Source organism: Pseudomonas poae RE*1-1-14 (assembly GCF_000336465.1).
Classification (GTDB): domain Bacteria; phylum Pseudomonadota; class Gammaproteobacteria; order Pseudomonadales; family Pseudomonadaceae; genus Aquipseudomonas; species Aquipseudomonas poae.
The window spans coordinates 5,390,658-5,505,089 of the sequence record NC_020209.1; the positions used below are offsets into that span (position 1 = coordinate 5,390,658).

The following is a 114,432-nucleotide window of genomic DNA, read 5'->3' on the forward strand; positions in this document are numbered from 1 at the left end:
ATTGTCCCGCGAGAACTGGCAGGCGCTGGTGGAGCTGCAGCGCGAAGCCATGGCGCTGGAACGCGACGCTGCGGATGTCGGCGAGCTGCTGGACTTCCTCAACCGCCTGGTGATGTCCCTGGCGGCGCTGTCCGGCTTTGCTCTGGACGACATGACACGCGACGAAGGCTGGCGCTTTCTGATGATGGGGCGACGCATCGAGCGCCTGCAGTTTCTGAGCAGCAGCCTGGCAGCGTTCCTGCGCGGCGTGGCGGTGTTCGATCAGGCCGGGCTTGAGTGGTTGCTGGAGCTGGGCAACAGCAGCATCACCTACCGCTCGCGCTACCTGGCGGTGCCGCAGTTGATCCCGGTGCTCGACCTGTTACTGCTCGATGAGCAAAACCCCCACGCGGTGCTGTTCCAGCTCAAACTGGTGAGCCGTACCTTGCGCCGCTTGAACGACGACTTCGGCGTGCCGCGCGAAACCGGCCTGGCTCCGTTGGTGGAGCGCCTGGCGCGTTTCGACCTGGCGTGCCTGGAGAACCCGCTGTTCGGCGAACCCGGCGTGCGCGCCGCACTGAACGGCTTGGCCGACCTGTTGCAGGCGGTCGCCGATGAGAGCGGGCAGGTATCGGATCGCCTGGCCCTGCGCCATTTTGCCCATGTGGATGATGTCAGCCAGCAAACGGTGTCGGTGTAATGAGCGCGCGCTATCAGATTTTTCACGATACCCATTACCACTACGACAGCCCGGTGTCCCTGGCCCAGCAGTTGGCCCACCTATGGCCGCGGCCCTGCGCCTGGCAGCGTTGCAGCTCACAGCAATTGGACATCAGCCCCGAGCCGTCCTCGCGGCGCGATGAGCTGGACGTGTTCGGCAACCCGATCACTCGGCTGGCGTTTGAGCGGCCTCACGATGAATTGCTGGTCAATGCCAGCCTGAGCGTGGAAGTGCTGGCCCGGCCGGCGCTGGATTTTCGGCAGTCTCCGGCCTGGGACCACACCCGTGACAGCCTGGCCTACCGCAGCCAGCCGCTGTCGCCAGAGCGCATCGAAGCCTGTCGCTATCGGTTCGAATCGCCTTACGTGCACCTCAAACAAACGTTCGTCGAGTTCTCTGCCAGCTGTTTCCCGCCCGGCGCGCCGTTGCTGGTGGGCGTGCAGGCATTGATGGAAAAAATTTTCAGCGAGTTCACGTTCGATGCCGAGGCCACCCAGGTCGCCACGCCGCTGGTGGAAGTGTTGGAGCGTCGGCGCGGCGTGTGCCAGGACTTCGCCCACCTGATGCTCGCCTGCCTGCGCTCGCGCGGCCTGCCGGCACGCTACATCAGCGGCTACCTGCTCACCCAGCCGCCGCCCGGCCAGCCACGGCTGATCGGCGCCGATGCGTCCCACGCGTGGGTTTCGGTGTTTTGCCCGGTGTCGGGCTGGGTCGATTTTGATCCGACGAATAATGTGCAGCCGGCACTGGAACATATCACCCTGGCCTGGGGCCGGGATTTCTCCGACGTGTCGCCGTTGCGGGGAGTGATTCTGGGAGGGGGGAGCCATGACCCGGAGGTGCGGGTGACGGTGATGCCGCTGGAATGACTGTGGCAAGCCTGCTTGCCACAGCATGGGGAATACTTATTCAGCCGGATCTTTTGGTGTTTCGCTCTCGTCGCTCGTTACTTCAGCATCTGCATCCGGGTTTACGCCGCCGGCTTCTTCGTCTGCAGCGGCTTTCTTGCGTTGCAGTTTTTCCTCTTTCTTCTGTTCCTTGGCCAAGTCTCTCTGACGTTTGGCGAAGGAGTAATTAGGTTTGGCCATGGGCGATCCTCTAGGGTCGAAGGTGAGGGGGGCGGCGCGCAGCTGCCTTTGGGTCGCTATGGTAGCAGCTTAGCGGCGCGGTTGGCGGCTGGCTGATTGTGCTGATCAGTCTGATAGCCTAAAGTTGTATACAATCTGCCGGTGCAGATCATAAGAATTCGAGCCTGTCTGAGGCACCCTTTACCGCATTACACGTTTTAAACCTTGCCATGGAGATTCACATGTTTGCCAAAATCGTTGCTGTTTCCCTGCTGACTCTGGCCAGCGGCCAATTGCTTGCAGCAGAGTGCGCGGTCACTGTTGATTCCACCGATCAGATGTCCTTCAACACCAAGGAAATCACCATCGACAAAAGCTGCAAGACCTTCACGGTTAACCTGGAGCACTCGGGCAGCCTGCCAAAGCAAGTGATGGGGCATAACTGGGTGCTCACCACCAAAGCCGACATGCCGGCCGTTGCCAGCGACGGCATGGCGGCCGGTATCGACAAGGGCTACCTGAAAGAGGGTGACACCCGCATCATCGCGCACACCAAGCTGATCGGCGCGGGTGAAAAAGACTCGGTGACTTTCGATGTGTCCAAGCTGGCGGCGGGTACCGAGTACGAGTTCTTCTGCTCGTTCCCTGGGCATAATTCGATGATGAAAGGCGCGGTGGTGCTCAAGTAGGACCGCGTTATCGTTTATCGCAGGCAAGCCAGCTCCCACACTTGACCGGGTTCCGACAGGAAAATGCGGTCAAATGTGGGAGCTGGCTTGCCTGCGATAGCGGTCTACCTCACGGCGCGAACGGCATCACCCGCTTGTGCTCGGTCTTGCGATACGTCTCGCAGATGATCCGGAACGCCTCTTCGCGCACGGGCTCACCGTGCAGGAACGCATCGATCTCGGCATAGGTCACGCCATGTGACGCCTCATCCGGTTTGCCCGGCGACAAGTCTTCAAGGTCCGCCGTCGGTACTTTCTCCACCAGCGACTCTGGCGCGCCGAAGTGCCGCGCAATCGCGCGTACCTGGTTTTTCACCAGCCCGCTCAAGGGGGCCAGGTCGCAGGCGCCATCGCCGAACTTGGTGAAAAAACCCATCACCGCTTCCGCTGCATGGTCGGTGCCGATCACCAGGCCACCGGCCGCGCCGGCGATGGTGTATTGCGCCACCATGCGCATGCGCGCCTTGGTGTTGCCCAGCACAAAATCGCGGGACGCGGCGGGCTTGTCTTCAAACGCCGACACTTCGGTGGCCAGGGCCTTCACCGCCGGGCCGATGTTCACGGTGTGACGCTCATGCGGGTTGATGAAATCCACCGAGGCCTGGGCATCGAGTTCGTCGAACTGGGTTTCGTAGGGCAGGCGCACCGCGATAAAGCGGTAGGCCTCGTCACCGCTGCTGGCGCGCAGTTCCTGCATCGCGCGCTGGGCCAAAAGGCCCGCCGTGAGGGAATCGACGCCGCCGCTGATGCCCAGCACCAGAGCCTTGAGCCCGGAATTGCGCAGGCAGTCCTGGATAAACGTTATGCGCCTGGCCACTTCGGCCTCAAGGGCCGCCTGATCGTTGAACGGTGCTTGGACCTTGAGCTGCTGCGCAATTTCACGCTGTACGGCTTGCATGGTTCACTCCTTGCTGGATAGGGCAGGTACTTTGAAAACGTGACGCAAATAGGCGACGAAATTAGGGTCGGTGCAGTGGGTCTTGCCCGCTTCATCGGAAATCTTCGCGACGGGCTGGCCATTGCAGGCGGTCATTTTAAGCACGATGCTCATCGGTTCCACCCCTGGAATATCGCAGGTCAGGTTGGTGCCGATACCAAAGCTCACATTGATGCGACCGCGCAGCGCACGGAATATCTCCAGCGCCTTGGGCAGCGTCAGACTGTCGGAGAACACCAGGGTCTTGCTCATCGGCTCGATGCCCAGTTTGTGATAGTGGGCGATGGCTTTTTCGGCCCATTGCACCGGGTCGCCGGAGTCGTGGCGCAGACCGTCGAACAGTTTGGCGAAGTACAGATCGAAGTCGCCCAGGAACGCGTCGGTGGTGATGCAATCGGTCAGGGCGATGCCGAGCAGGCCACGGTATTCACGCACCCAGCAGTCGAGCGCGGCGATCTGGCTATCGATCAGGCGCGGGCCGAGTTGCTGGTGGGCCATGATCCACTCGTGGGCCATGGTGCCCAGCGGCTTCATGTCCAGTTCGCGGGCCAGGTGCACGTTGCTGGTGCCCACGAAGCGCCCCGGGAAATCGTGCTTGAGCACGCTCACCACTTCTTCCTGCACGCGGTAGGAAAAGCGTCGGCGCGTGCCGAAATCCGCCACTTGCAGCTCCGCCAGCTCATCGCTGCTCGCGTTGGCGGTCAGCCAGTCGAACTTGCGATACAGCTGCTCGCGCGCCTGTTCGAGGATCACGCTCTGGTAGCGGTAGCGGTTACGCACTTCGCTGACAATCGCCAGCATCGGCACTTCAAACAGGATTACATGCAGCCACGGCCCGCGCAGGCGGATAAACAACTCGCCGTTTTCGATACCGGTCTGCACGTAGCGCAGGTTGAAGCGAAACAGCCCGAGAAAGCGCAAAAAGTCCGGCTTCATGAAACTGATGCGTTCCAGAAAGCCCAGTTGATCGGGGCTCAGGCTCAGCTCGGCGAGGCGCTCGATCTGGTAGCGAATCTCTGCCAGGTACGGACGCAGGTCTTCGCTGTTGCGGCAACGAAACTCCCATTCAACTTCCACGTTCGGGTAGTTGTGCAGCACCGCCTGCATCATGGTCAGCTTGTAGAAGTCGGTGTCGAGCAGGTTCTGCACGATGCGATCGGCAAACACACTCTCGCTCATAACGGGAATCTCCAGACGGGTCGGCGATGGAGGCCGGCCTTTACGCACAATTGAGGAAGGGGGTTAGTGGCGCATAGACCTGTGGGGGATTGCCAGTGATTTTTTCAGTGAGGCCATTGGCGTCATCGCAGGCAGCCAGCTCCCACAGGTTAAAATGCATTCCAATGTGGGAGCTGGCTTGCCTGCGATGGCGGTTTTCCAGGCGACTAAATAACCTGCTCCATCATCCACTTTACAAACTCTCTTACCTTGGGCACCTCCGCCGAATGCTCAGGATACGCCAGATAGTAAGCATCCAGGCTCGGCATCCCATGCTGCCAGGGAATCACCAACTTGCCCTCGGCCAATTCCTCCTCCACCAGGAAACGCGGCAACAGCGCCACGCCACACCCCACCTGCGCCGCACGGATGCACATATAGAACGTGTCGAACCGCGGCCCATGGTAGCTGTGCTCGGTATGGAAACCCTGGCTGGCGAACCAGTCATGCCAGCCCTGGGGCCGTGACGCGTTTTGCAGCAGCACCAGCTCGCTCAGTTGCGTGGGGTCGGTAAAGGGGCGGGCGGGCAGGCTGTCGGGCGAACAAACCGGTACCAGCTCTTCACTGAACAGTTTCAGGCTCTCGGTGCCGGGACGTGCGCCCTGGCCGAAGTAGAACGCCATGTCGGCCTTGCCTTGCAGCAGTTCGTCCGGTTCCTGTTCGTTGCACAGGTCCAGATGGATCTGCGGATGGCGCAGGCGCCACCCCTTGAGGCGCGGCACCAGCCAGCGCGCGCCGAAGGTATAAGGCGTGGACACGCGCAGTACTTCGGTCTCGCCGCCGTAGGAGCGCAGGTAATGCGTGGACATCTCCACCTGCGTGAGGATCTTGCGCACTTCCACCAGGTACAGATCCCCCGCCGGCGTCATTTGCAGGCGGCGACGCACGCGGCGAAACAGCAGGTGTTGCAGCAACTCTTCCAGCTGCGCCACCTGCTTGCTCACCGCGCTTTGCGTGAGGTTGAGTTCCTCGGCGGCGCGGGTGAAGCTCAGGTGGCGGGTGGCCGCTTCGAAGCACTGCAGGGCGGTGATCGAGGGCAAATAGCGTTTGTTCAGCACGGCACGCCTCTTTTTATTCTTTGCATGAATAAACGGAATGATATCTCGCCTAATCGTCGTTTGTTGGCAAGTCTTGGGCCAGCTACAAATAGGGTTTGAATGGCCGTGCGTGTGGCGGCGCGATTTTTTGTGTGCAGATTGAAGGAGTGACCCATGGTTGCCGCATTGCTTGATCGTCTCGGGGTGAACCCGGCGCTGTACCAGGCAGGTAAACAGCCCGTGCATTCGCCGATTGATGGCAGCCTGATCGGCCGTGTGCACTGGCAAGGTGCCGCCGAGGTGGAGCAACAGGTCAGTCGCGCCGAGCATGCATTCGACGCCTGGCGCAAGGTGCCGGCCCCGCGTCGCGGCGAGCTGGTGCGCCAGTTGGGTGATGCGCTGCGCCAGCACAAGGCTGACCTGGGCGAACTCGTGTCCTGGGAAGCCGGCAAGATCACCCAGGAAGGCCTGGGCGAAGTACAGGAAATGATCGACATCTGCGACTTCGCCGTCGGCCTTTCGCGTCAGCTCTACGGATTGACCATCGCCTCCGAGCGTCCCGGCCACCACATGCGTGAAACCTGGCATCCATTGGGCGTGGTCGGCGTGATCAGCGCGTTCAACTTCCCGGTGGCCGTGTGGGCGTGGAACACCGCCCTGGCGCTGGTGTGCGGCAACGCGGTGATCTGGAAACCGTCGGAAAAGACCCCGCTCACCGCCCTGGCCTGCCAGGCCTTGTTCGAGCGCGTGCTGAAAACCTTCGATGGCGCCCCGGAGTACCTGAGCCAGGTGATCATCGGCGGTCGCGACGCCGGCGCAGCCCTGGTGGATGACCCGCGTGTGGCGCTGATCAGCGCCACCGGCAGCACCCGTATGGGCCGCGAAGTGGCGCCCAAGGTCGCGGCACGCTTTGCCCGCAGCATCCTCGAGTTGGGCGGCAACAACGCAATGATCCTCGGGCCGAGTGCCGACCTGGACATGGCCGTGCGCGCCATCCTGTTCAGTGCGGTGGGCACCGCCGGCCAGCGTTGCACCACCCTGCGCCGGTTGATCGCCCATGAGTCGGTCAAGGCCGATATCGTCGCGCGCCTCAAGGCCGCCTATGCCAAGGTGCGCATCGGCCATCCGCTGGAAGGCAATCTGATCGGCCCGCTGATCGACAAACACGGTTTTGACGCCATGCAGGACGCGCTGGAACAGGCGTTGAGCGAAGGCGGCAAAGTGTTTGGCGGCCAGCGCCAACTGGAAGACACGTTCCCCAACGCCTACTACGTGTCGCCGGCGATTGTCGAAATGCCCGAGCAAAGCGACGTGGTATGCACCGAGACCTTCGCGCCGATTCTCTACGTGGTCGGTTACACCGAATTTGCCGAGGCCCTGCGCCTGAACAACGCGGTTCCCCAGGGCCTGTCATCGTGCATCTTCACCCTTGATGTGCGCGAGGCCGAGCAATTCATGTCGGCGGTGGGCAGCGATTGTGGGATCGCCAACGTCAACATCGGCCCGAGCGGCGCGGAGATCGGCGGCGCGTTCGGCGGCGAGAAAGAAACCGGCGGCGGGCGTGAGTCGGGTTCGGACGCATGGCGCGGGTACATGCGTCGCCAGACCAACACCGTGAACTACTCGCTGGAGCTGCCACTGGCGCAGGGCATTACCTTCGACTGATTCCTCCAGTCGGAGCGGGGTCAATGTGGGAGCTGGCAAGCCAGCTCCACATTTGATTTGCAATGACAAGAATGTTGTTTGTTGGGTCTCATCGGAGTCTGGCAATGGCACTGCGCGAAGCATGTTTGTGGGAACACCTCACTCCAGGCCGGCCGGACCGCGCCGCGCTCAAGGGCGAGGTCAAGGTGGATGTGTGCGTGATCGGCGCCGGCATCACCGGCTTGTCTGCGGCTGTGCACCTGCTCGAACAAGGTAAAAGCGTCGCCATGCTCGAAGCCCATCGCACCGGCCACGGCGGGTCCGGGCGAAATGTCGGGCTGGTGAATGCGGGCCTGTGGATCCCGCCGGACGAGATCGAAGCCGGTTTCGGCGAAGCGGTGGGCAGCCAGCTCAACCGCATGCTGGGTGCGGCGCCGTCGCTGGTGTTCAGCCTGGTCGACAAATACAGCATCGATTGCCAATTGCGCCGCGAAGGCACCTTGCACATGGCGCATAACGCCCGTGGCGAGGCGGATTTGCGCAGCCGTGAAGAACAGTGGAAGCGCCGTGGTGCACCCGTGGAACTGCTGACCGGCCAGGCATGCGAGCAGGCCACCGGTACCCGCAAAATTTCCGCCGCCCTGCTCGACAAGCGCGCCGGCACCTTGAACCCGATGGCGTACACCACAGGCCTGGCGAATGCCGCAGCCGGCCTGGGCGGGCAGATGTTCGATCATTCCCCGGTGACCCAATTGGAGCGCCAGGGCGCGAACTGGTCGGTGCAGACCGCCCAGGGGTCGGTGCAGGCAGCCCAGGTGGTGATCGCCTCCAATGCCTACACCGAGGGCGAATGGACCGAGTTGCGGCGCAATTTTTTCCCCGGTTACTACTATCAGGTCGCCTCCGCGCCGCTTACCGATGACGCGGCCCGGCAAATCCTCCCCGGCGGCCAGGGATCATGGGACACCCGCCAGGTGCTCAGCAGTATTCGCCGCGATGCCGATGGCCGCCTGTTGCTCGGCAGCCTCGGCAATGGCAATCAGAAGCCGGGCTGGTTCCTCAAGGCGTGGGCCGATCGAGTGCAGCAGCATTACTTCCCGTACCTCAAACCGGTGCAGTGGGAATACACCTGGACCGGCTGCATTGCGTTTACCCCGGATCACCTGATGCGCCTGTTCGAACCGGCGCCGGGCCTGGTCGCCGTCACCGGCTATAACGGACGCGGCGTGACCACCGGCAGCGTGGTGGGCAAGGCGTTTGCCGATTATCTATGTCAGCAGAATCCCCAAGCCTTGCCGATACCGTTTGCGCCGATGCAGCCCCTGACTGGCGTGGGCGTGCGCAGCTGTCTGTATGAGGCCGGGTTCTCGCTGTATCACGCCGGGCAATGCCTGCGGATCGTGATCTGATCAGCGACATAGCGCGTAAAAGCCTGCCTCTTCCAGGCAGGGTTCCCATCTGTATTGGTGCAAGTCGTAGCAATCGCGCACTGTAAATGTGCAGTTCCGTTACGCCTGTTGTTACAGACGAAGGGGCCTGCTGTTTGCGGTCCGGTTGCAGGTGCCACCGTGTCGGGTTGTACTTTTTTTGCGGGCTGGTTGCACCTCTGCGAGCCAGAGGGTTGCACGTACTGGCAAGCGGCGCCGAAACACCTGCAATAACAATGACACCGTGTCTTTTTGAAGAATAAAAAAGTAATGGCACGCGGCTTGCTCAGAGCTTCCCGTGAAAGGATTGAATGCAAGTCGTCGTGCCTAAAATCAAAAAATACGGAGCACCACTCATGTCTCAGACGTTTTACAAGAAAGGTTTTCTGGCCCTCGCCGTTGCAGCGGCGCTGGGTGTTTCTACGTTTGTTCAAGCTGATGTGAAAATCGGCGTGGCCGGCCCGATGACGGGTGCCAACGCTGCTTTCGGTGAGCAGTACATGAAGGGTGCCCAGGCGGCGGCCGATGTTATCAACAAGGCCGGCGGCATCAATGGCGAAAAAATCGTGCTGGTGGCCGGCGATGATGCGTGCGAGCCCAAACAGGCCGTCGCCGTGGCCAACCGCCTGGCCGACCAGGACAAAGTGATCGGCGTGGTCGGGCACTTCTGCTCCTCCAACACCATCCCGGCGTCCGAGGTGTATGACGAGGCCGGCATCATTGCGATCACGCCCGGCTCCACCAACCCGCAGGTCACCGAACGCGGCCTCGGCGCGATGTTCCGCATGTGCGGGCGTGACGACCAGCAGGGCGTTGTCGCCGGCGACTACATCGTCGACGTGCTCAAGGGCAAGAAAGTCGCAGTCATCAACGACAAGGACACCTACGGCAAAGGCCTGGCCGACGCCACCGCTGCCCAGTTGACCAAGCGCGGTGTCAAGCCGGTGCTGGAAGAAGGCCTCACCCGTGGCGAGAAAGACTTCAGCGCCCTGGTCACCAAGATCCGCTCCACCGGCGCCGACGTCGTGTACTTCGGCGGCCTGCACCCGGAAGCCGGTCCTCTGGTACGGCAGATTCGTGAAGCGGGCCTCAAGGACGTCAAGTTCATGTCCGATGACGGCATCGTCACCGACGAACTGGTCGCCACCGCTGGCGGCAAGCAGTACGTGGACGGCGTGTACATGACCTTCGGCGCCGACCCGCGCAAACTGCCCGACAGCAAAACCGTCGTGGAAGAGTTCCAGAAGAGCGGCTATGAGCCGGAAGGCTACACCCTGTACGCCTACGCATCGGTCCAGGCCCTGGCGGCCGGCTTCAATGGCGCCAAGTCCAACAAGGGCGAAGATGCTGCCAAGTGGCTCAAGGCCAACCCGGTACAAACCGTGATGGGCAAGAAGGAATGGGACGGTAAGGGCGACCTCAAAGTCTCCGACTACGTGGTTTACCAGTGGGATAAAGACGGCAAATACCACCAGTTGGAAAAGCAGAAGTAAGTCTGAGCACCACCGTTCCAATGTGGGAGGGGGCAAGCCTCCTCCCACAGGGGACGGGGTTGTTATCGAGATCTGACTTTTCCTCCAGAAGCGCCGCACACCCAACCGGTGTGCAGGTGCTCACCGCGTGAGATTTGCGTTATGGATGGTATTTTCCTGCAGCAACTGGTCAACGGCCTGACCCTCGGGTCGGTCTACGGCCTGATCGCCATCGGCTACACAATGGTCTACGGCATCATTGGCATGATCAACTTCGCCCACGGCGAGGTTTATATGATTTCCGCTTACCTCGCGGCAATCAGTCTGGCACTGCTGGCTTACTTCGGCATCGAATCCTTCCCGCTGCTCATACTCGGTACCCTGATCTTCACCGTGGTTGTCACCGGCGTGTACGGCTGGGTGATCGAACGGGTCGCCTACAAACCGCTGCGCAACTCTACCCGACTGGCCCCGCTGATCAGCGCCATCGGGATTTCGCTGATCCTGCAGAACTACGCGCAGATCGCCCAGGGCGCCAAGCAACAAGGCATCCCGACCCTGCTGGCCGGCGCCTGGCGCGTCGATATCGGCAGCGGGTTCGTGCAACTCACTTACACCAAAGTGTTCATTCTCGTGGCGGCGTTTGCCGGCATGGCCTTGCTCACCTACATCATCAAGTACACCAAGCTGGGCCGCATGTGCCGCGCGACGCAGCAAGACCGCAAGATGGCCTCGATCCTCGGTATCAACACCGACCGTGTGATCTCCTATGTCTTCGTCATCGGTGCCGCCATGGCGGCCTTGGCCGGCGTGCTCATCACCCTCAACTACGGCACCTTCGATTTCTATGCCGGCTTCATCATCGGCATCAAGGCGTTTACCGCAGCGGTACTTGGCGGCATCGGCTCCCTGCCCGGGGCGATGCTGGGCGGGATCATCCTCGGTATCTCCGAGTCGCTGTTCTCGGGGTTGATCAACTCCGACTACAAAGACGTCTTCAGTTTCTCCCTGCTGGTGGTGATTCTGATTTTCCGTCCCCAGGGCCTGCTTGGTCGTCCTCTTGTGGCGAAGGTGTAAACATGTCTGCTGCCAAACCCATCGATATCAAGAAAAGTGTGGTCGATACGGTCCTCGCCGGGCTGATTTCCCTGATCGTGTTCGGTCCGATCGTCGGCGTGGTCCTCGACGGCTACAGCTTCAACCTGGAACCGGCCCGCGTCGGCCTGCTGGTGGCCATCGTGATGGTCGGCCGCTTCGCCATGAGCCTGTTCCTGCAAACCCCCAAGGGCCTGAAGATTCTGCAGGGCTTCGAAAGCAGTGGCTCCGGCGTGCATGTGCTGCCACCGGACTACAAGTCGCGGCTGCGCTGGATCATCCCGGCGCTGATCGTGATCGCCATCGTGTTTCCGATCTTCGCCAACAAGTACCTGCTTACCGTGGTCATCCTCGGGCTGATCTACGTGCTGCTCGGCCTGGGCCTGAACATTGTGGTCGGCCTGGCAGGCCTGCTCGACCTCGGTTACGTGGCGTTCTACGCCATCGGCGCCTACGGCCTGGCGCTGGGTTATCAATACCTCGGCCTGGGCTTCTGGACCGTGTTGCCACTGGCTGCCTTCGCGGCGGCATTGGCGGGGTGCATACTCGGGTTTCCGGTGCTGCGAATGCACGGTGACTACCTGGCCATCGTGACCCTGGGCTTCGGTGAAATCATTCGCCTGGTGCTCAACAACTGGTTGTCGTTCACCGGCGGGCCGAACGGTATGCCGGTGCCGTCGCCGACCTTCCTGGGCCTTGAGTTCGGCAGGCGCGCGAAGGATGGCGGGATTCCGTTCCATGAATTTTTCGGCATCGACTACAACCCCAATATCAAATTCCTGTTTATCTACATCGTGCTGTTTCTGGTGGTGCTGGCCGTGCTTTATATCAAGCACCGCCTGACCCGCATGCCGGTCGGCCGCGCGTGGGAGGCCCTGCGTGAAGATGAGATCGCCTGCCGCTCCATGGGCCTGAACCATGTGCTGGTCAAGCTCTCGGCGTTCACCATCGGGGCATCGACAGCCGGTTTGGCCGGGGTGTTTTTTGCCAGCTACCAGGGCTTCGTGAACCCGTCGTCGTTCACCTTCTTCGAGTCGGCGCTGATCCTGGCCATTGTGGTGCTGGGTGGCATGGGCTCGACGGTGGGGGTGGTGATCGCGGCGTTCGTGTTGACCGTGGCGCCTGAGCTGCTGCGCAGCTTCTCGGAATACCGCGTGCTGCTGTTTGGCGTGCTGATGGTGGTGATGATGATCTGGCGGCCGCGCGGCTTGATCCGCATCAGCCGAACCGGTGTGACCCCACGTAAAGGAGTGGCGCCATGAGCAAGGAAGTCGTCCTCAGCGTGGAACATTTGATGATGCACTTCGGTGGCATCAAGGCCTTGAGCGATGTGAGCCTCAAGGTCGAACGCAACTCGATCTTCGCCCTGATCGGCCCCAATGGCGCCGGCAAGACCACCGTGTTCAACTGCCTCACCGGCTTCTACAAGGCCAGCGGCGGCAAGATCCAGCTCAACGTGCGTGGCAAGCAGACCAACGTGATCCAGCTGCTGGGCGAACGCTTCCGGGCCACCGACTTCGTGTCGCCCAAGCGCTTTCTCAGTCGGGTGTACTACAAGATGTTTGGCGGCACCCACCTGGTCAACCGCGCAGGCCTGGCCCGGACGTTCCAGAACATTCGCCTGTTCAAGGAAATGTCGGTGCTGGAAAACCTGCTGGTGGCCCAGCACATGTGGGTCAACCGCAACATGCTGGCGGGCATCCTCAACACCAAGGGTTACCGCAAGGCTGAAAGCGACGCCCTCGACCACGCCTTCTACTGGCTGGAAGTGGTGGACCTGGTGGACTGCGCCAACCGCCTGGCCGGTGAGCTTTCCTACGGCCAGCAGCGCCGCCTGGAAATCGCTCGCGCCATGTGCACCCGGCCGCAGATCATCTGCCTGGACGAACCGGCGGCGGGCCTGAACCCTCAGGAAACCGAAGCCCTCAGCGCGATGATTCGCCTGTTGCGCGACGAGCACGACCTCACGGTGGTGCTGATCGAACATGACATGGGCATGGTGATGAGTATTTCCGACCATATCGTGGTGCTCGACCACGGCAACGTGATCGCTGAAGGCGGGCCGGAGGCGATCCGCAATGACCCGAAAGTGATTGCCGCCTACCTGGGCGCCGACGAAGAGGAACTGGTATGAGCGGGCCTATCCTCGAAATGAAGGACCTGGATGTGTTCTACGGCCCGATCCAGGCCCTGAAAAAAGTCTCGCTGCACATCAACGAAGGTGAAACCGTGAGCCTGATCGGCTCCAACGGCGCGGGCAAGTCCACGCTGCTGATGTCGATCTTCGGTCAGCCACGGGCAGAGTCCGGGCAGATTCTGTACAACGGCGTCGACATTACCCACAAGTCCTCCCACTACATCGCCTCCAACGGCATCGCGCAGTCGCCGGAAGGGCGGCGGGTGTTCCCCGACATGACCGTCGAGGAAAACCTGCTGATGGGCACCATCCCCATCGGCGACAAGTTCGCGCAGGAAGACATGCAACGCATGTTCGAGCTGTTCCCACGGCTCAAGGAGCGGCGTAACCAGCGTGCCATGACCATGTCCGGCGGCGAGCAGCAAATGCTCGCCATCGCCCGCGCGCTGATGAGTCGGCCCAAGCTGCTGCTGCTGGACGAGCCAAGCCTTGGCCTGGCGCCGATTGTGGTGAAGCAGATCTTCTCCACCCTGCGCGAACTGGCGGCGACCGGCATGACCATCTTTATGGTGGAGCAGAACGCCAACCACGCGCTGCGCCTGTCGGACCGCGCGTATGTGATGGTCAACGGCGAGATTCGCCTGACGGGCACCGGCAAGGAGTTGCTGGTGAACGAGGACGTGCGCAACGCCTACCTCGGCGGCCATTGATCGCTGTGGGAGGGAGCAAGCTCCCTCCCACATTGATTTTCTGTGTTCCACAAGACCCATTTCGAAATTGTGGAAAACAAATCCAGCCCCCCTCCAAACCGCGACATATAGCCGCCGCAAATCCCTGTTTTGTCACAGTTTTGACTTGTCCCCATCCGCTGTGGAACCGGCTGTGGGTAACGTGGGTGTAGCTGGCTGAAGGCCTTTAATTACGTGGCTTTCAGCGCGGTGGTTGTTTATTGATCAGCGGTTTTTTCGCGGGCTGTCGAGGGGTTTGTCAACCTGTTTAAAGACACAGGTATATGACCAAAACATGTCGGATCAGCCTGTGGATAAGTCTGTGACTAAACTCTGGAAAGACTGCCGTAGGGGGCGGATTAACTGGCCTGGAGCCATCGTTCGGATTTTTCCTCTTCACCCAGGCCTACATACGACCCGGCCCAGGTCAAGCAAAAAACTTTGCAAAATCGCCTGCGGGCCTTGTGTACAGCGGCCTGAAGCCATTTCGACTTGCCCCCAAAGACTGTGGGCGCAGTTGTGGATAACCTGCGCGCACATGGCTGCAAGCCACGGTTCACAAGGCGTTGAGTCAGGCGATCAAAAAATGATCAGCAGGTGTGCCTGACGGTTGCCGCAAGCGCCGCGTACGGGCATTCTGCTGGCAACTTTTTTCCGATGTCCGCAAGGAGAACACCATGTCCGACACGTTGTTTATTACTGGCGCCACCTCAGGTTTCGGCGAAGCCTGCGCCCGTCGTTTTGCTGAGGCCGGCTGGAAACTGGTGCTCACCGGTCGCCGCGCCGAACGCTTGAATGCGCTGGTCGAAGAGCTTTCCAAACAGACCGAAGTGCACGGCCTGGTGGTGGATGTGCGTGACCGCAAGGGCATGGAAGAGGCCATCGCCCAGCTGCCGCCATCGTTCGCCACCCTGCGCGGGCTGATCAACAATGCCGGACTGGCGGTGGGCACCGACCCTGCGCCCAAGTGCAGCCTCGACGATTGGGAGACCATGGTCGACACCAACATCAAGGGCCTGCTGACCACGACCAACCTGCTGCTGCCGCGCCTGATCGCCCACGGGCGGGGTGCGGGCATCGTCAACCTGGGCTCCATCGCCGGTAACTACCCGTATCCGGGCAGCCACGTGTATGGCGCCTCCAAGGCATTCGTGAAGCAGTTCTCGCTGAACCTGCGTTGCGACCTGCAGGGCACCGGCGTGCGCGTGACCAACATTGAGCCGGGCTTGTGTGAGAGTGAGTTTTCGCTGGTGCGCTTTGGCGGCGATCAGGCGCGCTATGACGCCACCTACGCGGGCGCCGAGCCTATCCAGCCGCAAGACATCGCCGACACCATTTTCTGGGTGATGAACACCCCGGCGCACGTGAACATCAACCGGTTGGAGCTGATGCCGGTGAGCCAGACGTGGGCAGGGTTTGCGATCGAGCGTGGTGCCAAGTAAGACTGCGTTGCCTGCATCGGGGGCAAGCCCCCTCACACATTGGAATGTGGGAGGGGGCTTGCTCCCGATGGGGCCCTGAAGGTCAGCCCAACTGCCTGACCAACCCCTGATAACACGTCGCCAGGTGATAAGGCGTGGTCGAAGGCATATCCCGTCGGCTCACTGCCCCTTGCGCATCCAGGCATTCATGCCAGCCCTTGCGATGCAAAAAATGCTGCGCCAGCGCCTGCAACTGGCGCTGCACCCGCGCCTCGTTTCCCGGGCGCAAGGTCAGTGCGCGCAGGTATTCAGCCTGGGCCCAGATACGCTGAGTGCCGTCACGCACATGACCGTCAAGGTCGAGCATGCCGCTCACGGCACCGCTTACGTTATCCACACCCTTTTCTTCGGCGTAGGCAAACGCGCGGCTGAGTGACGCATGCAGCGGCGTGCCGCGCAGCACTGCGGATGAGTCGAGCAGGAAGAACCATTCGAACTGGTGGCCCGGCTCGAACCAGTTATCCACAGCACCCAGCGGTTTTTCCAGCATCACGCCGTGCCCGGGGTCGATGAAACGCTGCTGCATGGCCGTCGCCAGGTTCAGCAGGGCGGTTTGCACGTCGGTATCTTCACGTACCGCCAAGGTGGCGAGGAACGCTTCGGCCAGGTGCATCAATGGGTTTTGCAGCGGGCCGGACGAGAGCGACGACCAGTCGCGGTCCAGCACTGCGTCGTACAGGCCGTCGCCGCTGGCGAAGCGCTGGGCAACCACTTCGAGCGCGGCATTGAGGACCGACGCCACCAGCGGCTCGCGCACCTTGGCCCAGTAATGGGCGCAGGCGAAGATGATGAACGCGTGGGTGTAGAGGTCTTTGCGCGTATCCAGCGGTTGGCCCGCGGGGTCGATGCTGTAGAACCAGCCGCCGTGCTCGGCGTCATGGAAGTGCTGTTGCAGGGAGCGGAACAGCGCGGCCGCGCGCGCGTGCGCAAAGTCGGTGTCGGGCTCGCCGATCAGGCTGGCAAACAGGTACAGCTGACGGGCGCAGGCCATGGCGCGGTAGCGTTGGGGCGGCAAGGGATGGTGATCGGCGTCGAGTGCCTCGTAGGGCAGCGCCAGCTCGGCATTCCAGCCCGGGCCTTGCCAGAGCGGCACGATCAGGTCACGGAAATGGGTGAGTACGGTATTCAAAAACGGTTGGGAAGCGCTGGGCATCGGCTGGCGTCGTCACGGCAGGGGCGTAGGCGCGCATGGTAGCAGGCTTGGGTGCGGTGGTGTCTGCGCCACCGTTATCGCCGGCAAGCCCGCTCCCACATTTTTGAATGACGAATCCGCTCAAATGTGGGAGCTGGCTTGCCTGCGATGGGCCCGGCGCAGGTGCCGAAATCAGCCCGCGAGCAACCACACGCCAGTCGCCGCCGAAGCTGCCCCAGCCACCCGCACCAACGGCGCCGCCGCTGCCGGCAACACACGCACCACGGCATAGCCGGCCGCGTGCAACAGGGCCGTCGCACCGACAAATCCCGCCGCATATGCCCAAGGGCTGGACATCGCCGGCAGCTCCAGGCCATGCGCCACGCCATGAAACAGCGCAAACAACGCTGTCGCACCCACCGCCACAAACAGCGGCGGACGCACCGCCAGCGCCACCGCCAGGCCCAGCGCCAGCACCGATGCGGCGATGCCGCTTTCCAGCGCCGGCAATGCCAGGCCTTCAAACCCCAGCACGCCGCCGATCAGCATGGTGCCGACGAAGGTGCACGGCAGCGCCCAGCGCGCCGCGCCTTTTTGCTGGGCGGCCCACAGGCCCACGGCGAGCATCGCCAGCAGATGGTCGATACCGCCCAGGGGGTGGCTGATGCCGGCCACCAGGCCGTTATCGCCATGGCCCGGATGGGCGAAGGCCAAGGCAGGGGCCAGCAGCAGCGCAGCGGCTGCGAACAGTTTGTTGAGGCTCATAAACAGGCTCCGTAATGGGTTGATCAGGCGGCGGTCAGCAGGCCCTGGCGTTCGATGAAGGCGACGATTTCGTCCAGGCCGACGCCGGTTTTCTGGTTGCTGAACACAAAAGGTTTACCGTTGCGCATGCGCTGGGTGTCGCTGTTCATCAGTTCCAGCGAGGCGCCCACCAGCGGCGCCAGGTCGATCTTGTTGATCACCAGCAGGTCGGATTTGCAAATACCGGGCCCGCCCTTGCGCGGCAGCTTGTCGCCGGCCGACACATCGATCACGTAGATAGTCAGGTCTGACAGTTCCGGGCTGAAGGTGGCCGACAGGTTATCGCCGCCGGACTCCACCAGGATCAGGTCCAGGCCGGGAAAGCGCCGGTTGAGCTGGTCGACCGCTTCGAGGTTGATCGAGGCGTCCTCGCGGATCGCCGTGTGCGGGCAGCCGCCGGTTTCCACGCCGATGATGCGCTCCGGCGCCAGGGCCTGGTTGCGCACCAGAAAGTCGGCGTCTTCGCGGGTATAGATGTCATTGGTGACCACGGCCAGGTTGTAGCGATCGCGCAGCGCCAGGCACAGGGCCAGGGTGAGGGCAGTCTTGCCGGAGCCCACCGGGCCGCCGATGCCGACACGCAGGGGTTGTGAGTTCATGTGCTTCTCCACATCAAGGGAATCTAGGAACGGAACAGGCGGCTGTATTGGCGCTCGTGGGCCATGCATGCCAGAGACAGGCCGAACGCGGCGCTGCCCAGTGAGTGGGGGTCGATGCGCGCGGCGTCCTGCTGGGCCTGCTGCAGCAGTGGCAGCAGTTCACTGGTCAGGCGCTGCGCGGCTTGCTGGCCCAGGGGCAGGGTTTTCATCAGCACCGCCAGCTGGTTTTCCAGCCAGCTCCACAGCCAGGCGGCAAGGGCGTCGTCGGCGCTGATGTGCCAGGCGCGCGCGGCCAGCGCCCAGCCCAGGGCCAGGTGAGGTTCAGTGCGTTGCGCCAGAAAATCCCGTGCCGCGTCGTCCAGCTCGGGCAAGCCATTGAGCAGTTGTTGCAGCGAGTAGCCCATCTGCCGGCTCTCCTGGTACAGCTCGCGGGTTTCACGGCTGGCGCGGTGCTCTTCGCACAGCTGCGCCAGTTGCGACCAGTCATCCACGGCGGCGGCGCGGCAGTGGGCGAGCAGCAGTGGCGCCTCGAAGCGCGCCAGGTTGAGCAGCAACTGGTCGCTGATCCAGCGGCGAGCGCTGGCGGCATCCGGCACGCGGCTGTTGTCCACGGCCATTTCCAGGCCTTGGGAGTAGCTGTAGCCGCCAATCGGCAATTGCGGACTGGCCAGGCGCAGCAATGCCCAGGCTGGATTCATGTACGCACGCCGAATTGATGCAGCTTGGGCGGGTAGTTGAAGTCTTCATCGCCATGGCGCGAGTGATGATGGCCACCTCCGTACGCCCCGTGTTCGGGCTGGAACGGCGCCTCGATGGTGTCGGCCTGCGCGCCCAATTGTTCGAGCATGTCCTTGAGCACGTAGTCATCGAGCAGGCGCAACCAGCCATCGCCGACTTGCAGGGCCACGTGGCGGTTGCCCAGGTGATAGGCGGCGCGGGTCAGTTCAAATGCGCTGCTGCAGGTGACGTGCAGCAGTTGTTCAGGCCGTGCACACACGCGCACCACCCGGCCGTCCTCAGCCTGCAAGCATTCGCCGTCATGCAGCGGCGGCTGGCCACGCTCCAGAAACAGGCCGACGTCTTCGCCGTCGGCACTGAAACAGCGCAGGCGGCTTTTGCTGCGGGCTTCGAAGTTGAGCAGCAGCTCGGCGGCCCATTGGGCCTGGGGGGCGATTCGGCGGTGGATCACCAGCATCAGAGGGCTTCCAGCTATGAGCGATAACGGAGCTAGAGCAAGGGGCTTGCCAACGTGGGGCAGGTTGTAGGAATTGCCTGTCGGCGCGCGGCGCTGTGCCTCCGAATAGGGCGGCAGCTTATTCGGGGCGTGACTCACGATGGTGCGCTGCATGCGCTACGGCACTGGATGAGGGCGTTTTGCCTGGCGGCTTATTCGGTGCTGCCCAGGCCTTGCCAATGCTTGAGGCCAATGAAGATAAAGCGCAATTGCTGAGTGATTTTCGCCTGGGGCGTGAGGTGTTCAGGCAGGGCGTGGGCGGGTGGATCGATGATATCGGGCAGGGTGGCGAACACGCTCTTGACGATCAGGTCGGCCATCACATGCAAACCGTCGGCTTGCAGGTGCGCCAGCTTGGGCATGCGCGTGAGGTCGGCGGCGAGGTCACGGGTGATGTCTTCACGCAGGGCGCCGATGGCCTGGCGCACGGCGAGGCAGCCGCCGTATTGCTCACGGGCCAGGAACAGGAATTGCGAACGGTTGGCCGACACCACATCGAGAAAGATCCGCACCGAGGCATCGATGATGCCGCCCATCACGAATTCATTGTGGCGTACCAGGCGAATGGTGGCGCGAAAGGTCTGGCCGACCTCGCTGACCAGCACGAGCCCGAGCTGATCCATATCGGCAAAATGCCGGTAGAAACCTGTGGGCACGATCCCGGCCGTCTTCGCCACTTCACGCAGGCTCAGGCTGCCGAACCCACGGCCGCACTCCATCAGGTGGCGGGCTGCGTCCATCAGGGCGAGGCGGGTCTGTTGCTTCTGTTCGGCACGGGGCAGCATGGGCGGGTGAGCTTTGTCGGCAAGTACAGCGACGCACTCTAGCAAAAGCGCTTTGCTGGCGTCGAACTTGGCGGCGTGGAGCAAGGGGGATGCATTAAATTCAAGGAGGGGGCAGCGTCAGCGACCCTGGCGAGCAGGCTCGCTCCTGCGGATGCCGGAGCGAGCTGTCTGGGCCACCACAGGCTCAGCTCTGTGCTTGATGCAGTTCTTGCAGGCGATCGGCACCACCTTCGGCAACACCTTCAGTGTAGGCGCGCTCGTTGGCTTGCTCGGCGCCGCCTTCAACCAGGCCTTTTTCTTCCAGGCGGTGACGGCCGTTTTCGCTCAGGCCTTCGGTGTAGGCGCGTTTGTTGGCTTGCTCCGAACCGTTTTCAGCAACGCCTTTGGCGTAGTCGCGGTTCTCGTCTTCCTGCGAGCCGCTACGGGCCAGCGTCTGGCTCGACTGAGCGGCCTGGGCCTGGTTTTGTGGGATAGTCTGTTCGGCGGCTGGCAGGGCAAAGGCACTGGAAGCGAGGACAGACAGCAGAACGGTAGCGAGTACTTGGCGTTTCATGATGGTTGCTCCTTGGGAGGGCGATAAAGTGGGTACAGGACTCATGCTACTCTCGATATATCGATATAAAAGTTCATAAACGCAATGGTAATAATCAACGCAATTGATGGTTCTGGCGGAAGGCTCTAGAGCGGGCCTCTCAAGCACGCGGTTTTGCACCCAAGTGGGTATTTTCGACACAATGGCGGGTAGCAATGGTGCAGTCGAGCAAACAAAATCTGTCGATCTGGTCAGGTAAAAAGCGTTCTGCGGTTAAATCAATCAACGGGTTAAACCCCGCTGCGGTTTGCCAGTCGTACCCTTATGAGCTGTATTCCAGCTATTCGTGTTCAGGAGTTCTGTGCAATGACGCGCACTCGTAAAATCGTCGCCTGGTGCTGCGCCAGCGTCCTCGTGTTAATCGCCGTGGTTGTGGTGTTCCTGGTCTTTTTCGACTGGAACCGCATCAAGCCGCCGCTCAATGCCAAAGTCTCCGAAGAACTGCATCGCCCGTTCGCCATCAATGGCAACCTCGCCGTGGTGTGGCAGCGCGAACCCGAGGAAGGCGGCTGGCGCGCCTGGGTACCGTGGCCCCATGTGATCGCCGAAGACCTGACCCTGGGCAACCCGGACTGGTCGAAACAGCCGCAGATGGTCACGTTGAAAAAGGTCGAGCTGCGCATCTCGCCCCTGGCCCTGCTCGCGCAGCGCGTGGCGATCCCGCGTATCGACCTCACCGAACCGAGTGCCCAGCTGCAGCGCCTGGCCGATGGCCGCGCCAACTGGACGTTCACGTTCGACCCCAAGGACCCGGACGCCGAGCCGTCCAACTGGGTGGTCGACATCGGCGCCATCAAGTTCGACAAGGGTCATGTGACCCTCGACGACCAAACCCTCAAGACCCAGCTCGATGTGATCATCGACCCGCTGGGCCAACCTATTCCCTTTGCCGAAATCGTTGGCGATGCCGATGCCAAAAAAGCCCTGGAAAAAGGCTCCTCGCCGCAGGATTACGCGTTCGGGCTCAAGGTCAAAGGCCAATACCATGGGCAGACACTCGATGGTAACGGCAAGATCGGCGGCCTGCTGGCCCTGCAGGACGCGGCCAAACCGTTTCCACTGCAAGCCCAGGTCAAGATTGGCGACACCCGTATCGCCGTGGCCGGCACCCTGACCGACCCGCTCAACCTCGGCGCCCTGGACCTGCGCCTCAAACTCGCCGGCGCGAGCCTGGGCAACCTCTATCCGCTCACCGGCGTGACCTTGCCGGATTCGCCGGCCTATTCCACCGACGGCCACCTGATTGCCAAGCTGCATGAAGCCAGCGGTGCGTCGTTCCGCTATGAAAACTTCAACGGCAAGATCGGCAACAGCGATATCCACGGCGACCTAGCCTACGTCGCCAGCCAGCCACGGCCCAAGCTCAGCGGCACACTGGTGTCCAACCAGTTGCTGATGACCGACCTTGCGCCGCTGATCGGCGCCGACTCCAACGCCAAGCAAAAAGCCCGTGGCGGTGCCAGCAAGCAGCCGGCCACAAGGGTGCTGCCGGTGGAAGAGTTCCGCACCGAACGCTGGCGTGACATGGATGCCGATGTGGAATTTACCGGCAAACGCATCGTGCACAGCGCCGATCTGCCCTTCACCGATCTTTACACCCATGTGGTGCTCAACGACGGTGAACTGAGCCTGGAACCGCTGCGTTTCGGCGTGGCTGGCGGCAAACTGAATGCGCAGATTCGCCTCAACGGTCGCATCACACCGATGGAAGGCAGCGCGAAACTCACCGCGCGCAACTTCAAGCTCAAGCAGTTGTTCCCAACCTTCGAACCGATGAAAACCAGCTTTGGCGAACTCAATGGGGATGCCGACATTACGGGGCGCGGTAACTCCGTCGCGGCTTTGCTCGGCAGTTCCAACGGTGACTTGAAGATGTTGATCAACGACGGCGCGATCAGCCGTGGGCTGATGGAGATCGCCGGGCTTAATGTGGGTAACTACGTGGTTGGCCGTCTGTTCGGTGACAAGGAAGTGAAGATCAACTGCGCAGCGGCAGACTTCGGCATCAAGACGGGCCTGGCGACCACCCGACTGTTCGTGTTCGATACCGAGAACGCCATCATCTACATCGATGGCACCGCGAACATGGCCACCGAGCAGCTTGACCTCACGATTACCCCTGAATCCAAAGGCTTTCGCCTGTTTTCACTGCGCTCGCCGCTGTACGTGAACGGGCCGTTCATCAAGCCCAACGCCGGCGTCAAAGCCATCCCGCTGGCCCTGCGTGGCGCCGGCATGGTAGCCCTGGGCGTGATCGCAGGTCCGGCCGCCGGTCTGCTCGCGCTGGTGGCGCCGAGCGGCGGAGAGCCCAACGAGTGCGCACCGTTGCTGCAACAGATGAAGGAAGGCAAGGCGCCCAAGACTGTTAAATAGCTGACTCAACCCACAAGCCAATGTGGGACGGGCAAGCCCCAATGCCGTTCAGTTGAGCGAACGCGATGCTCAAAGCGACGAAGATTTAAGGTGGGAGTGGCGGTGCGACTCGCTCGCTAATGCCCGGTGTGCCCGAACGCAGGCTTTGGAAGGATCACGATCAAGAGCGCGGCGGCCTTATAGCCGAACGGTATTGTGGAGTGTGAGCGCGACCAAATGTGGGAGCTGGCTTGCCTGCGAAAGCATGGGTCAGTCAACACCAATGCTTGCTGACCCACCGCTTTCGCGAGCAAGCCCCTCCCACCGTTCAAAAAAAGAGGGGAGCCGTTTGACCGGCTCCCCCCTCGTTTTTGCGTGACGACTTACAGGCTTTCGAGAATGTCCGCCATGTCGTCTGCGTGCTCTTCTTCCTGAGCCAGAATCTCTTCAAACAGGCGACGGGTGGTTGGGTCCTTGTCGCCGATGTACTGGATGATCTCGCGGTAGCTGTCCACCGCGATGCGTTCGGCCACCAGGTCTTCGTAGACCATTTCCTTCAGCGAATTACCCGCCACGTACTGAGCGTGGGAGTTTTTCGACAGCAGGTCGGGGTTGAACTCCGGCTCGCCGCCCAGTTGCACGATGCGCTCGGCGAGTTTGTCGGCGTGTTCGGCTTCCTGGGTCGCGTGCTCGAGGAATTCATCGGCAGCCACGGAAGCCTTGATGCCGCTGGCCATGAAGTAGTGACGCTTGTAGCGCAGCACGCACACCAGCTCAGTGGCAAGCGATGCGTTGAGCAAGCGAATGATCTCTTCGCGGTCGGCGTTGTAGCCTTCGGTCACAGCGCCGTTTTCGACGTTCTGGCGGGCGCGACTGCGCAGGGTCGCAACGTCAGTCAAATGTGCTTCGGTCATCTCAATCTCCTGGTGCTAATCCGGTTGTACGCCACGCTCTGTCGGCGTGATCGCTACAGGTTGTGAGTCGCGGCCAGGGCAAAAAGTTTTATTGGATTTTACCGGATGTGTCACAAGGGCCTCGCTGACGGCTCTGTTTCACCGGTGTCGTCCAGCGTTCCGACAGGATCACCCCGCCCAGGGTCAGCAAGCCACCGACCGAGTGATACAGCGCCAGATCTTCTTTGAGCACCAGCGCCGCAATCAGCGCGGTGATCAACGGCAGCAGGTTGAAAAACAGCGTGGTGCGGCTCGGGCCCAAGGTCTTCACCGAATGCATCCACGCCAACGGCGCCAGCATCGATGCCAGCAGACACGCGTACAGCACCAGCGGCACATTCGCCCAGCCCAGGCCCGCCTTGGGTGAGAAGAGGAACAGCGGAAACAGCACCACCACCGCCACCAGCACCTGCAAATACAGCAACACCAACGGTGGCAGGCGCAGCTGCCATTTTTTCAGCAGGGTGCTGTAGATCGCGTAAGCCAGGGTAGCGACCAGCATCATGCCGTCGCCCAGGTTCACCCCGTGTTGCAACAGCACGCCCAGGCTGCCTGACGACACCACCACGACCACGCCGGCAAACGACAGCACCGCACCGGCCAGCGCACCGTACGTGAGGCGCTGGCCCAGGCTGATGATCGCGGCAGTCAGGGCCATCAAGGGCATCAGTGACAGGATGATGCCCATGTTGGTCGCCGAGGTCAGCGTCGCCGCGTAATAGGCCAGGCTCTGATACACCGCCATGCCCAGCACGCCCAGCACGAAAACCTTGCTCAGGTTCGGGCGGATGACTGACCAGTGGGCAATCACTGGCTTCAGCATGAACGGGGTGAACAGCAGCGCCGCCAGCAACCAGCGGTAAAAGCCGATTTCGGCCGGGAAGATCGCGCCCACGGCCAATTTGTTGATAACGGTGTTGCCGGCCCAGATAAAAATGGCCAGCAGGGGATACGCGTATTGCATGAACATCGCCGTACAGATGGATGGACGAGGATTATCCATCGTCCGCACAGGAAGGTGTAACAGGGTTTGACTACACTCTGCCCAGGCCGTGCCCGTCGGCGCGGTAACCGGGAGAAAATCCATGAAGATGCTGCGTATTCCATTGTTGATGATGGGCCTGCTGTTGTGCTCTCAAGGCTTTGCCGCTACCGCCCAGCAAAACAAGATGACCACTTGCAACGCCGAAGCCACCACCAAGACCCTCAAGGGCGACGAGCGCAAAGCCTTCATGAAGACCTGCCTGTCGGCCCCGGCTGCCAACGATGCCAAGACCGTCACGCCGCAACAGCAAAAGATGAAGGATTGCAATGCGTCGACAAAAACCAAGGCGCTGGCCGGCGATGCGCGCAAGGCCTACATGAGCACCTGCCTCAAGGGCAACTGACAGCGCACATCTCCTGTGGGAGCGGGCTTGCTCCCACACTTGATCGCATTCACACCGTCACCTCTCGCTTGATTCCTGGAACGCTGGCAGACTGCCCATCCTTTTATCGCCGTTCGTTTTGAGGCTGTATGCCAACGTTTTCTCAGCGTCACGTGATATTGCTGGCCAGCTACATCATCATTTTTGGCGGGTTGTTGCTGGTGCTGCCGCTGAAGCTGCTGCCCAGCCTGCTGGCTGGCCTGCTGGTTTATGAACTGGTCAACATGCTCACCCCCCAACTGCAGCGGCTGATCGAAGGTCGCCGCGCGCGCTGGCTGGCGGTGGCGCTGCTCGGCACGCTGATCGTCAGCGTGCTGGCGCTGATCTTCGCCGGCGCCATCAGCTTTCTGCTGCACGAAGCGGAAAACCCCGGCGCCTCCCTCGACAAGTTCATGGGCGTGGTCGACCGCGCGCGAGGCCAGTTGCCGCCGTTCCTCGACGCCTACCTGCCCGCCAGCGCCGCCGAGTTCCGCGTGGCCATCGGCGACTGGCTGAGCAAGCACCTGAGCGAGCTGCAACTGGTGGGCAAAGACGCCGCGCACATGTTCGTCACGCTGCTGATCGGCATGGTGCTCGGCGCCATCATCGCCCTGCAGCGTGTGCCCGACCTGACCAAACGCAAGCCCCTGGCCGCCGCGCTGTTCGACCGCCTGCACCTGCTGGTGCAAGCCTTTCGCAACATCGTCTTCGCCCAGATCAAGATCGCCGCGCTCAACACCGCCTTCACCGCGATCTTCCTGGCCGTGGTGCTGCCGCTGTGCGGCATCCACCTGCCCCTGACCAAAACCCTGATCGTGCTGACCTTCCTGCTCGGCCTGCTGCCGGTGATCGGCAACCTGATGTCCAACACCCTGATCACCATCGTCGCGCTGTCGCTGTCGATCTGGGTGGCAGTGGCCGCGTTGGGTTACCTGATCGTGATCCACAAGGTCGAATACTTCCTCAACGCCCGCATCGTCGGCGGGCAGATCAGTGCCAAGTCGTGGGAATTGCTGCTGGCGATGCTGGTGTTTGAAGCCGCATTCGGGCTGCCGGGCGTGGTGGCGGGGCCGATTTACTACGCGTACCTGAAGAGTGAGCTGAAGCTCGGCGGGATGGTCTGATGTAACTGTGGGAGGGGGCTTGCCCCCGATAGCGGTGGGTCAGTCGATGAAGGTTCAGCTGAACCGGCCCTATCGGGGGCAAGCCCCCTCCCACACTGACTGTATTCACAAATCTACATGTGTAAACGCAGTAAATGTGGGAGGGGCGGTGCGACGATTCGACTTGCCCCCGATGAAGTCACCACGGTGTTTCAGGTAAAACTCAGCAGCCGTAGCGCTTGCTGGCCTCAATCGCCAACCCGCTACCAATGCTGCCAAAGATATTCCCTTCCACATGCCGCGCATTCGGCAGCATCGCCGCGATGCTGTGGCGCAGCGCCGGGATGCCGCTGGAGCCGCCGGTAAAGAACACCGTGTCCACCTGCTCAACGCTCACCGAGGCGTCATTGAGCAATTGCGTGACACTGCCGCGCACGCGCTCCAGCAAGCTGTCGATGGACGACTCGAACAGCGCCCGGCTCAACTCCACGCTCAGGCCTTTTTCGATACGGTCCAGCGCCACGTGGCGGCTGTCTTCATGGGTCAACTGAATCTTGGTTTCTTCCACTTCCATCGCCAACCAGTGCCCGGCGCGCTGTTCGATCAACTTGAACAGGCGGTCGATGCCGCCGGTGTCTTCGATGTCGTAGCGCATGCTGCCCAAGGCCAACTGGGATTTTTGCGAGTACACCGAGTTGATGGTGTGCCAGGTGGCCAGGTTCATGTGGTGGCTGGTGGGCATGTAGGCGCCGCTCTTCATGCGGCTGCCGTAGCCGAACAGCGGCATCATGCCCTGCAGACTCAGTTGCTTGTCGAAGTCGGTACCGCCGATGTGCACGCCGCCGGTGGCGAGGATGTCGCTTTGGCGGTTGTCGTTGTGGCGACGGTCCGGCGACAGGCGCACCAGCGAGAAGTCCGACGTACCGCCGCCGATGTCGACGATCAGCACCAGCTCTTCTTTCTGAATGGTCGACTCGTAGTCGAACGCCGCCGCAATCGGTTCGTACTGGAATGAAATGTCCTTGAAGCCAATGGCGCGCGCCACGTCCACCAGGGTGTTTTCCGCTTCCTGGTCGGCCATGGGGTCGTCGTCGACGAAGAACACCGGGCGGCCCAGCACAACCTCTTCGAACTCACGACCCGCAGTGGCTTCGGCGCGGCTTTTGAGCTGGCCGATAAAGAGTGCCAACAGGTCGGTGAACGGCATCGCGGTGCCGAGCACGCTGGTGTCGTGCTTGATCAGCTTGGAACCCAGCAGGCTCTTGAGCGAGCGCATCAGCCGGCCTTCGTAGTTTTCCAGGTATTCGTGCAGGGCCAGGCGGCCGTACACCGGGCGACGCTCCTCGAAGTTGAAGAACACCACCGACGGCAAGGTGATCTTGTCGTCCTCCAGCGCAATAAGCGTCTCCTCGCCGGGGCGGATCCAGCCGACGGTGGAGTTGGACGTGCCGAAGTCGATACCGCAGGCACGGGCTGGGGATGAGTTTTTCATGTCTATCGGGTTCCGGTCGAAAAACGGCCGCGCAGTGTATGCCAGTCGAGAGCGGATGCGTAGGCCGACCATCCGTTAAATAGTGCTTGAAACGGCGCGATTCGCCCCCACATCTGCTGCATACGGCACGCGCCGATAACACTTTGACGCACCCCCCGTGCACACCACTCAACACGTGCAAACCATCGCACGGTGTGGAACGGGCGGTGCGATCTCGATTTAAGGAAGGTGAACCGCCGATGGATTTCAAAGACTACTACAAGATTCTGGGTGTCGAGCCGAGCGCCGATGACAAGGAAATCAAGGCCGCTTATCGCAAGCTCGCGCGCAAATATCACCCGGATGTGAGCAAGGAAAAAGACGCCGAGTCCAAGTTCAAGGACGCGTCCGAAGCCTATGAGGCCCTCAAGAGCGCCGACAAGCGCGCCGAGTACGATGAGCTGCGCAAATACGGCCAGCATGGCCAGCCGTTCCAGGGCCCGCCGGGCTGGCAGAGCCGTGGTGGCTTTGGCGGTGGCGCGGGCACTGAGGATTTCTCCGACTTCTTCAGCTCGATCTTCGGCAATCGCGGCGACGGTTTTGGCGGCGGTCAGCGCCGTCCTGCCGGCCGTAAAGGCCAGGACGTAGAGATGCAACTGACGGTCTCGCTGGAAGAGACACTGTCCACCGAGTCCAAACAGATCAGCTTCCAGGTGCCGCAATACGACGCTTCGGGCCGGCATGTGAGCAACACCACCAAGAGCCTGAACGTGAAGATCCCCGCCGGCGTGGCCGACGGTGAGCGCATTCGCCTCAAGGCCCAGGGCGCGCCTGGCATCGGCGGCGGTGCCAACGGTGACCTGTACCTGATCATCAAGTTTGCCCCGCATCCCAAATTTGAAGTGGACGGCAACGACCTGATCATCAACCTGCCGCTGGCGCCTTGGGAGTTGGCGCTGGGCACGGAAGTGGCGGTGCCGACCCTTACCGGCAAAATCAACCTCAAGGTGCCGGCCGGCAGCCAGAACGGCCAGCGCATGCGCGCCAGGGGGCATGGCTTGCTGAACAAGGCAGGGGAGCGTGGTTATCTGTTCGTGCAGCTCAAGGCGGTGATGCCCAAGCAGGCTGACGACGAGACGATCGCGTTGTGGCAGGCGCTGGCCAGGAAAGCCAGCTTCAACCCGCGCGAGAACTTCTAAGGCGCCTCACTGCCGGTGCGAGCACGGCGAGTGTCAGAACAGAAAGTACCGCTGCGCCATCGGCAGCACGTCGGCCGGCTCGCACCACAGCAACACGCCGTCAGCCTTGACTTGATAGGTCTGCGGGTCCACTTCGATATCCGGCAGGTAATCGTTGTGGATCAGGTCGGATTTCTGCACGTTGCGGCAACCCTTGACCACCGCAATCTGCTTTTTCAAACCCAGGGCCTCGGGCAAGCCGGCGTCCTGCGCGGCCTGGCTGATAAAGGTCAGGCTGGTGGCGTGCAGCGAGCTGCCGAAACTGGCGAACATCGGACGATAATGCACCGGCTGCGGCGTTGGAATCGACGCGTTGGCGTCGCCCATCAAGCTTGAGGCAATCGCGCCGCCCTTGAGAATCAGGGTCGGCTTGATACCGAAAAACGCCGGACGCCACAGCACCAGATCCGCCCACTTGCCCACTTCAATCGAACCGACGATATGGCTCACACCGTGGGTGATCGCCGGGTTGATGGTGTATTTGGCGATGTAGCGCCTGGCGCGAAAGTTGTCGTTGCCAGGGCCGTCGCCGGGCAGCGGGCCACGCTGTTTTTTCATCTTGTCGGCGGTCTGCCAGGTGCGCGTGATCACTTCACCGACGCGGCCCATGGCCTGGCTGTCGGAGCTGATCATCGAGAACGCGCCGAGGTCGTGCAGGATGTCTTCGGCGGCGATGGTCTCGCGGCGGATGCGGCTTTCGGCGAAGGCCACGTCTTCGGCAATGCTGGGGTCCAGGTGATGGCAGACCATCAGCATGTCCAGGTGTTCGTCGATGGTGTTGCGCGTGAACGGCCGCGTCGGGTTGGTGGAGCTGGGCAGCACGTTGGGGAAACCGCAGGCCTTGATGATGTCCGGCGCGTGGCCGCCACCGGCGCCTTCGGTGTGATAGGTGTGAATGGTGCGGCCCTTGAGCGCAGCCAGGGTGGTTTCGACAAAGCCTGACTCATTGAGCGTGTCGCTGTGAATCGCTACCTGCACGTCGTATTGATCGGCGACACTCAGGCAATTGTCGATGCTCGCGGGTGTGGTGCCCCAGTCTTCATGCAGCTTCAAACCGATGGCGCCGGCCTTGACCTGTTCGATCAAGGGCTCGGGCAGGCTCGTGTTGCCCTTGCCGGTGAAACCGATGTTCATCGGGAACGAATCGCTGGCCTGGAGCATGCGCGCCAGGTGCCAGGGGCCCGAGGTGCAGGTGGTGGCATTGGTGCCAGTGGCCGGCCCGGTGCCGCCGCCGATCATGGTGGTGACACCGCTAGTCAGCGCCTCTTCGATCTGCTGCGGGCAGATGAAATGCACGTGGCTGTCGATGCCGCCAGCGGTGAGGATCATGCCTTCGCCGGCAATCACTTCGGTGCTGGCGCCGATGGCCATGGTCACGCCGGGTTGAATGTCCGGGTTGCCGGCCTTGCCGATGGCGTGGATGCGACCGTTCTTGAGGCCCACGTCGGCCTTGACGATGCCCCAGTGATCGATGATCAGCGCGTTGGTGATCAAGGTGTCGACCACTTCGTGGGCGAGCAACTGGCTCTGGCCCTGGCCGTCACGGATCACCTTGCCGCCGCCGAACTTGACCTCTTCGCCGTAGACGGTGAAGTCCTGTTCCACTTCGACGAACAGCTCGGTGTCGGCCAGGCGGACCTTGTCACCGACGGTGGGTCCGTACATGTCGGCGTAGGCTTGGCGGCTGATTTTCATAGGGGTGTCCTGAATAATGTGTGTTGAATATGAAATCGTTATCGCAGGCAAGCCAGCTCCCACAGGGGAATGCATTTCAACTGTGGGAGCTGGCTTGCCTGCGATGAGGCCCTATAGGTCGCCCATGATCCGGCCGGCAAACCCAAACACCCGTCGCCCACCGCTCAAATCCACTAACTCAATGTCGCGACTCTGCCCCGGCTCAAAGCGCACCGCCGTGCCCGCCGGGATATTGAGGCGCATGCCACGGCTCGCCGCACGGTCAAAGGTCAGCGCGTCGTTGGTTTCGAAAAAATGATAGTGCGAGCCCACCTGAATCGGCCGGTCGCCGCTGTTGGCCACGCTCAGCGTGACAGTGCGGCGGCCGACATTCAGCTCGATCTCGCCCGGCTGGATTTGATATTCACCAGGAATCATGCAGGTTGCCCCAGGGTCTTGAAGTAGATGGCGGTCGGGCTGTAGCGCCCGTCCGGGCTTTGGCAGTAGTCGGGCAGTTCACCGACTTTGGTGTAGTGCAGCGATTGGTAGAAGGCTTCCGCGCCGGAGCCAGCCTCGGTGTCCAGGAACAAGAGGCCGCGCCGGTGCTGGCGCGCGGCGAGTTCCAGAGTGTTCATCAATTGCTGGCCCAGGCCATGGCGGCGCGCAGTGCTGTGTACCAGCAGCTTTTGCACTTCGGCGCGGTTGCGGCCGTTGGCTTTCTGGCACAGCGCCAACTGCACGCTGGCGATCACCTGCTCGTCGCGCACCACCACCCACAGCAGCAGGCTCTGGTCTTCGATGCTGGCCTGTACGCCGATCAGGTAGGCGCGCGCCTGGGCCTCGTCGAAATCGGCCATGAAGCCGACCGAGGCGCCATGGCGCACCGCGTCCAGCAGCAGCTCGACCAACCCTTGGCGGTAATGGGCAAAGCTTTCAGCATTGACTCGACGCAGGTGCGCAGCACTCATCGATGTCACTCCTTGGGCGGTTCGGCGCCCGGGTTCAAGGCCAGTTGCATAAAGGTCAGGTCCAGCCAGCGGCCGAACTTGATACCCACCTGGGGCATCTGCCCGGTGGTGATGAACCCCACGCGTTCATGCAGGTGGATCGACGCCAGGTTGCCGCTTTCGATGGCGGCGACCATCACGTGTTTACCGCAGGTGCGCGCGCGTTCGATCAGCGCTTGCATCAAGCGCGGGCCTAGGCCTTTGCCGCGCTGGTCATGGCGCACGTACACCGAGTGCTCGACGCTGTAGCGAAAGCCTTCAAAGGGCCGCCAGTCGCCGAACGAGGCGTAGCCGGTGACTTCGTCGTTTTCGATGGACACCAGAATCGGGTAGCCCTGGGCCTGTCGCGCCTGGAACCAGGTTTGGCGGTTGGCCAGGTCCACCGGTTGTTCGTTCCAGATGGCGGTGGTGTTGAGCACCGCATCGTTGTAGATGGCGCGGATCGCCGGCAGGTCGCTTTCAATGGCATCACGAATCATGGCCGGTTTCTCACGCGATGGGCTGGTGGACGGTGACCAGCTTGGTGCCGTCCGGGAAGGTGGCTTCCACCTGGATATCCGGGATCATCTCCGGGATGCCTTCCATCACCTGTTCGCGGCTGAGCAGGGTGGTGCCGTAGTGCATCAGGTCCGCTACGGTGCGGCCATCGCGCGCGCCTTCCATCAAGGCGGCGGAAATGTAGGCGATGGTTTCCGGGTAGTTGAGCTTCACTCCACGCGCCAAGCGGCGCTCGGCCACGAGGCCTGCGGTGAATATCAGCAGTTTGTCTTTTTCCCGTGGGGTCAGGTCCATGGTTCAAGGTCCTTCAAAAAAGCATTCTTAAATACAACGAAGATCCCCTGTGGGAGCTGGCTTGCCTGCGATACAGGCGACTCGGTGTCTCTGATGTACCGAGGTGATGCTATCGCAGGCAAGCCAGCTCCCACAGGAAGACAGGCTACATATTGGGATCTTCATGTGCTCCAGATTCTCGGTGCTACCGCTTCCCGTCCCAGCACCGCCGGGCGCAGCAAACGCCATAAATCAATCAACCAGGCCCGCGCCAGCAGCGCTTCACTGGCCAGGCAGCGGGCCACCAGCAGATCGGGCAGTTGGGTCAGGTCGCCGCGCACCGCATGGGGCAGGGCGCGGCAGGCTTCAAGTAATTCAGGATCGATGTCGCCGGTGAGCAGCAGGGTGGCGAACACCGGTTGCCCGTCCAGCCCAATCGGTGAGTCAAGCAACCCATCGCCGCCCACGATGCGCTGGCGCTCATGCCAGAGCAACTGGCCGTCGCGGCGGATATCCAGGTGCGATTGAAAGTGCCCGAGGTCGAAGCGCTCGCCACTGGCCGGGCGGCCAAGGGCGACCACGTCCCAGTAGAACAGCCGGGCGTCGCCGTGCAGCTCGATACGCGTGGTGAGTTCGGCCTGGGCGGCGCTGAACACGATGGTTTCCTGGGGCAGCCATTCCAGGGTGGCGCCGGCTTCAACGGTCAATTCCAGCTGCTGAAACGCCGGACCGCCCGCGCGGTACCACTTGGCTGCGCCGGGGCTGGTCAGTTGCGCCCAGGCACCTTCGCCAACGTGCGCGCGGATATCCAGGCGATCACCGCCGGCAATACCGCCTGGCGGGTGCACGATGATGTGCTGGCACACTTCGGGGCCTTCGGCGTACAGGTGTTTTTGCACGCGCAGCGGGCCGATGTGCCTGCGCAGCACCGGGCGCGTGGTATCGCCGAAACGCGCGTAGCCGAGGTCCAGCGCGGCGTGCCAGCTGGGGGTGAACAGGGCAGGGGAAACGGGCAGGTTCATGGTTTTTGCTTAATGTCGGGACGCCACAGGTTAGATGGTTACGAGGCCGCGTACACCCTCGCTGTGCATATTTTCGCCACGGCCCTGCTGCACGATTTCACCCCGGGACATCACCAGGTACTGGTCGGCCAATTCGGCGGCGAAGTCGTAGAACTGTTCCACCAGCAAAATCGCCATATCGCCGCGTGCCGCGAGCTTCTTGATCACCGCGCCAATCTCCTTGATTACCGATGGCTGGATACCTTCGGTGGGTTCATCGAGAATCAGCAGGCGCGGGCGGCTGGCCAGGGCGCGGCCGATTGCCAATTGCTGTTGCTGCCCACCGGACAAGTCGCCGCCGCGTCGATGTTTCATTTGCAGCAACACCGGGAACAGCTCGTAGATGAAGGCGGGCACCTCTTTGGCCTCGGAACCGGGGAAGCGTGACAGGCCCATCAACAGGTTTTCCTCCACCGTCAGCCGACCGAAAATCTCCCGGCCCTGGGGCACGTAGGCAATGCCCGCGTGCACACGCTGGTGCGGCTTGAGACCGGTGATCGCCTTGCCTTCCCAGTTCACCGCACCTTCTTTGGCCGGCAGCAAACCCATCAGGCACTTGAGCAGGGTGGTCTTGCCCACGCCGTTGCGTCCGAGCAGGCAGGTGACTTCGCCGATCTTCACGTCAAACGAAAGCCCGCGCAGGATGTGGCTGCCGCCGTAGTATTGGTGCAGCTTGTCGACTTGCAGCATGTTCAAATTCTCCTCAAATCGCGCTGGTGCCTGGCCTCTGTGGCGAGCAGGTGTGCATACCACCCACTGTTCAGCGACCGAGATAAACCTCGATCACCCGCTCGTTTTCCTGTACCTGTTCCAGCGACCCTTCGGCCAGCACGCTGCCCTGGTGCAACACGGTGACGTGATCGGCGATCGCGCCGACAAAGCCCATGTCGTGTTCCACCACCATCAGCGAATGCTTGCCTGCCAGGCGCTTGAACAGCTCGGCGGTGAACTCGGTTTCGGCATCGGTCATGCCCGCCACTGGCTCGTCGAGCAGCAACAGTTGCGGGTCCTGCATCAGCAGCATGCCGATTTCCAGAAACTGTTTTTGCCCGTGGGACAGTAAGCCGGCCGGGCGCTGCATCGAAGCGGTCAGGCGAATGGTATCGAGCACTTCCTCGATGCGGTCCTTCTGCTCGCCACTCAGGCGCGCGCGCAGGCTGGCCCAAACCGACTTGTCAGTCTTCTGCGCCAGCTCCAGGTTTTCGAACACGCTGAGCGCTTCGAACACCGTGGGCTTCTGGAATTTGCGGCCGATGCCAGCCTGGGCGATCTGCACTTCGCTCATGCGGGTCAGGTCCAGGGTTTCGCCGAACCAGGCCTTGCCGTGGCTGGGGCGGGTCTTGCCGGTGATCACGTCCATCAGCGTGGTCTTGCCCGCGCCGTTGGGGCCGATGATGCAGCGCAGTTCGCCAACGCCGATGTACAGGTTCAGCTCGTTGAGCGCCTTGAAACCATCGAAACTGACGCTGATGTCCTCCAGCGTCAGGAGGGTGCCGTGACGGGTATTGAGGCCCTTGCCTGCGGCTTGGCCGAGGCCGATGGCATCGCGGCCGCTGCCCGCATCGAAAATAGGTTCCAGCATGACGTTCCTCATTTTTTCAGCAGCCCGATCACGCCCTTGGGCAGGTACAGGGTGACGATGATGAACAGCGCCCCGAGGAAGAACAGCCAGTATTCCGGGAAGGCCACGGTGAACCAGCTCTTCATGCCATTGACCACGCCGGCGCCGAGCAACGGCCCGATCAGCGTGCCGCGTCCGCCCAGCGCCACCCACACGGCGGCTTCAATCGAGTTGGTCGGCGACATTTCGCTGGGGTTGATGATGCCCACCTGCGGCACATACAACGCGCCGGCCAGGCCGCACAACACCGCGCTCAACACCCACACGAACAGCTTGAAACCGCGCGGGTCGTAGCCGCAGAACATCAGACGGTTTTCGGCATCGCGCAGGGCGGTCAGCACCCGGCCGAACTTGCTCTGCGCCAGGCGCCAGCCGATGTACAGGCTGGCGATCAGCAGCAGCACGGTGGTGATGAACAGCACCGCGCGGGTGCCGGGCTCGGTGATGCCGAACCCGAGGATGCTGCGGAAATTGGTAAAGCCGTTATTGCCGCCAAAGCCGGTCTCGTTGCGAAAGAACAACAGCATTCCGGCAAAGGTCAGCGCCTGGGTCATGATCGAGAAATACACGCCCTTGATGCGCGAGCGAAACGCGAAGAAGCCGAACACCAGCGCGAGCAGTCCGGGCGCCAGCACCACCAGGCACAGGGCCCAGAGGAAGTGATTGGTGCCGACCCAATACCAGGGCAATTGGGTCCACGACAAAAAGGTCATGAACGCCGGCAGTTCATCGCCAGCGGCCTGGCGCATCAGGTACATGCCCATGGCATAACCGCCCAGCGCAAAAAACAAACCGTGACCGAGGGACAGCATCCCCGCGTAGCCCCACACCAGGTCCAGCGCCAGGGCGACAATGGCGTAGCAGAGAATCTTGCCCACCAGCGTCAGGGTGTAGGCCGACACATGCAGCGCGTTATCGGCAGGCAAAAGCGACAGCAGCGGCAGCGCCAGCAGCACAGCGAGGATCACTGCACCGACGGCAATCGTCACTCTGGGGCCGGCCTTTTGCGTGGCCGTGAGCATCAATGGCTGGTTCATCAGTCGATCACCCGTCCTTTCAGTGCGAAGAGTCCCTGCGGACGTTTCTGGATAAACAGAATGATCAGCGCGAGGATCAGGATTTTTCCCAGCACGGCGCCGATCTGCGGTTCCAGAATCTTGTTGGCGATGCCCAGGCCGAACGCGGCCATGACGCTGCCGGCCAACTGGCCGACGCCGCCCAATACCACCACCAGGAACGAGTCGATGATGTAGCTCTGGCCCAGGTCGGGCCCGACGTTACCGATCTGGCTCAGCGCCACGCCGCCCAGGCCTGCGATGCCCGAGCCGAGGCCAAAGGCGAGCATGTCCACGCGCCCGGTGGGCACGCCGCAGCAAGCGGCCATGTTGCGGTTCTGGGTGACGGCGCGCACGTTGAGGCCCAGGCGCGTCTTGTTCAGCAGCAGCCAGGTCAGCACCACCACGAACAGCGCGAAGGCGATGATCACGATGCGGTTGTAAGGCAGCACCAGGTTGGGTAGCACCTGGATGCCGCCCGACAACCACTCCGGGTTCGACACTTCGACGTTCTGCGCGCCGAACACCAGGCGCACCAGTTGGATCAGCATCAGGCTGATGCCCCAGGTGGCGAGCAGGGTTTCCAGCGGGCGGCCATAGAGGTGACGAATCACCGTGCGCTCCAGCGCCATGCCGATGCAGGCGGTGACGAAGAATGCCACCGGCAGCGCAATCAGCGGATAGAACTCAATGGCGGCGGGCACGTAGCGCTGCATCAGCAACTGCACCACATAGGTGGAGTACGCGCCGAGCATCAGCATTTCGCCGTGGGCCATGTTGATCACGCCGAGCAGGCCGAAGGTGATCGCCAGCCCCAGCGCGGCCAGCAGCAGGATCGAGCCCAGGGACATGCCGCTGAAGGCCTGGCCGAGAATCTCGCCGACCATCAGCTTGCGTTTGACCTGGGCCAGGCTGGTCTCGGCGGCGGTGTGCACGGCGGCATCGGTTTCCACGCCGGGAGCGAGCAATGCTTCAAGGCGGGTACGGGCCAGCGGGTCGCCGGTGCCGCCGAGCAGGCGCACGGCGGCCAGGCGCACCACCGGGTCGTTGTCGACCAGTTGCAGGTTGGCCAGGGCCAGGCTGAGAGCGGTGTGCACGTTCTCGTCGGTCTCGGCGGCGACCTGCTGGTCGAGGAATTTGAGTTGCGCAGGCACGGCGCTTTTTTGCAGGGTACGGGCGGCCGCCAGGCGCAGCTTGGGGTCGGCGGCGAGCAATTGCTGGCTGGCCTGTACGTTGTCGATCAGGCCGCGCAGGCGGTTGTTCAGGCGCACGGTTTTGGTTTCGCCGTTGAGGGTGAGCTGGCCTTGTTGCAGGGCGTCGACCAACTCGATGCGCGCCGGGTCAGGCTGGGCGGCCCAGCTCTGGAGGAGTTTGGCTTGTTGCATCGGGTTAGCGTTGATGAAGTCTTCGGCGTCGCTGGCGTGTGCGGCGAGGGGCAGCCACAGCAGGGCGGCGAATATAAGGCGGTGCAGGGCAGTGGGCATAGTCTTGGGCCTTGCTCGAACAAATGTGGGAGCTGGCTTGCCTGCGATCGCGGTGCATCAGACCGACCGAGGTGTCTGCATAGCAGGCAAGCCAGCTCCCACAGGGTTGGGAACGATCGGCGGCTTAGTTGCTCTTCACCGCGTGATCCGGCTTCTTGTCATTGCCCGGAATGTAAGGGCTCCACGGCTGTGCGCGGATCGGCTCTTCGGTCTGCCACACCACCTGGAACTGCCCGTCGGCCTGGATCTCGCCGATCATCACCGGCTTGTGCAGGTGGTGGTTGGTCTTGTCCATGGTCAGGGTGAAGCCGGACGGCGCGGCGAAGGTCTGGCCAGCCAGGGCTTCACGCACTTTGTCGACATCGGTGGAGTTGGCTTTCTCCGCCGCTTGCGCCCACATGTGGATACCCACGTAGGTGGCTTCCATCGGGTCGTTGGTCACGGCTTTGTCGGCGCCCGGCAGATTGTGTTTCTTCGCGTAGGCTTTCCAGTCGGCCACGAATTTCTTGTTCACCGGGTTCTCCACCGACTGGAAGTAGTTCCAGGCGGCGAGGTTGCCCACCAGCGGCTTGGTGTCGATGCCGCGCAGTTCTTCTTCACCCACCGAGAACGCCACCACCGGTACGTCGGTGGCTTTCAGGCCCTGGTTGGCCAGCTCTTTGTAGAACGGCACGTTGGAGTCGCCGTTGACGGTGGAGATCACAGCGGTCTTGCCGCCTGCGGAGAATTTCTTGATGTTGGCGACGATGGTCTGGTAGTCGGCATGGCCGAACGGGGTGTAGACCTCTTCGATGTCTTTATCCGCTACGCCTTTGGAGTGCAGGAACGAACGCAGGATTTTGTTTGTGGTGCGCGGGTACACGTAGTCGGTGCCCAACAGGAAGAAGCGCTTGGCGCTACCGCCTTCTTCGCTCATCAGGTATTCCACTGCCGGGATCGCTTGCTGGTTGGGCGCCGCACCGGTGTAGAACACGTTCGGCGACATCTCTTCGCCTTCGTATTGCACCGGGTAGAACAGCAGGCCGTTGAGTTCTTCGAACACCGGCAACACCGATTTGCGCGACACCGAGGTCCAGCAGCCGAACACCACGGCGACCTTGTCCTGGGTCAGCAACTGGCGGCCTTTCTCGGCGAACAGCGGCCAGTTCGACGCAGGGTCCACCACTACCGGCTCCAGCATCTTGCCGTTCACGCCGCCCTTGGCGTTGATCTCGTCGATGGTCATCAGCGCCATGTCTTTGAGCGAGGTCTCGGAGATGGCCATGGTGCCCGACAACGAGTGCAGGATGCCGACCTTGATGGTCTCGGCGGCTTGCACGGTCCAGGTCAGGCCCATGGCGACGATGGAGGCGGAAAGAGTGAAAGCCTTGATCAAGCTGCGACGCTTCATGGTGCGATCTCCGAAGACTCATGGTGTTGTAAGGGGCAGATGCAGGAGGCTTTGCAAGGGGTGTGCCTAGTCGCATAACCGCCCGCGGCCCTTGCCCGGCTCGAATGCAGGGCAGCGCCGCGCACCACAAGCGGGCGAGTGGCGCAGGCGGTGCGCGCAGGCGCGCCACAATGGCGCGCACTCGCTATGTAGCGACTGACGCGTGCCGGTTGGGTGGACAGTAGGGGGGATCTTCCATGCCATGGTGGCGTGGACGGCGGACCGCGAGTACGGGGTGAGGCCCTAACGCTTGCGCATCAAGCCGATAAAGAACAGCCCGCCAATCGCCGCCGTGGCCACGCCAATCGGCAGGTCCTCGGGGGCGATCAGGGTGCGTGCGGCCACGTCCACCCACACCAGAAACAGGCTGCCCAGCAGTGCGCACACCGGTAGCAGGCGGCGATGCTCGGCGCCTACCAGACGCCGCGCGATATGCGGCACCATCAGCCCGACAAAGCCGATGGAGCCGCTAATGGCCACCAGCACGCCGGTCATCAGCGAGGCCACCAGAAACACCTTCAGGCGCACCGTGCGTGCGTTGAGGCCCAGGGTCACGGCGGTCTGTTCGCCGGCCATCAGCGCGTTCAGCGGCCGGGCCATGCCCAGCAGAATCAGCAGGCCCAGCAGCACCGTGGCGGCGGGAATCGCCAGCAGCTCCCAGCGCGCCAAACCGAGGCCGCCGAGCATCCAGAACATCACCGCCGACGCCGCGCGGTGGTCGCCCATGAACAGCAGCAAATTGGCGGCGGCCATCATCACAAAGGACACCGCCACGCCGCACAGCAACAGGCGATCACTCTCCAGCCGGCCATTGCGACTGGCCACCGCCAGCACCACCAGCATGCTCGCCAGCGCGCCGATGAACGCCGCGATGGGCAAAGTCAGCAAACCGATGATTTCCCCCACATGCAGCACCACGATCACCGCGCCCAGCGTGGCGCCCGAGGTCACGCCGAGCAGGTGCGGGTCGGCCAGTGGGTTGCGCGTGACCGCCTGCAACACCGCGCCGATCAGCGCCAGGCCCGCGCCCACCAACGCGCCGAGCAACATGCGCGGCACGCGAATCAGCCAGACAATATGTTCCTGCCCGGACGGCCAGTTCACCTCGCCGAATCCAAAGGCCTTGTGCAGCAGGATGCGCCACACCACGTCCACCGGTACCCGCGCCGGGCCAAAGCCCAGCGAGACCACGCAGGACACCAGCAACAGCGCGCCGAGTGCGGCGAGCAACAGGGCGTAGCGACGGCTGATCATTCGCCGTGAAACCCCTTGGCCAGGGTTTCCACTGCCTGCACGTTGTCGATGCCCGGCGTGGCCTGCACGTACGGAATCACGATAAAGCGCTGGTTCTTTATCGCGTCCACCCCTTGCAGCGCGGGATTATTGAGCAGGAATTGCTCCTTCTGGTCGGCCGTGACTTCGCTGTAGTCGACGATCACGATCACCTGGGGATTGCGCTCCACCACGGTTTCCCAGTTGACCCGGGTCCAGCTGGCGTCGACGTCGTTGAGGATATTGCGCCCGCCTGCGGCGGCGATCAGCGCCTGCGGCATGCCCAGGCGCCCGGAGGTCATGGCGCGGTCCTCGCCGCTGTCGTAGAGAAACACGCGAGGCTTGTCGGCGGGCAGGTCTTTTTGCACCTCGGCGACCTGCGCCTGCATTTGTGCGATCAGCCCATTGGCGCGGTCCTGCACGTCGAAGATCTTGCCCAGGTTGCGCAGGTCGTTGTAGGTGTCGTCCAGCGTCGCCGCCTTGCGTTTCATCACGAACGCGCAGGACTCGGTCAGCTCGTACACGTTGATGCCCAGGGGTTGCAGGGTGGCGGGCGTGAGGTCGCCGCCCACGCGCATGCCGTAGTCCCAGCCGGCGAAGAAGAAATCCACGTTGGCGTTGAGCAGGGTTTCCACCGACGGATACTTGCTCGCCAGTTCCGGCAGGCCGTCGAGGATCGCGGACATCTCGGGAGTGACCGACTTCCAGCCAGTGACGCCGCTGTAGCCGGCCATGCGCGACTTCAAGCCCAGGGCGAGCATCATCTGGGTCATGTTGATGTCATGGCTGACGGCGTGCTGCGGCGCTTCCTGGAAGGTCACGTTGCGGTTGCAGCTCTTGATGGTCACCGGGTAATGGGTGGCCTCGGCGAACGCCTGGGCGGTGCCGAACAGCAGGGCGAGAGACAGCAGGGAGCGCAGGATCATGGTTGGGTTATCCAGGTGATTCGGGGGTAGCCGGACAAAGGGTGAGTGTCGATCAAGGCCTGCACGCCAAAGACGTCGTGCAGCAGTTCGGTGGTGAGGACTTCATGGGGCGTGCCGCTGGCGATGATGCGGCCGTGATCGATCACGTACAGGCGATCACAGAACGCGGCGGCCAGGTTCAGGTCGTGGATGCTGGCCAGGGTGCCGATGTTCAGGCGCTTGACCAGGCGCAACAGCTCCAGTTGGTAACGCGGGTCGAGGTGGTTGGTCGGCTCGTCTAGAATCAGCAGGTGCGGCTCCTGGGCCAGGGCACGGGCGAGGATGACGCGCTGCTTTTCGCCGCCGGAGAGGGTGGCGAAGGCGTGGTCTTCGAAGCCGCTCATGCCGACCGATTCGAGCATGCTGCACACCAACTGCCGGTCGTGCACGGTATCGCCGTCGAACAGGCCCTTGTGGGGCGTGCGGCCCATGGCGACCACTTCGTCGACGCGCAGGCCGAAGGCATCGGGGAATTCCTGCAGCACCACGGCGATGCGTCGCGCGCACCACTTGGCGCTTTGCTGCCACACGTTCTGGTGCTGCAGCAGCACGTCGCCCTGGTCCGGTTTGCTGAAGCGGTAGGCGCAGCGCAGCAGGCTGGTCTTGCCGCTGCCATTGGGACCTATCAGCCCCACGAACTCACCCGAGGCGACGTGCAGGCTGGCGTCACACAGGTGGAACTGGTGATGACAGCTGCCGTGGTCCCGTGGGGTCCAGGTGAGGTGGGCGAGGCTCAGTGCGGTCATGGTTTTCTCTGGTGCAAGGCCGATCAAATGTGGGAGCTGGCTTGCCTGCGATAGCGGTGCATCAGACTGACCGAGGTGTCCGCATCGCCTGCAAGCCGGTTCCCACAGGGGGTGTGTTGTGGCGGTTAGAAGGTGTAGTCCGCCGTGACAAACAGGGAACGTGGCTCGCCGAGGATCCACTGTTGGCCGTCGTTGTATTGGCTGACGGCGTAGGTGCGGTCGAACAGGTTGTTCAGTTGCAGGCCCAGCGTCGTGTCGCGCAGCGCTTTCCATGACACGCTGGCGTCCACCACGGTGTAGCTCGGCAGTTCGTTCTGGTTGGCCATGTCGGCATAACGCGCGTCGACATACCGCACGCCGGCACCGGCGCGGATGTTATCGCTCAAGGCCTTGCTCAGCCACAGGTTGGCGGTGCGGCGCGGCACGTCCACCGGGCGGTTGCCGTCGCGCGATACCTGCACGCCGCCGACGTCCTGCTGGAAGTCGTCGTACTGCGCACGAACGAGGGCGGCGTTGGCTTGCAATTGCCAGGCATTGGGCAGTTGCAGGTCGAGGCTGGCTTCCAGGCCGCTGGAGGATTGCTGGCCGACTTGCTGCTTGAGGTTCGGGTTGCCCGGAACGTCGGTCAGCAGCTTCTTTTTCACGATGTGGTAGGCCGCCAGGGTCCAGTCGCCACCTCCGTTCCAGAACGCTTGCTTGATGCCGATTTCGCTTTGTCTGGCCGTGGACAGGTCGAACTGCTGCTGGCCCGGGCTCAGTGAGATCAGGCCGCCGACGCCGTCGGTGCTGGTGGCGTACTGGCCGTAGACCGAGGTGTCCGGCGTGATCGCATACACCAGTCCGGCCTTCCAGTTGTTTCCGGTAAGGGTTCTGCTTGTTTGGCTGCCAACGCGCAAGTCATCGCGATCGACATGGGCGTAGTCGCGGCGAATGCCGGTGATCAGTGCAAGCTGGTCGGTGAGCTGCAGGCGGTTCTCGGCAAAACCTGCGACGGTTTTAGTGGTGGTGGCGAACAGCGGTTTGAACGGATCGGCGCTGGCGAACGGCCCTGGTTGCGGGTGGTTCACGTCGATGGGCTGGCCGTTGGCAAAGGTGTCGTCAAACGGCGAGTTGCTGGCCAGGCGAAAGCGGATGCGGTTGTACTCAATGCCGGTCACGGTCTGGCTGTCGAGACCGAACATTGCGTGCTTGAAGGTGAAGATCTGGCGATCACCCACCTGTTCCTGATTGTGCTTGATGCCGAAGTTGCCGCTGCGGGTGAGTTGGCCGTTGGTGAAGTTGTAGTTCTCGGCGTTCTGCCAGCGGCGCTGGTTTTTCAGGTAGAACAACTCGTTGGTGGCGCTGACGCTATCGTTGATCTGCCACTCGCTGGTCAGGCGCGTCCACTGGTCGTTGTAGTGCTGTGTGTCATTGCTGACGTTGTAGTTCCTGTCGCGCAGGCCCTTGTGCAACTGGCCATTGATCAACGGGGTGCCGAAGTAGTTTTGCGGTTGCTGGTCGCCGTAGTCGCTGGCGAGGGTAAAGCTCAGGGTGTCCGCCGCCTGCCAGCGCAGGGCTCCGCTGACGAAGTCGCTGGCCGAATCGCCACGGTCGATGAAGCCGTTGCTGCGCAGGCGGTTGAGGTTGAGGCGGTAGCTCAGCGTGTCGGTCAGTGAGCCGCCGCTGTCGAGGGCTTGCTGTTGGCGGTCGTAGGAGCCATAGCCAAGGCGCACATGGTTTTCGATTTCGCCTTCGAACGGCTTTTTCGGCACGGTATTGATCACCGCGCCGGTGGCGCCTTCGCCGTACAGCACTGAGGCCGGGCCGCGCAGCACGTCCACGCGTTCCACCGACCAAGTGTCCATCGGGAAGGTCGAGGTGCCCATGCCCATGTACATGCGGTTGCCGTCGTACAGCTGCATCACCGAACCCTGGCCGGTAAAACCACGGGCTGACAACGAGGTGCCGCCGTCGCCCGGTGAGCCTGTGCGGCTGATGCCGGTGGCGCGGGAGATGGCGTCCTGCACACTGGCATCGCCACGCTGGCGAATCTGCGTGCCGGTCTGGCTTTCGACACTGCCCGGGGTTTGCAGGGCGGTGAGGTTGAGGCGCGAGCCGGCGGTGGTCGGGGTGTTCAGGTCGACGCGTTCGTCATCCACGGCGGGCGCGGTGACGGGGCTGGCGGGCAGGGTCAGGGCCTGGGCGCTGTTGTGCAAGGCGAGCAGGCACAGGCCGGACGCTAGGTACTTGTTCATCGGTCGATCAGTCTTCCTGGGGTGTGCTCGCCGCAGTGCGCGGCGAGCAACGATAACGCACAAAGTGTTATAAGTTAACACTTATAGGCTGCGTGACTAAGGTCCGTGCAGCCTATACAAGCCTTGTGGCGTGGGCATCTCGCCGGATTCATGCGGAACCTGAGGCCGACTCACCTTGGGCAAACAGACACGACAGTACCAGGCGATCCAGTACCCACACGGCGATCAACGAAGCGCCCACCAACGGAAAAATGATCGCCAGGCCGAGCATGATCAGCATCGCGGTTTTCCATTTCGGCAGGTCATGGCGCAGCGGCGGAACACCGAGGCCACCCAGGGGCCTGCGCTTCCACCAGATCACCACGCCACTGACCGCGCTGAGCAGAATCATCAGGCAGATCAGCAGGACGATCAGTTGGTTGACCCAGCCGAACATCTTGCCCTCGTGCAGCATCACACCGGTCTCGGTGGCGCGTGCAGCCAAGTTGTAGTGCTGCCAGCGCACGTCGGCGAGAACCTTGCCGGTGTACTGGTCCACGTGCAGGGTGGCGTCATTGCGCGGGTCGTCGGCGAACACCGAGACCGTGAACACGCCCGTGGCCGTGGTAGGGAAGGTGATGCTGTAGCCGGGTTCGACCTTGCGCGCAGTGGCCAGGTCGACCACCTGTTGCAGGCGCACGCTGGGCGCGGCGGGGCCTGCGTGCGTGGCGCCGTGGTTCATGTGTTCGGCATGGTCGCCGGACATCGGCATCGGCGTGTTTTCCATGGCCCAGGGCACCGTCTGCTGGCTGGCAGTGTTGAGGATGCGCGCCTGCTGGTCGGACTGCGGCACGTTGTTCCACATCGCCGCCGGAAAGGTGTTCCACAGGTCGGCGTATTGCTTGCCCCAGAAGCCGGTCCAGGTCATGCCGCTGAGCAACATCACCAGCAGGAAGGCCGCGCCCCAGAAACCGGCGACGGCGTGCAGGTCGCGCCACAGCAGGCGACCCCTGGCGTTCAGGCGGGGCCACAACACCCCGGCCGATGACTGGCCGCGCGGCCACCACAGGTACAGGCCGGACACCACCAGCATCACGCCCCAGCCTGCGGCAAGTTCCACCAGGCGGTCGCCGGTCGTGCCGATCATCAACTCACCGTGCAGCGCGCGGGCGATGGCTTGCAGGTTGTATTTGGCGTCCTGTTCGCCGAGTACGTTGCCGCGATAAGGGTCGACGAACACGGTGATTTCACGGCCGCCGTTATGCATGACGAACTGCGCGCTGCGAGTGGCGTCGGACGGTGGCAGGTACTTGCTGATCGTCGCCAGCGGGTAAGCGGCCCTGGCGCGCTGCAATTGTTCGTCGGCGCTCAAGGCGTGCTCGGCGCTGTCTACGGTGAGCAGGTCGGCGTACATCAGCGGGTCGAGCTGGGGTTTGAACAGGTAGATGAGGCCGGTGAGGGCCAGCAGCACCATGAACGGCGCCACGAACAGGCCGGCGTAGAAGTGCCAGCGCCAGGCGAGGTTGTAGAAGGATACTTTTTGGGTGGTCATCAGGGGCTCCGCAAGCCTTTGAATGTTGGATGCCAGTTGGCCGTCATCGGGAGTAAGCCCCTCCCACAGTTGATCTGTGAATACATTCAACAGATGGGAGGGGCTTGCTCTCGATGCTTTTAAGAAGCACTGGGTGTAAAGGGCTTATGCGGCAGCGGGCGGAGCGCGGCTACGGGCGCCGGGGAAGGTATTTTGCCGGGCATGGCCCAGGCGCGGGGCGGGGATGATTGCGCCTGTCGGCGGCGGCGTGTCGAGGGCGACCCAGGACATGCCGCCGGGCAGAGCGGGGCAACTGAACAGCAGGTCGCAATAGCCGCATTTTGCCCAGAGTGCGTGATGGTCGTCGGGGGCTTGAGGGTGGTGGGATTCGCCGTGGTGTGCCGGCATGTCCATGGACATGCTGGCGTGATGATTCATCGGCATCGCCTGGGAAATCAGCGGGCCGATAAAGATCATCAACATGGCGAACAGGCTGACCCAACTGCCGCGTGCGAGGCGGTGGCGTGCAGACAACCCGGCGCGAGGGGCGCCCATCGATCAGCGACCTATTGAATGTGGTTGTGCGCGTGAGGCGGTGCCTTTTGCACCGACACCTGCACCTCGACCTTGCCGGCCTTTTCGAAGGTCAGGGTCAGCGGGAAGTGCTCGCCATCGGCCAATAAACTGCGGTCCTTGAGGCCCAGCAGCATCACGTGATACGCCATGGGTGCGAAGGTCAGCTCGCCCTTGGCCGGCACCGCGACGCTGGTCACCTGCTGCATCTTCATCAGGTCACCCTGCATCACATGCTCATGCAACTCGGCCTTGTCGGCCACGGGGGTGTCGACGCCGAGCAGGCGGTCCGGGGTTTTGCCGTCGTTATGAATCACGAAATACGCGGCGACAGTGGGCGCATTCGGTGGCAGCTCCTGGGACCAGGGATCGCTGACCAGTAGTTCGCCGGCCTTGTAGTCGTCGGCATTGGCGGCGCTGAACACCGGCATCAGCAAGGCGGCCAGCAACAGGGAAGATTTGAGCATGACAGTTCTCCAGAACGGTTTTGAACGCAGTTCACATGCGAAGCCAATCAAACCGTGGGAGAGGCGCGGGGGTTAAGGCTCGGCCATTGACCGCGCGGGGCGGGGGCTTGCAGCGACGGCGGTGCCAGGCCCTGCGAGGTTTCAAACCGTGTGACATACAACGGCGGCACATGCCCCGGCAGCGCCACCCATGGCGTCGAGCCCGAGCAGCACCAGCAATGCTGCATCGTGGAGTGATCGTCCTGCTGCGGCGCCGGGATTTCCAGCTTGCCCAGGGCGAGGGTCTCTAGGCTTGCGCCAGTGGACGAACAGAACCCGCCCCAGAACAGCTGCTTGATCGGATCGTGCGTCGGCTGCATCGCACTGGCCAGCGGCATGGCAAACGCATTGAAGAGCACTGCAAGGCAGGCGATCCAGGCAAGTGCAAAGCGGTGATGGGCCATGGTGGACAATCCGTGGGGGGTAAGCGATCGGGCGGGTATTTAGCCTGATCGGGGTGGATAAGTAAAAAGCGCTGGTGTGGTCTCGCAGGGTTTGAGGATAGACGGGGTATCACCGCAACGCAGGCCCGCTATTGAGGCTCGCTCAGCATTGGAGTGGTCAGGCACGTTTAACGTGGCTGACACGCCGCCATGGGAAGCAGTCCCCTCCCGCCTTTTGGCTATGCAGTGGGAACGCCATGGACCTGTATGTTCACCCCTAAAGCTTTTCTAATCACTGCGAAAATCGCCGCGAGGTTGTCCATGCTTGGGTTGCCGCTGGCTGAAAGCATCCGATGCAGGCTTTTACTGGGCTTGGCGGTTTCTTTCGCGAGCCCTTCGAAGCCGACTGTGGCGTTGACCAGATCACGCAGAATGACGCGTGAAATCTCCGGCTCGCCATTAAGGAAAAGCGTAGCGGCCTCATCAAGGAGAGCTTGAGCAAATTCAGGATCGCGCTGAGCACGTTCGGCGATGGTGTGTTTATAGCTGCGGGTTAACGCCATGCTGGTTACCTCTTTTGCTTCAATTTCTTGTCTAGCTGATGACGATTGATCAACGATTTGACCTCTCTGAGATCGCGCCTTTGACTGGACTTGTCTACGCCACCAAGCAGGATGATTAAGCGGGGAAATTTGCCAACGCGATGAGTGTTTCTTCAGGCGACAATAGTTCCAGGTCCACGGTTGCCAACACTGGCCGCCTCAACACCAGCACCGGCACCCCCAACTCCCGCGCCACCTCCAGCTTTGGCTCGGTGGCCGTGCTGCCACTGTTTTTGCTGATCAGCACATCAATTTGCCGCCGCGCGAACAACTGGCGCTCATCCTCGAGTAAAAACGGACCCCGCGCGCCGATCACTTCGCAGCGTTCATTGCCCGGGTACACCTCCAGTGCGCGCAGGGTCCAGAACTGGTGGGCAGGGATTTCATCAAGGTGCTGCAACGGCTCGCGGCCCAGGGTGAACAACGGTCGCTTGAACGGTTTCAACGCTTCGGCCAACTGCGTCCAGTCACCGACTTCGCGCCAGTCATCCCCGGCCTGCGGCTGCCACGCGGGACGTCGCAGCGCCCAGCACGGCACCCCGCAGGCGCGTGCCGCCTGGGCCGCGTTGTGGCTGATCTGCGCCGCATACGGGTGGGTGGCGTCGAGAATCAGACTGATGCCTTCAGCGCGAACAAACTGCGCCAGGCCGTCCGCCCCGCCATAGCCCCCCACGCGCACCTGGCAGGTCAAGTCAGTGGGCACGCGCCCGACCCCTGCCAGGCTGTAGATATGCGGCGGCCCTAACGTGCGCGCGATGGCCAGCGCTTCGGTCACGCCGCCCAGCAGCAGAATCCTGTTCATAACGGCTTGACCACGTCCAGCAGGGTGATCGGCAGCGCCTGGCGCCATGTATCGAATTCCCCCAACGGCTGCGCCTGGGCCACATGGATGCGCGTGAGTTCGCCGCCATGCCGGGCTCGCCAGTTCATCAGGGTCATTTCGCTTTGCAGGGTCACCGCATTGGCGACCAGCCGTCCGCCCGGGCGCAAATGCTGCCAGCAGGTTTCCAGCACGCCCTCGCGGGTGACGCCGCCGCCGATGAAGATCGCGTCCGGTGCCTCAAGTCCCGTCAGGATCTCCGGCGCCTTGCCGCGAATCAGTTGAAGACCGGGCACGCCAAGGGCATCACGGTTGTGTTCGATCAGGCCCTGGCGCCCGCTATCGGCTTCAATCGCCAGCGCGCGGCAGCTGGGGTGCGTGCGCATCCATTCGATGCCGATGGAGCCGCTGCCCGCGCCCACGTCCCACAACAGTTCGCCGGGCGTCGGCGCGAGGCGGGCGAGGGTCATGGCGCGCACGTCGCGTTTGGTCAGTTGGCCGTCATGCTGGAACGCCGAATCCGGCAGGCCGGCCAGGCGTGACAGGCGCGGCGTGTCGCCGCGGGCCTGGCAGTCGATGGCGACCAGGTTCAAATCGGCGACCCGGGCGAACGCCCACGACTGCGCCAGCCCATCAATGCGCTGCTCATCCGCGCCGCCCAAGTGTTCAAACACGCTCAGTCGGCTCGGTCCAAACCCGGCCTGCGTCAACAGCGCGGCGATCAAGCCAGGGCTGCTGCCGTCGTTGCTCAGCACCAGCAAACGCACGTCGCTGGCCAGATAGGCATTCAGTGCTGCCAACGGCCGAGCGACGACGGACAGCGTCACCACATCCTGCAATGGCCAGCCCAGCCGCGCCGCCGCCAGTGAGACGGAGGAAGGTGCCGGCAACACCAGCAGCTCATCCACCGCCACCTGTCGCGCCAGGCTGGCGCCCACGCCGTAGAACATAGGGTCGCCACTGGCCAGCACGCACACCGGCTCACCGCGCTGCGCCAGCACCGGTTCCAGGGAAAACGGGCTCGGCCACCGCTGTCGTTCGCCGCGGATACACACCGGCAGCAGGTCCAACTGGCGCTGAGCACCTATAATCCGCGTGGCGCGCAACAGGGCGTGCCGGGCGTTTCTGCCCAGCCCCTTGAAGCCGTCTTCACCGATGCCTACAACCGTCAGCCAGGGCGACATATCCATTCCTTGAGCGACATCCGACGGGCAGGCTTTTCATGCCGCCGGACAAAGCAGGCATAATACCGCGCCTTTACCCGTCAACCGGTAGCCCCGTGAACCCATCGCCCGCCCTGAACACCTTGCGCCCCTCGGCTTGTCCGGGGTTGCTGCGTATCGTCCAGGCGTTGGATGGCGGCATCTGCCGGATCAAACTGGCCGGCGGCTCGATCACCGCAATGCAAGCCCACGCCGTGGCGGACGCGGCCCGGGCCTACGCGGGCGGCGTGATCGAGGCAACCAACCGCGCCAACCTGCAGGTTCGCGGGATCGGTGCCGAGCAGGACGCCCTGATCGCGGCCCTGCTGGCCGCAGGCCTTGGGCCCAATAACGCAGCGGGCGACGACGTGCGCAACCTGATGCTCAGCCCCAGCGCCGGCATCGACCCGCAGATGCTGCTCGACACCCGCCCGCTGGCCGCGCAGATTCTCGCTACCCTGGAAAACCATCCGCGCTTTCATGAGCTGTCGGCCAAGTTCGCCGTGCAACTGGACGGCGGCGAAGCGCTGGCGATGCTCGAACACCATCACGACTTGTGGCTGTCGGCGTTTGAGCAGGACGGCGATACCTTGCTGGCGTTCGGTCTGGCCGGATGCCCGGGGCGGGATGCGCCACTGGCCGCCGTGCGCCTGGAGCAGGGGCATGCCCTGGTGGTCGCGGTGCTGGAAGCCTTCCTGGCGCTGGCGACGGCGCAACAAACGCGCATGCGTCATCTGGTTGTGGATAACCTAGTGAGCCGTCTGAGCCTGCCGCTGCTGCCGGCGAAGGGTTTCAAGCGCCCGGCCAGTGGCGCCTTGCGGCACCTGGGCAGTTATCCACAGCGCCAGGACAACCGGTATTACGTCGCCGTCGTTGCCCCCTTGGGTCGACTGGATTCGAAGATGCTCCACGGTGCCGCGCAACTGGCCAGTGAATACGGCGACGGCACCTTGCGCTTCACGCCCTGGCAAGGCGTGCTGTTGCCCAACCTCACCCAACCTGAAGCGGTGACTGCAGGTTTGGCGCAGCTGGGCTTTCTGTATTCCGCCGCCCAACCCCTGGCCCGCGTGATCGCCTGCACCGGTTCCAGCGGCTGCGCCAAGGGCCTGGCCGACACCAAGACCGATGCCCTTGGCCTGCCGCCCGGCCATGACGTGCACCTGTCCGGCTGCTCGCGCTCCTGCGCCGCCGCGCACACCGCGCCGGTCACTTTGCTGGCGGTGAGCCCCGGCCACTACGACCTCTATTTTCGCGATGCAGCCCAGCCGGGTTTCGGCCGGCTGCACGCGCGCAACCTTTCCATTGAAGCGGCGAGCGCCGTGTTGCGCGCTCGTCCACGGAGCAACACCGATGATTGATTACATCCGCGACGGTCAGGAGATCTATCGCAACTCCTTCGCCATTATTCGCGCGGAAGCCAACCTGGAGCGCATCCCGGCCGACCTGGAAAAGCTCGCGGTGCGGGTGATTCATGCGTGCGGCATGGTCGACGCCATCGACGGCCTGCAGTTTTCCGAAGGCGCCGGCAAGGCCGGGCGCGAGGCTTTGGCCGCCGGCGCGCCGATCCTGTGTGACGCGCGGATGGTCTCCGAAGGCGTGACCCGCACGCGTCTGCCTGCCAACAATCAGGTGATCTGCACCCTGCGTGACGACAGCGTGCCGCAGTTGGCGCGCGAATTGGGCAACACCCGTTCTGCCGCCGCGCTGGAGCTGTGGCGCCCGCACCTGGAAGGCAGCGTGGTGGTGATCGGCAACGCACCGACCGCGCTGTTTTACCTGCTGGAGATGCTCGATGCCGGCGCGCCGAAACCGGCGCTGATCCTCGGCTTCCCCGTTGGCTTTGTCGGCGCCGCCGAATCCAAGGCGATGCTCGCCGCCGACAGCCGTGGCGTGCCCTTCGTGATCATGCAGGGTCGCCTCGGCGGCAGCGCCATGGCCGCCGCCGCCGTCAATGCGCTTGCCACGGAGGTGGAGTGATGCCGGCACGCGGACGCTTGATTGGCCTGGGCGTCGGCCCCGGCGACCCGGAGCTGATCACTGTCAAGGCGCTGCGCCTGCTGCGCGAATCGCCGGTGGTGGCGTACTTCGTGGCCAAGGGCAAGAAGGGCAACGCGTTCAGTATCATCGAGGATCACCTGGTGCCCCAGCAGACGCTGATGCCGCTGGTGTACCCGGTGACCACCGAAGCACTGCCGGCGCCGCTGTCCTACGAAGAGGTGATCAGCGATTTCTACGACACCGCCAGCCTGCACGTGGCGGCGCATCTGGACGCCGGCCGCGATGTGGCGGTGATCTGCGAGGGCGATCCGTTCTTCTACGGCTCCTACATGTACCTGCACGACCGCCTCGCCGAGCGCTACGAAGCGCAGGTCATTCCCGGCGTGTGCTCGATGCTCGGCGGCGCTTCGGTGCTCGGCGCGCCGTTGGTGTATCGCAACCAGAGCCTGTCGGTGCTGTCGGGCGTATTGCCCCATGAAGACCTCAAGCGCCGTCTGGCCGATGCCGACGCGGCGGTGATCATGAAACTGGGCCGCAACTTCCCCAAGGTGCGCCAGGTGCTGGAAGAGCTGGGGCTCGCTGACCGTGCGCTGTATGTGGAGCGCGCGACCATGGCCAATCAGAAAATCGTGCCGCTGGATCAGGTGGTGCCAATGTCGTCGCCGTATTTCTCGCTGATCATCGTGCCCGGTGAACGGTGGCAAGGGTGATCAATCCTGCGATCGTCATCCTTGGTCAGGGCAGCCTCGCCACTGCGCGCCTTATTCAGCAGGTGTATCCCGGCGCGTTAATCCACGGCCTGGCCGGACGCGTCGAAGGCGCTGACCACGTCTACAGTGAATTTGGCGCCACGCTGCGCCAGCTGTACCAGCAGGGCACGCCGCTGATTGCGCTGTGCGCCGCCGGCATCGTTATTCGCACACTGGCGCCGTTGCTGTTGGAAAAGGGCGAAGAGCCCGCCGTGCTGGCGGTGGCCGAGGACGGCAGTGCGGTGGTGCCGCTGCTCGGTGGCCTGGGCGGTGTGAACGTCATGGCGCGGGACATCGCGGCAGCATTGAACGTGGCGGCGGCGATCACCACCAGTGGCGAGCTGCGTTTCGGCACCTGCTTGCTCAACCCGCCCAAGGGGTATGAGCTGGGGGACCTGGAGCTGGGCAAGCGCTTTGTCAGCGATCTGCTGGCCGGCGAACGGGTGCGCATCGAAGGGGCGGCGCCGTGGTTGGACGAGGCCAACCTGCCCCAGGATCAGCAGGCACATCTGGCGATTCACGTGGGCAGCGCCGCGCGCGCGCCTGCGGCCAATGAACTGCTGATCTACCCGAAAAATGTAAGCGTCACCTGCAAACCGGGTGCGCAGTTGGCTGAGCGGGTTCGCGAAGCGTTGGACCAGGCCGGCGTCGCGCTGCAGTCGCTGGCCTGCCTGTTGGCCAGTGACACGCAGATGGCGGACGCGTCGCTGCACGACGCCGCTGCGCAGTTGGCGGTGCCGCTGCGGTTCGCCAGCGTCAGCCAGGACGCCGATATCGTGATCAACGTCGCCGAGCAGCCGCTGGATCTGGCCCGGGTAGGTCGCGCGCGTGGCCGTGTGGCAGTGATCGGCCTGGGCCCCGGCGCTGCCGCGTTGATGGTGCCAGCGGTGAAAGCCGAGTTGGCGCGCTGCACCGATGTGCTGGGCTACGAGACTTACGTGCGCATGGCCGGGCCGTTCCGCGACGATCAGGTGCAACACTGCACCGACAACCGCGAAGAAATGCAGCGCGCGCGTCACGCTTTCGAACTGGCCGTGCAAGGCCGTTCGGTGGTGGTGGTATCGTCCGGCGATCCGGGGGTATTTGCGATGGCGGCGGCAGTGATCGAGGCACTGCACGAATCCAGCGACCCGGCGTGGCATCAGGTCGACCTGCAGATCTTGCCAGGGGTGTCCGCGTCGCTGGCGACCGCCGCCCAGGCCGGCGCGCCGCTGGGTCATGACTTCTGCATGATGTCGCTGTCGGACAACCTCAAGCCCTGGTCAATCATCGAAAAACGCCTGGACCTCGCGTCCCAGGCTGACCTGGCGTTGGCGTTCTACAACCCGATCTCCCGCGCACGGCCGTGGCAGTTGGGGCGAGCGCTGGACATCGTCGCGCAGCACCGCACGCCCGAAACGCCGGTGGTGCTCGGCCGTGACATCGGTCGACCGGGCCAGACCTTGCGCGTCACCACCCTGGGGCAACTCACGCCCGAGCAGGTGGACATGCGCACCATGGTGCTGATCGGCTCGTCCACCACCTGCACGTTCCCGCGTGCCGGTGGCGGTGAATGGGTGTACACGCCGCGCTGGTACGGCGACAAACCCAACGCCTGATGCCGTGGGAAAGCGCCGATTAATCCTGGGTTTTGCCTCGGGTTATCCGGTGCTTTTTCTTTTTCCATCGACGAAATGTGTGCGACCTGGCGCTGCGCCCCGCAATGGCTGGGCGGCGTGTTCCGGTGCGCGCCAGCAAGGGATAAGTGTCGTCTGGCAAGCCCGCCCGCCCCTGGACTAGGGTGAAAGCAGCCCCAATGTGGGGTGCTTGTGGAGAGCCGAACATGGAGCGACATCATAGAAGGATCAACAGTACAAAAAGGCGCAAGTTGATTGCGGCCTACAAGCTGCCGGCGTCGGCAGGCGCGCCGGCTACCGCCGCGCCCGAGCCGGAGGACGAATCGAATGCGGCGGTGGTCAATAACAGCGTGATCTCGTTTGCCGAGGGCCTGTCGAGCCTGAGCCGCGAATACATCCGTAAAAGTTACCTGCTGGCCAGCAGTTATGTCAGCGATGTGTTGAAGATTCATCGCGGCACCGAGGCGTGGTTCGACGAATTCATCAAGGTGATGATCAGCCTGGGCTGGCTGCCGATGCGCAGCAGCTTCGAGCGGGTGTCCAGCAGTGGCAAGGGCCTGACGGTGCAACTGACGGTGCTGAACATGATCGCCGCGATGCTCGCTTCGACCGCACTGGCCGGGCCGGTGCTGGCGGCCTTGCCCCGGCTGGCGGCGGATGCGCTGGAGGCCATGAAGCAGCAACCCGCCTCGTTCGAGCTGTTCAAGCGCAACAGCTCGCTGCAGCAGGGCGGTGACTTTGGCGTGGCGTCCTGCACCGAAGCCAACGGCGAAGTGATGATGGTGCTGGTGACCTACAGTAGCCGTGGCGTGAGCAAACAGGTGGGGCTGCCGTTTCTGGAATGGGACAGCTCCTCGTTCGAGGCTTTCAGCGGGCAGACGTGCCTGGTGCTGAATACGTCGCTGGTCAACGAAAAAACCATCCAACTGATGCGCGAGAGCGCGGGGGACAAGGTGCAGTCGGCTATAGCCAGATACCGCATCTGAGGCACCTTTTTTCAGGCCTGTGAGATCAATTGTGGGACAGGGCTTGCCCGGTAAGGCGGTGGGTCAGTCAATATCAATGTTCGCTGGACTACCGTCTTCGCAGGCAAGCCAGCTCCCACATTTGATCTTCGTTGCCTTGAGCATGGCGTTCGCTTAACTGACTGGCATCAGGGCAAGCCCCAATGCCGTTCAGTTAAGCGCAGATTCCCTGTGGCGAGCAGGCTTGTCCTGCGTTGGGCTGCGCAGCAGCCCCAAAACCAGGCGCTGAGCCGTATCAGGTACACCGCGTTTCGCTGGAGTGGAGGCGCTTCGCACCCCAGCGCGGGGCAAGCCCGCTCGCCACAGCGGCTAGAGTTTGCTGCAAGGCGGCGCAGTTGACATCAGGAAGGCTCGTGCTCGGGTCGCTGTTGGCGCTGTGCCACCCAGAATTCCACCAGCTCACGCAATTGCGACAGCTCCACCGGTTTGGCCATGTGCCCGTCCATCCCGGCCTGGCGTGCGCGCTCTTTGTGTTCCGAAAGAATATGCGCGGTCAGCGCCACCACCGGGGTGCGTATCCGCTGGTGGCTGACTTCCCACGCGCGCAACTGCTGGGTGGCGGAGAAGCCATCGAGGATCGGCATTTCGCAGTCCATCAACACCAGGTCGTAGCGCTGGGCCTTCATCGCTTGCAGGGCCTCTTCGCCATTGCTGGCAGTGTCCGGATTGAGGTTGAGCTTGCCGAGCATGCCGCGAATCACTTTGGTGGAGATGCTGTTGTCTTCGGCCACCAGGATGCGGAAGTCGGCCGGCACGGTGATCGCAGCCTGCGTGCTGAGGTGCACGCGTGGCTGCACGTTGCCTTTGTTGCGTTGGGTCAGTTCGTCGGCCAGGGTGGTCTTGAGCGTGTAGCCGGCCACCGGCTTGGCGAGGATGCGCTTGATCCCGCTGTTGCGCGCGATGATCTTGCTCGGCGCGTTGCTGATACCGGTGAGCATGATCAACAGGATGTCGTGGTTCAGGCTCGGGTCTTCCTTGATCTTCGCCGCGAGCTGCATGCCGGTCATGCCGGGCATGTTCTGGTCCAGCAGCACAATGTCGAAGTAATCGCGCAGGTGTGCCTTGGTGCGCAGCAGCGCCAGGGCCTCCTTGCCGGACGACACGGCGCTGACATTCAGGCCCCAGGCGCTGCACTGCTGCACCAGTACCTTGCGGCATGTGTCGTTGTCGTCCACTACCAGTACGCGAGCATCCTGCAGCGGGCCGTCGAGGTCGCAGGTCGGGTGTTCCAGGCGCTGCGGGTCCAGCGGCAAGGTCAGCCACAGGGTGCTGCCCTGATGCGTGCCGCTCTTGATGCCGAACTCGCCGTTCATCAACAGGATCAACTGGCGCGCGATCACCAGGCCCAGGTGGCCGCTCAGCCGTGTGGCCGATACGAAATTCTTGCTGTGCAGTTCGCTGTGCAGCAGAGCGTCGCGTTCGGCGGCGTCCATCGGCAGGCCGCTGTCCTGCACGGCAATGCGCAGGCGTGGCTGGGTGTTGCGGTCTTCCAGCGCGATGACGATCAGCACTTCGCCTTCGTCGGTTTTCTGCAGGGCGTTTTCCAACAGGCTCAGCATCGCCTGGCGCAGGCGCGTGGGGTCGCCGCTGATGACGCGGGGGACCTGGGGTTGGATAAAGCTGATCAGTTCGACGTTCTGCTGTTCGGCCTTGGCGCGGAAGATACTCAGGCAGTCGTCGATCAATGCGTTGAGGTCGAACTGCACGTCATCGAGCTCGATCTGCCCGGACTCGAGATTGGAAATGTCGAGAATTTCGTTGATCAGCGTAAGCAGTTCGTTACCGGCACTGTGGATGGTCTGCACATAGTCGCGCTGCTTGACCGACAGCGGCGTGCCCAGCAGCAACTCGGTCATGCCCAGCACGCCGTTCATGGGGGTGCGGATTTCGTGGCTGATCTTCGCCAGGAACTCGGCCTTGGCGGCGATTTCGGCGTTGCTCGCGGCCAGGTCGCGGCTGAGGCTGAAGCGGGTTTCGACAATGGCGCGCTGGCGCTCTCCCAAGGCCAGGCTCATCAGCAGGCCGCTCAGGCAGATAAAGCCGAGCAGCGTCACGATCAGCCCTTGCGGTGCCACCATGGTCAGGCCGAGCAGGGCGGGCAGGATGATCAGCGTGCCGATGTTGAACACCACCATCGCCGCCACGAACAGGCGCGCCGGGCGGTAGCCTTTTTGCCAGTGATAGGCTGAGACGAACAGCATGCTCAGGCCGGCCAGGGCCACCAGGGCGTAGGTGATGATGTTCAGTGGCAGGGTATTGACGAACAGCAGCAACAGGCCGCAAAGCACGATCACCAGGATATCGGCCATCAACAGCTTGTTCAGCGGGTGCGAGCCCAGCGGCATGAAGAAACGGTAGGCATACATCAGCCCGCAGGGCGCGGTGAGCAGCAGGGCCAGGTAGGCGCCGGGGGTCTGGATCGCGTGCCAGTTGGGCAGCCACGGTCCCACAAGGTTGAGCAGCAGCGCCAGGCTGAGCATCAGCAGCACTTCGCAGGCCGCCAGCCACAGGCTGCTGCGCGAGCGGTGATAGGCGAAACGCGTGAGGTTATGCAGGATCAGCATCGCCAGCACGCCGAACAGCAGGCCGTAGATCAGCGTCTGGTTCTGGTTCGCGGCGGCCAGCACCGCCGGCTCCAGGGTGATATAGGGGCGCAGCTCGTGTTCCGACACCAGGCGCAGGTACACATCAAGGGGCTTCTGGCTTTGGGGCATCGGCAGCATGAAATCACTGCTGGGCAGCGGGCGCTCCGCCTGCGGCTGGCGGGTGCCGGTGTTCTGCTGTTCGACCAGGGTGTCACCGTCCAGCACATACAGGCTCAGGTGCGACAGGTCGGGAGCGAATACCCGCAGCAGTTGCTCGTGCTTGCCGGGTTGCAGCTTGAAGCGGACCCACAATGCGCCGTCCGGCGGGGCAGCGGTGATCCGGTCAAGTTCGGTGGGGCTGAATTGATTGGTGTAGCGCGGGGACCGAATGTCGCTCAGTTGCAGGTCGGCCTGTTCGTCGAGCAATATCGCCCAACCACTGCCTTGTGCGGCCGCCTGGGCCGGGAACAAGCAGAGCAATGTCAGCAGGCTGACAGTGAAACCTATGGCGATCCTGAGCCAGCGCAAGGCGAAATCCCTTCGTAGGTTGATGCACGGATGAACTATGCGCGGGGAGGCATGAGTACGGCAAGGGCCGAAGGCCCTCACCTAACCGAACGGCTAGCTACGCGTTTTCGCCACGTTCACGGGCAATGGCGCGGTAGCCGATGTCCGTGCGGTAAAAACAGCCTTTCCAATCAATCTTCGCGGCCAGCTTGTACGCCTGTTGCTGCGCGGCGTCGACACTGGCGCCCATCGCGGTGGCGCACAACACGCGACCACCGGCGGTAACGACCTTGCCATCCTTGAGCGCGGTGCCCGCATGGAACACCTTGCCTTCCAGCGTAGCAGCGTCTTCGAGACCTTCAATCACATCGCCCTTGGCATAGTCGGCGGGGTAACCCCCGGCGGCCAGCACAATGCCGACGCTCGGGCGCGGGTCCCACTGCGCTTCGATCTTGTCCAGGGCCTGGGCCAGAGCGGCTTCCACCAGCAGCACCAGGCTCGATTGCAGGCGCAGCATCACCGGCTGGGTTTCCGGGTCGCCGAAGCGGCAGTTGAACTCGATGACTTTCGGGTTGCCGGCCTTGTCGATCATCAGGCCCGCGTACAGGAAACCGGTGTAGACGTTGCCTTCGTCGGCCATGCCGCGCACGGTCGGCCAGATCACCAGGTCCATGACGCGCTGATGCACGTCGCTGGTGACCACCGGGGCAGGTGAGTAGGCGCCCATGCCTCCGGTATTCGGACCGCTGTCACCGTTGCCGACGCGCTTGTGGTCCTGGCTGGTGGCCATCGGCAATACGTTCTTGCCATCGACCATCACGATAAAGCTGGCTTCTTCGCCGTCGAGGAACTCCTCGATCACCACCCGCGAACCTGCATCACCAAAGGCATTGCCGGCGAGCATGTCGCGCACGGCGTCTTCGGCTTCCTGCAGGGTCATGGCGACGATCACGCCTTTACCGGCGGCCAGGCCATCGGCCTTGATCACGATCGGCGCGCCTTTTTCACGCAGGTAAGCCAGGGCCGGCTCGATCTCGGTGAAGTTCTGATAGTCGGCGGTCGGGATCTTGTGGCGCGCCAGGAAATCCTTGGTAAAGGCTTTCGAGCCTTCCAGTTGCGCGGCGCCGGCGGTAGGGCCGAAGCAATCCAGGTTACGGCTGCGGAACAGATCGACGACGCCGGCAACCAGCGGCACTTCCGGGCCGACGATGGTCAGGGCAACGTTCTTCTCGGCAAAATCTGCCAACTGCTCCAGGGCCAGCACGTCGATGGCGACGTTTTCGCACTTGGCTTCGATGGCGGTACCGGCGTTGCCGGGGGCGACGAAGACTTTCTGGACGCGTGGGTCCTGGGCAACTTTCCAGGCCAGGGCGTGTTCACGGCCACCGCTGCCAATGATCAAAACATTCATTTCAAAAACCTCGGATGACGCTGAATTCTGGAAACAATGCGGGCTGCTTTTCTGTGGTAGCTGGCTTGCCTGCGATGGCATCGACTCGGTGCATCTAATACATCGAGTCGCCCGCATCGCAGGCAAGCCAGCTCCCACACAAGCCAGTGCCCACCAGGCAAATTGGATCAGTGACGGAAGTGGCGCATGCCGGTGAAGACCATGGCTATGCCGGCTTCATCAGCGGCGGCAATCACTTCGGCGTCACGCATCGAGCCGCCTGGCTGGATGACGGCGGTCACACCGGCTTTCGCGGCATTGTCCAGGCCGTCGCGGAACGGGAAGAACGCGTCGGACGCCATCACCGAACCCACCACCTGCAAACCGGCGTGCTCAGCCTTGATCGCGGCGATACGCGCCGAGTTCACGCGGCTCATCTGGCCCGCGCCGACGCCGATGGTCTGGCGGTTCTTGGCGTACACAATGGCGTTGGATTTAACGTACTTGGCCACTTTCCAGGCGAAGATCAGGTCGTTGATCTCTTGCTCGGTCGGCGCGCGCTTGGTCACGACTTTCAGGTCTTCGCTGCCGATCATGCCGATGTCGCGGCTCTGTACCAGCAAGCCACCGTTGACGCGCTTGTAGTCCCACGCGGCGGCGCGGTCAGCCGACCACTCGCCGCAGGCCAGCAGGCGCACGTTGGCCTTGGCGGCAACGATGGCGCGGGCTTCTTCGCTGACGCTTGGGGCGATGATCACTTCGACGAACTGCCGCTCGACGATGGCCTTGGCGGTCTCGGCGTCCAGCTCACGGTTGAAGGCGATGATGCCGCCGAAGGCCGACTCGGTGTCGGTGGCGTAGGCCAGTTCGTAGGCCTGGCGAATCCCGCCTTCCGCGTCGGGGCTGACCGCCACGCCGCACGGGTTGGCGTGCTTGACGATCACGCAGGCCGGCTTGACGAAGCTCTTCACGCACTCCAGCGCGGCGTCGGTGTCGGCCACGTTGTTGTAGGAAAGCTCTTTGCCTTGCAGCTGGGTCGCGGTGGCGATGCCGACTTCTGCAGGTTTGGCTTCCACGTAGAACGCCGCGCTCTGGTGCGGGTTCTCGCCGTAGCGCATTTCCTGCGCCTTGATGAACTGGCTGTTGAAGGTGCGCGGGAATTGGCTGCGGTCGGAGGTCGAGAGGGTGTCGGCGGCCTGATTCACGGTGCCCATGTAGTTGGCGATCATGCCGTCGTAGGCGGCGGTGTGTTCGAACGCCTTGAGCATCAGGTCAAAGCGCTGGGCGTAGGTCAGGCCACCGGCCTTGAGGCCTTCGAGCACCTGGGCGTAGTCGCTGGCGTTGACCACAATGGCCACGTCTTTATGGTTCTTGGCCGCCGAGCGGACCATGGTCGGGCCGCCGATGTCGATGTTTTCGATGGCGGTCGGCAGGTCGCAGCCGGGCTTGTTGATGGTGGCTTCGAACGGGTAGAGGTTGACGGCCACCAGGTCGATCGGCTTGATGCCGTGCTCGCTCATGATGGCGTCGTCGATACCGCGACGGCCGAGGATGCCGCCATGGATTTTCGGGTGCAGGGTCTTGACCCGACCGTCCATCATTTCTGCGAAACCGGTGTAGTCCGCCACTTCCACTGCGGCCACGCCGTTGTCCTGCAGCAGTTTGAAGGTCCCGCCCGTGGAGAGGATTTCCACGCCCAGGGCTTCCAGCTCCCGGGCAAATTCGAGGATCCCGGTCTTGTCGGAAACACTGATCAAGGCGCGGCGGATCGGCAGGCGGGTAGTCTGGTCGGTCATTTCAATTTCCATCAAAAGCAAAGGAGTCAGCAAAAAAGGCGACCGGTTCTACGCGGGCGCCTTTCTGGTTGGATTGAATGCTTACAGCAAATCGTACTGCTTGAGCTTTTTGCGCAAGGTGCCACGGTTGAGGCCGAGCAGCTCACTGGCTTTGGTCTGGTTGCCCTTGACGTAGTTCATCACGCTTTCGAGCAAGGGCGCCTCGACTTCGGAAAGCACCAGGTTGTACACGTCCGTGACGGAAGCGCCCTCAAGGTGGGCGAAATAATTGTGCAGCGCCTTCTCCACACTCCCGCGAAGGGTCTGGCCTTCTTCGCTCGGCGTGTTCAGGTGCTGTTTCAAATTGACGTTGTCGCTCACGGGTGCTGTTCCACTCACTAAAGTCTCGGTCATCATCGTCATGCGGCCACCCATTCTCCGTCCCCTGCTTTCAGGCTCTTGTCTCGCTCGGTAAAGAACTCACGAACGGCGGTGACCTGTGCTTGCGTTTCATCCAAACGATTGAACCCGGCGCGAAACTCCCTGGCGCCTGGCAGGGTTGCGAGATACCAACCCACATGCTTGCGAGCAATGCGCACGCCCATCACATCGCCATAAAACGTGTGAAGGGCCGCCAGATGCTCTAGCAGAATACGTTCCACCTCGGGCAGCTCCGGTGCCGGCAATACCTCGCCGGTGCGCAGGAAATGCTCGATCTCACGAAAGATCCATGGCCGCCCCTGGGCGGCCCGGCCAATCAACAGGCCATCGGCGCCGGTGGCGTGCAGCACGCGCCGGGCTTTCTCGGCTGAGTCGATATCGCCATTGGCAAACACCGGCATCGACACCGCCTGCTTGATCGCGGCAATGGTGTCGTACTCGGCTTCACCGGTATACAGATCGGCGCGTGTGCGACCATGCACCGCCAGCGCCGTAATGCCTGCCTGTTCGGCGATCTTCGCCACCGTCAGGCCGTTCTTGTTGTCCCGGTCCCAGCCGGTACGGATCTTCAGGGTCACCGGCACATCGACTGCGGCCACAACGGCCTGCAGGATCTCGGCAACCAACTGCTCGTCCTTCAACAGCGCGGAACCGGCGGCCTTGTTGCAGACCTTCTTGGCCGGGCAGCCCATGTTGATATCAATGATCTGTGCACCCAGTTCCACATTGGCCCGGGCCGCGTCCGCCAGCATCTGCGCATCACCACCGGCGATCTGTACCGAGCGGGGCTCGGGATCACCTTCGTGGATCATGCGCATCCGCGATTTGCGGGTGTTCCACAAGCTCATGTCGCTGGTGACCATTTCCGAGACTACAAGACCCGCACCCAAGCGTTTGCACAGCTGACGAAAGGGCTGGTCGGTGACACCCGCCATCGGGGCGAGGATCAAGCCGTTCTGCAATGTGTATGGGCCGATGCGTACCGCCGACATAGGACTTCCCTGTTGTGGGGCCGGATCATTAGAGTTCGAAAAAGGGTTGGCATGATACCCGCTCTCGATGACTGGATAAAGGCTGAATTGGATAAAATCTGAACAGTTATTTCTTTATCGCCGCCGGTCAGGTGGCCGGCGGCCCTGGCATGAAACTGCCGCCAAAGCCCCGCTGTGCGGACCTTTTCACTCGGGCGAATGAAAGCTCAGGCTGTAATTCACGGCTTTGTTGCCGGGGTCGAGGATATCCAGGGAAATATGGATCGGCGTTTGTGATGGCATTTCGCTCACTCCGGCCAGTTCGCCGCTCAGGTATTCGGCAGGCTTGAAGCGACGACTGGCGATCAGGCCACCGTTCATGTCGGCAAAGCGCAGTTCCAGCAAGGGGAAGGGCTGGGAGAATGTCGCACGGTTGTAGATGATCGCATCCACCACCAGTGCGCCAGCGAATTCAGGGTGGCTGCGCACCACCAGGTTGCTGCTCTTGATATGCGAGATATCGACCCGCGATGGCACCTTGCAGCCCAGCACGGGGCACACTTGCTGGAACCAGGGGCGGTAAGCGTCCTGGCGCGCGAGGTCGTCGAACTGGTAGGCAATGAACTGCCCGGCGAGGCCGGCAGCGGCGAGCAGCACCAGCAGTATCCACAGCAGGCGACGGCCCGGCGTCGATGCGGGTTTTTGCGTGTACAGGTGCAGCGGGTCGTCTTCGAGGTCCAGCAGTTGCTCGTCGTGAACACGGGTCTCGGCGCGCGGGCGCTTGCGGCGCAGCGGCGGGCGTTGTTCCTGCGGTTCGGCGGCGTGGGTCAGGAGCGTGAACGGAGGGTCGGGATTTTCATCCTCCACCGCGGGTTCGTCGTCGATGGCCTCGACGCGCCGCGACATGGACGGCTCGGTGCGCTGCCGGCCACCGCTCGGCTCAGCGGGCTGGTCGACAGTCTGGGTGCGTTCCTGCGGCGGTTCGCTGAACAGGCTCGCGGCCCATTTTTCTTCCTCGGCCTTCACGTTGTCGCGGCTGGCGCTGAGGGCATCGTCCTTTTGTCGACGGTCGGAGCCTGCGTGACGACGCTCCGCGCCCAGCGGTTTTTCGCGTTGTTCCAGCTTGGCCAGTTCTTCGTCCAGATCCAGGTTGTCCAGGTCCAGCTCTTCGGCGGTCCACTGTTTCTGGCTGATGGCGCGCGGCGACTCGGGTGTCGGTTCGACGGCGACCGGCAGATCGGCGTCGCCGGCCTCGGCGCGCTGATCGAGCAATTGGCGCAGGGCGTTGAACACCTGAAGACACGAGCCGCAACGCACCACGCCGCGGGCCGCACTCAATTGAGCGTGGTTGACGCGAAAGCGCGATTGGCAATGTGGGCACTGGGTGACGAAACTGTCGCTCATGCGTTCATCCGATTCAGGCAGGCGGTCATTCTAGCGCCGACATCCGCTGATGCGTACCCAGCCATCGCGGTTGGCGATCGGGTCCAGCTCGAAATCCTTGGCGTAAGCCGCGGCCACGTCTTCGCCCTGCTCGGCCAGGATGCCCGACAGGGCCAGGCGCCCGCCCGACCGGACCAGGCTCGACAGTTGCGGCGCCAGGGAAACCAGCGGGCCGGCGAGGATGTTGGCCACCAGCACATCGGCCTGTACCTGGGGCAAATCTGCCGGCAGGTAGAGTGGGAATTTGCCTTCAGGAATGTTGTTTCGCCCGGCGTTGTCGCGGGACGCTTCCAGTGCCTGCACGTCGATATCGGTGCCCACGGCCTCCCTGGCGCCCAGCAACAGTGCGGCGATGGCCAGGATCCCCGAGCCGCAGCCGAAGTCCAGCACATTGCAGTCGGTCAGGTCCTGGCCGTCCAGCCATTCCAGGCACAGCGCGGTGGTGGGGTGGGTGCCGGTGCCGAACGCCAGGCCCGGGTCCAGCAACAGGTTGACCGCATCGGGCTCAGGCGCGGCGTGCCAGCTCGGCACGATCCACAGACGCTGGCCGAAACGCATCGGCTGGAAGTTGTCCATCCAGCTGCGCTCCCAGTCCTGGTCCTCGATCACTTCGCTGTGATGCTCGGGCAGCGGGCTGCCGGTGAGCAGTTCCATATGGGCCAGCACGGCGGCGGCATCGGTGCCGTCTTCGAACAGCGCCAGCAAATGGGTGTGAGACCACAGCGGGGTGGTGTTGAGCTCGGGTTCGAAGATCGGCTGGTCTTCGGCGTCCATGAAGGTCACCGACACGGCGCCCACTTCGAGGAACGCGTCTTCGTAGGTTTCGGCTTGTTCTGGGCTGATGGCGAGACGGACTTGCAGCCAAGGCATGGCGGGCACCTTTGGAAAAAATGAGTGTGCAGCGGGGAGGGGGCTGCGAAAGCGCGCAAGTTTACGCGAGCGGCGAGTTTGTGGCGAGCGGGCTTATGTGGGAGCTGGCTTGCCTGCGATGCAGGCGCTGCGGTCTGTCTGGCAGACAGCGGTGATGCTATCGCAGGCAAGCCAGCTCCCACACAAGCCAGCACACATGGGGCGGCGGTGTTCTTGAGGGTCCACAAACAACAAAGCCGCCCGAAGGCGGCTTTGTTGGGTGGGGCACTTACTGGTTGGCCAGCTTGTGTTCCAGGTAGTGAATGTTCACCCCCCCTTCGCAGAAGCCTTCATCGCGGACCAGCTCCCGGTGCAGCGGGATGTTGGTCTTGATGCCGTCGACCACGATTTCGTCCAGGGCATTACGCATGCGGGCCATGGCCTCGTCGCGGGTGGCGCCCCAGGTGATCAGCTTGCCGATCAGCGAGTCGTAGTTGGACGGAACCTTGTAGCCGCTGTACAGGTGCGAATCGACGCGAACGCCGTTGCCGCCCGGAGCATGGAAGTGCTTGACCAGGCCTGGACTCGGGATAAAGGTTTTCGGGTCTTCAGCATTGATGCGGCACTCGAGGGAGTGGCCGTGCATCTTCACGTCGTCCTGGGTGAAGGACAGCACGTTGCCGGCGGCGATGCTCAGCATCTCCTTGACGATGTCGATACCAGTGACCATCTCCGATACCGGGTGCTCTACCTGCACACGAGTGTTCATCTCGATGAAGTAGAAGCGACCGTTCTCGTAGAGGAACTCGAAGGTGCCGGCGCCACGGTAGTTGATGTCGATGCACGCCTTGACGCAGCGCGCCAGTACTTCCTGACGAGCCTTTTCATCCAGGCCCGGTGCCGGGGCCTCTTCCAGTACCTTCTGGTGACGACGTTGCAGCGAGCAATCGCGGTCGCCCAGGTGGATGGCGTGGCCCTGTCCGTCGGACAGCACCTGCACTTCCACGTGACGTGGGTTGGTCAGGTACTTCTCCAGGTAGACCATCGGGTTGCCGAACCAGGCGCCCGCTTCGGAGCGGGTCTGCTTGGCGGCTTCGATCAGGTCTTCTTCCTTGTGCACCACGCGCATGCCGCGACCACCGCCGCCACCGGCGGCCTTGATGATCACCGGGTAACCGACTTCGCGACCAATGCGCAGGGCGGTTGCCTCGTCTTCCGGCAGCGGGCCGTCGGAGCCTGGAACGGTCGGCACGCCGGCCGCGATCATCGCGTCCTTGGCCGAGACCTTATCGCCCATCAGACGAATGGTGTCGGCTTTCGGGCCGATGAAGGCAAACCCGGACTTCTCGACCTGTTCGGCGAAATCGGCGTTTTCCGCAAGGAAGCCGTAGCCCGGGTGGATACCATCAGCGCCGGTCACTTCAGCGGCCGCGATGATGTTCGAGACCTTCAGGTAAGAGTTCGCGGCCAGTGGCGGGCCGATGCAGATGCTTTCGTCCGCCAGTTTCACGTGCATCAATTCGGTATCGGCCGTCGAGTAAACAGCGACGGTCTTGATGCCCTCTTCCTTACAGGCGCGCAGGATACGCAGCGCGATCTCGCCGCGGTTGGCGATCAGGACTTTTTGCAGTTTCTTCGCAGGTTTCAACATCGAAGGTGCTCCGCGGTTCAAACGATGGTGAACAGCGGCTGGTCGTACTCAACCGGCTGACCGTTTTCTACCAGGATGGATTCAATGACGCCGGCTTTTTCAGCGGTGATGTGGTTCATCATCTTCATCGCTTCAACGATGCAGATGGTGTCGCCCACTTTCACGGTCTTGCCGACTTCAACGAAGGCTGGCGAGGTCGGTGCCGGGGTGCGGTAGAAAGTACCGACCATTGGCGACTTGACCACGAAGCCGTTCAGCACAGGCTCTGCCGGTGCGGCAGGCGCGGCGGCGGCAGGTGCGGCGGCCGGAGCAGCAGCGGCTGGAGCCGGCGCTTGCATCTGCGGCGCGTAAAACTGTTGAGCCGGGGTCTTGCTGTGACGGCTGATCCGTACGGACTCTTCGCCTTCCTTGATTTCCAGCTCGTCGATACCGGATTCTTCCAGCAGTTCGATCAGTTTCTTGACTTTACGGATATCCATGAATCATCAACTCCCAAGGGACGGTCAGGGGCGCTTGGCCGGTTGTTCAAGTTGTTCCAGGGCGGCCTCCAGGGCCAGTCGGTAACCGCTGGCGCCAAGGCCGCAGATCACACCTACCGCTACATCGGAAAAGTAGGAGTGATGGCGGAAAGCTTCGCGTTTGTGCACGTTCGACAAATGCACTTCGATGAATGGGATGCTCACCGCCAGCAGCGCGTCACGTAATGCAACACTTGTGTGCGTAAAAGCGGCGGGATTGATCAGGATAAAATCCACGCCTTCGCCACGCGCGGCATGGATGCGATCAATCAATTCGTACTCGGCGTTGCTTTGCAGGTAGAGCAAATGGTGGCCGGCTTCACGAGCCCTGCGTTCCAGGTCGAGGTTGATCTGGTCCAGGGTAACTGCCCCGTAAACGCCCGGTTCGCGGGTGCCAAGCAGGTTCAGGTTGGGTCCGTGAAGGACCAGAAAGGTCGCCATCGGCTGTTCCTTGTTATTGATGTGGGTACGACAGAACCCGGCGACTATGCCGCAAAGCCTTTGTGACTGTCCAGTTCTATGCAGTAGGCAGCACGATTAGCGAGGATTGCGAAAAATTTGTGACTGGGGGGCGGTATTCGGTCATAGGTAACACCGTCTCGAATCCTGTGGGGAACAAATGCGGGAGTAACGAAGCTCAAATGTGGGAGCTGGCTTGCTCCCACATTTTTATACGCGGAAAGCTGTGACAGCGGTATTGAGCTGCCCACCTAGCACCAGCAGGTGCTCACCCTGGCTGCGCCCCTGCCCGATCCGCAGCAGATTATCCTCACCCAGTTGATGAATCCGCTCGCTGTTGTCGCGTATCTCGCTCACTGCGCCGCTTTGCTGCGCGGTCACGTCGGCGATACGCACCGCCGTCTCGGCAATGGTCTGGATCGCCCCGACGATCTCATCCAGCGCGCCATCCGCCGCCTGGGCTTGCTGGGCGGTGGCCTCGGCGTGTTCGACCTGGGTGCGCATGCCTTGCACCGACTGATGGGCGGCGGTTTGCAGGCCGGCGATCAGGCTCTGGATCTGGGCAGTGGCGCCGGCGGTGCGCTGGGCCAGGGAGCGCACTTCGTCGGCGACCACGGCAAACCCGCGCCCGGCCTCGCCAGCGCGTGCGGCTTCGATGGCCGCGTTGAGCGCCAGCAGGTTGGTCTGGTCGGCAATCGAGCGGATCACGGTGAGCACGCCGCCGATGGTGGCCGATTCTTCCGCGAGTTTTTCGATCATCTGCGCGTTCTGCTGCACCTCGTCCACCAGCGCGCGCAGCCCGGTCAGGCTCAGGCCGATCACGCGCTGGCCCTGTTCCACCGCCTGACCGGCGCTGCGACTGGCGCCGGCGGCCTGGCTGGCATCGCCGGCAACCTGCTGGATGGTCGCCTCCAGTTCGCCCAGCGAGTCGCGAATCTGCGCGGTGTCCCCGGCCTGGCGTTCGGCGCCGTCGTGCAGGCCGCTGCTCAGCTCGGCCAGGGTGCGACTGGTGCCGGCCACTGCTTCGGCATTGCCGCGAATGGTGCCTACCAGTTCCACCAGATACGTGCGCAGACGGTTGAGGGACGCTTCGATGTCATGCAGTTCGCGGTTGGTCCGGCCCAAGGCAATCGGCTGGCTGAAGTCGCCTTCGGCCCAGGTCGACAGGGCCGGTGCCAGGCTGGTCAGTGTGCGCGCCAGGTGCCGTTGCAGGGTGTCGATCAGCAGCGCGATCAGCAGGATCAGGCCGATCATCAGCCCTTGCATCAGGCGCACTTCGCCCTGGATCTTGCCGTGCTGGGCGCGCACCACCGGCTCCAGCCCGGCAATGGCCTGCTGCACGGCGGCGATTTTCAGTTGGGTGGCGGTGCCGAGATCAGCGCGTTGCTGGATCTGTTCGCGGGTACGCTTGAGTTCGGCGGGGTAGCGGGTGAGCAGGCTGTTGAGCTCACGCTTGAGGTCCACGCCAGTGTCCTGGGCTTCGGTCTGCGTGGTGTTTTCCAGGCCCATCAGCACTGAAAAATCGTCGGCATTGGACTCGGCGCTGGCCTTGACGCCCAGCAGCGGCAGGTGTTCCAGCACCTCGGCCTGAGTGCGGATATTGCTGACTTCGCGCTCCACATCGTCGGCCAGTTCCGCGCGCCCGCTGCTCACCAGTTTGTCGCGGGCCAGGGATAACCGGCCCAGGTGCTGCGACGCCGCCAGCAGCGGCGGCAGGTAGCGGGTGGCGTCCGCCGAGCTTACGCCGCTGGCGTACTGACTGAGCTGGTCAAGGTTGGCGCCCACTTCACGCTCGGCTTGCAGCAACAGGGCCTGGGGATCGCCGGCCAGTTTACCGGCGGCCAGCAGGTCGGTTTTGCTGAAGGCTTCCAGGTTAGTCAGGCTGGGGCGCAGACTTTGCGCAAGCTCGGCGGGCAGTTCGTCGAGCTGCCGCAACAGGGTTTCCAGGCTCTGGCCGGCGCTGCTCAGGCGCAGGGCATCGCCGCTGGCCAGGTAGTCGTCGATATTGCGCGCGGCCTGGTTCTGAAACGTCTGTGACAGGCCCAGGTAACGCTCCATGAGCAAATAGGGGCGCTCCAGCGCGCGTTGCGACCACCACAGCGTCGCCCCCAGCGCCAGGCATACGGCCACGAGCAGCAGGGTATTGAGATTGGTCAGCAGCTTCAGGCGCATGCGAGGTTTCTACCGACAGCAAAAGGTAAGTGCCTGAAGTTATTGCGTTTTCATTACATCCGTATGACGGAATCAGTCGATTCCGGTGAAAAGATGGCACTTTGATTCGAAGCGTGCGCGGCATGCACGCGGTTGCGCCCGGCGTGCTTGGCGCGGTACAGCGCTTCGTCGGCCTGGGCGGCCATCATCAGGCTGTCGGAATCGTCGCACAGCGCCACCAGCCCGGCGCTAAAGGTGCACCACAAATCCTGCGGCTTGGCCGGGTAGTGGATTTCGGCAAAGCGCCCACGAATCTCATCCAGCACCCTGCAGGCCGACTCCAGGTCGGTATCGGGCATCACGATGGCGAATTCTTCGCCGCCGTAGCGCCCGATGTAGTCGGTCTTGCGCAGGCGCTGCTTGAGAAACAGCGCCAGGCTCTTGATCACGCGGTCGCCCATGGGGTGGCCGTGGCTGTCGTTGACCCGCTTGAAGTGGTCGATGTCGAGCATGGCAAAGCTCAGCGGCTTGTTTTCGCGGCGTGCGCGAAAGCTGCAATCTTCGAGCAGTTGCAGGATATGAGTGTGGTTGTACAGGCCGGTCAGGCTGTCACGCACCATCCGCGCCTTGAGGTTGCGGGCGCGGGCAGCGCGGTTGCGCACGGTGGTGATCAGGTGGCGCGGCTTGATCGGCTTGGTGAGGAAGTCGTCGCCGCCTTCGCTCATGGCGTCCAGCTGCTTGTCCAGGTCGTCTTCGGCCGACAGGTAGATGATCGGCACACTCACGTAGCGGTCGTTATGCCGGATCACTTTGGCCAGTTCGGTGCCGGTGCAGGCGGGCATGTACATGTCGAGGATGATCAGATCGGGCTGAAAGTCGGCCAGCTCGGCCATGGCCTGGATCGGCTCGATCAGCGTGCGGGTGACGATGCCGGCGCTATTGAGCAGACGCTCCGTATGCAGCGCCTGAGCCCGCGAATCGTCGATGATCAACACTTTATAAGGTTCGTACTGGGCGACGCAGGTGAGCACCTCGATCTTTTCCAGCAGGCTCGACGCTTCGAGGGTGCCGGTGAGGAATTCCTGGCCGCCGGCACGCACCGCCGCCAGGCGCGTCGGGGTGTCGGTTTCATGCAGGCTGAAAAACAGCAGCGGCAGTTTCTGCTCCAGCCCCTCCTGGGCTTCGGCGGCGAGTTTGAGGCCCATGCCCGCGCCGCAGAAGTCCACGTCCATCACCAATGCCGACGGCAGGCGCTCGGCCATGGACGAGCGAAACGCCGCGACGCTGTCCAGGGACTGTGCACTTAAACCAAAGAATTCCAGCTGCTTGGCCAACCGTTCGGCGCGGTCGTGATCGGCCAGCATCACGTAGATCGGCTTGCGCATCGGCGGCAGGAAGGTTTGCTCCAGTTGATCGCCCTGGCGCAGGCCGGTGCGCGACAGGCGCTGCATCAGGCGGTTGAGGTCGGTGATCAGGTGGCTGCTCAGGCGGCCGCGATTGGCGTCCACCGCTTTGAGCGAGTCGCCGATATGCCGCGCCAGCTGGCTGTGTTCGGGCTGTTCGAAGCGCTCGGCAAAGCGCAGCAGGCGCAGGTTGGCTTCGCTGAGTTCGCAAAAGTCGGCCTCGGACCATTCGCTGCGTTGCAAGCGCTGCCAGATCTCGAGAATTTGACGCGCCTGATGAATTACCCGCTGGGCAAAGTGCTGCTTGAGGCGCTCACGGCTGGGGTCTTCTGACTCGGTCATATCCTGACTACTAGTTAGGCTGCATGCTGAGGTCGACTGATGGCGCTATGCTAGCACCTCTTTCGGTCGGATGAGTGTCGTATGTCAATAAACTGCGACGCAGCCGATATTCAGTCACCGTGTTGCCGACGCGCCGCGCAAAAAAAAGCGTGCATCCTTTATAGTCGACTGCCCGACAACCGCCAGTTTGCGCAAAGCCTGCGCACTGACGGGCACGATGGGTTAGGGTTGTGGTCGGACTATTTGAACGCACGCCGCCTTTTGAAGTGCATGAACTCAAGTGATTGAAAGGATATCGCCATGCTGGACTGGAAAAATCGCGCAGGCAGTGCCAAAGGCCCCGCCCCTGAGCCCAAGTCGACCCACCGCGGCTATTTGCGCAGCGTCCTGATGAGCCGCGCCGTGCTGGGTGTGCTCGGCTTGTACCTGTTGGTCACCGGCGCCCTGGGCTGGTATTGGAGCGAAGAGCCTGCGCTGTTTCCGGTGCAGCAGAATGCCCAGCTTGCCGCCGAGCAGGAAGGCAAGCAGATGGTGATCGGCTACACCACCGTCGAAACCCTCAAGACCGTGGTCGGCACCTTGCTGAACAAACCGGGCGGCTATATCTCCAACGACCGCTTCCCGCCTGGCCTGTGGATGGACAACATGCCGAGCTGGGAGTACGGCGTGCTGGTGCAGGTGCGTGACCTCACCCGTGCCCTGCGCAAGGACTTCGCCCGCTCCCAGTCTCAATCGGCCGAAGACGCTGATCTGGCCAAGGCCGAGCCGCGCTTCAATTTCGACAACAAGAGCTGGGTGCTGCCATCCAGCGAGTCGGAATACCAGGAAGGCATCAACTCCCTGAGCCGCTACGAAGCACGTCTGTCCGACCCGAACCAGCGCGGCGCGCTGTTTTACGCGCGTGCCGACAACCTCAACAACTGGCTGGGCGATGTGGCCACGCGCCTGGGCTCGCTGTCGCAACGTCTGTCGGCCAGCGTAGGCCGGGTGAAACTCAACACCGCGCTGAAAACCGAGGCGCTGGCACCGGGTGAGGTGCCGCAGGTCGATGAAGAAGTGGTGGAAACCCCATGGATGCAGATCGACAACGTGTTCTACGAGGCACGCGGGCAGGCCTGGGCCTTGTCCCACCTGCTGCGCGCCATCGAAGTCGATTTTGCCGACGTGCTGGCCAAGAAAAACGCCACCGTGAGCGTACGTCAGATCATTCGTGAGCTGGAGGCCTCGCAGGAACCGGTGTGGAGTCCTATGATTCTTAACGGCAGTGGCTTCGGTGTACTGGCGAACCATTCGCTGGTGATGGCCAACTATATTTCCCGAGCAAACGCTGCAGTGATCGATTTGCGTCAGCTCCTCAATCAGGGTTGATGATGGACACCATGGAGAAAGAGGCCGCCCACCGAGCGGCCTCGGATGCTGAACTGATCTGCTGGGTGGACGAGCAGGACAACCTGCTCGGCCACCTTGTACGTTCCGACCTTCGCCAGCGCGGCTTGATCGGCCGCTGCACCTTTATCTTTCTGTTCAACGCCAAGGGCGAGCTGTGTGTGCATCGGCGCACCCTGAGCAAGGCGCTGTACCCCGGGTTTTGGGATACGGCAGCCGGTGGCATGGTGGCGGCCGGGGAAAGCTATGCCGTGTCGGCGGCCCGTGAACTGGAAGAAGAGCTTGGGGTGAGCGGGGTTGAGCTGGTCGAACATGACCACTTCTACTTTGAAGACGGCGACAGCCGGCTGTGGTGCAAGTCCTACTCCGCGGTGTGGGACGGGCCCTTGTGCGTGCAGCCCGAAGAGGTCATGGAAGCGCGCTTTCTACCCCTGCAAACCGTCCTCGCAGAGGCCGAGCAAAAGCCTTACTGCCCGGACGCCCAGGAGGGCTTGCGGCGCTATCTGGCTTCACGTCGCTAAAGCGGCATGAATTGGCGCCATTTGGCCCTTAGCAAGCTGCGTTTTTGCCGTTACACTGCGCGCCTTTTCACCCGAACCGCCTTGGCGGTTTGGTAGCGCTGCCCCTGCCTGAGTGGGGCTTCGCGGTCGATATTCGCCCTGTGCGAGCATCGATCAGTCTCCATCCTCCCAAGAGGATTGCCGGTGGCCAAAAAAGCCGCATCCTTCGCCGCCCTCGGTGGCCTGGTATTTTCCACCGACGCAGGTCGACACTGCCCGGACTGTCGCCAGCCCGTGGACGCCTGCCTCTGCAAACAGACCCAGATCCCCGAAGGTGACGGCATTGCCCGCGTGCGCCGCGAAAGCAAAGGCCGTGGCGGCAAGACGGTGACCACCATCACCGGCGTGCCCTTGGCCGAAGACGTGCTCAAGGAACTGGCCACTTCGCTGAAAAAGCGCTGTGGCACCGGCGGTGCGTTGAAGGACGGGGTCATCGAGATCCAGGGCGATCACGTCGAACTGCTGTTGGCCGAGCTGATCAAGCTCGGTTACAAGGCCAGGAAGTCCGGCGGCTGAGAGCTGCTTGCCAACCTGTGTCTAAACTCTGCCCCGCAGGCGAGGTCTCACCTGCTTACAGGCAAATCGTCATTTTTATTCTTTAGACTGCGCCAGCCTCCGCTTGAGGTGGCGCTTTCGCCTTCATTTATAGGGGACTTCGATGTCCGTACGACGCACACGCAAAGACGATGGCAGCCAATGGACCGTTGCGGACAGCCGCAGTGTTTACGGGATTCGCCATTGGGGGGCCGGGTATTTCGCGATCAATGAAGCCGGTCGCGTCGAAGTCCGTCCTAACGGCCCGAACAGCACCCCTGTCGACCTCTACGAGCAGGTCGACCAACTGCGTAAAAGCGGCCTGTCGCTGCCGTTGCTGGTGCGTTTCCCCGATATTCTGCAAGACCGCGTGCGCCAGCTCACCGGAGCCTTCGATGCGAACATCGAGCGCCTGGAATACCAGAGCAAATACACCGCGCTGTACCCGATCAAGGTGAACCAGCAGGAGGCGGTGATCGAAAACATCATCGCCACCCAGAACGTGTCCATCGGCCTGGAAGCCGGCTCCAAACCGGAGCTGCTGGCGGTGCTGGCCCTGGCACCCAAGGGCGGCACCATCGTCTGCAACGGTTACAAGGACCGTGAGTTCATTCGCCTGGCACTGATGGGCCAGAAGCTCGGCCACAACGTGTTCATCGTGATCGAAAAAGAATCCGAAGTTGAGCTGGTGATCGAAGAGGCCGCCAGCCTCAAGGTCAAGCCACAGGTCGGCCTGCGCGTGCGCCTGTCGTCCCTGGCCTCGAGCAAGTGGGCCGACACCGGTGGCGAGAAGTCCAAGTTCGGCCTGTCGGCGGCGCAATTGCTGTCGGTGGTTGAGCGCTTTCGTGCAGCCGGCCTGGATCAGGGCATCCGCCTGCTGCACTTTCATATGGGTTCGCAAATCGCCAACCTGGCCGACTACCAGCACGGGTTCAAGGAAGCCATTCGTTACTACGGCGAACTGCGCAACCTCGGCCTGCCGGTGGATCACATCGACGTGGGCGGTGGCTTGGGCGTGGACTACGACGGCACCCACTCGCGCAACGCCAGCTCCATCAACTACGACATGGACGACTACGCCGGCGTGGTGGTGGGCATGCTCAAGGAATTCTGCGACGCGCAGAGCCTGCCGCACCCGAACATCTTCTCCGAAAGCGGCCGCTCGCTGACCGCCCACCACGCCATGCTGGTGGTGCAGGTTACCGACGTCGAAAAACACAACGACGAAATCCCGACCATCGAAAACAAGGAAAGCCTGCCCGAAACGGTGCAATGGCTGGTGGACCTGCTGGGTCCGACCGACATCGAGATGGTCACCGAAACCTACTGGCGCGCCACTCACTACATGAGCGACGTGGCCACCCAGTACGCTGATGGCAAGCTGACCCTGGCCGAAAAAGCCCTGGCCGAACAATGCTACTTTGCCGTGTGCCGCCGCCTGCACAACTCGCTCAAGGCGCGTCAGCGTTCCCATCGCCAGGTGCTGGACGAGCTCAACGACAAGCTGGCCGACAAGTACATCTGCAACTTCTCGGTATTCCAGAGCCTGCCCGACACCTGGGCCATCGGCCAGGTGCTGCCGATTCTGCCGCTGCACCGCCTCGACGAAGAGCCGTTGCGCCGCGCGGTGTTGCAGGACCTGACCTGCGACTCCGACGGCAAGATCAAGCAATACGTCGACGAGCAGAGCATCGAGACCAGCCTGCCGGTGCACGCCCTCAACGAAGGCGAAGACTACCTGCTGGGTATCTTCCTGGTGGGCGCGTACCAGGAAATTCTGGGTGATATGCACAACCTGTTTGGTGACACCGACTCGGTGAACATCTACCAGCGCGAAGACGGCTCGGTGTACAGCGCCGGCATCGAGACCCACGACACCATCGAAGACATGCTGCGTTACGTGCACCTGTCGCCGGAGGAGTTGATGACCCACTACCGCGACAAGTGCGCGAGCGCGAAGATCTCCGCGTCGGAGCGTACACAGTTCCTGGACGCGTTGCGTCTGGGCCTGACGCGATCCTCGTACCTGTCCTCGTAACCCCTGTGGGAGGGGGCAAGCCCCCTCCCACATTTGAAGCACTGCTAATCCTGAACTTTTGTGGGGGCTGAGCAATGTCCAGCAAATGGCTGCAAATGTTCACTCTCGCGATGGCTGCCTTCCTGGCAGCCTGCTCGCCCATCAAAGTGCTCAATGCACTCACGCCCTCCAGTACCTTCACCAAAACATCCGCAATCGCCTACGGCAGCGATCCCCGCCAGACACTCGATATCTACCGCCCCGTTCCGGCTATTTCCAACGCTCCGGTGGTGGTGTTTTTCTACGGCGGCACCTGGAACAGCGGCGCCAGAGACGATTACGGTTTCGTCGGCGAAGCCCTGGCCTCGCGCGGCATTGTGGTGGTGATTGCCGATTACCGGCTCTACCCGCAAGTGCGCTACCCCGCGTTTTTGCAGGACGGCGCAAAAGCAGTAGCCTGGACCGTTCAGCACGGCGCCGAATACGGCGCCGACCCCAAGCGGCTCTACGTGATGGGCCACAGCTCCGGCGCGTACAACGCCGCGATGCTGGCGCTGGATGCTCGCTGGCTGAAGGAAGAGGGTTTGACCCCTTCGATATTCAAAGGCTGGATCGGCCTGGCCGGGCCTTATGACTTTTTGCCGATTGAAAACCCGGACGTGAAACCGGTGTTTTTCTTCCCCGATTCACCGCCGGATTCGCAGCCGATCAACCATGTCAGCGCTGCGGCGCCGCCGAGCCTGTTGATCGCTTCGAATGACGACAACTTGGTCAATCCCACGCGCAATACCGGTGGGCTGGCTGAGCGTCTGAGGGTGGCTGGCGTGCCGGTGCAGACGTTCTATTTCAGCCGCACCAACCATCAGACGCTGGTGGCGGCCCTGTCCAAACCCCTGCGCTGGCTGGCGCCAGTGCTGGATCGCGTCACGGCATTCATCCAAGCCAGCGACCCTGTCGATTAAGGCGCCAGGCAATGGCCCACAAGGTAAGGCTGCGCACCGCCATGAACAGCAGGAAGCTGATCCACAGGCCGTGGTTGCCGTAACCCTGCAACAGCCAGGCAATGGGCAACAGGATCAGCACCGTCAGCAGCATGCCGTTGCGCATCTCGCGCGCGCGGGTGGCGCCGATAAACAGACCGTCGAGCACGTAACTCCACACCGCAATCAGCGGCAGCACCGCCAGATACGGCAGGTAGCGGTCGGCGGTGTCGCGCACGCTGGGGATGTCGGTCTGCATGGCAATAAACAGATGGCCGGCGAAGGTGAACAGCAGGGCGAAGCCGACGCTGGCGATCAGTGACCAGCCGCAGGCGACGATCAGTGAGCGGCGCAGGGCCTGGCGGTCGTGGGCGCCGATGGCGTGGCCGCACAGGGCTTCCACCGCGTGGGCCAGGCCGTCCAGCGCGTGGGCGGTCAGCAACAGGCCATTGAGCAGCAACGCATTGGCCGCCACCGTGGCATCACCCAAACGCGCGCCTTGCACGGTGATCATGAAAAACACCGACTGCAAGGCCAGGCTGCGGATAAAGATATCGCGGTTGACCGCCAGCAGCGGGCGCCAGTTCTGCCACACCGTGAGCGCGGCCCAGGCGATCTGTCCGGGGTAGGCGCGCAGGGCCTTTTGCGTGAGTGCCAGGCCCAGCAGGGCGCCGGTCCATTCGGCGATCACCGACGCGCGGGCGGAGCCGACCACGCCCCAATCCAGGCCGAGCACGAACCACAGGTTGAGTGCGATGTTCACCAGGTTGGTGGTCAGTAGAATCGCCAGCGGCGCCCGAGCGTTCTGGGTGCCGAGAAACCAGCCGACCAGGGCGTAGCTGGCCAGCGCGGCAGGCAGGCCGAACAGGCGGGTGTGGAAGAACTCGCGGGTGAGTTGGCCCAGTTCGGGCGAAGGCTGCATCCATTCCAGCGCCAGATGGCTCAGAGGGATGCCCACCGTGCCGAGCAGCATCGCCAGGCCCAGCGCCAGCAGCAGGCCCTGCAGCAGAATTTGCCGCAACGCCGCGCCGTCATTGCGCCCGGCAGCCTGGGCGGCAAAGCCGGTGGAGCCCATGCGCAGAAAGCCCATGGCCCAGGCGAGGAAGGTATACAGCGTGGCTCCGACCGCGACCGCGCCCAACTGGTGGGCGTGGGGCAAGTGGCCGATGACTATGCTGTCCACCAGCGCCACCAGCGGCACGGAGATATTCGAAAGAATCATCGGCGCCGCCAGCGCCCAGACACGGCGATGGGTTGGGCGGTCGCGCCAGTCGGTCAATAAGGTCGGCATGGGGGCTCCTCCGGGGAGCGGCATTGTAACCTCGTATTAACCACACCAAGGAACCAATGTGGGAGGCACTGTCGCGCAGCAAACAGCGTCTCTGTGGCGAGCGGGCTTGCCACAGGAGTGTGATTGCTTGAAGTTTCAGGTTTTAAAATCAGCCCGTTATTTTGTGTTTGATAAAAGGTCTCTCCACCTTTTGATCTCCAGCGGCAGTCTCGCTACGGCTGATATATAGTTCACACCCGGTTCCCTCTTACTACGAGTGCCCCATGCTTAACAAAGGATTGTTCCTGGCCTGTGCGCTGGCCCTGCTGAGTGCCTGCGATTCTTCCGATAAACCGGCTGCACCGTCTGCGCCCAGCGCGGCGGCAGTGCCCAAATCGGCCAGGGCGGCGCCGGATGTGGCAGCGTTGAAGCAGCGCTACGCCGGGCGCGAGTTGAGCGTGGTGGACGTGTCCGAAGTGCAACTGGACGGGGCCAGCACGCTGTCGGTGAGCTTTTCCATTCCCCTGGACCCCGATCAGACATTCGCCGACAAGCTCCATCTGGTCGACAGCAAGTCCGGCAAGGTCGATGGCGCCTGGGAGCTGTCCGACAACCTGATGGAACTGCGCCTGCGCCACCTTGAGCCGCAGCGCAAACTGGTGCTCACCGTCGACCCCGGAGTGAAGGCGGTGAACAACGCTCTGCTGCCCGCCGAATACAGCGCCCGCCTGGAAACCCGCGACCTGCAAGCCACCGTCGGCTTCGCCAGCCGCGGCACCCTGTTGCCTACGCGTCTGGCCGAAGGTTTGCCGGTAATTGCGCTGAATGTCGACAAGATCGACGTGGAATTCTTCCGCATCAAGCCCGAATCCCTGCCTTCGTTCCTGGCGCAGTGGGGCCGCAACACCAGCCTGCAAAGCTACGAGTCCCAGGAGCTGCTGCCCCTGGCCGACCTGGTCTACGGTGGCCGTTTCGACCTGAACCCGGCACGCAACACCCGCGAGACGCTGTTGCTGCCGATCGCAGGCCTCAAGCAATTGCAGCAACCGGGCGTGTATCTGGCGGTGATGCGCGCGTCGGGCACCTACAACTACTCGCAGCCTGCCACACTGTTCACCTTGAGTGATATCGGCCTGTCGTTGCATCGCTACGCCAATCGTCTGGATGTATTTACCCAGGCACTGGAAGGCGGCAAGGCGCTGGAGGGCGTCGAGCTTGAAGTGCTGGACGCCGAGGGCCGCGTATTGGGTCAGGGCAAGACCGAACAGGGCGGCCACGCCGAGCTGCCGCTGCCGAAAAAAGCCCAGGTGCTGTTGGCCAGGCAGGGCGAGCAAACCAGCCTGTTGCGTCTGGACAGTGCGGCCCTGGACCTGGCCGAATTCGATATCGGCGGGCAACCGTCGCACCCGTTGCAGTTTTTTGTGTTCGGCCCGCGCGACCTGTATCGCCCCGGCGAAACGGTGCTGCTCAATGCTCTGTTGCGCGACAAGGACGGCAACGCCGTCAAGCCGCAGCCGGTGAGCGTCGAGGTGCGCCGCCCGGATGAACAGGTGAGCCGCAAATTCGTGTGGGAAGCCGACGCCTCCGGCCTCTATCAATATCCCTTGCAACTGGCAGTCGAAGCGCCGACCGGGCGCTGGCAACTGGTGTTCGATCTGGGTGACGGCAAGCCGCAGCTGTATGAATTTCTTGTCGAGGACTTCCTGCCCGAGCGGTTGGCGCTGGAACTCAAGGGCAGCGACACCGCGCTGAGCCCGGCGGACAACCCGGTGATCCAGGTGAATGGGCGCTACCTGTACGGCGCGCCGGCATCGGGCAATCGGATCAGCGGCCAAGTCTACGTGCGCCCGCTGCGTGAGGCGGTCAAGTCGCTGCCGGGTTATCAATTCGGCTCGGTCACCGAAGAGGAGCTGAGCCAGGATTTCGAACTGGACGAAAGCGTGCTCGACGGCAAAGGCCAGCAAGCGTTGACCCTGGAAAGCAAATGGTCCGAGGCCAAGTCGCCGCTGCAACTGATCGTGCAGGCCAGCCTGCAGGAGTCCGGCGGGCGCCCGATTACCCGGCGTCTGGTGCAGCCGATCTGGCCGGCCGAGCAACTGCCTGGCCTGCGCGGGCTGTTTGACGGCAAGGAAACCAATGGCGACGGCCCGGCGGAATTCGAAGTGCTGGTGGCCAACCAGGAAGGGCAGAAGCTCGCCGCGCACAACCTCAAGGTGCGCCTGGTGCGCGAGCGCCGCGACTACTACTGGAACTACTCCGACAACGACGGCTGGAGCTATCACTTCAACGAAAAATTCCTCAACCTCGACGAGCAGACCCTCAACATCAAGGCCGGCGACACCGCCAGAGTCAGCTTCCAGGTGGAATGGGGCCCGTACCGCGTCGAAGTGGAAGACCCGCAGACCGGGTTGGTCAGCAGCCTGCGGTTCTGGGCCGGTTACCAGGCCCAGGACAACACCGAAGGCGGCGCCGTGCGCCCGGATCAGGTCAAGCTGGCACTGGATAAACCTGCCTATGGCGACGGCGACACAGCGAATGTCACGGTAACGCCGCCGGCGGCTGGTAAAGGCTACCTGTTGGTGGAATCCGCCGAAGGGCCGTTGTGGTGGCAGGAAATCGACGTACCGGCCGAAGGCAAAAGCTTTGCCGTGAAACTGGACCCGAAATGGGCGCGGCATGACCTGTACGTGAGTGCGCTGGTGGTTCGTCCCGGCGAGCGCAAGGCCAATATCACCCCCAAGCGGGCCGTGGGCCTGTTGCACCTGCCGCTGGATCGCACCCAGCGCAAACTCGCCCTGACCCTCACGGCGCCGGAAAAAATGCGCCCCAAGCAACCGCTGACGGTGAAGATTGCCGCCAAAAACGCCGACGGCAGCGTGCCCAAGCAGGTGCATGTGCTGCTGGCGGCGGTGGACGTGGGCATTCTCAATATCACCGAATACCCGACACCCGACCCGTACTCCAGCCTGTTCGGCCGCAAGGCCTATGGTGTCGATCAGTTCGACATCTACGGCCAGTTGATCGAGGCCGGGCAGGGCCGTCTGGCCAGCCTGGCGTTCGGTGGTGACGCGGCGCTGGCCAAGGGCGGCAAGCGCCCGGACACCAGCGTGACCATCGTCGCCCTGCAAAGCGCGCCGGTTACCTTGAACGAGCAGGGCGAGGGCGAAGTCAGCGTCAATATTCCCGACTTCAACGGCGAACTGCGCCTGATGGCCCAGGCCTGGAGCGATGACCGCTACGGCATGGCCGAAGGCAAGACAGTGATCGCCGCGCCGCTGATCGCCGAACTGTCGGCGCCGCGCTTTCTGGCCGGTGGCGACCAGACTACCCTGGCGCTGGACCTGTCCAACCTGTCGGGCAAGGCGCAGAAACTGGAGGTGCAGTTGCGCGCCGAAGGGCAACTGGAGTTGGTCAACAGCGGCGCGCAAACCGTCGAATTGAAGCAGGGCCAGCGCACCACGTTGCGCATTCCGGTGAAAGCCTGGGGCGGCCTGGGGCAGGGCAAGGTCAAGGTGAGCGTCAATGGCCTGGACCTGCCGGGGGAAAACCTGCCGCCGTTCAGCCGCGAATGGACCCTGGGCGTGCGCCCGGCCTACCCGGCGTTGCTCAAACATTACCGCGCGGTGCTCAAGGATCAGCCTTGGAGCCTGCCGGCGGGCGCGCTGGATCAGTTCGACGCCTCCGGGCGTGAGGCGCTGTTGAGCCTGTCGAGCCGGCCGCCGTTGAACCTCGGCGCGCAAATCGCGGCGCTCAAGGCGTACCCCTACGGTTGTCTGGAGCAAACCGCCAGCGGCTTGTACCCCTCGCTGTATGCCGACGAGGCGTTGCTCAAACGTCTGAGCATCAAAGGCGAGCCGGACGCCGAGCGCAAGCGCAAGATCGAACTGGGCATCGAGCGCCTGCTGGGCATGCAGCGCTATAACGGCAGCTTTGGCCTGTGGGGCGCCGATGGCGAGGAAGAGTACTGGCTGACCGCCTATGTCACCGACTTCCTGCTGCGCGCCCGCGACCAGGGCTTTGCGGTGCCGCCTGAAGCCTTGAAAAAAGCCAGTGAGCGCCTGCTGCGCTATGTGCAGGAGCGTAACCTGATCGAGGTGGATTACAGCGACAACGCCGAACACACCCGCTTTGCCGTGCAGGCCTACGCCGGTATGGTGCTGGCGCGCAGTCAACAGGCACCATTGGGCGCATTGCGCAGCATTTTCGAGCGGCGCAGCGACGCGCGTTCCGGGTTGCCGCTGGTGCAACTGTCCATCGCCTTGCAGAAGATGGGCGATCAGCCACGGGCCGATCAGGCCTTACAGGCAGGGCTCGCCGCCCAGCGCAGCGCCAAGGAATGGCTGGCCGACTACGGCAGCCCGCTGCGCGATCAGGCGATGATTCTGGCGTTGCTGGAGGAAAATGACCTGGCCAAGGGCAGGCGTGAAGAGCGCCTGTTCAGCTTGTCGGACCAATTGGCGGCCAGCCCGTACCTGTCGACCCAGGAGCGCAATTCACTGTTCCTGGCCGGGCGGCTCGGGTTTTCCCTGCCCGAGGCGAACTGGCAGGTAGCCCTGACCGGCAGCGGCGGCACGCAGGAGCTGAACAACCAGCACTCCACCGTGCAACTGGATGACACGTCGCTGGCAAGCGACCTCAGCCTGAGCAATGGGGGCCAAACGCCGGTGTATCAGCAATTGACCATTTCCGGTTATCCACAGGTGCCACCAGCACCGGGCGGCGACAACCTGAGTATCCGCCGCGAATACCTGGGCATGAACGGTCAGCCGCTGAACCTGCACAACCTCAACAGCGGCGACCTGGTGCTGGTGCACCTGACGGTCGGCGCCAAACAGCGCGTGCCGGATGCCCTGGTGGTGGACCTGCTGCCGGCCGGTCTGGAGCTGGAAAACCAGAACCTGGCGCAAAGCGCCGCCAGCCTGGAAAACGCCAGCAGCCAGGTGAAGGAATGGCGCGAGTCGATGCAGAACGCCTCGCTCAAGCATCAGGAGTTCCGCGATGACCGCTACGTGGCGGCGCTGAACCTGGACGGCTACGGCGCCACGCACCTGCTGTACCTGGCGCGTGCGGTCACCCCGGGCACCTACCGTGTGCCGCCGCCGCAGGTGGAGTCGATGTACCGGCCGAACTGGCAGGCGGTGGGAGAGACCCCGGCAGACATGGTGATCAAGGGCCGCTGAGGCCCGGCACTGAACGCAGGGAAGTGGGGGGAGGCTGGCTGGGTCAGTGCACGACCCAGCTCAGCAACCACAACCCCAGCATCAGCCAGATGATCCCCATGATGATCGAGGCGCGCATGAACGCACGAACCGCCGAGTACAGCAGCATCAAGCCGATGATCAGGGTGATGATGCTGATGATCGAGGTGTCCATGCCCAGGGTGCGCGACAGGCCTTCGACAAAGTTGCCGCCGGCATGGGTCAAGGCCCCGAACAGTCCGCTGAGGCCGTCGACGATAAACCGGATCACTGAACCCAGTGCCTGGCCCAACCATTCAAAGAAGCTTTCTACCTGCATGTGTGTGTCCTGATGAGAGGGTGGGCGTGTCTGTGCCTTTGGTTGCCGATAACGCGGGCTAGTTCCCTGCAAGCATAGAGGTTTGGCGGTTTGAGTTTTCGATTAATCATGCAATTCAAGGTGGGAGGGGACTTGTTCCCGATAGCGGTGTGTCAGCTGTGAATAAGTTGGCTGGAAGGTCGCCATCGGGAGCAAGCCCCCTCCCACGGGTGCTGCGCTGGGGCTTTGCAAGTGTGTTGTTGGTGATAGCGCTGTTGTGGCTGGCCGACCGCCTCTGGCCCTTGCCCCTGCCCCAGGATGACCTCGCCCGTGTAGTGCTGGCCGAGGATGGCACGCCATTGTGGCGCTTTGCCGATGCCAACGGCGTGTGGCGCTACCCCGTGCAAACCGGTGAAGTCTCGCCGTATTACCTCGACGCGCTGCTCACCTACGAAGACCGCTGGTTTTACGAACACCCCGGCGTGAACCCGCTGTCGCTGGTGCGCGCCACCTGGCAGAACCTTACCGGCGCGCGGGTGGTATCGGGCGGCAGCACGCTGTCGATGCAGGTGGCACGCCTGCTCGATCCGCATTCGCGCACCTGGCACGGCAAGTTGCGCCAGCTGTGGCGCACCGCGCAACTGGAATGGCATTTGTCCAAGGAGCAGATTCTCAACCTTTACCTCAACCGCGCGCCGTTCGGTGGCACCTTGCAGGGCGTGGCAGCGGCCAGTTGGGCTTATCTGGGCAAGTCTCCAGCGCAGCTCACCCATGCTGAAGCCGCCATGCTCGCAGTCTTGCCCCAGGCGCCCAGCCGCCTGCGCCCGGACCGTCACCCGCAGCGCGCCCAGCAAGCCCGCGACAAGGTGCTGCGCCGCCTCGCCGAATTCCAGGTGTGGCCGCAGTCGGCGGTCGATGAGGCCCTGGAAGAACCGCTGCTGCTGGCGCCGCGCCTGGAACCGAGCCTGGCGCCGTTGCTGGCGCGCCGCCTCAACCGTGCGGACAGCCCGCCGCTGATCCGCACCACGCTGGACGCCACCCTGCAGCGCCGTCTCGAAGACTTGTTGCTGGGCTGGCGCGCGCGTCTGCCCGAGCACACCTCGGCCGCGATTCTGGTGGTGGAGGAAGAAACCATGGCCGTGCGCGCTTACCTGGGGTCGGTGGACATCAACGACGCCAGACGTTTCGGCCATGTGGACATGATCAGCGCACTGCGCTCGCCCGGCTCTACCTTAAAACCGTTTTTGTATGGCATGGCTTTGGACGAAGGACTGATCCATTCCGAATCCCTGCTGCAGGACGTGCCCCGGCGCTACGGCGATTATCGCCCGGGCAATTTCTCCATGGGTTTTACCGGCGCGGTGCCGGCCAGTACGGCGCTGTCCAGTTCGTTGAACCTGCCGGCGGTGCAGTTGTTGGAGGCGTACGGGCCCAAGCGGTTTGCCGCGCAGATGCGCATCGGCGGCGTGCCCTTGGCGTTGCCGGCGCTGGCCGAGCCGAACCTGGCGCTGATCCTCGGCGGCGCGGGCAGTCGTCTTGAGGATTTGGTGAGTGGCTACAGCGCATTCGCCCGCGACGGCAAAAGCGCGACCATTCGCTTGCAGCCGGACGACGTCCTGCGTGAGCGCCCATTGTTATCGCCAGGGTCCGCCTGGATTGTGCGGCGCATCCTCAGCGGCCAGGCGCGGCCTGACCGTGACCCGCGTGCCGAGCTGGTGCAACGCCCCGCGCTGGCCTGGAAAACCGGCACCAGCTATGGCTTTCGCGATGCCTGGGCGATTGGCGTGGGGCCGCGCTATCTGATCGGCGTGTGGATCGGCCGCCCGGACGGTACGCCGGTGCCGGGGCAGTTCGGCCTGGCGTCGGCGGCGCCGCTGATGTTGCAGGTGCACGACGTGCTGGCCAACCGCGACAGCCAGCGCGGTATCAGCGCGCCGGTCAAACCGGTGCCGGCCAATGTGGGCGTGGCGGCGATCTGCTGGCCGCTGGGTCAGCCCATGAGCCGCAGCGATCCGAATTGTCGGCGCCAGCGCTTTGCCTGGACGCTGGACAACACCGCGCCGCCGACCCTGCTGGCGCTGGACCAGCCGCTGAGTGTGGGCCTTAAGGAAACCGTGTGGGTCAACGCGCGGGGCTTGCGCGTCGACGCCCAATGCCCTGGCGCCGTTGCCCGGGACATTGCCCTGTGGCCCGCGCCGCTGGAGCCGTGGTTGCCGAAGGCGGAGCGCCGGGACGCGCGCATTCCGGCGGCAGACCCGGATTGCCCGCCGCCAGCACTGGCGGCGGCGTCGCCGTTGTCGATTGTGGGCGTGCGCGAAGGTGACCAGTTGCGCCTGCCGGCCGCCAGTCAGCAGACGCTGCGCCTGAAGTTATCAGCGCTGGGCGGCAGTGGCCGGCGCTGGTGGTTCCTCAACGGTGCGCCGCTGGGTGACAGTGCCAATCAGGACAGCATCAATGCCAGCTTTGATCGGCTGGGGCGGTATCAACTGAGTGTGCTGGATGAGGCGGGGCAGACGGCTCGGCTTGAGTTCAGTGTTGTTGACTAGGGCTCCCGATAACGTCCTGAAGGCCACCGCAGGCTATTCACTTGCCTTCAAGCCCCATCCCCCCGAAGCTATACGCCTTCAGGAGCCCAGCATGAACCTCGAACACCTCACCGAACGCCTGCACCGCATCCGCGATACCAACGACTGGAAGCAGTTCCACAGCCCGAAAAATCTGGCCATGGCCGCCAGTGTGGAAATGGCCGAGCTGGTGGAAATCTTCCAATGGCTCAGCGAAGACCAGTCGCGCCAGCTACCGCCGGAGAAACTTGCCCATGCCGGGCAGGAAGTCGGTGATATCGTCTTGTACCTGCTGTTGCTGTGCAGTGAACTGGGCCTGGACATGGACGCGGTGGTGCGCGCCAAGCTGGCCGACAGCGAACGGCGGTTCGCCCATGAGTGATCGCCACTTCGACCAGTTGGCCACGCGCTTCGCCGAGAAGATCTACGGCGGTGCCAAGGGCGCCATCCGCCTGGCGGTGCTCCAGGCCGACCTCGCCGAGGCCTTGCCGCAACGCCCATTGCGCGTGCTGGACATCGGCGCGGGGCTGGGCCACATGTCGCTGTGGCTCGCCGAACGCGGTCACACGGTGACGCTGGCCGAGCCCGCCGCGCCGATGCTCGACGGCGCGCGCCAGCGTTTCGCCGAGGCAGGGCAGAGCGCAACCTTCATTCATGCGCCCTGGCAGGAACTGCCCGGCCAGCTCACCGAACCCTACGACCTGGTGCTGTGCCACGCCGTGCTGGAATGGCTGGCCGAACCCCACGCGATCCTGCCGGTGCTGCATCAACTGACCGTGCCGGGTGGCTGGCTGTCGCTGGCGTTCTACAACCGCGATGCGTTGATCTACCGCAACCTGCTCAAGGGCCACTTTCGCAAGATGCGCAACAACGACATGGCTGGCGAGAAGCAGAGCCTCACGCCACAGCAACCGCTCGATCCACGGGAATTGGCGGCGCAACTCGCAGGCCACTGGCAGGTCGAAAGCCAAAGTGGTGTCAGGGTGTTTCACGACTACATGCCGGTGGAATTCCAGGCCCGGGCCCAGTTGCAGGATTTAGTCGAGATGGAGCTCGCTCATCGTCGTCACCCAGGCTTTGCCGGACTTGGGCGCTATTTGCACTGGATGTGTCGTCCGGTTTAAGCACGCCAGTTTGCGGAGGTCGAAATGCGTCGTCTCTGTTTGATTCTGTTATCCCTGGGCCTGGGCGCCTGTTCCAGCCCCAACCCTTACGTGGCCAGTTCGGCGCCGATGCCGCCGGCACCCGCGCAAGCGGCCAGGGTGTTCGATGCCAGCGCGTATCCGGCGCCGGTGCGCGACTACGGCGCCTACCGCAACTGGGCCTGGCGCAACGGCCAGCTCCCGGCGGGCAGTGCCTGGGCGGATTCGGCGCAGATTGCCGAGGCGGTCAGCGGCGCGCTGGACCAGCGTGGCCTGCGCCCGCTGCACGACAACCGCGCGCCCGACCTGTTGGTCAGCGCGGATGTGCACACGGAAAAGCGCTTGCGGCAGGTGCGCGATGACTATGGTTACAACGGCGGTTACAACGGCGGCTACGGTGGCTACAACCGCTATGGCAATGGCTACGGCATGTACAACTCGGCGCCGCTGGTGCGCACTTATGAAGTGCAGGTGGTTGTGGTGCGGGTCGACCTCTTCGACGCGCGCAGCGGCCAGCCGGTGTGGAGCGCCAGCGCCGAAACCGGCAGCTCGGGCAGCCTTGGCGAGCGCGCCGATGCGTTGCGCCAGGCGGTGCAAAAGGCGCTGACGGCGTATCCTCCGCATTAACGCTAGGGTCTGGGAGAACTATCATGTTTGGACGTATCGCTGCGCTTGCCGTTGTTCTGCTGCTGGGCGGTTGCCAGAGCGGCCAGGTCAACCACGATTTTGACGCCAGCCGAGACTTCGGCGCCTACCGCAGTTGGGCCTGGAAAGACCCGGCCCTGCAATACAGCCCGGATGACCCGCGCATCAAGAGTGACCTCACCGAACAGCGCATCCGCCAGGCCGTGGGCGAGCAACTGGACCAGCGCGGCCTGCGCCCAGCCGCGCCAGGCGCTCGGGCCGACCTGCGTGTGCAGGCCTACCTGATCGTCGAAGACCGCCAGCAACAAGTCACCACCAACTATGGTGGCCCGTGGGGCAACCCGTGGAACGGCTACTGGGGCGCGCCGATGTACAACGAAACGCGCAACCTCACCTACAAGGTGGCAACCCTGCAGATCGACCTGCTCGACGGCAAGGACGGCAAGCTGGTGTGGCGCGGCAGTGACGAGCAATTGATGGCCAGCTCACCCAACCCGCAGGATCGCAGTGATGCTGTTCGCAAAACGGTGGCGCGAATTCTCTCCAGCTACCCGCCCCGTTAACGACACCCCGGATCTGGCAGGCCAGCACATTCCTTTGGCAAGCCCCCAATCCCGTTCAGTTAAGGAAAATGTGTGTGGTTATTGTGGCGAGCGGGCTTGCCCCGCGTTGGGGTGCGAAGCGCCCCCAATCCAGCAAAATGTGGTGTACCTGATACGGCTCAGCGCCTGGTTGTGGGGCTGCTGCGCAGCCCAACGCAGGACAAGCCTGCTCGCCACAGCGTGATGCTCAAAGCAACGAGCGGTGCGACTTTTCATTGCCCCAACACTCGGCACCTCGCTCAGGCTCGGCCAGCGTGTTTGACGGGGCGCCTCAGATCAAAAGCAAAAGCGCGGCGGCCGTAGAGCCGACCGGTATGGGTGAGTGTGAGCGCGATCAAATGTGGGAGCGGGCTTGCCCGCGAAGGCGTCGGCCTTGCAAACATTGAGGTCGACTGACCCACCGCTTCCGCGGGCAAGTCGCAGCGCCGTTCCCACAGGGGATTTACGCTTAACTGAAAGGCATTAGGGCAAGCCCGCTCGCTACAGAGGTTCCAGTGTCCGCCAGGTGCCGACCATGTGCTGAATATCCCCCGCGCCTTTGAGCTGTAATTCACCGCTGGCCCCAGGTGCGCTGGCGTACAGCGTCACCTCTCCGGGCAGACGTACCGGTTTCCTGAATTCCACCTCGATCTCCACATTCGCCGCAGGCAAGTGTTCGCCCAGCGCGGCGAGCATGCGCGCCTTGTTCCACAGGCCATGGGCGATGGCCTGGGGGAAACCGAACAGTTTGGCGGTGAGCGCGCTCAGGTGGATCGGGTTGTAGTCACCGGACACCCGCGCGTAACGTCGGCCGATGTCGGCCGGGGCTTTCCAGCGGGTCAGTTCGCTGACGTCCACGAGCGCAGGCCGCGTGTCATCCGACGCTTGCCCGTCGAGCTTGACGCCTCGGCACAGCATGCGGCTCTCGGCCTGCCACAGCAAACCGAGGGCATCGTGGGCGGTGGTCACCAGATCGAAGGTGGCGCCCTTGGCGTGAGGCGTGAGGTTTTCGGCATGCACCGCCAGGGTCAGTTCGCTGACACCGCCCAGGGGGCGATGCAGGCGGATGCGGTTGCTCAGGTGGATCAGCCCCAGCAACGGGAAGGGGAACTGTCGGTCGGTGAGCAGCTGCATCTGCAAGCCGAACGCGAGGATATGCGGGTAAGTCGCCGGCAATATCGGCCCGTCGGCGAAGCCGCAGACCTTGCGATACGCCGCCACGTTCCGGGGCTCAAGGCTGACCCGGCAGCGCAGGCCCTTGTCGGGCAGTGTGCTGCCGCTGATCTTGCGCTTGAGCGCCGCGCGCCAGTACAGCGGCGGTAGAAACGGCGTGCTGCCCAGTGTTTGCCAGTCCATGCTCACGCTCCCAGAAAACTTTGCCCACAGACCCGCAGGGCCTGACCGGTGACCGCGCCGGCCCCCGGCTGGCCAAGCCACACCACGGCTTCGGCGACGTCCTGGGGCAGGCCGCCCTGGCCCAGTGAACTCATGCGCCGCCCGGCCTCACGCAGGGCGAACGGAATATGCGCGGTCATCCGGGTTTCGATGAACCCCGGCGCCACCGCATTGATGCTGATTCCTCGTTGCTGCAGCAGCGGTGCCCAGGCCTGGGCCAGGCCGATCAGCCCGGCCTTGCTCGCGGCGTAGTTGGTCTGCCCGCGGTTGCCGGCGATGCCGCTGATGGAGGCCAGCAGCACCACGCGCGCGTTGTCGTGCAGGGTGCCGCTGTCGAGCAGGGCCTTGGTCAGCACCTGCGGCGCATTGAGATTGACCGCCAGCACCGCGTCCCAGTACTCCGGAGTCATGTTGGCCAGGGTCTTGTCGCGGGTGATGCCAGCGTTGTGCACCACGATATCGAGGCCGTCGGGCAGGTGTTCGATCAACTGGCTGGCGGCGTCTTCGGCGCAGATATCCAGGGTGATGGTGCGCGCGCTCAGGCGCGCGGCCAGGGCGTCGAGGTCGGCCTTGGCCTGGGGCACGTCCAGCAGGATCACCTCGGCGCCATCGCGGGCCAGGGTTTCGGCGATGGAGGCGCCAATGCCACGGGCGGCGCCGGTGACCAGCGCCTTGCGCCCCGCCAATGGGCGCGTCCAGTCCTCCACCGGCGTGGCGCACGCTTGCAGGCGCAGCACCTGGCCTGAGATGTAGGCGCTTTTGGGCGAGAGGAAAAACCTCAGTGCGCCTTCCATCTGGTCTTCAGCCCCCTCGCCGATATACAGCAACTGCAGCACACCGCCGCTGCGCAGCTCCTTGGCCAGGGACCGGCTGAACCCTTCGAGGGCGCGCTGGGCGCTGGCAGCAAACGGGTCGTTGAGACCTTCCGGCGCGCGGCCGAGGATCACCAGGTGAGCGCTGTGGTCGAGGTTCTTCAACAGCGGCTGGAAGAACTCGCGCAATTGCTTGAGCTGATCGGTGTGCTGCAAGCCGCTGGCGTCGAACACCACCGCCTTGAGTTTGGGGCCGTGGCCGGGAATCCAGGTCGAGGTCTCGGTGCCATAGCGGTAGGTGGCGTCGGTGAGTTTGTGGGCAAACGCCTGCACCTTGTCGGCCAGTGCGCCGCCGCCCAGCAACAGTGCACCTTCCACCGGGCGCAGGCGCCCCGCTTGCCAGCGTTCCAGCCGCACCGGTGACGGCAGGCCAATGGCGGCGACCAGGCGATGGCCGAAGCTTGAGTTGGCGAAGTCGATATAACGGTCAGACATGGAACGCTCTCCGAAAGCTGGGGTTCAAAAGGTTGACCATTCCAGGGTAGCAGTCGTTCGACTAGGCTCAGTGATCCAACCCGCAACCGACAGAGGGAGCTTCTTATGACTCAAGTGCGCCGTGTGGCGATCATTGGCGGTAACCGCATTCCGTTCGCCCGCTCCAATGGTCCCTACGCCACAGCGAGCAATCAGGCGATGCTGACCGCTGCCCTGGAAGGCCTGATCGAGCGCTACGACCTGCACGGCCAGCGCATCGGCGAAGTGGTCGCCGGTGCGGTGCTCAAGCATTCGCGCGACTTCAACCTCACCCGCGAATGCGTGCTGGGCTCGCGGCTGGCGCCGCAGACCCCGGCCTATGACATCCAGCAGGCCTGCGGCACGGGGCTGGAGGCGGCGTTGCTGGTGGCCAACAAAATCGCCCTGGGCCAGATCGAGTGCGGTATCGCCGGCGGCGTCGACACCACCTCGGACGCGCCGATTGGCGTGAATGAAGGGCTGCGCAAGATCCTGCTGCAAGCCAACCGCAGCAAGTCCATGGCGGATAAATTAAAAGTACTGTTACAACTTCGTCCGCAGCACCTCAAGCCTGAGTTGCCGCGCAATGGCGAACCGCGTACCAAAATGTCGATGGGCCAGCACTGTGAATTGATGGCGCAGACCTGGCAGATTCCTCGTGCCGAGCAGGACCAGTTGGCCCTTGAGAGCCACCAGAAAATGGCTGCGGCCTTTGCCGAAGGCTGGCACAACGATTTGCTCACGCCGTTTATGGGCCTTACCCGCGACAACAACCTGCGCCCCGACCTGAGCCTGGAAAAACTTGCCGCGCTCAAGCCTGCTTTCGAGCGCAGTGAAAAAGGCACTCTTACCGCCGGCAACTCCACGCCGCTCACCGATGGTGCGTCCCTGGTGTTGCTGGGCAGCGAAGCCTGGGCCCGTGAGCGCGGCTTGCCGATTCTGGCCTACCTGCGCGACGGCGAAGCGGCGGCGGTGGATTTCGTCAACGGCGCCGAAGGCCTGTTGATGGCGCCGGTGTACGCGGTGCCGCGCCTGCTGGCGAGGAATGGTCTGACGCTGCAGGACTTTGATTACTACGAAATCCACGAAGCTTTCGCCGCCCAGGTGCTGTGCACGCTCAAGGCCTGGGAAGACGCCGACTACTGCAAGACGCGCTTGGGCCTGGACGCGCCGCTGGGGGCCATCGACCGCAGCCGGCTGAACGTCAAGGGCAGCTCCCTGGCCGCCGGACACCCGTTTGCGGCGACCGGTGGGCGCATCGTCGCCAACCTGGCCAAGCTGCTCGACGTGGCGGGCAAGGGGCGCGGGCTGATTTCGATCTGTGCCGCGGGCGGGCAGGGGGTTACTGCCATCATTGAACGTTAATGGGCAGTGAAATTGGCACACAGGATGCATTCTTGGATGGTCAAAGGTCGGTCGCCTCTCCCACCGGCGCGCCGATTGCCGTATAACGAGTGCCATACGCGTATTTGGTAATAAAGGACCCACAATAAAAGCTGATGAAGACTCCTAAACGCATTGAACCCCTGATCGAAGACGGTCTGGTCGACGAAGTGCTGCGCCCTCTGATGAGTGGTAAAGAAGCAGCTGTTTATGTGGTGCGCTGCGGCAACGAATTGCGTTGCGCCAAGGTTTACAAGGAGGCGAACAAACGAAGTTTTCGTCAGGCGTCCGAATACCAGGAGGGCCGCAAGGTCCGCAACAGCCGGCAGGCCCGGGCCATGGCCAAGGGTTCCAAGTTCGGCAAGAAAGAAACCGAAGACGCCTGGCAGAACGCGGAAGTGGCGGCATTGTTTCGCCTGGCCGGTGCAGGCGTTCGCGTGCCCAAGCCGTACGACTTCCTTGAAGGCGTGTTGTTGATGGAACTGGTGGCCGATGAGTACGGCGATGCGGCGCCGCGTCTGAACGACGTGACCCTGGACCCGGACCAGGCGCGCGAATACCACGCCTTCCTGATCTCCCAGATCGTGCTGATGCTGTGTACCGGCCTGGTGCACGGTGACCTGTCGGAATTCAACGTACTGCTCACGCCCACGGGCCCGGTGATCATCGACCTGCCCCAGGCGGTGGATGCGGCGGGCAACAACCATGCGTTCAGCATGCTGGAGCGCGACGTGGGCAACATGGCGTCCTACTTCGGGCGCTTTGCCCCGGAGTTGAAAACGACCAGGTACGCCAAGGAAATGTGGGCGTTGTACGAAGCCGGCACCCTGCACCCGGCCAGTGTGTTGACCGGCGAGTTCGACGAGCCGGAAGAGCTGGCGGATGTGGGCGGTGTGATCCGCGAAATCGAAGCGGCGCGGCTGGATGAGGCGCGCAAGCAGGCGATTCGGGCGGCGGATGACGCGCCACCGAGCAAAGGATCCGACGAGCCACCGCCGCCGCCGTGGATGCAGTGATCTTTGGCTGTATAGCCATCAACTGTGGGAGGCTCCGTCAAGTCTTCGACTTGGCGCTGTCGCACAGCAAACTGGACTCTCTGTGGCGAGCGGGCTTTTTGTGGCGAGCGGGCTTGTCCCGCGTTGGGGCGCGCAGCGCCCCCCAATCAAGGAAAGCGCGGTGTACCTGGCACTGCGCGGAGCATGGTTTTGGGGCCGCCGCGCAGCCCAACGCGGGGCAAGCCCGCTCGCCACAGGAATGTGGCTGACTGAAATTTCAGGCTTTAAAAATCAAAAAGTCATTTTGTGTTTGATTCGATAAGAGGGAGCGATGCCCCTCCCACATTGATTGCGCGTGCGATCAGTTGCAGCAACTGCCTGACGCCAATTCCTTGAGAATTGGGCAGTCCGGCCGGTGGTCGCCCTGGCAGTGATCCATCAGGTCCTGCAAGGTGTCGCGCAGTTGTCCAAGCTCCACAATCTTCTGGTTCAAGGTGTCGATATGCTGACGCGCCAGTGCCTTTACATCGGCGCTGGCGCGTTGCCGGTCCTGCCACAGGGTCAGCAACTTGCCGACCTCTTCCAATGAAAACCCAAGGTCGCGCGAGCGTTTGATGAACGCCAGGGTGTGCAGGTCCTGCGCGCCGTATACGCGGTAGCCACTGTCGGTGCGCTGGGCGGCTTCGAGCAGGCCGATGGATTCGTAGTAGCGAATCATCTTTGCGCTCAGTCCACTCTGGCGAGCGGCTTGGCCGATGTTCATGGGCGTTGGTCCTCCAGATGCTGCGGTTTCCAGGTGTTCAACAGTAGCGCATTGCTCACCACGCTGACGCTGGACAAGGCCATCGCCGCGCCGGCAATCACCGGGTTGAGCAGGCCGAACGCCGCCAGCGGAATGCCGATCACGTTAAACACAAAGGCCCAGAACAGATTCTGGCGGATTTTTGCGTGGGTTTTGCGGCAGATCTGCAGCGCCGCCGGCACCAGGCGCGGGTCGCCGCGCATCAGGGTGATACCGGCGGCGTGCATGGCCACGTCGGTGCCGCCGCCCATGGCAATGCCGATATCGGCAGCGGCCAGGGCCGGAGCGTCATTGATGCCGTCGCCGACCATCGCCACCACGCCGGTTTTTTTCAACTGCGCGATGATCGTGGCTTTATCGGCAGGCAGCACCTGCGCGTGCACGTCCCCGATGCCCAGCGCCTGGGCCACGGCCTGCGCGCTGCCGCGATTGTCGCCGGTGAGCAAGTGGCTGCTGATGTGTTGCGCCTTGAGTGCCTGTACCGCCGCCAGCGCACCGTGCTTGAGCGTATCGCCAAAGGCGAACAGCCCGAGCACGCGCGGTTGCGGGCCTTGTTCGATCAGCCAGGACAAGGTGCGGCCTTCGGCTTCCCAGGCGCTGGCTCGGTTAGCCAGTTCGCCTGCGCTTAAACCGTGCTCCTGCAGCATGCGTGTGTTGCCCAGCGCCAGTTGCCTGCCGTCAACGGTGCCAGTCATGCCGCGCCCGCTCAGGGATTGGCTGGCGCTCGCGTCGGCGACGGGCAGACGCTGTTCCTTGCAGGCATCCAGTACAGCCTTGGCTAACGGGTGCTGGCTGCCACGTTGCAACGCGCCGGCCTGTTGCAACAGCAGGGACTCGCTGCCCTCCACCGACGCCAGGTGCGCGATGTTGGGTGCCCCGCAGGTGAGTGTGCCGGTCTTGTCGAACACTACGGCGCTCACGTCATGGGCACGCTCCAGCGCCACGGCGTCCTTGATCAGAATGCCGTGACGCGCGGCGACGCCGGTGCCGGCCATGATCGCGGTGGGTGTGGCCAGGCCCAGGGCGCAGGGGCAGGCGATCACCAGTACGGCGACCGCATGGATGATCGCGGTTTCCAGCGGCGCGCCGTACAGCCACCAGCCCACCAACGTGATCAACGCCAGCGCCAGCACTGTCGGGACGAATACCTGACTGACCTTGTCCACCTGTTTCTGGATCGGTGCCTTCGCCGCCTGGGCGTCTTCCACCAGGCGAATGATCCGCGCCAGCACGCTTTCCGCGCCAAGGGCCAGGGTGCGCACCAGCAGGCGGCCTTCGCTGTTGATGGCGCCTCCGGTGACCGGATCGCCCGGCTGCTTGGGCACCGGCAGGCTTTCGCCGCTGATCAGCGCTTCGTCGGCGTGGCTGAAGCCGTCCACCACTTCACCATCTACCGCAAAGCGCTCGCCGGGTTTGACCACAACCAGGTCATGGCGCTTGAGCTGGTGGATGGCGACGGTTTCTTCATGGCCGTCGCGCATGCGTACCGCCTGCTCCGGGCGCAGGGCCTCAAGGGCACGGATGGCGCTGGCGGTCTGGCGTTTGGCGCGGCTTTCCAGGTGTTTGCCGAGCAGCACCAGGGCGATCACCACGGCGGATGCTTCGAAATACAAATGCGGTGCGGCGGCGGTCAGCCATTGATGGACGCTGAGGCCATAAGCGGCGCTGGTGCCGATGGCGACCAGCAGGTCCATATTTCCAGTGCCGGCTCGCACGGCCTTCCAGGCGGCGCTGTAAAATCGCGCGCCGAGGATGAACTGCACCGGCGTGGCCAGGGCGAACTGCGCCCAGGCCGGAAGCATCCAGTGCAGGCCGAAAGGTTGCACCAGCATCGGCAGCACCAGGGGCAACGCCAGCGCAATCGCCAACAGCAACGCCCAGCGCTCGCGGTGCAGGCGTCGGGCCTGGTCGGCCTGGGTGTCGATTTGAGTTTGCGGCAGGGTGGCGGTGTAGCCGGCCTTGTCGACGGCGGCGATCAAGACGCCGGGGTCCATTGGGCCCAGCACGTCGACATGGGCGCGCTCGCTGGCCAGGTTGACGCTTACGCTTTGCACGCCCGGTACCTGGCCCAGCGCGCGTTCGACCCGGCCGGCACAGCTGGCGCAACTCATACCGCTAATGGGTAGGTCGAAGGTGGTGGATCGGTTCATGGGGCAGTCCTCCAAGGGAAGTTGCCCCCAAGCATCAACCTTGACCCGTGGGGAAGGTCAAGGGTGACGTTTCAGTAATCGAGTTCGGCCGCCTTGAGGTACATGCCGTCCGGCCCCTGGGCGATGCGCAACTTGCGTATGTCGCCAGCCTTGAGCGTGATGTTTTGCGCGGGTGGCGCGAGCAGGCCCGGCAGGCAACCCGGGGTCTGGCCCGGCAGCAGCTTGAGACGCAGCGACACATCGCCCGGTGGCAGGTTGAAGGAGGTGGACTCCTCCTGGAACAGGCGGCCGGCCAGTTGGTCCTGGATGTAGAGGCCGATTTCGCAGGTGGTCGGCACTTCCAGGCGTTCGCGGGAAATGATCAGTACCGCGTAATCCTGTGCGGCGCTGGCCAGGGGCGCAGCGGTAGACAGGCTCAGCAGGCCGGCAACGGCAAAATACGACCAGCGCATGGCGAATGCTCCGTGGTTCAGATGCAAAGGTAGGTGCAGCTTGGCCGACAGCGCGTGCAAATACCAGCCCGGCCGATGTTGTTGGAACTTGATGGGAAGACGGCTACAGGGATGTCTGAACTTCAATAGTTAGCGAGCTATCGTTCTATCCAAGACACTCACCCGCAGCTAGACTATCGGGCTGCCGACTCACTTGGGTGTCTGATGAACCTTCGCATAATCCTGATCCTGGGCGCCTTGAGCGCCTTCGCGCCGTTGTCGATCGATTTTTACCTGCCGGGCTTTCCGGCCATGGCCACGGCGTTTGCCACCGATGAAAAACATATCCAGCTGACCCTGGCGGTGTATTTCGCCGGCCTGGCCATTGGCCAATTGATCTACGGCCCGCTGGCCGACCGCTTCGGGCGTCGGGTGCCGCTGCTCAGCGGTGTGATCCTGTTTACCCTCGCTTCTTGCGCCTGCGCCTACGCGCCGTCCCTGGAATGGCTGATCGGCGCGCGCTTCGTGCAGGCCCTGGGCGGGTGCGCGGGCATGGTGATTTCCCGCGCGGTGGTCAGTGACAAGTGCGATGCCATAGGCTCGGCCAAGGTGTATTCGCAACTGATGCTGGTGACCGGCCTGGCACCGATCCTGGCGCCGTTGGCGGGCGGGGTCATGGTCGGCTTGTGGGGCTGGCAGTCGATCTTTCTGGCGTTGTCGCTGTTCAGCGCACTGGCCGCCATCGCGGTGGCCGTGGGGTTGCCGGAAACCTTCCCGGCCCATCAAGCGCGTCAACCGTTGTCGGGTTCGTTGCGTCGTTACGCCGCGTTGCTCTCGGACCGCGTCTACCTCGGTTACGCGCTGACCGGCGGTATCTCGATCGCCGGGATGTTTGCCTACATCGCCGGTTCGCCTTTCGTCTTCATCAAGCTCTATGGCGTGGCGCCTGAGCATTACGGCTGGCTGTTCGGCTCCAATGCGGCGGGCTTTATTCTGATGGCGCAGGTGAATGCGCGGCTGCTGGCCAAGCGTGGGCCGGCGTTCCTGCTGTCGCGTACCGTGTGGTTGTATGCGTTGGCGGCGCTCACGTTGCTGGGCATTGCCGCGCTGCGCACCGAGGCGCTGTGGCCGTTGCTGGTGCCGCTGTTTATCTGCATCGCCAGCCTGGGGTGTATTTTGCCGAACACCTCGGCCTGCGCCATGACCGGGCAGGGTGCCCGGGCCGGCAGTGCCTCGGCGTTGCTGGGGTGCATTCAGTTTGGCGTGGCGGCGGGGGCCGCTTCGCTGGTGGGGGTGTTGCACGACGGCACCGCGCTGCCGATGGCGATGGTCATCAGCCTGTGCGGGGTGCTCGCGGTGACCATTGCCATGTCGACCCAGCGCCTGCAACGGGCGCGGGCCGAACAGGCGCAGGTCTGACCGATCAGAACCCTTCGAGCACGATCTTGCCCTTGGCCTTGCCGCTTTCGAGCAACGCGTGGGCACGGCGCAAGTTGTCGGCGTTGATCACGCCGAAGTGCTCGCCCAGTGTGGTTTTCAGAACGCCGTCGTCGATCAGCTCGGCGACGCGGTTAAGCAGGTTGTGTTGCTCGATCATGTCCGGTGTTTCGAACATCGAGCGGGTGTACATGAACTCCCAGTGCAGCGACAAGCTCTTGCGCTTGAGCGTGCTGACGTCCAGTGCCTTGGGGTCGTCGATCAGCGCCAGCTTGCCCTGAGGTTGCAGCGCCTCCACCAGTTGATCCAGGTGATGCTCGGTCTGGGTCAGGCTGGCAACGTGGGTCACCTGCGGGTGGCCGGCCTGCTGCAGGGCCTGGCTCAGCGGTTGGCTGTGGTCGATCACCAGGTGGGCGCCGAGGTCTTTGGCCCAGGCCTGGGTTTCCGGGCGCGAGGCGGTGCCGATTACCTTCAACGCGGTAAGCCGGCTGGCCAACTGGGTAAGGATCGAGCCCACGCCTCCGGCAGCGCCGACGATCAGTAGGCTCTGGCCTTCGTCTTCTTGCCCTTCACGCACCTGCAGGCGCTCGAACAGCAGTTCCCAGGCGGTGATGGCGGTCAGGGGCAGGGCGGCTGCTTCGGCGAAACTCAAGCGCTTGGGCATGTGCCCGACGATGCGTTCGTCGACGGTGTGCAGCTCGCTGTTGCCGCCCGGGCGCACCAGGGAGCCGGCGTAGAACACCTTGTCACCGGCCTTGAACAGCGTCACGTCGCTGCCAACCGCCTTGACCACGCCCGCCACGTCCCAGCCCAGCACCTTGGCGTCGCCGTTTTCCGGGGCGACGTTCTGGCGGATCTTGGTATCGACCGGGTTGACCGAGATGGCTTTGACCTCCACCAGCAAGTCGCGCGGGCCGGCGACAGGTTCAGGCAGTTCGATGTCCTGCAGGGATTTTGGATCGTTGATCGGCAGTGAGGCGTAGTAGGCGATGGCTTTCATGGGGGCTCCGTAAGAGGGTGATTGGGCAGTCGCGGTGATCAGGCGAGCAATGTCAGGCGCTTGAGTTCGAAGTGTTCGATGACCTCGGCGGCCTTGGCGCGAAAGCTCTGGATATGGGCGCTCTGGTCGTGGTCGGCGAGGGCGGCATCGTCGCTCCAGCGTTCGAGCATGTAGAAGGTCTGCGGGTGTTGCAGGTCCTGGTGCAGGTCGTATTGCTCACAACCGGCCTCAAGGCGGGTTGGCTCCAACAGCTCTCGCAGGAGTTTTTCCAGGGTGTCCTGTTGGTCGGGCTTGGCGATCAGCGTGGCGATGACGTTAAAAGCGGTGGACATAATCGACTCCAGACACGAGATGAACGGGATGCCCAGATGATTGGCTATTTGCTGCGCGGATAAAAGCCGCTAAAACAGAGGTCTGTTTCAATAATATTTTGATAATGGGCGGGTTTAATGCTGCGTTTTGATGATTTGCAGTTGTTTGTGCGCGCGGCGGACCTGGGCAGTCTGTCGGCGGCGGCGCGGGTGATGGACCTGTCGCCGGCAGTGGCGAGTGCCGCCCTAAAGCGCATCGAGCAGCAACTGGGCGCGCGCTTGCTGGCGCGTTCCACCCGCAGTTTGCGCCTGACAGCCGAGGGTGAGGGCTTCCTGGATTACGCGCGCACCGCGTTGGGTGCGTTGGAGGACGGGCGGCGCCATCTGGCCAGCGGCCAGGACCACGTCAGCGGTGTGCTGCAACTGTCGGCACCCTCGGATTTCGGGCGCAACCTGCTGTTGCCGTGGCTGGATGAGTTCCAGCGCGAGCACCCGCAACTGAACATTCGTCTGCTGCTGGGCGATCGCATTGCCGATCTGTTTCGCCAGCCGGTGGATATTGCGCTGCGCTATGGTGAGCCCGAGGACTCCAGCCTGGTGGCGTTGCCGGTCGCACCGGACAATATCCGCGTACTGTGCGCCGCCCCCAGCTATCTCGCACGGCATGGCGAGCCGCAGCAGCTGGAGCAACTGGCCCAGCACAATTGCCTGCTGTATATGCTCGGCACCCGCGTGCACGATCAATGGGGCTTTCACGATGGCAAGCGGAAGGTCGGCCTGACGGTCACGGGCGATCGCTTCAGTGATGACGCCGATGTGGTGCGGCGCTGGGCTGTGGCGGGCATGGGCATTGCCTACAAGTCTTGGCTGGATGTGAGCGCCGACGTGCTGGCCGGGCGCCTGCGTTTGATCCTGCCGGCGCTGCGCGGCGAGGGCACACCCCTCAATCTGCTGTGCGCGCATCGTGCGCAATTGAGCAAGCCCATCAAGCTGCTGCGGGAAATGCTCGTGTCCCGTTGTGCGACATTGACGGCGCAAATGCCAGGGTGAATACGTCCGAAGTAAAACCTTCCATCAAAGCCGGAAATTTCACGCAGCTCATGTCCCTATCCACGCTGTAAGACCCCATGGAACCGCCGGTTTGTGTGCCTGTACTCTGGCGGCCACCGCATCAGAAAATGCGTCAACAGGGAGTGGATAGATGGAACAGGCACCATGCATCAGTCGTATTGCCAGCTTGCTGGCCGAGCCCAAGCGCACCGCCATGCTCTGGGCATTGATGGACGGTTCGGCCAAGTCGTCGGAGGAATTGGCGACGCTGGCCGGCGTGTCGTCGACCTCGGCCAATGCGCACCTGGCGCGACTGGCCGGCAGTGGCCTGCTGAGGGTTGAGGTGCGGCGTGGCCGGCGCGTCTTCCGCGTTGCCGCCGCCGATGTCAGCCTGGCCATCGACGCTCTGGCCAGCACCACCATAGCCAGTGCCGCGCGTTGTTCACCCCACGTGACACCTGCGTCGTTGGCGGCACCGGCGTCGTTGCGTCACGTGCGCTTGTGCCACGGCCACCTGGGCGGTGAACTGGCGGCGCAGTTGTATCAACGGATGATGGCGGCGGGGTGGATCGAGCGGTGTGAGCAGCGCGTCGAAGTTACCCCAAAGGGCGCGCAACAACTGGCGGGCCTGGGAATCTTCACCCAGGCGCTGGCCGCGCCGCTGGTGTGCGACTGTTTCGACTGGAGCCAGCAGCAGCCACACTTGGGTGGCGCTTTGGCAGCGGGCCTGCTGCAACTGTTTTTGCAGTCGAACTGGATCAGCACCACCCACGAATCTCGCGGCCTGTTGGTGAGCCCTGCGGGGCTGCTGGAAATCGCCCGTCTGGCCGAACCGGCCCAGGCCTGAGGCGCTTGGCGTCGTTCAGGGTTTCGGTCAGGTCGCATCCAGCAATAGCCCGTCAAAACGATGCCGCACACTCGCCGTGGGGACTTTCACACTGGGGGTGCAGCATGGGCAGGCAAGGCTATAGCGCGGCGGAACGGCTGGAACGGTTACCTTTGAGCGGCTATCACCGCGTCATTTTTATCATCATCGCCCTGGCGTTTTTCTTCGACTCCATGGACTTGGCGATGATGACCTTTCTGTTGGGCTCGATCAAAACCGAGTTCGGCTTGAGCACAGCCCAGGCCGGGTTGCTCGCCAGCTCGAGTTTTTTCGGCATGGTGGTGGGCGCGTCCCTGTCCGGCATGCTGGCGGACCGCTTCGGCCGCAAGCCGGTGTTCCAGTGGAGCATCGTGCTGTGGGGCCTGGCCAGTTACCTGTGCTCGACGGCGCAGACGGTGGAGGCGCTGACCTTGTTCCGCGTGCTGCTCGGCATCGGCATGGGCATGGAGTTTCCGATTGCCCAGTCGATGCTGTCGGAGCTGATTCCCGCCAAGCGGCGCGGGCGCTACATCGCCTTGATGGACGGCTTCTGGCCGCTGGGCTTTGTGGCCGCCGGCGTGCTGTCTTACTTCCTGTTGCCGGTGATTGGCTGGCGCGACATCTTCCTGGTGCTGGCGGTGCCGGCGGTGTTCGTCCTGGCGATCCGCTTTTTTATTCCGGAGTCACCGCGCTGGCTGGAGCAGGCCGGGCGGCATGCGGCGGCGGACAAGGTACTGCTGGGGATCGAGCAGAAGGTGCGCGATTCGCTGGGCCGCGCGGACTTGCCCGAACCGATTGCATTGCCACGGGTGGAGAGTGCGCCGGGCACGTTCTTCTCTGCATTTCACCAGCTGTGGTCGGCGCAGTACCGCCAGCGCACGATGATGATCTGGAGCGTGTGGTTCTTTGCCTTGCTCGGGTTCTACGGGTTGACCTCATGGCTGAGTGCGCTGCTGCAACAGTCCGGGTTTGCGGTGACGCAGTCGGTGTATTACACGGTGATCATTTCCCTGGGCGGAATTCCCGGCTTCCTGATGGCGGCCTGGCTGGTGGAGCGCTGGGGACGCAAACCGGTGTGCGTGGTGACGCTGCTGGGCGGCGGGGTGATGGCGTTTCTCTACGGACAAAGCGCGGTGTTTGGCGGCAACGTGGGCCTGCTGATCACCTCGGGGCTGCTGATGCAGTTCTTCCTGTTTGGCATGTGGGCGGTGCTGTACACCTACACGCCGGAGCTTTACCCCACGTCGGCGCGAGCGACAGGCTCCGGGTTTGCCTCGGCCATCGGCCGGGTCGGCTCGCTGCTCGGGCCGCTGGTGACCGGACTGGTATTCCCGATCACCGGGCAGGGCGGGGTGTTTGCCCTGGGCGCGCTGTGCTTTGCCGTGGCGGCAGTAGTTGTGTGGGTGTTCGGGATGGAGACGAAGGGCAAGACCCTGGAAGAACTCAGCGAGGCATGAAGAACACTGCATACCGGAGTGTGGGAGGGGCTTGCTCGCGAAAGCGGTGGGTCAGTCAACAGCAATGTTTGCAGGACCGACGCCTTCGCGGGCAAGCCCGCTCCCACATTTGATCGCGTTCACACTCACCCATACCGGTCGGCTCTAAGGCCCCGCGCTTTTGCTTTTGATCTGAGGCGCCCCGTCAAACACGCTGGCCGAGCCTGAGCGAGGTGCCGAGTGTTGGGGCAAAGACTTTTTGCTTACTTTTGGGTCTTTCCAAAAGTGAGCCGCCGTAAGGGCGGCCCCCTAAGTCGCCGTTACCGCAGCACCGGATATGCACACCGAAAAATCGCCTTCGCAGGCAAGCCAGCCCCCACATTTGGTTTTGTTGATTCAGTTATGGCTTGATCAACCGTGCATCCAGGCTGTTTTGCGCCAGGCGTTTGGCCTGGTCCTGGGTCATGCCCAGGCTGGTGTACAGCGCGTGGAAGTTCTCGGTGACATAACCGCCGAAGTACGCCGGGTCATCGGAGTTCACCGTCACTTTCACGCCACGCTCGAGCATGTCGAGGATGTTGTGCTGGGCCATGTCGTCGAATACGCAGAGCTTGGTGTTGGACAACGGGCACACGGTCAGCGGGATCTGTTCGTCGATGATGCGCTGCATGAGGCGCTCGTCTTCGATGGCGCGCACGCCATGGTCGATGCGCTGGATCTTCAGCAGGTCGATGGCTTCCCAGATGTACTCGGGCGGGCCTTCTTCGCCGGCGTGGGCCACGGTGAGGAAGCCTTCGCCACGGGCGCGGTCGAACACGCGCTGGAACTTGCTCGGCGGGTGACCCATTTCCGAACTGTCCAGGCCCACGGCCACGAAGGCGTCACGGAACGGCAGCGCCTGGTCGAGGGTTTTCTCGGCTTCGGTTTCGCTCAGGTGGCGCAGGAAGCTGAGGATCAGGCCGCTGGTGATGCCCAGTTGCTGCTCGCCATCCTTGAGTGCGGCGGCGATGCCGTTGAGCACCACTTCAAAGGGGATGCCACGGTCGGTGTGGGTTTGCGGGTCGAAGAACGGTTCGGTGTGAATCACGTTCTGGGCCTTGCAGCGCAGCAGGTACGCCCAGGTCAGGTCGTAGAAGTCCTGGGAGGTGCGCAACACGTCGGCGCCCTTGTAATACAGGTCGAGAAATTCCTGCAGGTTGTTGAAGGCGTAGGCCTTGCGCAGGGCTTCGACGTCGTTCCACGGCAGCGCGATCTTGTTGCGTTCGGCCAGGGCGAACAGCAGCTCAGGCTCCAGCGAGCCTTCCAGGTGCAAGTGCAATTCAGCCTTGGGCAGGGCATTGAGCCAATCGTACATAGTCAAATTCTCATCAGGTGCAATGGCGGCATTCTACAGGCCATGGCAGAAATAATCGGCAAAACCTGACCGGCAGGAGAGTATTCCTATTATTCGCGCAAGGGCGACTTGAACTAAGGTGTAACGAAACGTTAGCGGCGCGATGCAGTCTGTACCCCATCAATGACTGATTTGCCCTACCAGAAGGCCCGCAATGCTTACCTCACTCAAGCAAGAAAAATTCATGCTGCTGGCGCTGATTGCCGCCATCGCCGCTTACCCGCTGGAGCACTGGATGCTGCACAGCGGGCAGGTCGTGGCGTTGGTGGCGGGCCTGGCGCTGATCGGCTTTATCGTGATGGCGTCGATGCGCGTTGCCCATCATGCCGAGCAATTGGCGGAAAAGGTCGGCGACCCCTACGGCACCATGATCCTGACGCTGGCCGCGGTGCTGGTGGAAGTGGTAATCCTGGCGATCATGATGAGCAACGAGCCGTCGCCCACGCTGGTGCGCGACACCATTTATTCGGCGGTGATGCTGGATATCAACGGCATCCTCGGCCTGGCCGCGTTGATGGGAGGCATCAAGCACGGCGAACAGTCCTACAACGATGACTCGGCGCGCACCTACAGCGTGATGATCCTGACCGCCATGGGTGTGTCGATGGTGGTGCCGGAATTTATCCCCGAGGCCGACTGGAAAATTTACTCGGCGTTTACCATCGGCGCGATGGTGGTGCTCTACACCTTGTTCCTGCGCATGCAGGTCGGGCCGCACAGTTACTTCTTCAGCTACAGCTACCCGGAAAAACGCCGCAAGAAACTGCCGGAAGCCGAGCATGAGGCGCCGGTGAGCCTGGCATTTTCCATCGGTACTCTGGTGTTCGGTGTGATCGTGATTGGTGCGCTGGCCGAGGTGATGTCCAAAACCCTCGACCTGGGCCTGGAAGGCACGGGCGCACCGCCGGTGATCACGGCGATTGTGGTGGCGGCCATTTCGGCGGCGCCGGAGATCCTGACGGCGTTGCGCGCGGCGTTGGCCAATCGCATGCAGTCGGTGGTGAACATTGCCTTGGGTGCTTCGTTGTCGACGGTGATTCTGACCGTACCGGTGATGGAGGCCATGGCGCTGTACAGCGGCCAGCCGTTCCAGATGGCGATGACTCCGGTGCAGACGGTGATGGTGTTTATCACGCTGATCGTGAGTGCGATCAACCTCAACGACGGCGAAACCAATGCCATCGAAGGGATGACGCACTTTGTGCTGTTTGCGACGTTCATCATGTTGTCGCTGCTCGGACTTTAAGCAGCGCATAACCAAGGTGGAGGGGGCTTGCTCCCGATAGCAGTGGTCAGTCAGCTTATCTGTAGCTGACACACTGTCATCGGGAGCAAGCCCCCTCTCACATTTTGAACGCTGTCTGGCTCAGGTTCCTGCGATCAATTGCCGCGCGGCCTGGGTGTGATCGGCGATCAGGCCCTTGAGGTCCAGCCCTTCGACCTGGCCGTCGATGACGCGCCACTGGCCAGCCACCATCACCCGGTCCGCCCGGTCTGCGCCGCACAGCAGCAGCGCCGAAAGCGGATCATGGCTGCCGGAAAACCGCAGTTCATCGAGTTTGAACAGCGCCAGATCCGCCTGTTTGCCTACGGCCAGTTCACCGATATCCGTACGCCCTAGTAGTTGCGCCGAGCCTTGGGTCGCCCAGCCGAGCACGCCTGCGGGGGTGATTTTTTCGGCGCCGTAGCGCAGGCGCTGGATATACAACGCCTGGCGCGTCTCGAGGATCATGTTCGACGCATCGTTGGAGGCCGAACCGTCGACGCCAAGGCCTATCGGCGCGCCGGCGGCGAGCAGGTCGAGGGTGGGGCAGATGCCGGACGCCAGGCGCATGTTCGAACTGGGGCAATGGCAGATACCGGTGCCGGCTGCGCCCAGGCGTGCGATTTCGTCCGGGTTGAAGTGAATGCCATGGGCCAGCCAGGTACGTGGGCCGAGCCAGCCAACGCTGTCGAGATAATCCACGGTGCGCAGGCCGAAGCGTTGCAGGCAGAAGTCTTCTTCGTCGAGGGTCTCGGCCAGGTGCGTGTGCAGGCGCACATCGAGTTGACTGGCCATTTCGGCGCTGGCGCGCATGATTTCCGGCGTGACCGAAAATGGCGAGCAGGGCGCCAGGGCAATCTGGACCTTCGCGCCGTCGCCGCGTTCATGGTACTGGCGTATCAGGCGCTGGCTGTCGTCGAGAATCACTTGGCCTTGCTGCACGGTCTGTTGCGGCGGCAGCCCACCGTCGGCTTCGCCCAGGCTCATGGAACCGCGGGTGAGCATGGCGCGCATGCCCAGCTCGCGCACGCTTTGCACTTGAACATCGATGGCATTTTCCAGCCCATCGGGGAACAGGTAATGATGGTCGGCAGCGGTGGTGCAGCCGGAGAGCAACAGTTCGGCGAGTGCCACTTTGGAGGCCAGCGCGAGCTTTTCCGGAGTCAGGCGCGCCCACACCGGGTACAGGGTTTTCAGCCAGGGGAACAACGGCTGGTTGACCACCGGGGCCCAGGCGCGGGTCAGGGTCTGGTAGAAGTGGTGATGGGTGTTGATCAGGCCCGGCAGGATCACATGCTCGCGGGCGTCGAACACTTGGGTGCAGGGCGTCGAGGGCGCCTGGTCGTGGGCCAGCACTTCGCTGATCACACCGTCTTGCAGCACCAGGCCGCCGCGGGCATCGAGGCTATTGGCGGTGAATATCGCGAGGGGGTTTTTTAACCAGATACGGGTCGCAGGCATTGGCCGGCTCCTCTGAATGATGGGTTCAGGTTTGCCAGCTCAGTGTTGCCCTGTCTGCTGATCCAGGGTCGCCGGGGAGGGCGAGGTGCTGGAGCGAGCAAGCTCGCTCCAGGCGCGAAGACTACCAGGCGATGGTGTCGCCCTTGTAGTCCACGAAGTGATGGCCGCCTTTGCCGGTGTAGGCATTTACCTGATCCACCAGGCCGCGCACGCTGGTGTCGACATCGATATGGGCGTTCTCACCGCCCATGTCGGTCTTCACCCAGCCCGGATGCAGGGACAGCACAGTGAGTTTTTTCCCGCCCAGCTGGGTGACGAAACTGTTGGTCATGGAGTTGAGCGCCGCCTTGCTGGCTTTGTACAGCGCCATATCTGAACCGTCCGGGATGGTCACGCTGCCCAGCACCGAACTCATGAACGCCAGCACGCCGCTGTCCTTGCGGATTTGCCCGACAAAGCGTTGGGCCAGGTTGATTGGCGCCACGGCGTTGGTGAAAAACAGCTGGCCGACCTGCGCCAGAGTGGCGTGGCCCGGTTCCTGGTTATCCGGGCCCTTGACGCCAGCGTTGACGAACAACAGGTCGAAGGTGCGGTCCTTGAGACGCTGGCTCAGGGCGATCACGGCTTGCTGATCGTCCATGTCCAGTTTTTCGATCTGGACCGGGCCGACGGCCTTGAGGGCATCGGCCTTGCCCGGGTCGCGCACGGTGGCGGTGACGTCCCAGCCGTCCTGCAGCAATTGCTTGACCAGGCCAAGGCCCAGGCCGCGCGAGGCGCCGATGATCAGTGCGGTTTTTTGCGTAGACATGAAAAGCTTCCTTTGCAGTAGCGGTTCAGGGTGCAGTGGGCAACAGTAGCAGGTTCAGCGTTGCAGCAGGATACGGCCACGGCTCAGGTCGGCCAGTTGGGTTTGCAGGGTGTCGATGTGCGCTTCGCCCAGGGCCAGTTGCAGCTCGACACCGTTGGCGGTGAAATGCTCTTCCACCAGTATCCCGCCCAGCTCGGCCACGCGCAGCTTGACCAGATTCAGTTCGGCGAAGCCGCAGGCGCAACTCAGCCCCACGCGGCTGATCAGCTCAATGCGTTCGGCCGTTTGCAGGCACTTGTTGGCGCCGCCGCCATAGGCACGCGCCAGCCCACCAGTGCCTAGCTGGATGCCGCCGTACCAGCGAATCACCAGCACCGCGACCTGATCGAACCCTTGCGCCTCGATGGCGGCGAGTATCGGGCGCCCGGCGGTGCCACCGGGCTCGCCGTCGTCGTGGCTGCGGTATTGATCGGCCAGTTTCCAGGCCCAGCAGTTGTGGGTGGCGTTCAGGTCACTGTGGTGCTCGATAAAGGCTTGAGCGTCCTGCGCGCTGGTGATCGGCGCGGCCAGCGTGATAAAGCGGCTCTTGCGTATTTCTTCGCGAAACTCGCAAAGGCCGGTCAGCGTGTAAGGCATAAGTCGATTCGTTTATTGGGCTGGCTTGATGCCACAGCCTTTGAGAATGATGTGGATCAGGTTGGTGCCGGCTTCTTCCATGTCCTGCTTGGTCAGTCGGGTGCGACCGGTAACGCGGCAGATCTGAGTAGCAAAGTCGGCGTAGTGCTGGGTGCTGCCCCACAGCAGGAAGATCAGGTGCACGGGGTCGATCGGGTCCATCTTGCCGGCGTCGATCCAGGCCTGGAATACCGCTGCACGGCCACTGAACCAGGCGCGGTAGTCCTGGCTGAAATATTCGGTGAGGCATTCGCCGCCACTGATGATCTCCATCGCGAAGATCCGCGAGGCCTGGGGCTGGCGCCGCGAGAATTCCATCTTGGTGCGGATGTAGCGGGTGAGCGCCACGGCGGGATCGTCCTCGGCGGTCAGCGCGTTGAAGGTGCTGTCCCACAGTTCGAGGATATTGCTGAGCACCGCGATGTACAGGCCCAGCTTGTTGGTGAAGTAGTAATGCAGGTTGGCCTTGGGCAGTCCGGCACTGGCCGCGATGGTGTTCATGCTCGTGCCTTTGTAGCCATGGCGCGCGAACTCGTCTTCAGCAGCCCGCAGAATCGCTTGTTCGTTCTTTTGCCGAATGCGGCTGGCAGGTTTACCGGCGTGGTTGCTGTGGGCAGGAACTTCGAGGCTCATGGAGGTTTCCGTGCTGATCGATAGAGACGACGTGTGCACAGATAACCCACCCTCAAGCCTCAGACAAGTCCTGATGCAATAAAACCGTCAAAGCGGTTCCAGGGTGTCGCTTTCGGTGGCCGGGTTTGCGGCAACCGAGGTCGCCTTGGCTTCGGGCAGCAGCAGGCACAGCACGATAGCGGTCAAGCCGCCACTGGTGATGGCCGAGTCGAACAGGTTCTGCACCAGGGTAGGCATCAGGTGCAGCAGATTGGGCTGGGCGGCGATGCCCAGGCCCACCCCGAACGAGGTGGCTATGATCAGCATGCTGCGCCGGTCCAGCGGAGCCTGGGCGAGGATGCGCACGCCAGCGGCGGCCACGCTGCCGAACATCACCAGGGTCGCGCCACCCAGCACCGGTTTGGGAATTTGCTGCAGCACGGCGCCAATCAGCGGAAACAATCCGAGGCAAAACAACAGCACGCCTATATATAAGCCGACGTAACGGCTGGCCACGCCCGTGAGTTGGATCACACCGTTGTTCTGCGCAAAGGTGGTGTTGGGAAATGCGCTGAAGGTAGCGGCGATCATGCAGCTCACGCCGTCTCCCACCACACCGCCCTTGAGTCGGCTGATATAGGAAGGGCCGCTGATGGGTTGGCGGGCGATCATGCAGTTGGCGGTGAGGTCGCCCACGGTTTCGATGCTGCTGATCAGATAGATCAGCGCAATCGGCAGGAAGGCGCTCCAATCGAAAGTGAACCCGAAGCGAAACGGGGTTGGCACGCTGATCCAGGGCAGGTCCGGCAACGCCTGTGGCACGAGTTTGCCGCTGAACCAGGCGGCCAGGCTGCCCAGGGCCAGGCCGATGATGATGGCCGAGAGGCGCACCCATGGCGTGGTGGAGCGGTTGAGCAGGATGATTGTCAGCACCACGAACAGGCCGAGCGCGAGGTTGGTGGGCGCGCCGAAGTCGGGGGCGTTGAAGCCGCCGCCCAGGTCGGTGATGCCGACTTTGATCAGGCTGATGCCGATCAGCGTGATCACGATGCCGGTCACGAGCGGGGTGATCACCCGGCGCAGTTGGCCGATGAAGCGGCTGAGCACGATCTGCACCGCCGCACCGAAGAAACACACGCCGAAGATCATCGCCATGATGTCCTCCGGGCTGCCGCCGCGTTGCTTCACCAAGAAACCCGCCGACAGCACCGCACCGAGAAACGCGAAGCTGGTGCCTTGCAGGCAGATCATGCCGGCCCCGATACCAAAGGGCCTGCGCGCCTGGATGAAGGTGCCTGCGCCGGAAACCATCAGCGCCATGCTGATCAGGTAGGGCAAGTAGGCGGTGAGGCCCAGGGTGGAGCCGATGATCAGCGGCGGGGTGATGATGCCGACGAAGGCGGCCAGCACATGTTGCAGGGCGGCGAGCATGGCCGGTAAGGGTTTGGGGCGGTCGTCGAGGCCGTAGATCAGGTCGCTGGGGCTCAAGGATTCTGGGGGCATGGCGGGTCAACTCGGGGCGGACGGTTCAAGGTAGTTGCGTCCTTGCAAAAAACTGTCCAGTTGCTCAGCTTTTTGCTTGAAGCCCCGAGTCAGCGGGTTGCGGCGAGGCTTTCGAGAAAGCTCTCCAGCACCAAATGAGGGCGACGGCCCTTTCGCGTGACCGATGCCAGGCTCAAATCGTAAAAGCGTGTAGCTGATTTCAGCGCGCGCAGTCGGCCTTGTTGCACCCACAGGCTGGCGTAGTGGTCGGGTAAATAACCGATATAGCGCCCGGTGAGGATCAGGAACGCCATGCCTTCACGGTCTGAGGCGCTGGCCGTGCAGCGCAGGGCCTGGTAGTGCGCCTGGATCTCGGCGGGCAGGCGAAAAGTGGGTGCGATGGCGTCCTGGCTGTCGATGCGGGCATCGTCCAGCTGTTTGTCGTCGGCGTAGAACAATGGATGGCCCACCGCGCAATAGAGCAGTGAACGTTCGCTGTACAGCGGCTGGTATTCAAGGCCGGACAGCGCGCTGGCCTGGGGCACGACGCCGACATGCAGGCGGCCGTCGAGTACGCCCTGTTCCACTTCGTTGGGGGCGATCATGCGGATCTGGATCTGCACGTCCGGGCCGCGTTCCTTCAATTGCGCCAGCGCGTGGGTGATGCGCATGTGGGGCAGGGTGACCAAGTTATCGGTGAGGCCGATGATCAACTCGCCGCGCAGGTGTTGATGCAGGCCGTTGACCTCGGTACGGAAACTTTCCAGCGCACTCAACAGTTGCAGAGCGGACTGGTAAACCTCGCGGCCTTCTTCGGTCAGCGAGAACCCGGCGCGCCCACGTTGGCAGAGCCTTAAGCCGAGGCGTTGCTCCAGGTCGCTCATTTGCTGGCTGATGGCCGAGCGGCCAATGCCGAGTACGGTCTCCGCAGCCGAAAAACCACCGCATTCGACCACGCTGCGAAAGATGCGCAGCAGGCGGATATCGAAGTCGCTGACTTGAGCGAGGGGATCTTGCCTGCGACTGCTCATAGTTTAGTGAGGGCCTGACTGAGGGTTAGAAAAGTTGAATTTCATCGACTTTATCGCCGTGGCAATTTACTCGCAACTACGCTTTATCGATCCCGACGCCGCCGTTTGCCCTGCGAGGTTTTGCTGATGAACATGCCCGAAAATGCCCCATCGTCCCTTGCCAGCCAGCTGAAGCTGGATGCGCACTGGATGCCGTACACCGCCAACCGCAGTTTCCAGCGTGACCCGCGTCTGATCGTGGCAGCGCACGGTAGCTGGTTGACGGATGACAAGGGGCGCCAGGTGTATGACTCGTTGTCGGGCCTGTGGACCTGTGGCGCCGGGCACACGCGCAAGGAGATCCAGGAAGCGGTGGCCAGGCAGCTGGGTACATTGGACTACTCGCCGGGCTTTCAATACGGTCATCCGCTGTCCTTCCAGTTGGCGGAAAAGATTACCGAGCTGACCCCAGGCAACCTCAACCATGTGTTCTTCACCGATTCGGGCTCCGAGTGCGCCGATACCGCGGTGAAGATGGTGCGTGCCTACTGGCGCCTGAAAGGCCAGGCCACCAAGACCAAGATGATTGGCCGCGCCCGTGGTTATCACGGTGTGAATATTGCCGGGACCAGCCTGGGCGGGGTCAACGGCAACCGCAAGATGTTTGGTCAGGCCATGATGGATGTTGACCATCTGCCCCACACGCTGCTGGCGAGCAACGCGTTCTCACGGGGAATGCCGGAGCAGGGTGGCATCGCGTTGGCCGATGAGTTGCTCAAGCTGATCGAACTGCACGACGCTTCGAATATCGCCGCCGTATTTGTCGAGCCGATGGCCGGTTCAGCCGGTGTGCTGGTGCCGCCACAGGGGTATCTCAAGCGTCTGCGCGAGATTTGCGATCAGCACAATATCCTGCTGGTGTTCGATGAAGTGATCACCGGTTTCGGCCGTACTGGCTCAATGTTTGGTGCAGACAGTTTCGGCGTGACGCCGGACCTGATGTGTATCGCCAAGCAAGTCACCAACGGCGCGATCCCCATGGGCGCGGTGGTTGCCAGCAGTGAGATCTATCAGACCTTCATGAACCAGGCGACGCCGGAGTACGCGGTGGAATTCCCCCACGGCTACACCTATTCGGCTCACCCGGTGGCCTGTGCGGCGGGCTTGGCGGCACTCGATCTGTTGCAGAAGGAAAACCTGGTGCAGAGCGTGGCCGAAGTCGCACCACACTTCGAGAATGCGCTGCATGGTTTGAAGGGCAGCAAGAACGTCGTCGATATCCGCAACTATGGCCTGGCCGGTGCCATCCAGATTGCGCCGCGTGATGGTGATGCGATTGTTCGTCCCTTTGAAGCGGGCATTGCGTTGTGGAAGGCTGGTTTCTACGTGCGCTTTGGCGGGGACACCTTGCAGTTCGGGCCAATGTTCAACAGCAAGGCGCAGGACCTGGATCGTTTGTTCGATGCAGTCGGCGAAGTGCTGCGCACAATCGATTGATTTTCTCCTTCTATATAGAACAAATTTTCAGGAGCCTGCATGAGCGTTATCCAGCATTTGATCAACGGTGAGTTGGTCAGCGACAGCGGCCGTACGGCCGATGTTTACAATCCGTCCACCGGCCAGGTGATCCACCAGGTGCCGTTGGCCAGTCGTGAAACCATTCAACGTGCGATTGATACCGCCAAGGCTGCATTCCCGGCGTGGCGCAATACCCCGGCCGCCAAGCGGGCGCAGGTGATGTTTCGTTTCAAGCAACTGCTTGAGCAGAACGAGGCGCGTATTGCGCAATTGATCAGCGAGGAGCATGGCAAGACGCTGGAAGACGCCGCCGGTGAGTTGAAGCG

At 63.0% G+C, this 114,432-nt stretch carries 103 protein-coding genes and 1 pseudogene (2 of these 104 running past the window's edge); 40 read left to right on the top strand and 64 right to left on the bottom strand.

Annotated elements, in window-relative coordinates; all coding sequences use genetic code 11:
• A protein-coding gene (locus tag H045_RS23585; RefSeq protein WP_003236205.1) for a circularly permuted type 2 ATP-grasp protein crosses the window boundary here: on the top strand, window positions 1-679 show its 3' portion. It extends 1,808 nt beyond the left edge of the window; 679 of the gene's 2,487 nt are visible here — the last part of the coding sequence; its start codon lies off the left edge, out of view; the stop codon is at window positions 677-679.
• Entirely contained in the window at window positions 679-1,569 is an 891-nt protein-coding gene (locus H045_RS23590; RefSeq protein WP_003236203.1) for a transglutaminase family protein, read from the top strand. The genes H045_RS23585 and H045_RS23590 overlap by 1 nt, the downstream gene beginning before the upstream one ends.
• A 36-nt stretch (window positions 1,570-1,605) precedes the next feature.
• Here the strand turns inward: H045_RS23590 and H045_RS23595 are convergent, their stop codons facing one another.
• The gene (locus tag H045_RS23595; protein ID WP_003236202.1) at window positions 1,606-1,788 is read right to left on the bottom strand and encodes a hypothetical protein; all 183 of its coding nucleotides are present in this window, start codon (window positions 1,786-1,788) and stop codon (window positions 1,606-1,608) included.
• Window positions 1,789-2,009: 221 nt separating this feature from the next.
• Here H045_RS23595 and azu point away from each other — a divergent pair, with 221 nt between their 5' ends.
• Window positions 2,010-2,456, top strand: coding sequence for an azurin (gene azu, locus H045_RS23600; protein WP_015373641.1), 447 nt, complete (start codon window positions 2,010-2,012; stop codon window positions 2,454-2,456).
• A 109-nt stretch (window positions 2,457-2,565) separates the two neighbouring features.
• On the opposite strand, the gene nadE is transcribed toward azu, so the two are convergent.
• The 3 genes from nadE to H045_RS23615 form a co-directional block, all read right to left on the bottom strand.
• Entirely contained in the window at window positions 2,566-3,393 is an 828-nt protein-coding gene (gene nadE / locus H045_RS23605; protein ID WP_003236198.1) for an ammonia-dependent NAD(+) synthetase, read from the bottom strand.
• 3 nt (window positions 3,394-3,396) lie between these two features.
• Window positions 3,397-4,611, bottom strand: coding sequence for a nicotinate phosphoribosyltransferase (gene pncB, locus H045_RS23610; protein ID WP_003236196.1), 1,215 nt, complete (start codon window positions 4,609-4,611; stop codon window positions 3,397-3,399).
• Between the two features lie 206 nt (window positions 4,612-4,817).
• Entirely contained in the window at window positions 4,818-5,708 is an 891-nt protein-coding gene (locus H045_RS23615) for a LysR family transcriptional regulator (protein WP_003236193.1), read from the bottom strand.
• A 153-nt stretch (window positions 5,709-5,861) separates the two neighbouring features.
• Here H045_RS23615 and amaB point away from each other — a divergent pair, with 153 nt between their 5' ends.
• The 8 genes from amaB (at window position 5,862) to H045_RS23655 (ending at window position 15,632) form a co-directional block, all read left to right on the top strand.
• Window positions 5,862-7,352: an L-piperidine-6-carboxylate dehydrogenase gene (amaB, locus tag H045_RS23620; RefSeq protein ID WP_003236191.1), complete on the top strand. Its 1,491-nt coding sequence runs from the start codon at window positions 5,862-5,864 to the stop codon at window positions 7,350-7,352.
• 104 nt (window positions 7,353-7,456) lie between these two features.
• A complete protein-coding gene (gene amaA / locus H045_RS23625) occupies window positions 7,457-8,740 on the top strand; it encodes an L-pipecolate oxidase (protein ID WP_015373642.1) in 1,284 nt (427 codons plus the stop codon).
• A gap of 374 nt (window positions 8,741-9,114) precedes the next feature.
• On the top strand, window positions 9,115-10,251 hold the full coding sequence (locus H045_RS23630; protein WP_003236187.1) for a branched-chain amino acid ABC transporter substrate-binding protein: 1,137 nt from the start codon (window positions 9,115-9,117) through the stop codon (window positions 10,249-10,251).
• Window positions 10,252-10,392: 141 nt separating this feature from the next.
• Window positions 10,393-11,307 (top strand): ABC transporter permease subunit, encoded by a 915-nt coding sequence (locus H045_RS23635; RefSeq protein ID WP_003236186.1) that lies wholly within the window; start codon window positions 10,393-10,395, stop codon window positions 11,305-11,307.
• 2 nt (window positions 11,308-11,309) lie between these two features.
• On the top strand, window positions 11,310-12,587 hold the full coding sequence (gene livM / locus H045_RS23640) for a high-affinity branched-chain amino acid ABC transporter permease LivM (protein ID WP_015373643.1): 1,278 nt from the start codon (window positions 11,310-11,312) through the stop codon (window positions 12,585-12,587).
• Window positions 12,584-13,459, top strand: coding sequence for an ABC transporter ATP-binding protein (locus H045_RS23645; protein ID WP_003236182.1), 876 nt, complete (start codon window positions 12,584-12,586; stop codon window positions 13,457-13,459). The genes livM and H045_RS23645 overlap by 4 nt, the downstream gene beginning before the upstream one ends.
• Window positions 13,456-14,172 (top strand): ABC transporter ATP-binding protein, encoded by a 717-nt coding sequence (locus tag H045_RS23650; protein ID WP_015373644.1) that lies wholly within the window; start codon window positions 13,456-13,458, stop codon window positions 14,170-14,172. The genes H045_RS23645 and H045_RS23650 overlap by 4 nt, the downstream gene beginning before the upstream one ends.
• 695 nt (window positions 14,173-14,867) lie before the next feature.
• Complete coding sequence (locus H045_RS23655) at window positions 14,868-15,632, top strand: SDR family oxidoreductase (RefSeq protein ID WP_003236177.1); 765 nt, start codon at window positions 14,868-14,870, stop codon at window positions 15,630-15,632.
• Between the two features lie 82 nt (window positions 15,633-15,714).
• On the opposite strand, the gene H045_RS23660 is transcribed toward H045_RS23655, so the two are convergent.
• The 7 genes from H045_RS23660 to H045_RS23690 form a co-directional block, all read right to left on the bottom strand.
• A complete protein-coding gene (locus H045_RS23660; protein ID WP_015373645.1) occupies window positions 15,715-16,824 on the bottom strand; it encodes an AGE family epimerase/isomerase in 1,110 nt (369 codons plus the stop codon).
• Between the two features lie 171 nt (window positions 16,825-16,995).
• Complete coding sequence (locus H045_RS23665; RefSeq protein ID WP_003236174.1) at window positions 16,996-17,568, bottom strand: HupE/UreJ family protein; 573 nt, start codon at window positions 17,566-17,568, stop codon at window positions 16,996-16,998.
• 23 nt (window positions 17,569-17,591) lie between these two features.
• Window positions 17,592-18,206, bottom strand: coding sequence for an urease accessory protein UreG (ureG, locus tag H045_RS23670; protein ID WP_003236172.1), 615 nt, complete (start codon window positions 18,204-18,206; stop codon window positions 17,592-17,594).
• A 23-nt stretch (window positions 18,207-18,229) separates the two neighbouring features.
• Entirely contained in the window at window positions 18,230-18,904 is a 675-nt protein-coding gene (locus tag H045_RS23675; RefSeq protein ID WP_015373646.1) for an urease accessory protein UreF, read from the bottom strand.
• Window positions 18,901-19,401 carry an urease accessory protein UreE gene (gene ureE / locus H045_RS23680; protein ID WP_003236168.1) on the bottom strand — a complete coding sequence of 167 codons (501 nt, stop codon included), beginning with the start codon at window positions 19,399-19,401 and terminating at the stop codon, window positions 18,901-18,903. The genes H045_RS23675 and ureE overlap by 4 nt, the downstream gene beginning before the upstream one ends.
• A 191-nt stretch (window positions 19,402-19,592) precedes the next feature.
• A complete protein-coding gene (locus H045_RS23685; protein WP_003236166.1) occupies window positions 19,593-20,225 on the bottom strand; it encodes a TetR family transcriptional regulator in 633 nt (210 codons plus the stop codon).
• Between the two features lie 184 nt (window positions 20,226-20,409).
• Window positions 20,410-20,778, bottom strand: coding sequence for a hypothetical protein (locus tag H045_RS23690; RefSeq protein WP_003236164.1), 369 nt, complete (start codon window positions 20,776-20,778; stop codon window positions 20,410-20,412).
• A 345-nt stretch (window positions 20,779-21,123) separates the two neighbouring features.
• Here H045_RS23690 and H045_RS23695 point away from each other — a divergent pair, with 345 nt between their 5' ends.
• The gene (locus H045_RS23695; protein ID WP_015373647.1) at window positions 21,124-23,190 is read left to right on the top strand and encodes an AsmA family protein; all 2,067 of its coding nucleotides are present in this window, start codon (window positions 21,124-21,126) and stop codon (window positions 23,188-23,190) included.
• A gap of 362 nt (window positions 23,191-23,552) precedes the next feature.
• Here the strand turns inward: H045_RS23695 and H045_RS23700 are convergent, their stop codons facing one another.
• Together H045_RS23700 and H045_RS23705 are read right to left on the bottom strand one after the other, a co-directional pair.
• Entirely contained in the window at window positions 23,553-24,083 is a 531-nt protein-coding gene (locus H045_RS23700) for a ferritin-like domain-containing protein (RefSeq protein ID WP_003236159.1), read from the bottom strand.
• An 88-nt stretch (window positions 24,084-24,171) separates the two neighbouring features.
• Complete coding sequence (locus H045_RS23705; RefSeq protein ID WP_003236156.1) at window positions 24,172-25,086, bottom strand: DMT family transporter; 915 nt, start codon at window positions 25,084-25,086, stop codon at window positions 24,172-24,174.
• Window positions 25,087-25,207: 121 nt separating this feature from the next.
• Between H045_RS23705 and H045_RS23710 the strand changes: the two genes are divergently transcribed.
• Both H045_RS23710 and H045_RS23715 read left to right on the top strand, forming a co-directional pair.
• A complete protein-coding gene (locus H045_RS23710; protein WP_015373648.1) occupies window positions 25,208-25,510 on the top strand; it encodes a PsiF family protein in 303 nt (100 codons plus the stop codon).
• Between the two features lie 128 nt (window positions 25,511-25,638).
• Window positions 25,639-26,652 carry an AI-2E family transporter gene (locus H045_RS23715; RefSeq protein WP_003236152.1) on the top strand — a complete coding sequence of 338 codons (1,014 nt, stop codon included), beginning with the start codon at window positions 25,639-25,641 and terminating at the stop codon, window positions 26,650-26,652.
• 202 nt (window positions 26,653-26,854) lie between these two features.
• Here the strand turns inward: H045_RS23715 and H045_RS23720 are convergent, their stop codons facing one another.
• Window positions 26,855-28,123: an Hsp70 family protein gene (locus H045_RS23720; protein ID WP_015373649.1), complete on the bottom strand. Its 1,269-nt coding sequence runs from the start codon at window positions 28,121-28,123 to the stop codon at window positions 26,855-26,857.
• 239 nt (window positions 28,124-28,362) lie between these two features.
• On the opposite strand from H045_RS23720, the gene H045_RS23725 reads away from it, so the two are divergent.
• Complete coding sequence (locus tag H045_RS23725; protein ID WP_003236147.1) at window positions 28,363-29,301, top strand: DnaJ C-terminal domain-containing protein; 939 nt, start codon at window positions 28,363-28,365, stop codon at window positions 29,299-29,301.
• A gap of 33 nt (window positions 29,302-29,334) precedes the next feature.
• Here the strand turns inward: H045_RS23725 and ureC are convergent, their stop codons facing one another.
• The 22 genes from ureC to H045_RS23835 form a co-directional block, all read right to left on the bottom strand.
• Window positions 29,335-31,035, bottom strand: coding sequence for an urease subunit alpha (gene ureC / locus H045_RS23730; protein ID WP_015373650.1), 1,701 nt, complete (start codon window positions 31,033-31,035; stop codon window positions 29,335-29,337).
• A gap of 111 nt (window positions 31,036-31,146) precedes the next feature.
• Window positions 31,147-31,452 (bottom strand): urease subunit beta, encoded by a 306-nt coding sequence (locus tag H045_RS23735; RefSeq protein ID WP_003236142.1) that lies wholly within the window; start codon window positions 31,450-31,452, stop codon window positions 31,147-31,149.
• Complete coding sequence (locus H045_RS23740) at window positions 31,449-31,982, bottom strand: GNAT family N-acetyltransferase (protein WP_003236141.1); 534 nt, start codon at window positions 31,980-31,982, stop codon at window positions 31,449-31,451. The genes H045_RS23735 and H045_RS23740 overlap by 4 nt, the downstream gene beginning before the upstream one ends.
• A 5-nt stretch (window positions 31,983-31,987) precedes the next feature.
• Entirely contained in the window at window positions 31,988-32,500 is a 513-nt protein-coding gene (locus H045_RS23745; RefSeq protein ID WP_015373651.1) for a GNAT family N-acetyltransferase, read from the bottom strand.
• A gap of 10 nt (window positions 32,501-32,510) precedes the next feature.
• Window positions 32,511-32,813, bottom strand: coding sequence for an urease subunit gamma (gene ureA, locus H045_RS23750; RefSeq protein WP_003171437.1), 303 nt, complete (start codon window positions 32,811-32,813; stop codon window positions 32,511-32,513).
• Between the two features lie 161 nt (window positions 32,814-32,974).
• On the bottom strand, window positions 32,975-33,814 hold the full coding sequence (locus H045_RS23755) for an urease accessory protein UreD (protein ID WP_015373652.1): 840 nt from the start codon (window positions 33,812-33,814) through the stop codon (window positions 32,975-32,977).
• Between the two features lie 30 nt (window positions 33,815-33,844).
• The gene (gene urtE / locus H045_RS23760) at window positions 33,845-34,543 is read right to left on the bottom strand and encodes an urea ABC transporter ATP-binding subunit UrtE (protein WP_015373653.1); all 699 of its coding nucleotides are present in this window, start codon (window positions 34,541-34,543) and stop codon (window positions 33,845-33,847) included.
• 70 nt (window positions 34,544-34,613) lie between these two features.
• Window positions 34,614-35,447, bottom strand: coding sequence for an urea ABC transporter ATP-binding protein UrtD (urtD, locus tag H045_RS23765; RefSeq protein ID WP_032871113.1), 834 nt, complete (start codon window positions 35,445-35,447; stop codon window positions 34,614-34,616).
• Window positions 35,444-36,511 (bottom strand): urea ABC transporter permease subunit UrtC, encoded by a 1,068-nt coding sequence (gene urtC, locus H045_RS23770; protein WP_003236132.1) that lies wholly within the window; start codon window positions 36,509-36,511, stop codon window positions 35,444-35,446. Before urtC ends, urtD begins: the two co-directional genes overlap by 4 nt.
• On the bottom strand, window positions 36,511-38,013 hold the full coding sequence (urtB, locus tag H045_RS23775; RefSeq protein WP_015373654.1) for an urea ABC transporter permease subunit UrtB: 1,503 nt from the start codon (window positions 38,011-38,013) through the stop codon (window positions 36,511-36,513). The genes urtC and urtB overlap by 1 nt, the downstream gene beginning before the upstream one ends.
• Window positions 38,014-38,137: 124 nt before the next feature.
• Window positions 38,138-39,403, bottom strand: a complete 1,266-nt coding sequence (gene urtA / locus H045_RS23780) for an urea ABC transporter substrate-binding protein (RefSeq protein WP_003236128.1) — start codon at window positions 39,401-39,403, stop codon at window positions 38,138-38,140.
• Window positions 39,404-39,685: 282 nt separating this feature from the next.
• Complete coding sequence (locus tag H045_RS23785; RefSeq protein WP_015373655.1) at window positions 39,686-40,696, bottom strand: FecCD family ABC transporter permease; 1,011 nt, start codon at window positions 40,694-40,696, stop codon at window positions 39,686-39,688.
• On the bottom strand, window positions 40,693-41,640 hold the full coding sequence (locus tag H045_RS23790; RefSeq protein ID WP_015373656.1) for an ABC transporter substrate-binding protein: 948 nt from the start codon (window positions 41,638-41,640) through the stop codon (window positions 40,693-40,695). The genes H045_RS23785 and H045_RS23790 overlap by 4 nt, the downstream gene beginning before the upstream one ends.
• A complete protein-coding gene (locus H045_RS23795) occupies window positions 41,637-42,425 on the bottom strand; it encodes an ABC transporter ATP-binding protein (RefSeq protein ID WP_015373657.1) in 789 nt (262 codons plus the stop codon). The genes H045_RS23790 and H045_RS23795 overlap by 4 nt, the downstream gene beginning before the upstream one ends.
• Before the next feature lie 125 nt (window positions 42,426-42,550).
• A complete protein-coding gene (locus H045_RS23800) occupies window positions 42,551-44,659 on the bottom strand; it encodes a TonB-dependent receptor (RefSeq protein WP_015373658.1) in 2,109 nt (702 codons plus the stop codon).
• Window positions 44,660-44,807: 148 nt separating this feature from the next.
• On the bottom strand, window positions 44,808-46,190 hold the full coding sequence (locus tag H045_RS23805) for a PepSY-associated TM helix domain-containing protein (protein WP_015373659.1): 1,383 nt from the start codon (window positions 46,188-46,190) through the stop codon (window positions 44,808-44,810).
• 144 nt (window positions 46,191-46,334) lie between these two features.
• A complete protein-coding gene (locus H045_RS23810) occupies window positions 46,335-46,724 on the bottom strand; it encodes a DUF2946 domain-containing protein (RefSeq protein WP_003236117.1) in 390 nt (129 codons plus the stop codon).
• Window positions 46,725-46,735: 11 nt separating this feature from the next.
• Window positions 46,736-47,209 carry a copper chaperone PCu(A)C gene (locus tag H045_RS23815; RefSeq protein WP_003236115.1) on the bottom strand — a complete coding sequence of 158 codons (474 nt, stop codon included), beginning with the start codon at window positions 47,207-47,209 and terminating at the stop codon, window positions 46,736-46,738.
• A 47-nt stretch (window positions 47,210-47,256) separates the two neighbouring features.
• Window positions 47,257-47,652 carry a DUF2946 domain-containing protein gene (locus H045_RS23820; protein WP_015373660.1) on the bottom strand — a complete coding sequence of 132 codons (396 nt, stop codon included), beginning with the start codon at window positions 47,650-47,652 and terminating at the stop codon, window positions 47,257-47,259.
• 218 nt (window positions 47,653-47,870) lie between these two features.
• Window positions 47,871-48,194, bottom strand: coding sequence for a helix-turn-helix domain-containing transcriptional regulator (locus H045_RS23825; protein ID WP_015373661.1), 324 nt, complete (start codon window positions 48,192-48,194; stop codon window positions 47,871-47,873).
• 115 nt (window positions 48,195-48,309) lie between these two features.
• Window positions 48,310-49,035 (bottom strand): cobalt-precorrin-6A reductase, encoded by a 726-nt coding sequence (locus H045_RS23830; RefSeq protein WP_015373662.1) that lies wholly within the window; start codon window positions 49,033-49,035, stop codon window positions 48,310-48,312.
• Entirely contained in the window at window positions 49,032-50,237 is a 1,206-nt protein-coding gene (locus tag H045_RS23835) for a bifunctional cobalt-precorrin-7 (C(5))-methyltransferase/cobalt-precorrin-6B (C(15))-methyltransferase (protein WP_015373663.1), read from the bottom strand. Before H045_RS23835 ends, H045_RS23830 begins: the two co-directional genes overlap by 4 nt.
• Window positions 50,238-50,275: 38 nt before the next feature.
• On the opposite strand from H045_RS23835, the gene cobG reads away from it, so the two are divergent.
• The 5 genes from cobG to H045_RS23860 all read left to right on the top strand — a co-directional run bounded on the left by cobG (window position 50,276) and on the right by H045_RS23860 (window position 55,604).
• Window positions 50,276-51,613, top strand: a complete 1,338-nt coding sequence (gene cobG, locus H045_RS23840) for a precorrin-3B synthase (RefSeq protein ID WP_041931569.1) — start codon at window positions 50,276-50,278, stop codon at window positions 51,611-51,613.
• Complete coding sequence (locus H045_RS23845) at window positions 51,606-52,232, top strand: precorrin-8X methylmutase (protein WP_003236104.1); 627 nt, start codon at window positions 51,606-51,608, stop codon at window positions 52,230-52,232. Before cobG ends, H045_RS23845 begins: the two co-directional genes overlap by 8 nt.
• Window positions 52,232-52,963, top strand: a complete 732-nt coding sequence (locus H045_RS23850; protein WP_003236102.1) for a precorrin-2 C(20)-methyltransferase — start codon at window positions 52,232-52,234, stop codon at window positions 52,961-52,963. Before H045_RS23845 ends, H045_RS23850 begins: the two co-directional genes overlap by 1 nt.
• Window positions 52,963-54,600 carry a precorrin-3B C(17)-methyltransferase gene (gene cobJ / locus H045_RS23855; RefSeq protein ID WP_041931685.1) on the top strand — a complete coding sequence of 546 codons (1,638 nt, stop codon included), beginning with the start codon at window positions 52,963-52,965 and terminating at the stop codon, window positions 54,598-54,600. The genes H045_RS23850 and cobJ overlap by 1 nt, the downstream gene beginning before the upstream one ends.
• Before the next feature lie 224 nt (window positions 54,601-54,824).
• Window positions 54,825-55,604: a hypothetical protein gene (locus H045_RS23860; RefSeq protein ID WP_041931570.1), complete on the top strand. Its 780-nt coding sequence runs from the start codon at window positions 54,825-54,827 to the stop codon at window positions 55,602-55,604.
• Window positions 55,605-55,984: 380 nt separating this feature from the next.
• Here the strand turns inward: H045_RS23860 and H045_RS23865 are convergent, their stop codons facing one another.
• The 12 genes and pseudogenes from H045_RS23865 to H045_RS23920 all read right to left on the bottom strand — a co-directional run bounded on the left by H045_RS23865 (window position 55,985) and on the right by H045_RS23920 (window position 72,128).
• Window positions 55,985-58,756, bottom strand: a complete 2,772-nt coding sequence (locus tag H045_RS23865) for a hybrid sensor histidine kinase/response regulator (protein WP_015373667.1) — start codon at window positions 58,754-58,756, stop codon at window positions 55,985-55,987.
• 97 nt (window positions 58,757-58,853) lie between these two features.
• The gene (purD, locus tag H045_RS23870) at window positions 58,854-60,146 is read right to left on the bottom strand and encodes a phosphoribosylamine--glycine ligase (RefSeq protein WP_015373668.1); all 1,293 of its coding nucleotides are present in this window, start codon (window positions 60,144-60,146) and stop codon (window positions 58,854-58,856) included.
• A 167-nt stretch (window positions 60,147-60,313) separates the two neighbouring features.
• Window positions 60,314-61,921, bottom strand: a complete 1,608-nt coding sequence (gene purH, locus H045_RS23875) for a bifunctional phosphoribosylaminoimidazolecarboxamide formyltransferase/IMP cyclohydrolase (protein WP_015373669.1) — start codon at window positions 61,919-61,921, stop codon at window positions 60,314-60,316.
• An 81-nt stretch (window positions 61,922-62,002) separates the two neighbouring features.
• Window positions 62,003-62,323, bottom strand: a complete 321-nt coding sequence (gene fis, locus H045_RS23880; RefSeq protein ID WP_003221275.1) for a DNA-binding transcriptional regulator Fis — start codon at window positions 62,321-62,323, stop codon at window positions 62,003-62,005.
• Window positions 62,320-63,333, bottom strand: a complete 1,014-nt coding sequence (gene dusB, locus H045_RS23885) for a tRNA dihydrouridine synthase DusB (RefSeq protein ID WP_003233186.1) — start codon at window positions 63,331-63,333, stop codon at window positions 62,320-62,322. Before dusB ends, fis begins: the two co-directional genes overlap by 4 nt.
• Window positions 63,334-63,519: 186 nt before the next feature.
• Window positions 63,520-64,716, bottom strand: coding sequence for a DUF3426 domain-containing protein (locus H045_RS23890; protein WP_015373670.1), 1,197 nt, complete (start codon window positions 64,714-64,716; stop codon window positions 63,520-63,522).
• Window positions 64,717-64,746: 30 nt separating this feature from the next.
• Entirely contained in the window at window positions 64,747-65,625 is an 879-nt protein-coding gene (gene prmA / locus H045_RS23895) for a 50S ribosomal protein L11 methyltransferase (RefSeq protein ID WP_015373671.1), read from the bottom strand.
• Window positions 65,626-65,893: 268 nt separating this feature from the next.
• On the bottom strand, window positions 65,894-67,255 hold the full coding sequence (gene accC, locus H045_RS23900; RefSeq protein ID WP_003233180.1) for an acetyl-CoA carboxylase biotin carboxylase subunit: 1,362 nt from the start codon (window positions 67,253-67,255) through the stop codon (window positions 65,894-65,896).
• A 17-nt stretch (window positions 67,256-67,272) separates the two neighbouring features.
• Window positions 67,273-67,734, bottom strand: coding sequence for an acetyl-CoA carboxylase biotin carboxyl carrier protein (accB, locus tag H045_RS23905; RefSeq protein WP_015373672.1), 462 nt, complete (start codon window positions 67,732-67,734; stop codon window positions 67,273-67,275).
• Between the two features lie 24 nt (window positions 67,735-67,758).
• A complete protein-coding gene (aroQ, locus tag H045_RS23910) occupies window positions 67,759-68,214 on the bottom strand; it encodes a type II 3-dehydroquinate dehydratase (protein ID WP_015373673.1) in 456 nt (151 codons plus the stop codon).
• Between the two features lie 228 nt (window positions 68,215-68,442).
• Window positions 68,443-68,958 (bottom strand): annotated as a pseudogene (locus H045_RS25970) (methyl-accepting chemotaxis protein); the annotation flags it as partial.
• Between the two features lie 1,499 nt (window positions 68,959-70,457).
• Complete coding sequence (locus H045_RS23920) at window positions 70,458-72,128, bottom strand: response regulator (protein ID WP_003233173.1); 1,671 nt, start codon at window positions 72,126-72,128, stop codon at window positions 70,458-70,460.
• Between the two features lie 300 nt (window positions 72,129-72,428).
• Between H045_RS23920 and H045_RS23925 the strand changes: the two genes are divergently transcribed.
• The 5 genes from H045_RS23925 (at window position 72,429) to H045_RS23945 (ending at window position 77,587) form a co-directional block, all read left to right on the top strand.
• A complete protein-coding gene (locus H045_RS23925) occupies window positions 72,429-73,496 on the top strand; it encodes a DUF2333 family protein (protein ID WP_003233172.1) in 1,068 nt (355 codons plus the stop codon).
• A 2-nt stretch (window positions 73,497-73,498) separates the two neighbouring features.
• Complete coding sequence (locus H045_RS23930) at window positions 73,499-74,035, top strand: NUDIX hydrolase (RefSeq protein ID WP_015373675.1); 537 nt, start codon at window positions 73,499-73,501, stop codon at window positions 74,033-74,035.
• A gap of 183 nt (window positions 74,036-74,218) precedes the next feature.
• Window positions 74,219-74,590, top strand: coding sequence for a translation initiation factor Sui1 (locus H045_RS23935; RefSeq protein WP_015373676.1), 372 nt, complete (start codon window positions 74,219-74,221; stop codon window positions 74,588-74,590).
• A gap of 142 nt (window positions 74,591-74,732) precedes the next feature.
• Window positions 74,733-76,646 carry an arginine decarboxylase gene (speA, locus tag H045_RS23940; protein ID WP_003233168.1) on the top strand — a complete coding sequence of 638 codons (1,914 nt, stop codon included), beginning with the start codon at window positions 74,733-74,735 and terminating at the stop codon, window positions 76,644-76,646.
• 74 nt (window positions 76,647-76,720) lie between these two features.
• Window positions 76,721-77,587: an alpha/beta hydrolase gene (locus H045_RS23945; protein WP_003233167.1), complete on the top strand. Its 867-nt coding sequence runs from the start codon at window positions 76,721-76,723 to the stop codon at window positions 77,585-77,587.
• Here the strand turns inward: H045_RS23945 and H045_RS23950 are convergent.
• On the bottom strand, window positions 77,559-78,896 hold the full coding sequence (locus H045_RS23950; RefSeq protein WP_015373677.1) for an MATE family efflux transporter: 1,338 nt from the start codon (window positions 78,894-78,896) through the stop codon (window positions 77,559-77,561). The two genes, H045_RS23945 and H045_RS23950, sit on opposite strands and share 29 nt — an antisense overlap.
• Before the next feature lie 263 nt (window positions 78,897-79,159).
• Here H045_RS23950 and H045_RS23955 point away from each other — a divergent pair, with 263 nt between their 5' ends.
• On the top strand, window positions 79,160-84,055 hold the full coding sequence (locus H045_RS23955) for an alpha-2-macroglobulin family protein (RefSeq protein ID WP_015373678.1): 4,896 nt from the start codon (window positions 79,160-79,162) through the stop codon (window positions 84,053-84,055).
• Between the two features lie 43 nt (window positions 84,056-84,098).
• Here H045_RS23955 and H045_RS23960 read toward each other — a convergent pair whose 3' ends face one another.
• Window positions 84,099-84,392 (bottom strand): hypothetical protein, encoded by a 294-nt coding sequence (locus tag H045_RS23960; protein WP_003233162.1) that lies wholly within the window; start codon window positions 84,390-84,392, stop codon window positions 84,099-84,101.
• 233 nt (window positions 84,393-84,625) lie between these two features.
• Here H045_RS23960 and pbpC point away from each other — a divergent pair, with 233 nt between their 5' ends.
• The 5 genes from pbpC (at window position 84,626) to H045_RS23985 (ending at window position 89,285) form a co-directional block, all read left to right on the top strand.
• Window positions 84,626-86,917, top strand: coding sequence for a peptidoglycan glycosyltransferase PbpC (gene pbpC / locus H045_RS23965; protein WP_049818611.1), 2,292 nt, complete (start codon window positions 84,626-84,628; stop codon window positions 86,915-86,917).
• Between the two features lie 91 nt (window positions 86,918-87,008).
• Window positions 87,009-87,317 (top strand): MazG-like family protein, encoded by a 309-nt coding sequence (locus H045_RS23970; protein WP_003233158.1) that lies wholly within the window; start codon window positions 87,009-87,011, stop codon window positions 87,315-87,317.
• Window positions 87,310-88,059, top strand: a complete 750-nt coding sequence (locus H045_RS23975; RefSeq protein WP_015373680.1) for a methyltransferase domain-containing protein — start codon at window positions 87,310-87,312, stop codon at window positions 88,057-88,059. The genes H045_RS23970 and H045_RS23975 overlap by 8 nt, the downstream gene beginning before the upstream one ends.
• Before the next feature lie 24 nt (window positions 88,060-88,083).
• Window positions 88,084-88,704, top strand: a complete 621-nt coding sequence (locus H045_RS23980; protein WP_015373681.1) for a DUF4136 domain-containing protein — start codon at window positions 88,084-88,086, stop codon at window positions 88,702-88,704.
• A gap of 23 nt (window positions 88,705-88,727) precedes the next feature.
• Window positions 88,728-89,285, top strand: a complete 558-nt coding sequence (locus H045_RS23985) for a DUF4136 domain-containing protein (protein ID WP_003233152.1) — start codon at window positions 88,728-88,730, stop codon at window positions 89,283-89,285.
• Between the two features lie 519 nt (window positions 89,286-89,804).
• On the opposite strand, the gene H045_RS23990 is transcribed toward H045_RS23985, so the two are convergent.
• The gene (locus H045_RS23990; RefSeq protein ID WP_015373682.1) at window positions 89,805-90,659 is read right to left on the bottom strand and encodes a MaoC family dehydratase; all 855 of its coding nucleotides are present in this window, start codon (window positions 90,657-90,659) and stop codon (window positions 89,805-89,807) included.
• Between the two features lie 2 nt (window positions 90,660-90,661).
• Window positions 90,662-92,005: a 3-oxoacyl-ACP reductase gene (locus tag H045_RS23995; protein WP_015373683.1), complete on the bottom strand. Its 1,344-nt coding sequence runs from the start codon at window positions 92,003-92,005 to the stop codon at window positions 90,662-90,664.
• A gap of 105 nt (window positions 92,006-92,110) precedes the next feature.
• On the opposite strand from H045_RS23995, the gene H045_RS24000 reads away from it, so the two are divergent.
• Window positions 92,111-93,388, top strand: a complete 1,278-nt coding sequence (locus tag H045_RS24000; protein WP_015373684.1) for an acetyl-CoA C-acetyltransferase — start codon at window positions 92,111-92,113, stop codon at window positions 93,386-93,388.
• A gap of 134 nt (window positions 93,389-93,522) precedes the next feature.
• On the top strand, window positions 93,523-94,422 hold the full coding sequence (locus H045_RS24005; RefSeq protein WP_003233143.1) for a PA4780 family RIO1-like protein kinase: 900 nt from the start codon (window positions 93,523-93,525) through the stop codon (window positions 94,420-94,422).
• A 340-nt stretch (window positions 94,423-94,762) separates the two neighbouring features.
• Here the strand turns inward: H045_RS24005 and cueR are convergent, their stop codons facing one another.
• From cueR to H045_RS24020, 3 genes are all read right to left on the bottom strand, one after another.
• Window positions 94,763-95,164, bottom strand: coding sequence for a Cu(I)-responsive transcriptional regulator (cueR, locus tag H045_RS24010; protein ID WP_003233141.1), 402 nt, complete (start codon window positions 95,162-95,164; stop codon window positions 94,763-94,765).
• Window positions 95,161-97,353 (bottom strand): heavy metal translocating P-type ATPase, encoded by a 2,193-nt coding sequence (locus tag H045_RS24015; protein WP_015373685.1) that lies wholly within the window; start codon window positions 97,351-97,353, stop codon window positions 95,161-95,163. Before H045_RS24015 ends, cueR begins: the two co-directional genes overlap by 4 nt.
• 71 nt (window positions 97,354-97,424) lie before the next feature.
• Window positions 97,425-97,805 carry a hypothetical protein gene (locus tag H045_RS24020; protein ID WP_003233137.1) on the bottom strand — a complete coding sequence of 127 codons (381 nt, stop codon included), beginning with the start codon at window positions 97,803-97,805 and terminating at the stop codon, window positions 97,425-97,427.
• A gap of 204 nt (window positions 97,806-98,009) precedes the next feature.
• Between H045_RS24020 and H045_RS24025 the strand changes: the two genes are divergently transcribed.
• Window positions 98,010-99,203 (top strand): multidrug effflux MFS transporter, encoded by a 1,194-nt coding sequence (locus H045_RS24025; RefSeq protein WP_003233135.1) that lies wholly within the window; start codon window positions 98,010-98,012, stop codon window positions 99,201-99,203.
• Window positions 99,204-99,207: 4 nt separating this feature from the next.
• Here the strand turns inward: H045_RS24025 and H045_RS24030 are convergent, their stop codons facing one another.
• Window positions 99,208-100,221 carry a zinc-binding alcohol dehydrogenase family protein gene (locus H045_RS24030; RefSeq protein ID WP_015373686.1) on the bottom strand — a complete coding sequence of 338 codons (1,014 nt, stop codon included), beginning with the start codon at window positions 100,219-100,221 and terminating at the stop codon, window positions 99,208-99,210.
• 38 nt (window positions 100,222-100,259) lie between these two features.
• A complete protein-coding gene (locus tag H045_RS24035; protein WP_003233131.1) occupies window positions 100,260-100,553 on the bottom strand; it encodes a putative quinol monooxygenase in 294 nt (97 codons plus the stop codon).
• A 117-nt stretch (window positions 100,554-100,670) separates the two neighbouring features.
• On the opposite strand from H045_RS24035, the gene H045_RS24040 reads away from it, so the two are divergent.
• The 3 genes from H045_RS24040 (at window position 100,671) to H045_RS24050 (ending at window position 103,904) form a co-directional block, all read left to right on the top strand.
• Window positions 100,671-101,582, top strand: coding sequence for a LysR family transcriptional regulator (locus tag H045_RS24040; RefSeq protein ID WP_003233129.1), 912 nt, complete (start codon window positions 100,671-100,673; stop codon window positions 101,580-101,582).
• A 151-nt stretch (window positions 101,583-101,733) separates the two neighbouring features.
• Window positions 101,734-102,429: a winged helix-turn-helix domain-containing protein gene (locus tag H045_RS24045; RefSeq protein ID WP_015373687.1), complete on the top strand. Its 696-nt coding sequence runs from the start codon at window positions 101,734-101,736 to the stop codon at window positions 102,427-102,429.
• Between the two features lie 104 nt (window positions 102,430-102,533).
• Window positions 102,534-103,904, top strand: coding sequence for an MFS transporter (locus H045_RS24050; RefSeq protein ID WP_015373688.1), 1,371 nt, complete (start codon window positions 102,534-102,536; stop codon window positions 103,902-103,904).
• Between the two features lie 379 nt (window positions 103,905-104,283).
• Here H045_RS24050 and H045_RS24055 read toward each other — a convergent pair whose 3' ends face one another.
• Window positions 104,284-105,237 carry an adenosine deaminase gene (locus tag H045_RS24055; protein WP_015373689.1) on the bottom strand — a complete coding sequence of 318 codons (954 nt, stop codon included), beginning with the start codon at window positions 105,235-105,237 and terminating at the stop codon, window positions 104,284-104,286.
• Between the two features lie 193 nt (window positions 105,238-105,430).
• On the opposite strand from H045_RS24055, the gene H045_RS24060 reads away from it, so the two are divergent.
• The gene (locus tag H045_RS24060) at window positions 105,431-106,522 is read left to right on the top strand and encodes a calcium:cation antiporter (RefSeq protein WP_003233121.1); all 1,092 of its coding nucleotides are present in this window, start codon (window positions 105,431-105,433) and stop codon (window positions 106,520-106,522) included.
• Window positions 106,523-106,642: 120 nt separating this feature from the next.
• On the opposite strand, the gene H045_RS24065 is transcribed toward H045_RS24060, so the two are convergent.
• The 6 genes from H045_RS24065 to H045_RS24090 all read right to left on the bottom strand — a co-directional run bounded on the left by H045_RS24065 (window position 106,643) and on the right by H045_RS24090 (window position 112,609).
• Window positions 106,643-108,001 carry an 8-oxoguanine deaminase gene (locus H045_RS24065; protein ID WP_003233119.1) on the bottom strand — a complete coding sequence of 453 codons (1,359 nt, stop codon included), beginning with the start codon at window positions 107,999-108,001 and terminating at the stop codon, window positions 106,643-106,645.
• Window positions 108,002-108,122: 121 nt separating this feature from the next.
• The gene (locus H045_RS24070) at window positions 108,123-108,809 is read right to left on the bottom strand and encodes an SDR family oxidoreductase (RefSeq protein WP_015373690.1); all 687 of its coding nucleotides are present in this window, start codon (window positions 108,807-108,809) and stop codon (window positions 108,123-108,125) included.
• 54 nt (window positions 108,810-108,863) lie between these two features.
• Entirely contained in the window at window positions 108,864-109,445 is a 582-nt protein-coding gene (locus H045_RS24075) for an IMPACT family protein (protein ID WP_015373691.1), read from the bottom strand.
• A 12-nt stretch (window positions 109,446-109,457) separates the two neighbouring features.
• A complete protein-coding gene (locus H045_RS24080; protein WP_003233113.1) occupies window positions 109,458-110,117 on the bottom strand; it encodes a TetR/AcrR family transcriptional regulator in 660 nt (219 codons plus the stop codon).
• An 87-nt stretch (window positions 110,118-110,204) separates the two neighbouring features.
• Window positions 110,205-111,599, bottom strand: a complete 1,395-nt coding sequence (locus H045_RS24085) for a uracil-xanthine permease family protein (RefSeq protein ID WP_015373692.1) — start codon at window positions 111,597-111,599, stop codon at window positions 110,205-110,207.
• A gap of 89 nt (window positions 111,600-111,688) precedes the next feature.
• Window positions 111,689-112,609 carry a LysR family transcriptional regulator gene (locus tag H045_RS24090; protein WP_003233108.1) on the bottom strand — a complete coding sequence of 307 codons (921 nt, stop codon included), beginning with the start codon at window positions 112,607-112,609 and terminating at the stop codon, window positions 111,689-111,691.
• Window positions 112,610-112,735: 126 nt separating this feature from the next.
• Between H045_RS24090 and aptA the strand changes: the two genes are divergently transcribed.
• Together aptA and H045_RS24100 are read left to right on the top strand one after the other, a co-directional pair.
• Window positions 112,736-114,085, top strand: coding sequence for an omega-aminotransferase AptA (gene aptA / locus H045_RS24095; RefSeq protein ID WP_015373693.1), 1,350 nt, complete (start codon window positions 112,736-112,738; stop codon window positions 114,083-114,085).
• A gap of 39 nt (window positions 114,086-114,124) precedes the next feature.
• On the top strand, window positions 114,125-114,432 hold the beginning of the coding sequence (locus tag H045_RS24100) for a CoA-acylating methylmalonate-semialdehyde dehydrogenase (RefSeq protein WP_015373694.1). It continues 1,186 nt past the right edge of the window; only the first 308 of its 1,494 coding nucleotides appear in the window; the start codon lies at window positions 114,125-114,127; its stop codon lies beyond the right edge, outside the window.

Coding starts and splice junctions, on each gene's coding strand:
- cueR (WP_003233141.1), bottom strand. CDS start 95,164: ATGAACATCGGCCAAGCCGCTCGCCAGAGTGGACTGAGCGCAAAGATG.
- H045_RS23830 (WP_015373662.1), bottom strand. CDS start 49,035: ATGAACAGGATTCTGCTGCTGGGCGGCGTGACCGAAGCGCTGGCCATC.
- H045_RS23930 (WP_015373675.1), top strand. CDS start 73,499: ATGGACACCATGGAGAAAGAGGCCGCCCACCGAGCGGCCTCGGATGCT.
- H045_RS23690 (WP_003236164.1), bottom strand. CDS start 20,778: ATGAAACGCCAAGTACTCGCTACCGTTCTGCTGTCTGTCCTCGCTTCC.
- H045_RS23850 (WP_003236102.1), top strand. CDS start 52,232: ATGCCGGCACGCGGACGCTTGATTGGCCTGGGCGTCGGCCCCGGCGAC.
- H045_RS23740 (WP_003236141.1), bottom strand. CDS start 31,982: ATGAGTGCTGCGCACCTGCGTCGAGTCAATGCTGAAAGCTTTGCCCAT.
- H045_RS23655 (WP_003236177.1), top strand. CDS start 14,868: ATGTCCGACACGTTGTTTATTACTGGCGCCACCTCAGGTTTCGGCGAA.
- urtD (WP_032871113.1), bottom strand. CDS start 35,447: ATGAGGAACGTCATGCTGGAACCTATTTTCGATGCGGGCAGCGGCCGC.
- H045_RS23720 (WP_015373649.1), bottom strand. CDS start 28,123: ATGAAAAACTCATCCCCAGCCCGTGCCTGCGGTATCGACTTCGGCACG.
- amaB (WP_003236191.1), top strand. CDS start 5,862: ATGGTTGCCGCATTGCTTGATCGTCTCGGGGTGAACCCGGCGCTGTAC.
- H045_RS24020 (WP_003233137.1), bottom strand. CDS start 97,805: ATGCGCTGGTCGTATTTTGCCGTTGCCGGCCTGCTGAGCCTGTCTACC.
- H045_RS23685 (WP_003236166.1), bottom strand. CDS start 20,225: ATGCTGCCCCGTGCCGAACAGAAGCAACAGACCCGCCTCGCCCTGATG.
- nadE (WP_003236198.1), bottom strand. CDS start 3,393: ATGCAAGCCGTACAGCGTGAAATTGCGCAGCAGCTCAAGGTCCAAGCA.
- H045_RS23980 (WP_015373681.1), top strand. CDS start 88,084: ATGCGTCGTCTCTGTTTGATTCTGTTATCCCTGGGCCTGGGCGCCTGT.
- H045_RS24025 (WP_003233135.1), top strand. CDS start 98,010: ATGAACCTTCGCATAATCCTGATCCTGGGCGCCTTGAGCGCCTTCGCG.
- H045_RS23795 (WP_015373657.1), bottom strand. CDS start 42,425: ATGACCGCACTGAGCCTCGCCCACCTCACCTGGACCCCACGGGACCAC.
- H045_RS24015 (WP_015373685.1), bottom strand. CDS start 97,353: ATGAACCGATCCACCACCTTCGACCTACCCATTAGCGGTATGAGTTGC.
- H045_RS23630 (WP_003236187.1), top strand. CDS start 9,115: ATGTCTCAGACGTTTTACAAGAAAGGTTTTCTGGCCCTCGCCGTTGCA.
- accC (WP_003233180.1), bottom strand. CDS start 67,255: ATGTTGAAACCTGCGAAGAAACTGCAAAAAGTCCTGATCGCCAACCGC.
- H045_RS23745 (WP_015373651.1), bottom strand. CDS start 32,500: ATGATTCGTGATGCCATTGAAAGCGACCTGCCGGCGATCCGCGCCATC.
- ureA (WP_003171437.1), bottom strand. CDS start 32,813: ATGGACCTGACCCCACGGGAAAAAGACAAACTGCTGATATTCACCGCA.
- accB (WP_015373672.1), bottom strand. CDS start 67,734: ATGGATATCCGTAAAGTCAAGAAACTGATCGAACTGCTGGAAGAATCC.
- H045_RS23665 (WP_003236174.1), bottom strand. CDS start 17,568: ATGAGCCTCAACAAACTGTTCGCAGCCGCTGCGCTGCTGCTGGCCCCT.
- H045_RS23835 (WP_015373663.1), bottom strand. CDS start 50,237: ATGTCGCCCTGGCTGACGGTTGTAGGCATCGGTGAAGACGGCTTCAAG.
- speA (WP_003233168.1), top strand. CDS start 74,733: ATGTCCGTACGACGCACACGCAAAGACGATGGCAGCCAATGGACCGTT.
- H045_RS24060 (WP_003233121.1), top strand. CDS start 105,431: ATGCTTACCTCACTCAAGCAAGAAAAATTCATGCTGCTGGCGCTGATT.
- H045_RS24065 (WP_003233119.1), bottom strand. CDS start 108,001: ATGCCTGCGACCCGTATCTGGTTAAAAAACCCCCTCGCGATATTCACC.
- H045_RS23960 (WP_003233162.1), bottom strand. CDS start 84,392: ATGCAGGTAGAAAGCTTCTTTGAATGGTTGGGCCAGGCACTGGGTTCA.
- H045_RS23675 (WP_015373646.1), bottom strand. CDS start 18,904: ATGAATCCAGCCTGGGCATTGCTGCGCCTGGCCAGTCCGCAATTGCCG.
- pncB (WP_003236196.1), bottom strand. CDS start 4,611: ATGAGCGAGAGTGTGTTTGCCGATCGCATCGTGCAGAACCTGCTCGAC.
- H045_RS23590 (WP_003236203.1), top strand. CDS start 679: ATGAGCGCGCGCTATCAGATTTTTCACGATACCCATTACCACTACGAC.
- H045_RS23920 (WP_003233173.1), bottom strand. CDS start 72,128: ATGACCGAGTCAGAAGACCCCAGCCGTGAGCGCCTCAAGCAGCACTTT.
- H045_RS23945 (WP_003233167.1), top strand. CDS start 76,721: ATGTCCAGCAAATGGCTGCAAATGTTCACTCTCGCGATGGCTGCCTTC.
- ureG (WP_003236172.1), bottom strand. CDS start 18,206: ATGAACTCACAACCCCTGCGTGTCGGCATCGGCGGCCCGGTGGGCTCC.
- urtC (WP_003236132.1), bottom strand. CDS start 36,511: ATGAACCAGCCATTGATGCTCACGGCCACGCAAAAGGCCGGCCCCAGA.
- H045_RS24055 (WP_015373689.1), bottom strand. CDS start 105,237: ATGTACGATTGGCTCAATGCCCTGCCCAAGGCTGAATTGCACTTGCAC.
- H045_RS24080 (WP_003233113.1), bottom strand. CDS start 110,117: ATGAGCCTCGAAGTTCCTGCCCACAGCAACCACGCCGGTAAACCTGCC.
- cobG (WP_041931569.1), top strand. CDS start 50,276: ATGCCGCCGGACAAAGCAGGCATAATACCGCGCCTTTACCCGTCAACC.
- H045_RS23825 (WP_015373661.1), bottom strand. CDS start 48,194: ATGGCGTTAACCCGCAGCTATAAACACACCATCGCCGAACGTGCTCAG.
- H045_RS23820 (WP_015373660.1), bottom strand. CDS start 47,652: ATGGCCCATCACCGCTTTGCACTTGCCTGGATCGCCTGCCTTGCAGTG.
- H045_RS23990 (WP_015373682.1), bottom strand. CDS start 90,659: ATGGACTGGCAAACACTGGGCAGCACGCCGTTTCTACCGCCGCTGTAC.
- H045_RS23955 (WP_015373678.1), top strand. CDS start 79,160: ATGCTTAACAAAGGATTGTTCCTGGCCTGTGCGCTGGCCCTGCTGAGT.
- prmA (WP_015373671.1), bottom strand. CDS start 65,625: ATGCCTTGGCTGCAAGTCCGTCTCGCCATCAGCCCAGAACAAGCCGAA.
- H045_RS23800 (WP_015373658.1), bottom strand. CDS start 44,659: ATGAACAAGTACCTAGCGTCCGGCCTGTGCCTGCTCGCCTTGCACAAC.
- H045_RS23815 (WP_003236115.1), bottom strand. CDS start 47,209: ATGCTCAAATCTTCCCTGTTGCTGGCCGCCTTGCTGATGCCGGTGTTC.
- H045_RS24035 (WP_003233131.1), bottom strand. CDS start 100,553: ATGTCCACCGCTTTTAACGTCATCGCCACGCTGATCGCCAAGCCCGAC.
- H045_RS23860 (WP_041931570.1), top strand. CDS start 54,825: ATGGAGCGACATCATAGAAGGATCAACAGTACAAAAAGGCGCAAGTTG.
- urtB (WP_015373654.1), bottom strand. CDS start 38,013: ATGCCCACTGCCCTGCACCGCCTTATATTCGCCGCCCTGCTGTGGCTG.
- H045_RS23950 (WP_015373677.1), bottom strand. CDS start 78,896: ATGCCGACCTTATTGACCGACTGGCGCGACCGCCCAACCCATCGCCGT.
- H045_RS23725 (WP_003236147.1), top strand. CDS start 28,363: ATGGATTTCAAAGACTACTACAAGATTCTGGGTGTCGAGCCGAGCGCC.
- H045_RS23660 (WP_015373645.1), bottom strand. CDS start 16,824: ATGCCCAGCGCTTCCCAACCGTTTTTGAATACCGTACTCACCCATTTC.
- H045_RS23975 (WP_015373680.1), top strand. CDS start 87,310: ATGAGTGATCGCCACTTCGACCAGTTGGCCACGCGCTTCGCCGAGAAG.
- H045_RS23995 (WP_015373683.1), bottom strand. CDS start 92,005: ATGTCTGACCGTTATATCGACTTCGCCAACTCAAGCTTCGGCCATCGC.
- aroQ (WP_015373673.1), bottom strand. CDS start 68,214: ATGGCGACCTTTCTGGTCCTTCACGGACCCAACCTGAACCTGCTTGGC.
- H045_RS24075 (WP_015373691.1), bottom strand. CDS start 109,445: ATGCCTTACACGCTGACCGGCCTTTGCGAGTTTCGCGAAGAAATACGC.
- H045_RS23735 (WP_003236142.1), bottom strand. CDS start 31,452: ATGATTCCTGGTGAATATCAAATCCAGCCGGGCGAGATCGAGCTGAAT.
- fis (WP_003221275.1), bottom strand. CDS start 62,323: ATGACGATGATGACCGAGACTTTAGTGAGTGGAACAGCACCCGTGAGC.
- H045_RS23635 (WP_003236186.1), top strand. CDS start 10,393: ATGGATGGTATTTTCCTGCAGCAACTGGTCAACGGCCTGACCCTCGGG.
- H045_RS23710 (WP_015373648.1), top strand. CDS start 25,208: ATGAAGATGCTGCGTATTCCATTGTTGATGATGGGCCTGCTGTTGTGC.
- amaA (WP_015373642.1), top strand. CDS start 7,457: ATGGCACTGCGCGAAGCATGTTTGTGGGAACACCTCACTCCAGGCCGG.
- H045_RS24090 (WP_003233108.1), bottom strand. CDS start 112,609: ATGAGCAGTCGCAGGCAAGATCCCCTCGCTCAAGTCAGCGACTTCGAT.
- H045_RS23705 (WP_003236156.1), bottom strand. CDS start 25,086: ATGCAATACGCGTATCCCCTGCTGGCCATTTTTATCTGGGCCGGCAAC.
- H045_RS24070 (WP_015373690.1), bottom strand. CDS start 108,809: ATGTCTACGCAAAAAACCGCACTGATCATCGGCGCCTCGCGCGGCCTG.
- H045_RS24005 (WP_003233143.1), top strand. CDS start 93,523: ATGAAGACTCCTAAACGCATTGAACCCCTGATCGAAGACGGTCTGGTC.
- H045_RS24050 (WP_015373688.1), top strand. CDS start 102,534: ATGGGCAGGCAAGGCTATAGCGCGGCGGAACGGCTGGAACGGTTACCT.
- urtE (WP_015373653.1), bottom strand. CDS start 34,543: ATGCTGCAAGTCGACAAGCTGCACCAATACTACGGCGGCAGCCACATC.
- H045_RS23755 (WP_015373652.1), bottom strand. CDS start 33,814: ATGAACCTGCCCGTTTCCCCTGCCCTGTTCACCCCCAGCTGGCACGCC.
- H045_RS24000 (WP_015373684.1), top strand. CDS start 92,111: ATGACTCAAGTGCGCCGTGTGGCGATCATTGGCGGTAACCGCATTCCG.
- H045_RS23805 (WP_015373659.1), bottom strand. CDS start 46,190: ATGACCACCCAAAAAGTATCCTTCTACAACCTCGCCTGGCGCTGGCAC.
- aptA (WP_015373693.1), top strand. CDS start 112,736: ATGAACATGCCCGAAAATGCCCCATCGTCCCTTGCCAGCCAGCTGAAG.
- H045_RS23890 (WP_015373670.1), bottom strand. CDS start 64,716: ATGAGCGACAGTTTCGTCACCCAGTGCCCACATTGCCAATCGCGCTTT.
- H045_RS23845 (WP_003236104.1), top strand. CDS start 51,606: ATGATTGATTACATCCGCGACGGTCAGGAGATCTATCGCAACTCCTTC.
- purH (WP_015373669.1), bottom strand. CDS start 61,921: ATGACCGACCAGACTACCCGCCTGCCGATCCGCCGCGCCTTGATCAGT.
- H045_RS23785 (WP_015373655.1), bottom strand. CDS start 40,696: ATGATCAGCCGTCGCTACGCCCTGTTGCTCGCCGCACTCGGCGCGCTG.
- livM (WP_015373643.1), top strand. CDS start 11,310: ATGTCTGCTGCCAAACCCATCGATATCAAGAAAAGTGTGGTCGATACG.
- purD (WP_015373668.1), bottom strand. CDS start 60,146: ATGAATGTTTTGATCATTGGCAGCGGTGGCCGTGAACACGCCCTGGCC.
- H045_RS23645 (WP_003236182.1), top strand. CDS start 12,584: ATGAGCAAGGAAGTCGTCCTCAGCGTGGAACATTTGATGATGCACTTC.
- dusB (WP_003233186.1), bottom strand. CDS start 63,333: ATGTCGGCGGTACGCATCGGCCCATACACATTGCAGAACGGCTTGATC.
- H045_RS24085 (WP_015373692.1), bottom strand. CDS start 111,599: ATGCCCCCAGAATCCTTGAGCCCCAGCGACCTGATCTACGGCCTCGAC.
- H045_RS23925 (WP_003233172.1), top strand. CDS start 72,429: ATGCTGGACTGGAAAAATCGCGCAGGCAGTGCCAAAGGCCCCGCCCCT.
- H045_RS24045 (WP_015373687.1), top strand. CDS start 101,734: ATGGAACAGGCACCATGCATCAGTCGTATTGCCAGCTTGCTGGCCGAG.
- H045_RS23650 (WP_015373644.1), top strand. CDS start 13,456: ATGAGCGGGCCTATCCTCGAAATGAAGGACCTGGATGTGTTCTACGGC.
- ureC (WP_015373650.1), bottom strand. CDS start 31,035: ATGAAAATCAGCCGCCAAGCCTACGCCGACATGTACGGACCCACCGTC.
- urtA (WP_003236128.1), bottom strand. CDS start 39,403: ATGAAGCGTCGCAGCTTGATCAAGGCTTTCACTCTTTCCGCCTCCATC.
- H045_RS23970 (WP_003233158.1), top strand. CDS start 87,009: ATGAACCTCGAACACCTCACCGAACGCCTGCACCGCATCCGCGATACC.
- H045_RS24040 (WP_003233129.1), top strand. CDS start 100,671: ATGCTGCGTTTTGATGATTTGCAGTTGTTTGTGCGCGCGGCGGACCTG.
- H045_RS23810 (WP_003236117.1), bottom strand. CDS start 46,724: ATGGGCGCCCCTCGCGCCGGGTTGTCTGCACGCCACCGCCTCGCACGC.
- H045_RS24030 (WP_015373686.1), bottom strand. CDS start 100,221: ATGAAAGCCATCGCCTACTACGCCTCACTGCCGATCAACGATCCAAAA.
- H045_RS23695 (WP_015373647.1), top strand. CDS start 21,124: ATGACGCGCACTCGTAAAATCGTCGCCTGGTGCTGCGCCAGCGTCCTC.
- H045_RS23985 (WP_003233152.1), top strand. CDS start 88,728: ATGTTTGGACGTATCGCTGCGCTTGCCGTTGTTCTGCTGCTGGGCGGT.
- H045_RS23790 (WP_015373656.1), bottom strand. CDS start 41,640: ATGATCCTGCGCTCCCTGCTGTCTCTCGCCCTGCTGTTCGGCACCGCC.
- H045_RS23700 (WP_003236159.1), bottom strand. CDS start 24,083: ATGACCGAAGCACATTTGACTGACGTTGCGACCCTGCGCAGTCGCGCC.
- azu (WP_015373641.1), top strand. CDS start 2,010: ATGTTTGCCAAAATCGTTGCTGTTTCCCTGCTGACTCTGGCCAGCGGC.
- H045_RS23595 (WP_003236202.1), bottom strand. CDS start 1,788: ATGGCCAAACCTAATTACTCCTTCGCCAAACGTCAGAGAGACTTGGCC.
- H045_RS23715 (WP_003236152.1), top strand. CDS start 25,639: ATGCCAACGTTTTCTCAGCGTCACGTGATATTGCTGGCCAGCTACATC.
- ureE (WP_003236168.1), bottom strand. CDS start 19,401: ATGCTGGTGATCCACCGCCGAATCGCCCCCCAGGCCCAATGGGCCGCC.